Origin of the sequence: Salinimonas sediminis, assembly GCF_003429285.1 — a bacterium.
Lineage (GTDB): Bacteria > Pseudomonadota > Gammaproteobacteria > Enterobacterales > Alteromonadaceae > Alteromonas > Alteromonas indica.
Genome location: NZ_CP031769.1, coordinates 4,023,428 through 4,138,770 on the forward strand (window position 1 = coordinate 4,023,428; position 115,343 = coordinate 4,138,770).

A 115,343-nucleotide genomic window follows, 5' to 3' on the forward strand; every position below is an offset into this window, starting at 1 on the left:
TTATGAGTTGCTGGTAAGCGACGATGATGAAGGGCTTGGGTTAAAGCAACGGGTTTATCCTTTGTTATCTGCTACCACTGATAGCGCACTAAAATTTAACGATGACTTTGCGACAGAGCTAAGTGCGGTGAACAGCCGACGTTTTGATCGTGAACTAGCTGCCCTGGGCGAGGTGCTTGAAGACCGCTTTACCCTTGAAGATAAGCTTATCCAGCATATGTTCGAAGCACATGGGCCTAAGCATATTCAACGGGCTCAACAGGCAAAATCAGACTAATCTGGCCGTGCCGTCGTAGCAATACTATAAGACAGCGATTAAGACATGATGAATAACGCAACATTGATAAATAAGGCACGGGCGTTCTGCGAACAGCGCGGTGCGCGCTTTACGCCACTTCGGGAAAAAGTATACGACATACTGTTGGGCAAGCATGGTCCAATGGGTGCCTACGAATTGTTAGATGCGTTGAAAGAAACCGAAACCAGCGCTAAACCAGCTACCGTGTATCGCGCACTGGATTTTTTACTGGAATTTGGTTTTATTCATCGGCTGGAGTCAACCAACGCATTTGTCGCCTGTTACCATTTTGGTTGCAATCACCCTGTGCAGTTCCTAATTTGCGACAGTTGTGGTGATGTAGCTGAAATACAGTCACAGGGGCTTAAAGCAACTTTAGATAAACAAGCACAGGAGCATGGATTTTCAGTGTCAACACAAACAATTGAAGCACACGGCCTTTGCGCCGATTGCCAACAGGCGGAAAAGGATGAGGTAAAGGGGCAGACACAACATGAATGCTGAGTTTGTAAATCCGTTCATTAGTGGCCTGCTTAACGTGCTGGAAACCATGGCACAAACCACGCTAAAGCCAGGCAAACCGAAGAAAAAACAAACAGATATAGCTAAAGGCGACGTGTCTGGATTGATTGGTATGGTTGGCCCGCAAGTAAAAGGATCCTTGTCTATCACCTTCGATGAAAACCTGGCCCTCACATTGATGGAGCGCATGGTAGGAGAGCGGCCGGAATCAGTCGATGCCGAAGTAGGCGATATGGTAGGTGAGATTACCAATATGATTTGCGGTAACGCCAAACGTGAATTATCGGAAAAAGGCTTTGATTTTGGCATGGCCACGCCGATGGTCGTGTCCGGAAAGCAACATACTATTAGCCATCAGGTTGATGGCCCTAAACTCATTATGCCGTTTCATAGTGATGAAGGCATGGCGCATTTGGAAATCTGTTTTGACAAATAGTTACTGGCACAGCGAAACCATTACAATAGCTGAGAAGCCCCGCGGGTTTCACCTAATTACCGATACTGTTCGCGACGCCCTGCCCCAAATAGCCGATCTGGAGGTTGGCTTGTTGCATTTGTGGCTACAACATACCAGTGCAGGACTAACAATAAACGAAAATGCGGATCCTTCGGTCCGAAGTGATCTGGAAGCCTGGTTTAACCATACTGTGAAAGAAGATACGGCATATTTTACTCACACTTTTGAAGGTAGTGACGATATGCCTGCCCATATTAAGTCCAGCTTATTGGGATGTGAAGTCACCATTCCGGTAGCCAATGGCACGTTACAATTAGGCACCTGGCAAGGCATAGTATTGGCTGAACACCGCAACCATGGTGGTAATCGGCGTATTATTGCCACATTACAGGGACGCCTGGGGTAAGGTGCAGTTATACAGAAATACTCAAACATAGAACAGTTTGGTATAGTATCTGCATATTTCCCGGAATAAGTTTAACACTCAACTTTATACATAGGATGTGACTATGAAAAAAACATTTAATATTGCAGCTGTAGCGCTGGCCGTAATGTCGGCTAACAGTTATGCCCAGGATAATACCGGTAAACCATACGAAAGCTGGATTGGGTTGCACGGTATGTATTACAACGCAGAAGAAACCAAGCCTGCTGATGACATTATGGAAGACGGCTTTGGGTTTGGCGGTGAATACGGCTGGCGTTTCGATGAAAACTGGGCGGTTCGTGCAGAACTGACAGCTTTGGACATCGATTATAAGCAAGTACTGGGCAGCGATGACAGTGTTTCTGGTGTTTCTTATGGTGTAGATGCAATGTACTTCATGCCTAACGACATGTGGTACCTGTTTGGTGGTTATAAGCGCCAAGACTTTGATGAACAACAAAACCTTGCTGACCTGGGTATTGGTAAGCACTGGGATATCTCTGACAAAGTGAAGCTGGTAACTGAAATTGCGGCTTACTATGACTTTGGTCAGGATTACACAGATTATAGCGCTAAATTGGGTGTAGTATTCCCAATGGGTGGTTCAACCTCTTCACAACCTACTGAAGCACCAGCAACGCCGGTGAACCAGGATAGCGATAACGATGGTGTGATGAACAACATGGACGATTGCCCTAACACCCCAGCCGGTGCAACGGTTAACGAACGTGGTTGTGAAATTGGTGACAGCGATAAAGACGGTGTAACTGATGATAAGGACATGTGTCCTGACACACCAATGAACGATAAAGTTGATGCAGACGGTTGTACTGTGTTTGAGGAAGAAGAAGTTACTCATACTGTCCGTGTATTATTCCCACACAACAGTGCAGAAGTTACTGATCCTCGTTCAGAAAACATCGAAGAGTTCGTATCATTCTTTAAACGTTATGGCAAAACTGATGCCCTGATTGAAGGTCATGCTTCTGCTCCTGGTGATGCAGATTACAACATGGATTTGTCTAAGAAGCGTGCTGAAGCATTTAAAAATGTTCTTGTAGAAGAATATGGTATTGATGCTTCACGTCTGACGACAGAAGGTTTCGGTGAAACTCAGCTACTGGATGAGTCAAACACACTGGAAGCTAACCGTATGAATCGTCGTATTCACATTCGTGTGACTGCAACGGTTGAAGTACCAGAAGAACGCAACTAAGCGTTAATCTTGTGCTATCGAAAAAGGCGCCTGAAGGCGCCTTTTTTTGTTGTTTAATAAACGAAGAAACGCACTCTTGCGCGCTATCTTATTGCTACAGCGGACCCGCTATAGCCGCATCGGTATGCTCTGTTTTCTACTCTATCCGGTTTACGCCCATCCTTCCCGGTTCACACCTAAACTTTTCAACCAAGACAGCAGATACTACGCCAAACTGGCTTTATTAATAGCCGCTCGGCCCAGGCATCTTTAGTAATCATCTGCCAGGGCAGGCCCGGCATAATTATCAAAACGGGAAAACTGCCCTTGGAAAGTTAATCGTGACGTTCCAATAGGACCATTACGCTGCTTACCAATAATGATCTCGGCAATACCTTTTTCTTCGCTATTTTCGTGATAAACCTCATCCCGATAAATAAACATAATTAAGTCAGCATCCTGCTCAATGGAGCCTGATTCACGCAAATCTGAGTTAACCGGCCGTTTGTCTGCTCGTTGCTCCAAGCTACGGTTGAGCTGCGACAACGCCACTACCGGCACTTCAAGCTCTTTTGCCAATGCTTTGAGCGAGCGGGAAATTTCAGCGATTTCCAAGGTCCGGTTGTCGCTTAATGACGGTACCCGCATAAGTTGCAGGTAATCGATCATAATCATTGAGATACCGCCGCGCTCCCGGGCCAATTTACGCGCTCTGCTGCGTACATCCATCGGGGTCAGCCCAGAAGAATCATCTATAAACAGGTTATCGCGATCCTTAAGCATTGCCATTGTATTTGAAATACGCGCCCAGTCCTCGTCATCAAGCTGAGCAGTACGAATTTTGGTTTGATCCACCCGACTAAGAGAAGCCAGCATCCGCATCATAATCTGTTCAGAGGGCATCTCTAAACTGAATACCAATACCGGTTTTTCCTCTGCCATCATGGCGTTTTCGCACAGGTTCATTGCGAAGGTGGTTTTACCCATAGAGGGACGCGCGGCAACAATGACTAAATCAGAAGGCTGCAAACCGCTGGTTTTTTTATCCAGATCGCTAAAGCCCGTGGTTACCCCTGTTACCTCTTTATTGGTTTTGATCAAGGCTTCAAGGCGGTCAATAGTTTTGCCCAACACACTGTCTACGCCCACCGGCCCTTCCGAATCGCCGGTACGCTTCTCGGCAATTTCAAAAACTTTGCTTTCAGCGTAATCCAGAATATCGGCACTCACCCGGCCTTCCGGATTGTAGCCAATTTCAGCAATTTCATGGGCTACGCCAATCAACTCACGCGTAATCGCACGCTCGGCAATTATCTTCGAATAAGACACCACGTTGGCCGAGCTCGGCGTATTTTTGGCTAGCTCACCCAGATAGGCAAACCCACCGGCATCTTCTAACTGGTCGTGTTGCTCAAGCTCTTCGGAGACGGTGATAAGGTCTACTGGTTCATTACGGTTCAGTAGCCGCACAATAGCGCGGTAAATGATTTGATGAGAGCGATTGTAAAAATCATTGTCAGTGACGAGTTCGGCAACTTTGTCCCAACTGTCCCGGTCAATAAGCATACTGCCTAAAACTGACTGCTCTGCCTCGATACTGTGAGGGGGGATTTTGAGCTTTTCCACACTTTGATCTTTACCCGAGGACACTACTTTCACAGACACCGACCGCTTGTTTCTTCAAAGACGCTTATTATGCGTTATTTCTGCGTTAAGTTAAATTCGAAAACAAATATACAAGATAACGCAAATTTTCAGCTAACGAAATCTGTCCCAATTTGGACATAATAAGTCCTGTTAAAGCGCATTAGCAGTCATTATTATACCTATCGGTATGTTTACGTGCATTGCGCCACCCCCCTGCCCTGACCCTCGGCTTTTATGTATAAATTTATTTGTTTTTTGTGTTTATTTTTAAGTGCCTGGTGCACCCATGCAAGTGTACTAGAAGCGTACCAGCTTGAGCGACAACGCTTGTTGCAGGTGCCTTACGAACAGCGGTTGGCAGCTCTGCACAAGCACAGCTTTGATTTAACTACCCCGTTGGGCAGGTATTTCTATAATACGGTTCACACCAATACCATCAAAGACATCCCCTATTTTAAGCTTTCTCAAGCTGATATCGCCAGCCTGCGTGAGGATTACCCGCAGGTATACTACGAGCGAGAAGTGTTTGAAACCTGGTTTTCGACCCTAGATTCAGAACAAAAAATTCAGCAATTACGCCAGATAAAAATTATGGCACGAGACAAATCCTGGCCCCGCATTGAACGCTGGGCAACCTCTATTCTTATCGAAGTATTGCAAAGTAATGGCTTTTATCTAAGCGCCATTTTAGAAATGCAGGATGTTATACCCCACGCGCCCCACATAGAAAAAATGGAAACCATGTACGACTATCCGTTAATTGCGGCCTATATGGATATGTCCCGTTCGCTGTATTGGTTAGGAGATTATGCAGGGGCGCTGGAATATTGCCGTAAATATACTCAATACCTGCAAAATGACCCCCAGGTAGCGGAGGAAGGCCTGATTTGCCAGATTGCAGCGTCACTAAAACTGGCAGACTTCGATACCGTGTTTGGGTTAATCCGCCAACTGAGTTTATTGGCCGATACGAGTGGTCTAAAGCAAACCCGTGTAGCCGCATTGCTATACACCGCATTGGCATACCGCGAGCAGGAGTTTTATTCACTGACTTTAAATTATGCCAACGATGCCCTGAGCCTGTTACAAAATAGCGCTGCCAATACACCGGGGAGCTTGTATACCGTATATTTATTGCTCACGTCTGCCCATATCGGCTTGGGCAATACAGATTTGGCACTGCATAATTACGCGCTCATGCAAAAATCCCGCACGCCCGTTCAGCAAGGGATTCGTTATGATATTGATGCCACCCTGGCGCAAGCCCGCATAGCAAGCTTACAACAAAACTTCTCCACGGCCCAGGAACACTATGAACGTGTTATCAGCCTTTACAAGCAGCAACACGGCCAGGGATTTAGTGCCTCTCACTTAAATGATATTACCCGACGGCTTGATTCCCAGCAGCTTTCCTACTTACAGGTTGAGGCGCGCCTGCACCAAGCTCAATCAGAAAAAATGACCTTGCTGGCTATTTTCAGTAGTTTCTTTGCGCTGGTCGCTGGTATTTTGCTGTGGCGATTGTTCCGCCATAAAAAACAAATAGAGAGCTTTTCTCGCATTGATAGCCTTACCGGTATCAGCAATCGATGGTATGCACTGGACTCAATCAAGACCCGGCTAACCACCATGAATCGGGTGGAAGATGTGGTATGCGTAGCTATTTTAGATATTGACCACTTCAAATCGATTAATGACCAGTTCGGCCATCAGGCGGGGGATGCTGTACTGACGCTGTTCGCCAAAATTTGCAAATACCAGTTTCGTCAGGATGATGTTTTCGGGCGCTATGGTGGCGAAGAATTTGTGTTATTGCTTAACCAGTCGAAACTGGAACAAGGGGTGGCAAAAATTGCCGAGTTACGCAATATGATTGCAGCGCAGGACCTTACAGAGTCGGGCGCTCAGGGCAGCCTGCGTTTTTCTTGCGGCCTGGTGGAGGTGTCTGGCAAAGCGGATATATCCACCGTACTTGCGCATTGCGATAGTCTGCTTTATACCGCAAAACGAAACGGCCGTAACCAGACCTCAGCCAGTATTTACGGGCAAACCTATACCCGGCCGGAAGTCTAGTGTATTAACTGTGGCTAAGCTGAACGGTTTTTTCCATTTTGAAAAACACCCCGTCCCACAACATAAATGCTTCTTGATGACCGGTTAAAAATACGGTCTGGCCGGGCATCGACTCACCACTATCACACGCTACGGTGAATGCCTGTACTTTGGTTAGCCCGGCACCCAACATAGAAAGGGGCACATGGTAGGTTTGGGTAAACTGGCTATCATTTAACTTTTGCTCTTGATAAACCGGCCCTTCGCACTGTATTTGTCCCAACAACAGCTGGTCGGCACCGTAATGGTAGGATTGCCCCAACCATTGTTTAGCCTGTTCTTTGCTCATGGCGCTAATTCCGGGCGCCACTGCATCGGTAATTACCCAAGTACCTTCTACCTGTTTGGGTTCCCTGACTGCACAACTGCTTGCTAATATCAGGGTGGCGATAACCGCACCAATCAATCTTAGCTGCACTCTGGATAACAGGCAACTGGCGCGCTGCCATTTCATGATTAACTCCTCTACGACTTCTTATTTCCAGCATCCATTAATAATGGCTGGTCATTACCTATGGGGCATTCGCTTATGCCCGCTCGTTTGTCTTTGGCACCCATAAATACGATAAAGTTCAATAAAAGTGCTGTATAAAAACACATTACCTTCATCTTATATCCACAGTATGTAAAGCAAGAGTTACACTGGCCCTGATATCAAGGCTACTGGCATAGAGGCTGCTGCCTCTGCCATGTTATAACTTTTAATTATACGACGAAGATTTTAAAGAAGTTCAAGTTGTAAAAACAGCCGGAAATGTCCACTCCTCACGGTTTAGCCAGATAATGGCTACGTTCTTCTTTGTGCAGTAAACAAAATCTAGTGTATGCAGGGCGTTTGTGTCACCGGACAGCCGGAAACTATACTTCGCCCCGTCTGTCCACTTCCGTAGTGCCGCCTTTATCCATTGGCTAACGCTTGTTTAAACCTATCGTGCCGTGAACGGTAGATATCTCTACCCGCGCAGTTCCTTGGGCTGTAGTGAATTCAAGCCATTTTGAGGGTCCGTATTTGGCCGATGAAGCCTGCTTAGCGGTAATATTATTGGTGATGTTACCGCCAGCATGTCCTTGAATATCGAAAATTGCAGCAATGTCCGGTTGCATGGTGAGCTCAATATCACCGCCTACCGATGATGCAGAAACATCGCCCGTAGCGGCGACGGTCGTCTCACCGGTTACCCTACCGTTTACGGTTACAATGGCTAATTCTTGCACCTCAGCGGTGGTAAAATTTATTGTCCCGTTCACAGAGTCAAAGCGTGGATGGCGACTGGTGGTGGATACATCAATGGCCCCGTTCACGGTGGCAAAATGTGCATTTTGCTGGCCCGTATGGGTGCCTTTTATATCGCCATTAACTGTTTCAATAGAAAGTTCTCCGGCGACATTATCTAAGCGTATATCTCCATTAACTGTTTCCAGTTTCACCCGACCGGATAAACCACTGACCAGAATATCGCCGTTAATTAACTCTACTTCGCTGCTATTGGTTATAGCAGTAAGTGAAACATCGGCATTCACGGCGGTATACATTAATCTCGACGCTGCCGGAAGTGTGATGGTCAGGATATCTCCCTGGTCTACATCTGAGCTTTTCCAGTCACCTTTGTAACGCTGGGTATCCACTTCAAAACGCACCCCACTACCGCGCTGTTCAAAATCATATTGCTTAGAATTTTCGCCCAGCGTTCCGCTAATTTTGACTGCATCCTGGTCCCAGGTTGTTATGGTTACCCGGCCACTGACATGCTCAATTTCGACATTTGGCTTTGCCCCGACGGCTAATGTCTCATCTATCGTCTGACCGGCCGCTACGGCCCCACTTATGGCGCAACTTAGTATTAGTGAAGCGATACCTACGCCTCCACACATTTTAGCTACATAGTTCATAGTAAATCCTTTAACTTCAAATACGTTGCCATTGGGGCGCGTGCACTCGCTCCACCAGCGTCAGTTGTTGTTGATACACATTTTGCAGCATGCGCAATAATGTGCGGTTGTCTGGATCTTTGGCTAATGCGGCTTTTATCGCTTGAGCCGCATCGTGTAACTCATCAAGTTGCTGCGTCCAGTCGCTGGTTACTGCCGGGGTATCGTGTACCGCCGCCAGCAAAGAGGTTAATTGCGCCTGATGTTGCTGACTTAACACTGTTACCAGGGCGTCGCCGTTAAGCGTTTGGCTGGCCCCGGGGCCCGGGTTATCGATGTAATGGGTTAACCCATAAAGGAAAGCGGTCATCATCAGAGCAGCCATTACCAAATGTCTGGGACCACGGCGGGCCCGGTTATTAACACGTTGGCCCTTGGCTGCAATGGCATGTTCAATGCCCGGCCATAAGTCCCGCGCTGGTGTAGCGTGTCGGGGAAGTCGCTTTAATAGCCTGTCCAAAGGCTGTTCAGTGTTCATGTTCAGCGCCTCCTATCCATTGCGTAAGTAGTTGCCGGGCCCGGTGAAACTGAGCCTTACTGGTACCGCTCGCAATGCCTAACATACGCGCGATATCCTGATGGCGGTAGCCTTCGATGGCATGCAGTACAAACACCACACGGGCGCGTTCGGGTAACTGCACAATTAAGGCTTCTAAATCTATTTCACTGCTACAGTGAGTGGCATTAAGCTGCTGAGCTTCACCACTACTGTCAATATTTAGCATGCGTTGCCACCAGCCCTTTTGTTTACGCATATAGCTAATGGTAATGTTTGCCGTTACGCTGTGTAACCATGTGCTGAAGCGGCTGTGATGTGAATAATTAGCCAGCTTTTGCCACACCTGTATGAAAACTTCCTGGGTCGCATCTTCGGCCAGAGCCCGGTCAGCGGTTAAGCGATAACACAAAGCAAATACCCGCCCGCTGTATTGTTCATAAAGCGTCCGGTACGCCTGTACATCCCCTTGCTGGGCAGCACAAATCAGCGGATCTTTTTCCTGCACTGACTCGGGTAAAGCAGACAGCTTAGTAACTGCCGTGGTAGATTCCATGCGTATGCTCTGCCTGTAACGTAATTTAGGTTCCTGCTAACTTAGTCGTTAACATTATCGTAAAGGTTTGCAGGGAGGCAGATTTTATTTACTCTTATCGTTTCGACTGTACGTTCACCCGGAAGCATTCTTACCTATGAATATCTTTGCATTATACGCGGGTCAGCCCGCGCCTTTAGGTCCTCGCGGGGCGCCCAGCGCCATCGTAAAGTCTGCTGTAGCGCAGTTAACCGTTAGCCTGGATGGCACCGTAGAAGATCAACAAGTCAATAAAAAACTCCATGGCGGTCCTGAAAAAGTGCTGCATCAGTATAGTTTCGAAGGCTATAAGCAACTTAGTGAAGCATTTGAGGGCATCGCATTTACCCCTGGCAGCATCGGTGAAAACCTACTGGTAGAAGGTATGCATGACCAAAACGTTTATATTGGTGATACCTATCAGATGGGCGAAGTAGTGGTTCAGGTCAGTGCGCCGCGCGCCCCGTGCGTTAAAATATCCCAGCGCTACGAGCATAAAAATCTTGATCGCTTCGTGGGGCAGCAAGGCATTACCGGTTGGTATTATCGGGTAGTACGAGGTGGTGTAATAAACGCAGGCGATACGGTTAGCCGGTTAGCGCGCGTAGAGCATACCGTGAGCGTGGCAGAGCTTATGCAGAGCGTTTACAATAAGGCCCAGGCGGCCAGTGCAGCGGACTTTAGCACATTGGCAATACTGGATGATGAATGGCGGGAGAAATGCCGACGGGCGGCCCACAAAGCTGGGCAAGATTAATCCAAATAGCTGACTCGTCCCAATAAAAAAGCCGCTGCGGTTACCCGAGCGGCTTCTTAAACAAGCTACATTAACGCTTATGCTTCAGCAATAACCACAACCTTAACAGTTGTTGCTACATCAGAATGCAATTGTACGTCGATGTCGTATTCGCCAGTTTCACGAAGTGTACCGGTAGGTAAACGTACTTCAGATTTAGTTACTTCAACACCCGCTGCGGTGATTGCATCAGCAATATCACGAGTACCGATAGATCCGAATAGTTTACCTTCGTCACCCGCAGGTGCCGCAACGGTTACTTCTTCCAGCGCGTCCAGCTTCTCGGCGCGAGCCTGAGCTGCGCTAAGCTGATCAGCAATTTTTGCTTCCAGCTCGGCACGACGTGCTTCAAATTTTTCTACGTTATCTTTGGTTGCTGGAACTGCTTTACCCTGAGGGAAAAGGAAGTTACGTGCATAACCAGATTTAACATTTACTTGATCGCCCAGACCACCAAGGTTGGCGACTTTGTCCAGTAGGATGACATCCATCTTAACTACCCCTTATTACGCCAAAATTACTTGTGTGAATCAGTGTACGGAAGCAATGCAAGAAAACGTGCACGCTTAATCGCAGAAGACAGCTGACGCTGATACTTCGCGCTAGTACCGGTAATCCGGCTAGGGACGATTTTACCGCTTTCAGTGATATAGTTCTTCAAAGTAGCGATATCTTTATAATCGATTTCAGTCACACCTTCTGCAGAAAAACGGCAGAACTTACGACGTCTGAAAAAACGAGCCATGATGGTTCTCCTTACGCGTTATCTTCAGTGGTTTCAGGTTTTCTATCTGAACGCTCAGTACGCTCGGTACGAGGTGCAGAATCGTCACGACGCTCACGACGCTCTTCTTTCATCATAGGAGAAGGCTCGGTAACAGCGTTTTTAGTGCGCATAACCAGATTACGCAGGATAACATCGTTGAAGCGGAACGCATTTTCCAGCTCATCAACGGCTTCAGCAGTCGCTTCAGCATTGATCAGCACGTAGTGTGCTTTGTGCAGCTTCTCGATTGGGTAAGCCAGTTGACGGCGGCCCCAGTCTTCCAGACGATGAATTTGACCTTCGTCTTGCTTAAGGATAGTGGTATAACGCTCGATCATACCAGGTACTTGTTCACTCTGATCAGGGTGAACCATAAAAACGATTTCGTAATGACGCATTAGTGCTCCTTACGGTTGTAGCCTCGTCAGTACAGCCAGCTGCTTGAGGCAAGGAACTAGATTAGTGGGGCTGTAAGGGCGCGCATTATACAGAGCACCCCATACTTGCACAAGCATTAATCAGCTGGTTACCGGTTTTACTGCTTCGGCTAATGACCGATACTGCTCCATTGACCGGCTGCCACTAGCACGGCCACCCCGACAAGCGCCATTAGCGACCAGCCCAGCGTTGCCCGATTCGTTTTTTCACCCACGGCCCAGGCTACCGCCAGCGACATTACCGCACTGGTCGCAATCAATGTCTGCACCACCCCCGCTTTGGCGTGGGTAAAGGCGACCATCTGCAAATATAACGCCGCCGCTGTACCCAATACCGTCGCCAACGCGAACATACGCCACATTTGTTTAGGCTGTGTACTGACTGGCAGCCAACGCTTTTTCAACAGCAGCATGAGTAACACAATAATCGCCAGCCCTCCGGTCAGCCGTACCAGGCTGGCATTAAACGCATCCAGTGCCGGATAGGTGGTTAAGATATCCCGGCTAATAACTGCACCTACTGCCTGACATACGGCGGCTACAGCTGCAAATACATAGCCTGAAGGGGCAAATAAATGCAAGTCGGTACGGCGGCGTACCTTAACTACCAAATCAACGCTCACCAGCACAATGGCGATACCTATCCATTGCTGCCAGGTTAGCCATTCTGCAATCCAAACCATCGCCAACAGGGCGGTAAAAATAGGTGCCAACGTTTCGGTAATCAACACTGACTGCGTATCACCAATACGGTTGAGCGCCTGAAAAAAACAGGTATCACCAATACCAATGCCAATAACGCCGCTTAATAACAACCACAGATAGGCTTCACCGGGAAGCTGGACTGCGGGCAGTAAAAGCTGGGTAACCAGCAACAACAAGATAATGGCCACCAGGCCTTTCCAGAAGTTCAGCGATAAGGGCGAAAACGATGCGCCCAATACCCGAAACATTCTGGCGGCAATGGCCCAGCACAAAGCGACAGTCAACGCCGCAAGTTCACCTATCATAAAAAGGATACTACCTGTGAAAAAGCCGCCAGCCTAGCAGAATGCCGTGGGCTGGCAAGGAGCTTGGGTTAGTCCTGAGCAATAAAAAACCCGGTGAATGCAAGTGCACTCACCGGGCTATCTATGAATAAGCTTGAGCTTATTTCAAAGGTTTAATTTCACGCAGCCAAATGTTGCGGAAACTTACCTTATTGCTATGGTCCTGCAACTGAATAGGTGCGCAGCCATGTGCTTCATAGGACGGTGCGCCAATCCATTCTGTTTTGCCCTGAATTTCATAATGGTTTTGTACTAACACACCATTGTGTAATACCGTGACATAACCGGGGGTAGCCAGGGTATCGCCATCAAAGCGCGGCGCTTTGAAAATGATGTCATACTCTTGCCACTGCTCAGGCGCGCGGGTCGCATTGGCCAGCGGGATACTCTGCTTATATACGCTACCTGCCTGACCGTTTGCGTAGGTTTTACTCTCGTAGGAGTCTAAAACCTGAATTTCATAACGCTGCTGCAAAAAGATACCGCTATTATTGCGCTGCTGGCCTTCCATATCTTTTTCCGGGGCCGGGGCACGCCATTCCACATGTAACTGTACATCGCAAAATGACTGTTTGGTTTTGATATCACCTTGGCCCGGCTTAACGGTTAAGACGCCGTCTTCTACCGTCCACTGGGCATCGCCACCCTTCACCGACTCCCATGCCGACAGGTCAGAGCCATCAAACAGAACTACCGCATCTGAAGGCGGCTGGCCTGGTTCAGCCGTAACTTTGGGGGGAACTGGCTCCCACACTTCGGTTTTTTCGGCTTTTTGCCAATCTTCCAGTTCGTCATCTGCGGCCATAACATTACCTGCTACCGATAGTGAACCCAATGCCACCGCGACGGTAGCACTAATTACTTTATAGAGTGTTTTCACTTATTTTCTCCTGCTAATAGAGGCTTAGGTAGCCCAGGCTTTCTGGCCTTTTTTATATTCAATATTGCCATCGTATTTGCCTGGTACCGGTACATATCTTAATACCTTAGTTCCGCCCTCTTTCGAGGTAAAAAAGCCAAACAGAGTAAGCTGTTTAAACAACGAGAAATAATGGGGGATCGGTTCTTTTGAGCCTTCTCTGCGGCCGTTCGGCGAAGACATGGCAACGCCCCACATTTTTTGCTTTTCGTTATACGCCTTCGCTTCTTTGTCTAGCCGGGTAAGCAGGGTTGTACGCTGGCTGTTATCTAATAACAGATAGTCTTTGCCAAATTCACTTTTCGCTTCGTTATTAAGCGATGTAATGCCCTCGCGAAAAGCTTTTTGTAAATCTTTGGTATAACAGTCTGCCACCAGAACCGCCATAATTTGGCCTACGTTGGCATCTTTGGCGCCAGGCGTATCAGTACGTGGGATAATGACTTCCCCCACTTCATTTAAAAAGGCCACGTCGTCTTTGGTAAAGCCGGTTTGTTGCAGGCTAATATCAGGACGAATATCATAAGCCATTGCACTACCTACAAAGGCAACGCCGGTGGCGGTGGTAATCAGTTTTAGCAGGTCACGGCGATTCATAGCTACAGGTTTCCTTTTTTCAGTTCTTCTACAGCAAACTCAGCCGCGCGGGCGGTCAATGCCATATAAGTCAGTGAAGGGTTAACGCAAGAAGCAGACGTCATGCAGGCACCATCGGTAACAAATACGTTTTTCGCATCCCATACCTGGTTGTGCTTATTCAGCACTGACGTTTTTGGATCCCGGCCCATTCGAGCGGTACCCATTTCGTGAATACCCATGCCCGGCTCATAGCCTGCATCCCAGCCGTTAACATTTTTCAGGCCTGAGGCTTCCAGCATATCAATGGCGTCTTGCTGCATGTCTTTACGCATACGCTGTTCGTTTTCACGAATTTTCACGTCCATTTCCAGTACCGGCAAGCCCCATTTATCTTTTACCTCTTTATTCAGATAAATACGGTTTCTGTGGTCTGGCAACATTTCGCCGAACGCGTTCATGCCGATAGTCCAGGTACCAGGTTCACTGATCGCATCTTTTAGGTCGCCACCAATGCCCATCTCGGCAATATCTTTACGCCAGCCCGAACGGCTTGCGCTGCCCTGATAACCAAACCCACGGGTATAATCACGCTTATCGCCCCCCCAGTTCCGGAAGCGCGGTATGTAGAAGCCTGAAGGTCGGCGCCCGTAATAATATTTATCATCATAGCCTTCAACCACTGCAGAAGCACCAGTACGGAAGTGATGATCCATCACATTATGGCCTAACTGACCGCTGCTGCTACCCAGGCCGCCTTCCCATACATCGGTTGCTGAGTTCATCAACAACCAGCTTGAATTGAACGACGAGGCATTCACAAACACAATTTTGGCCGTGAATTCATAGGTTTGGTTAGTTTCAGCATCGATTACCTCAACCCCACGCGCCCGCTTTTTATCTTTGTCATACAAGATTTGGCTAACAATAGAATAAGGCCGCAGCGTAAGATTGCCGGTTTTCATGGCTGCCGGTAAGGTTGAAGACTGGGTAGAGAAATACCCGCCAAATGGACAGCCTAACCAACACTTATTGCGCGCCTGACACCCGGCCCGACCTTGCTGCGGCTGGGCTTGGGTCGCATTTGCTGCGCGTCCGATAATCAGGTGACGATTACCTTTAAAGGCTTTTTTAATTCGCGCGGCGACATCTTTTTCCACCACGTTCAGGTCAAACCCTGGCATGTATTGACCATCTGGCAATACATCCAGACCATCACGATTGCCGCTGATGCCAGCAAACTTTTCTACATAGTCGTACCAGGATTCGAGATCCTCATAGCGAATTGGCCAATCTACTGCGATACCTTCTTTAGCATTAGCCTGAAAGTCTTCGTGATTTAAGCGGTAGCTTTGCCGGCCCCATAACAATGAACGGCCACCCACGTGATAACCACGAAACCATGAGAATGGTTTTTTTTCTACATAAGGTGCATCTTTCTCATTCGCCCACATCCCAAATGTCGATTCATTTAGCGGATAGTCACGAGACAATACCGGATAATCATCTTTCATTGCCTGCGTGGCCAGGTCGCGATGGGGATAATCCCACGCTTCCTTGTGCGCATTTTTATAATCTTCGATGTGTTTGATGTTCTGACCACGGTCCAGCATGAGTACCTTCAAGCCTTTTTCGGTCAATTCCTTTGCCGCCCAGCCACCGCTGATACCTGAGCCGACGACTATTGCATCATAATGATTGTTAGCCATGTTTTACCCTCTTAAACGCATAGCGTAGTTAATGCTTAATTCAGACATCACAGATTTGAACCGCCGCACGTAACGACGCTATTTTGCCTGCTTCAGTATCAGGGGTAGGAATAAATTCCTGTGCCAGATAGCCGGTGAAACCAGACTCCTTGATTGCTTTTGCAATAGCAGGGTAGTACAGCTCCTGATTGTCACCAATTTCATGACGTCCAGGTACACCGGCGGTATGGAAATGCCCAAAATAAGGCAGGTTTTCCCTGATGGTATGGATGATGTCGCCTTCATTTACCTGCATGTGGTAAATGTCGTACAACAGTTTGAAGTTTTCTGTGTTCAGTGCCTTGCACAGCGCAATACCCCACGCTGAATTGTCGGCCATGTAATCCGGATGATCGATTTTGCTGTTAAACAGCTCCATCTGTAATACCACCCCTCTTTTTTCTGCATGAGGCACAATCGCACGCAACCCTTTGGTGGCATTTTCCAGCCCGGCCTGCGGCGACATACCCCGCTTGTTACCACTAAAGCAAATCAGGTTGGTGTAGCCGGCATCGGCGACCAAATCTATATGCTTTAAATAGCGTTCGGTTAGCTCGTCATGAAATTTTGGTTCACACCAGCCGTCCTCTAAATTCAGTTCAGCGCCATTGCACATTGAACTGTCGATACCATGTTTTTTCAGTACCGGCCAATCATCCGGACCAACCAGGTCAATGGCGCTAAAGCCAATGTCTTTAACCACCCGGCACAATGTTTCAATATCCATCTCGCCGTAAGTCCAGCGGGCGACAGAATGGCGAATATTGCCTTTGAGTTTATTGCGCATACCACTGGCTCCGGCAGCATGAGCGGCAAAACCACCCAGGGTTAGCCCCACGCCGGTAACTGCCATCGCTTTTAACAAATTGCGTCGGTCAGTCATCGGTCGATACCTTTTCAGATTTAAAGAAGACTAAGAACAGCACCAGTACTACCGCAGCAAAACCGGCCGGGAACATCCAGACATTTTCCCAGTTGTGACCATCCGCTACGATATACGCATCGGTTATCTGTCCGGCTACCCAAAAACCTACCAGCATTCCCACACCATAGGTGGCCAGGGTAATCAGGCCCTGCGCAGCACTTTTGATGTTAGGGCCCGCTTTAGAGTCGGTGTAAATCTGCCCTGAGACAAAGAAAAAGTCGTAACACAAACCATGCAAAGCGATACCCATCAGCAATAGCACTACGCCTTCATCAGCATTACCGTAAGCAAACAGCACATAACGAATTACCCACGCCAGCATACCTAGTACTAATGTTTTCTTAATGCCAAACTTGTTCAGAAATATCGGTAAGGCCAGCATAAACAGCACCTCGGAAACCTGTCCCAGGGTCATTTTGCCAGTAGCGTTCTCTACCCCTATCTCGGTCAAAAACGGGTTAGCGTTCTGGTAATAAAATGCCAGAGGAATACAGATCAGTACCGAAGAGGCGAAAAACACCAGAAAGTTTCGGTTTTTCAACAGAGATAACGCATCGGTGCCTAAAGCTTCACCCAAACTTGCCGCTTGCCCCTTCCCTTTTGGCGGCGTGGCTGGCAGCGTGAAGCTGAACAAACCTAACAGCAACGATGCAATAGCACACAACATAAAGGTATTTCGTAATGCACCCTGCGCTATCGCATCCCGGGCATCCCAGGAAAAGACATAACTAATGACCAAGCCGGCCACAATCCAGCCCACAGTGCCCCACACCCGAATCTTGCCAAATTCTTTGGAAGGGTCCTGCATTTGTCCGAACGAGACTGAGTTCACCAAGGCCAGTGTAGGCATATACGCAATCATGTAGCCCAATACATACGGATAAAACGTTGTAAAGTCTGCCGCCTGATACATCATGTACAACAACACCGCGCCCACCAGATGCAGCACACCCAGAATGCGCTCGGCATTAAAGAAACGGTCGGCAATCATGCCGATAATAAATGGCGCAATAATCGCACCCCAGGATTGGGTCGAAAACGCCATCGCAATTTGCCCGCCATTGGCTGATAACGTACCGGCCAAGTACGTTCCCAGTGTGACAAACCAACCACCCCAGATGAAAAACTGTAGAAACATCATCACGCTAAGGCGCGCAGTTATATTATTCATTATTATCCTCGCTGCGTATGTCCTGGCAGGCCTGCCACGGCGTTAGTTACTTGTTGTCTAAACCCAGAATTTGTCGATTACGTGATTCGCTGGCATTACCGCCGGCAAAATCATCAAACGTTCGGGTGGCCGGTTCAATAATATGACTAGCAATAAAGGGCGCTCCTTCAGCCGCCCCTTGCGCTGAATCTTTTAAACAGCACTCCCACTCCAGTACTGCCCAGCCTTCAAAGCCGTATTGGGTAAGTTTGCTGAAAATACTTTTAAAATCGACCTGCCCATCACCTAATGAACGGAACCGGCCGGGGCGATCAACCCAGTCCTGATAGCCGCCATAGACACCGCTGCGGCCATTTGGCAGAAACTCAGCATCTTTAACATGGAACATTTTTATGCGGTCGTGATAACGGTCGATAAAGTCCAGGTAATCGAGCTGCTGCAAAACAAAATGACTCGGATCAAACAGGATGTTCGCCCGGGGATGGTCATCTACTGCGGCTAAAAAGCGCTCAAAGGTGGCGCCATCGTGCAGGTCTTCGCCCGGATGAATTTCGTAACATACATCCACACCAGCTTCTTCAAACACATCCAGAATGGGTTTCCAGCGCTTTGCCAATTCGGCAAAGCCCTGTTCAACCAACCCTGCCGGGCGCTGGGGCCATGGATAAACCAGATGCCACATAAGTGCACCTGAGAATGTCGCGTGTGCCGATAAGCCTAATCGCTGACTGGCTTTAGCGGCCAATTTCAGTTGCTGGATAGCCCATTCGGTACGTGCTTTAGGGTTGCCGTGCAAGTGCGCTGGGGCAAAGTTATCGAATAGTTCGTCATAGGCGGGGTGAACCGCCACCAGTTGACCTTGCAAATGGGTGGATAACTCAGTGATTTCGACACCGTATTTGGCGCAGGTGGCTTTCGCGTCATCACAATACTGCTGTGAGTCGGCAGCTTGCTCTAAATCAAAAATACTTGGGTCCGTCGGCACCTGAATGCCTTTATAGCCCAGTGAACCTGCCCATTCGGCCATGCCTTCGAGCGTATCAAACGGGGCGGTATCACCGGCGAACTGGGCCAGAAAAATCGCCGGGCCTTTAATTGCAGCCATTATCTTGTCTCCTTAAATATCGGGCGTTATTGCGCAATGTCGGGCACCGCGTGCCACTTCGTATCGCTACTACTGCTATCTAGCATAGCCTGGATAAAGGCCATACCACGCACCCCAGAGCTCAGCCCGGGTACGCCTTCTGCACTGCCGGTTTGGCCGGCATAAATAGCTTTGGCAAAAGAGGTATACAAATTGGCCATTGCTTCGAGGTATCCTTCTGGGTGCCCACCTGGCGTCCGGCAGCGCGATAACGCGGCGTCGCACAACCCAGGCTGACCGCCCCCGGCCCGTAACACCTGATACGGCTCGCCAGCCGGCCGATAGACCACAGAATTAGGCTCCATTTGTTGCCATTCCAGGCCACCTTTTTCTCCATACACTCTTATTTTCAAAGGGTTTTCTTCCCCGGCACAAACCTGGCTTGCCACCAGCACCCCGGTGGCTCCGCTTTGGGTTTTCAGCAGCGCTGCACCGTCATCGTCTAGACGGCGGCCCTCAACATGGGTGTGGAGTACGCCACATAACTCAGTGACCTTTTCACCCAACACAAATTCCACCAGGCCAAAAGCGTGAGTGCCAATATCACCCATACAACCGCTGCCCCCAGCCAATGCTGGATCGGTACGCCATGAAGCTTGTTTGTTATGGCTTTCTTCTTCACCCGACAACCAACCTTGCGGATACTCCACATAGACTTTACGTATTTTGCCCAACTGGCCAGAAGCGACCATTTCTTTGGCCTGCCACACCATGGGATAGCCCAGGTAGGTATGCGCCAGCCCGTACAATACAGAGCTGGAGGCCAGCTCATCGGCCAGTTGTTTGACCTCGTCAAAACTGACCGCGGCTGGTTTTTCGCAAAATACATGAAAGCCCGCTTTAGCCGCGGCTAGCGAAACCGGTACGTGTAGATGGTTGGGCGTTACAATGCTGACTGCCTGCATACGCTGGTCTTCGGGCAGCGCGGCTTCGCTTTCAAGCATTTCCTGCCACGAGCCATAAACGCGAGCCGGGTCGAGGTCCAGGCTCTCGCCTGTACGGGTATTGTTATCGTTGTCGCGGGAAAAGGCGCCGCAGACCAATTTATAGTGGCCATCCAGCCCGGCTGCGTGGCGATGTACAGCACCAATAAATGCCCCTTCGCCACCGCCTATCATTCCGAGTCGGATTTTCTGTGTTCGTGCCATGCCCATCTCCGAAAAGTCGTTAATGATGTTAGAAACTTGTTATTTGCGTAAAAATGTAACGGATTACATTAAATTATGTCAAACTATTTTATACAAAAGGCGTATTGATGCGACCAAATTGTCAAAATAAGCCCGTTTTATTGTTGCGCAAATGTTTATAAATGCAATTTAGTGCTGGATTTTAGTAGAATTTTACGTCATCTTCGTTAACTAACATGTTAACGGTTACATTTTATTAAATAAAAATTAAGGGTAAATCAGTAAGCAATGGCGACCATTCGAGATGTAGCAGAGCTGGCGCACGTATCTGTGGCTACCGTTTCACGGACACTACAGCAGCCAGACAGGGTTTCACCTAAAACCCGGGTGCGGGTGCTTGAAGCTATAGACCATACCGGCTACAAACCCAATCTAATGGCAGTGAAGTTTCGCTCGGGCAAAACCCATAGCCTGGTCGTGCTGGTACCCACCGTGGCCAACTTATTTTTTGCGCGCGTAATTAGCGGAATGCAGGTGGCCGCAGCGCAACGCGGCTATACCTTGTTACTAGGCAATACCCTCGGTAACCCGGATATTGAAGCAGAATATGCCAAGATGGTGCAGACTTCCCAAGCCGACGGCGTGATTCAGTTACGGGCCCATAACCCGTTTCCGGCAGACATGCGCACTACCGATGGCCTGTTGCCTATGGTCAACGCTTGTGAGGTTCGCGCAACGACCGACTGCCCTACCGTTACTTTGGATAATCGTGCAGCAGCGGCCACCATGACCCGCCATCTTATTGCGTTGGGGCATCGGTCAATTGCCTTGATTAAGGGCCCGCATGCCAGTCCGTTAACCCAGGACCGCTTAGCTGGCTACCAGGATGCATTGCGCGAAGCGAATATCCCGTTTGATGAAAACCTGCTGTTTAATGGCGATTTTACATTACAGGCCGGTTATGAAGCTGCTCAGCGTATTTTGACTATTGGCCAACGCCCTACCGCACTATTTTGCGAAAACGACGAGACTGCGATTGGGGCCGTGCAGGCCTTAAAAGAAGCCGGGTTACGCATACCCGAAGATATTTCGGTTGCCGGATTTGATGATATTGCCTTTGCCGGGTTTTGCGATCCACCGCTCACCACGATTGCCCAGCCAGCAGAAGAGTTTGGCCAAACGGCGGTAAACCTACTGGTTGATGTGCTAACCGGGAATATCAAAAAAGCCCCCAAGGTCATTATGCCGTTTGAATTAATTGTACGAAAAAGCACCGGCCCTGCGCCGACTTATTAATAATCAGGGCCTGTGCCAGGCTACCTAATGAGGAGATGACTATGACTGCCTATCATACCCACCGGCAAGCCGGTAAAGTTGCAGCAGACACACTGAACCGACGCCATTTTTTAAAACTCAGTGCCGGGGCAGCAGGCGTTGCCGCGTTGCCCTTGTCGTTTGGCGTCAGCGCCCATAATCATAAAAGTGCTGGAGCGGTGGGTTTGCAGTTATATACCCTGCGCGACTGGATGGCGGTTAGCGTACCGGCAACACTTAAAATGGTCGCCGCTGTGGGTTATCAAGAGCTTGAATTTGCAGGCTACTATAACCACAAGCCAAGCGAAATTAAGAAAATTATTGATGGTGAAGGACTATCAGCGCCTTCTGCACATACCCCTCTGACCGACTTTGAAGGTGGTGTGAATAAGGTTATCGATAGTGCGCTGGAAGTTGGCCATAAGTATGTGGTGCTGCCTTATTTAACAGAAGAACAGCGCGGTTCTACTATCGATGTGTATAAGAACCTCGCAGAGAACATGAATCAGTGGGGCGAAGCCTGTAATAAAGCCGGCTTGACCCTGGCTTACCACAATCATGATTTTGAATTTATCCAAACCGACGGTGAAATTCCTTATCATGTTTTGTTGGAAGAGACCCAGAAAGATTTAGTGGCAATGGAAATGGATTTATATTGGATGGTGAAAGCCAATAAAGATCCATTGGCTTATTTCAAGAAGTATCCAGGCCGGTTCAAGCTATGGCATGTCAAAGATATGGACAGTGCGGGTGAGTTTGCTGATGTTGGCACCGGCACTATCGATTTTGCGCCGTTGTTCGCCCGTGCTTCTCAAGCCGGTGTAGAACATTATTTTGTGGAGCGGGATAAAACGCAGGACAAAATGGCCACCTTGATTCAGGGTCAGAAAGCCGTAGCGGCATTGCTGTAACTTACTTACTCATCGAATTAAGCATTAAAAGGGCCCAGTGAGGCCCTTTTTTGCTGATTTATGAGACGGATTTGCCTACACTGCCCTTATAATTTAACTGACTATCGCAGTGTGTCCGGGAGGATAAAGATGGTCGAGATTCTGGCTCAGTTAACGCGCTGGCTAGCCCCTTATTTCAGTCAAATGAGCTTAATGCTGATTGCCACATTATTGGTCGTATTTGGCGATTTGATTAATAACTATGTTAAACAGGTGCTTCGGCCCTGCCATTTTATTATCCGGGTGTCGCTGTTTGTTTTATTGTGTGCATTTGGCTATGGTGCGTTGACGCTTTACGGCGCTCCACTGGTATTGCATCTGGTAAGATTTTTCCCCGGTTATTTGCAGGGCGCAGTATTTGTCAGTGCTTTTATTGCCATTGGGGTATTTGCCGAACGGCGACGCTACATATAAAAAAGGCTCCTTCCGGAGCCTTTTTTTACCTAATAAAAGTGTGGTTTTTAACCGGCTTACTTACCGTTTTGAAGGTATTGGCGAATAACATAATGCAAAATACCGCCATGTTCAAAGTACGTAAATTCATTTGCCGTATCAATCCGCACGTCTGCCATAAACTCGGTCACTTCGCCCGAGTCACGCATCATGGTGACCTGAACTTCTTTCGTATCGCGCGATACCTGTGATACTGAGAATGTCTCATCGCCACGAATGCCGACAGAGTCAGCGCTTTCACCGTCTTTAAACTGCAGTGGTAAAATACCCATACCAATCAGATTAGAACGATGTATACGCTCATAGCTTTGGGCAATCACCGTTTTGATACCTAATAACGAAGGCCCTTTAGCCGCCCAATCACGGCTGGAGCCGGTACCATACTCTTTACCGCCCACTACCACTGCGCCGACACCTTCGTCGCGATATTTCATCGCGGCGTCAAATATCGACATTTCTTCGCCACTAGGATAATGCGTGGTCACACTGCCGGTGGTGCCTGGCGCCAATTGGTTTTTTAACCGAACATTGGCAAAGGTACCGCGCATCATCACCTCGTGGTTACCGCGGCGCGAACCATAGGAGTTGAAGTTGGCCGGTTCAATACCTTTTTCCTGTAGATATTTGCCGGCAGGACTATCGGGGGCAATCGCGCCCGCCGGAGAAATATGGTCAGTTGTGATAGAGTCACCCACTTTCACCAGACAGCGGGCATCACGAATGGCCGTGAGCGCATCCGGCTGCTCGCCCATATCGGCGAAAAACGGCGGATGTTTGATATAAGTTGATTCAGGCCAGTCGTAAACGGAAGAAGAAGAAACTTCCAGGTCATTCCATACCCGTTTACCTTTAAACACATCAGCATATTTTTGCTTGAACAACTCACCGGAAACATGTTCTTGAATCAGTGATTGAATTTCTTCTTCCGTCGGCCAGATATCTTTCAAATAGACGGGCTTGCCGTCTTTGCTTTTACCCAGCGGCTCGGTAGTAATATCAATGTTCATATTACCAGCCAAGGCATAGGCTACTACAAGCGGCGGTGAAGCCAGGTAATTCGCTGCAACATCAGGGTGAATCCGACCTTCGAAGTTGCGGTTGCCCGACAGCACGGACGTTACGGTCAATTTGGCTTCCTGCACCGCTTTACTGATTTCTTCTGGTAATGGCCCAGAGTTACCAATACAGGTGGTACAGCCGTATCCCACAAGATTGAAGCCAAGTTTACGCAGCGGGTCCATCAGCCCGGCATTTTCCAGATATTGTGTAACTACCTGCGAGCCCGGCGCTAAAGAGGTTTTAACCCAGGGCTTACGCACCAGGCCAAGTTCTACGGCTTTTTTCGCTACCAGACCAGCACCCATCAGCACGGAGGCGTTCGACGTATTTGTACAACTGGTGATAGCGGCAATAACAATTGCCCCGTCTTCCAAGTTAAATTGATGGCCCTGAAAATCGACATAGGAGTCATGTTCTTTATCAACTTCGGACATATCGCCACCTTCAGACACAAACTTGGCGTCTTCGGTTTCGACTTCTTTGATATCGATTTGCGAATTGAACCAGTCATTGAAGGCGCTGGCAGCTTTGTCGAGAGCGATACGGTCCTGGGGACGCTTAGGTCCGGCCAATGAAGGAACGACATCTTCCAGATTCAGCTCAAGTGTTTCATGGTACACAGCATCTTTTGTATGATCGTCATGCCATAATGACGCCGCTTTGGCGTACTCCTCTACCAGCTTAATCTGGCTATCGTCGCGACCGGTTAACTTCAGGTAATCCAACGCCACCTGATCAATTGGGAAAATACCACAGGTGGCTCCATATTCGGGTGACATGTTGGCGATAGTAGCGCGGTCTGCGGTAGTCAGATGTTTGATACCCGGGCCATAGAATTCTACGAACTTACCTACTACACCGTGGTTACGCAGTTGTTCGGTAATCACCAGCACCATATCAGTAGCCGTAACCCCGGGGTTCAATTTGCCGGTCAAGCGAAAGCCTACCACCTTGGGTGCCAGCATTGTTACGGGCTGTCCCAGCATAGCAGCTTCAGCTTCAATACCTCCGACACCCCAGCCTAAAATACCCAGGCCGTTAATCATAGTGGTATGCGAGTCGGTCCCTACCAGGGTATCAGGATAAATCCAGGTTTCCCCATCAATTTCTTTCGTAAAAGCACAGCGCGCCAGATATTCAAGATTTACCTGATGCACAATACCGCGGCCCGGCGGCACTACTTTAAAGTTGTCAAAGGAGGCCTGCCCCCATTTTAAAAACTGGTAGCGCTCTTTGTTACGCTGAATTTCAATGTCGGTGTTTTTCTCAAAAGAATCCTCGTCACCGAAGTGATCAACCATTACCGAGTGGTCGATAACCAGTTCTACCGGGTTAAGAGGATTAATCATTTGCGCATCACCGCCCAAGGTGTTTACCGCATCACGCATGGCGGCTAAATCGACGATGGCTGGCACCCCGGTAAAATCTTGTAAAATCACGCGGGCTGGGGCAAAGGAAATTTCATGCAGGCTATCGTCGCTGGTATCCCATTTTGCTATTTTTTCAATGTCTTCGCTGGTGACGAATTCTTCCTGTTCATGCCGAATCAGGTTTTCCAATAAAATTTTGATACAAAATGGCAGTCGCGACAAATCGTGCTGCTCGCTAATCTTGTCAAAGCTTACCAGCTTGTATTGCTGATCATTGACCTTGAGCTCTGAAAATGTCTGATATTTCACCTGTTCACCATCCTTTTGATTTACTTGGCCCGGCGAATTTGTGGCGCATGCGTTCACACCGGGTGGGTAAGTGTGTGGTTTCATACGGTATTCAGGCGAAAAAAAGTTCAATCTAACCGTGCTGGTTGTAAGGTTAATTTTTAACAAAATAGCGCCAGCCTGCTATCGAGGTAGGTTTTATTTCAATAAAACAAGTAGGTGGGAGTTTGCAGGCATAGCTACACTCCCCCGTAGCGGTAGGTATCTGACGCCGGGGGAGTGGTCTGTAAAGAAGCAACGATCAGGCAAGCGCGAAGGGTTAGTACCCCGCGCGACGGTCTTGTCCAAGTAAGTTCTTAAAGCGTTTGTAAACGCCGTTGGTCCAGCCGAAGCCAAGTTGAACCGCATATTCGCCGCCGCTGGCAGTAAGCTCAGGTTCACAAACATTGTATTTTTCCATCATTACCCCACTTTCGGCAAACTGCCGTTCCACCGTGGTTACAAAGCGTTGCATTATATCTGCAGCCAGGCTGTCATAGCCGTATCGAATCAAGCCGTGGGTGGTAAAAAACTGTAACGGTGCCCAGCCGTTTGGGGTGTCCCATTGTTGGCTGGTAGCCAGGGCGGTGGTCACTACCCCGCCGGGTTTTAGCAATTGCGCTACTAAGGTATTTTTTACGGCTTTGGCCTGAGCGGTGGTGGCTAAACCGGTAAACAGAGGCACCATGGCTGCGGCACTTATTACGTTGGTGGTCCGCTGGCTGGGATAATGATAGTCATAAAAGTACTCTTGCTGCCATAAATAAGCCTGGATAGCCTGTTGCCGGGCCGTCGCGCGCTCCTGATAGTGCTGCTTATCAGCGGGCGTCTGGCTTAGCTCACTGAGGGTCTGCTCCAGGGTATACAGCAAGGCGTTCAGGTCGACCGGCACTATCTCGGTAGTCCGAATACTGGCCAGTGAAGTTGGCTCGGCCAGCCAGCGCGAACTAAAGTCCCAGCCCGATTCACACGCTGCGCGAATATGCCGATAAAATTCATTGGAACTGGCCCCCAGCGCTTTAGCGGTATGTATATCTTCGCGCCACGACTCTGGCCGCGGTGTAGCGCTATTGTCGTAATAACGATTCAGTACCTTACCGTCGGGCATTCTTACTACACGCTTATGCGCCACATGTGTATCGCTAAGGCTGGCTTCGCCCTCCATCCAAAACGCGTATTCCTGATGTAGAGCGGCATTGACTTTCGCGCTCTGCGCCGGACTTAGCCGAGCGGCAACTAAATGATACATCAGCGCCAATACGGGCGGTTGGCTGCGGGTATGGTAATAGGCCCGATTACCGTTTGGGATACACCCTACCTCCGCAATAAGGTCGACAAAATTATCCAGCATATTGATAACCATATCTTCGCGCCCGGCATCCATCAGGCCCAGGGCCGTAAAATAACTATCCCAATAGTAAATTTCACGAAACCGGCCGCCAGGTACAATATACGGTTTAGCCAATGCTATCAGGCTGTTCTTCGGACTGTGGCCCGCCGGGCTGGCATCGGGCTGGCGGGTAAGCGCATTCCACATGCTTTCAACATAAGCCAGAGGCGTCGTACGCTGCACATTTTCCAGCGGCGCTACCGGTTCAGGCAACACAAAGTGTTTGTTTACAAAAGCCTTGAGCGTAAACCCAGGTATATGTTGCTCGTGCGCAAAGGCGGCGATTACCTCTTGCCAGCTACTTTTGACGGTAACATCGGCAAAGGTTTTACTGTCTTCAAATAAGCCCGCCTGCTGGACCTGAGCGAATAATTCACTGGCAAAAAATGGCAGCACAGTGTGCCAGTCTGTTATGTTTTGTTGCATGCTTAACTCACCTTATGTGCTGAGGTTGCTGATAACGCGCCGCAGGCCCGGCGAAAGAAAAATAGCGACACTAATATGGCCGCAATAGGAATAAGCGATAAGTAAAAGGCTTGCTGGCCGCCCATTGCATCAAATACATAGCCTGTAATGATAGAACCGGTGGTCCCCCCCAAAGCAGAAAATACGACAATAAGTCCGGTCATTGGGGCATGTTGCCCCTTCGGTAGGGCACTTAACATGACAGAATTGATCACCGGATATATCGGCGCCATCATCAACCCAATTAAAGGAACTAAGAAGGCTGCCAGCGGGGCGTCGGTCCAGTTGATAATCTGTGTTTCATCCACTTTTTCAGCCAACGGCAGGCTTAGCAGCATAATGACGGCCATTCCCAGTAAACATACATTTAGAAACGGATACCAATTAACCCTGGCCAATATAACCCCTGCCAGTAACCGGCCTACCGCTAGTGCTACCGCAAAAATACTGGTAATTTGAATGCTCACACTGACCGGTAATCCAAGCACTTCCCGGTTAAAGGTGGGTAACCATGAACCAATCCCCTGCTCTATCAGAACGTATAAAAATATCGATACTACAAAAATGAGAACCAGCGGTTGATAAGCCAGTTTAAGCATGTCGAGAAATGCTCTGCTGGCCGGTAATTCGGTGTCCCCGGGGCTGGGTTTATCGATGGGTGCGAACAATACCAGCACTAATGTAACCAGCACCATCGCGCCCAGTAAATAATATACATTCAGCCAACTCAGTGAGGATGCATCATTGGGGTCAATGAAGGCCGAGAAAATCCAGTAGCCTGACAGCACTCCCAGCATAAAGATACCTTCGATGGTATTCATCAATGAAGAATGAGCCTTAGTAGTAGACGATAGCTGCCCGATAATGGCGTAAACCGATACCTTCACCAGCGCAAACGCGGTGCCTATGCTGGCAAACAGTAATTTGATTATCCAAAAACTGCCGACGGTAGGAGTAACGGCACAAAGTAGCGCCACCAGAGCAAGCCCGCAAAGCATGGCAATTTTATAACCGACGCGGGGAATATACGAAGCCACCGCAAACGATACGATAGCAATAGAGAGATCTTTAAACCCTTCCAGCGTACTGGCCTGGGGCTTGGATACATCAAAACTGGTAATCGACTGCAGAATAACGGTGCCCACACTATTGAGCAGTATGGCAAAGACATAGTAACTTACGGCAATCGCCGCAATAATGGTTAATCTCGACATGTGTAAACACCCTGTTAACTGATTTATGCTGAAGTCTAGCTGTAGCTTGGCCCAAATGCAATCGTTTGCATTTACGCGTTAACTTCGTCTGCTAAAACGATGAGAGCACCCTATGACGCTTGGTAGTTACCCGCATTAAGGTGCCATACTGCCGTTAGTTTGTTGCCATCTTGCGGGGCAGATAGCGTTACAGAACGCTTACCACGTTATCTTAGTGTTACTATCTACTTGAGCTATTTCACCGTGCTAACCCAATGGACTAGCGCATTGGCTAGGCACGGGCGCGGCTGGACGAACGACGAATTATCAGCCGGGTGTCTACCACCTCACTGTGCCATGGCTGGCCGTCAAACTGGCGTAGTAGTTGTTCCACCATAAAGTTAGCCGCTTGTTGTGTATCCTGGCGTACCGTACTAAGGGCCGGATGCATCAGCTCGGCTAATGGAATATCATCGTATCCTACAATAGCCACATCTCCGGGTATGCTTACATAACGTTCTTTCAGGGCTTTCAATGCGCCTAATGCCACCATATCCGATACGCCCGCGATACCATCGAAATCCAAACCGTTTTGTTTAATACGCTGGTTAATATAGTCATAGGCGGCGCGTGAGGTAATGTCTATTGAACCGGTGAGGTCGCTCGCTGGCTCAATTGCGGCTTGGGCATGGGCCGCCAAATAGCCACGATGGCGTTCCTGCATTTCTGCGTGACCGGGATCGCCTAAAAACAGTACTCGCTCGCACCCCCCGGCCAGCAGATGTGCGGTGGCCTGGCGGCAGCCTTCAAAATTATCCCCACCAACTATCGGATAAGCCGCCTGAGTTTTGGCATCGCCCCACACCACAACCGGCACACCGGACGCCGCCGCCTGATCTATTTTGCTGGTAGATTTGCCTTGCCCTACCACTATCATCCCATCCGCGCGCTGACTATGGATAAAATAATTCGCCCAATCATCCGAGGCCATAAATGAATTGGATAGGAGTAGCTCATAGCCCCGGGCATTAAGTGCCTGGTTAAGATCGCCCACAATTTTAAGTAAAAAGGGGTCGGTGGTGCTTTGTTCAGTGTTATCAATCAAATTTAAAATGACCGCGACCACATGCGTTTTGCGGGTTCGTAGGCGGCTGGCGGCCGTATTAACACTGTAATTGTGCGCTTGAGCTAGCTGTTGCACCCGCAAACGGGTTTCAAGTTTTATCAACGGGCTGTCTTTGAGCGCTCTGGAAGCGGTAGAGGCAGAAACACCAGCCAGTTTGGCTAGCCCCGCAAGGGTGAGCTTAGTATCCAAATTACAAGGTCTTGTTGGCAATATTGGCCTAACTATAACGCTTCTACAGTCTATTTCCTATGGCAGGCTGAAGATCTGTCAGCCCCCCTGAAGCCGCCCTACCGTAGTGTTAATAAAATAATACAAAAACTTTGCAATCGTTTGCATTTTTGCTTGCAATCGATTGCACTTGGATCTATTTTGTTGCCAATCATCAAGCCGAATGACACTTTTTTAACCCATTAAACGCATTCGGTTAACAACACACGTTAACAACTTTGTAGGAGCACACCATGAATACGTTGTTCTCAAAAGGAATGCTAGCTGGCGCGGTTACTTTAGCGCTATCCCACTCTACCGTGGCGCAAACCACCGATCCGTCACCGCAAAAGCCCACTGCCAATGCGGCTAACACCGAAGTTATCGTCGTTAGTGGTACACCAGGAGGCGCAGGAATCCGTAAAATTGATGCCAGTTTTGCGGTAACGAATATCGATGCCAGCGATATCGAAAAGCTGGCTCCCAAATCCACGGCTGATCTATTTAAAGCCATACCGGGTGTATGGGTGGAAAGCTCTGGCGGTGAGTCTGGTGCCAACGTATTCGTACGCGGTTTTCCAGGGGGCGGTGATGCACCATTTCTGACTATTTCACTGGAAGGCTCGCCCATCTATCCAGCGTCGACTCTGTCATTTCTGGAGAATTCGCAACTTTTTAGAATTGATGAAACCATAGAAACCGTTGAAGGTCTGCGCGGTGGTCCTAACCCGGTGGTCAGTAACGGTCAGCCGGGTTTGACTACCAACTTTCGCTTGAAACGTGGCGGCGAGACCACTGAAGCATTGGCTAAATATACGGTTTCAGATTACGGCTTAAACCGGGTAGATGTGGTAGCCAGCGGCGCGCTTGATGATGGTTTGTATTATATGGTGGGCGGCTATATCAAAAGCTCTCAGGGTATTCGCGACGCCGGGTTTAATTCTGAAGAAGGTAACCAGTTCACCATTAATATTACCAAGGAATTTAACAATGGTGAGCTTAACCTGTATACACGCCAAACCGATGATCACGGCACATGGTATCTACCTACACCGCTTAATGTAGAGGGTATAGATGCCAACTACACCCAAATTGGACCATTAAGCCGGCAGGCGACCATTTACTATGGTCCTGACAATACCGCCAGAGATGTTGATTTTGGTGAAGGCAGAGGTTGGGATGGGTCTGTTAGCGGCGGGAGCCTTAAACTCGATTTAGGGGCTGGCTGGCAGTTGGTCGACCGCTTTAATTTGACCAAAGGCGAGGCCAATACTTATGGGCTGGTACCTGATGGCAGCGCTGTAACACTGGCAGAGGTGGCCGATAATGGAACCAGCGCCACGGGTGCGGTCACCGGCCAGCAGTATGCAGGCGACACTCCGGTGCAACAGATAGGCGGTTGGGTGGTCTTAAAAGATATTGAGGCCTTTACCAATGATTTAGCGGTATCAAAGTCATGGGATAATTTCGATACCTCAGTGGGCTATTATACGGCTACCACCAAAGCTAACGATTGGTGGAGTCTGGGTAATCAGGCTTATCATGTGCTTACCCCAGGCGGAGAGAGGCTTGACGGTATTGCATGCAATAATCGTCCTGAAGGATGCGGCTGGGGTTATGATATTAGCTCTGTTGGCGATGCCAGCACCCGCGCTGTGTATGCCACCAGCACCTGGCTCGCTAATACTGACTTAAGTATCGATGCCGGGGTTCGCCATGAAAATCATGAAGTCAGTTATTCGGTTGATGAAGGCCTGGATGGTCAGATCACCAAAGCATTGCAATACGATGAGAGCAAAACTTCCTGGACGGTAGGCGCCAATTACGCACTAAACGATAACAGCGGTGTGTTTGTGCGAATGAATCGAGGCTACAAAATGCCTTATTTCGATGATTTTCGCGATAACTGGGACGCCTATACCGGAGGTAATGAGTTAATAAAAGAAGTTACCCAAGGCGAACTGGGTTATAAATACATGAATGACAGCATTCAGTTTTTTGCCACCGCTTTTGCCAATGAAACAAAAGGCGATACCTTTGTACGTCGCCCCGGCGATCCTGCCGAGTTACTGACTAACGAAGCCTATGGTGTTGAGCTGGACGGTAAATATTCGCACGATTCAGGCTTCTCTATTAGCCTTAATGGCACACTGCAAGAAACCGAAATAACGGCCAGTGCCACTAATGAAGGCAACGAGGCGCAGCGTCAGCCAGGCTGGCAAGTGCGTATGACTCCCAGCTATGCATTCGAGCTGCAAGGTATGTATGCCACTCTCTATGGCACCTTATCTGCGGTAGATGACCGCTTTGGTAACAATGAAAACACCGTGGTGTTGGAAGGTTATGAGAAGCTGGATATTGGCTTTACCTTAGAGCCGGTGGAAGCTTTAAAATTGCAGTTATCAGTGGATAACCTGACTGATGAGCTGGGGATTACCGAAGGCGACCCGCGCAATCCGGATGCGCCGAATGGCCGGTATATTATGCCTCGTAGTATGAAATTAAGTGTGGCGTATATGTTTTACTGATAGCGCGACATACAATCAAAAAAGGAGAGCCTTGGCTCTCCTTTTTTATCAGCAAATTGCGATAGCAACCTGGCTGTTAGTATAGGTCAAATGACTTTTTAAAGCGTAGGCCAAATTCACTGCGGTCATTGCTTCGAACCACCCCAACATAACCATTTTGCGCTAAACGTCCCTGATCGTAGACTTCATCAAATACGTTTTTGCCATACAGGCTTACACTCCAGTCTCCGGCTGCCGGCTCATAGCTCACATTGAAACCGACTAGCTCGCGGGCATCAATAGTTTCATAGGGGTTGTACACCGACTGCCCTTGCATCTCATCGCGGAAGCTATAATCCACGCTAACAGTTACCAGCGCGCCGTTGTCCAGCTCGCTATACCAGGTAGGTGCAATCATTACTGTCCAGCGCGGGGATAGCGCTGGCGCATCGCCTTCACCGACCCCCTGAACCCCTTCATCAAGCTCAGTAATCTCGGCATCCAGATAACCAAATGTAGAGCGCACCACAAAATCATCGGTTACATCTACGGTTAATTCCAGCTCAACCCCTTGCGAACGAGACTCACCGGCGTTTTCGACAATGGTTACAAAGCCCCCACCTGCCTGCGGATCAGAAAACGGTAGCGCTAAATCAGTATAGTCGGTCAGGAAAAAGGCGGTCATGAAACTCACATGCTCGCCTACTTCGCCCTTAAAGCCAAACTCATAGTTGATTGCTGTTGTTTCATCGAAAGATACAAATTGGTCGGCTCCGCCAAATGGCCGCGGCGGGAAACCACCTGTTTGATAGCCCTTTTGCACAGCCAGGTACATATTAAGCTGATCGGTCAGCGTATAACCTGCGTTCACATCCCAGGTAACTTCGGAAAAATCAGCACTGCGTACTGCACGCTCGGCAAAAGACGGAAATAAAGCATCGGCGTCTTTCTCGTCCCGGCTGTAACGTAAACCACCACCAATATCCAGCTTTTCAGTCAGGCTATACGATACGTTGACATAGGCAGCATAGGCCTTGGTTTCCTGATTAATATCAAAGAAGCCATAGTCACCACAAAAATCACATACCTCGGTTACCGGTGTTACGCCATCATTTAACAATCCGTCCGGTACATTAAACGGGCTAAAGGTCCAGGGACCGGAAGCGGTGGTACCCTCTTCGGTAAAGTAATACAAACCGGAAACAAAGTCGTAGTCATCGAAGGTGCCGTTTAACTGCAACTCAAAAGAGGTTTGATCGGCACTGCCGGTTTCCGGAAATTCAGATAAGTTAAGCGGCGATCCATCATCATCCAAACCACCTTCGTATTCCGATGAGCGCTTACTGGCAATAAATTTCAGATCCAGATTGTTAGTGGCAGCCCACTGTGCTGTTAGCGCCGTGCCCCAGCCAGAATAAGAGGTAGACTCTATGCCCGGAACAGTAGTACCCAGGTCGTCCGGGTTATCAGGAATAAGGGATGGATTCAGTAAGTAAAACTCACCGTCATCAATACTAAATTCGGTAGGGCCGCCCGGAATAAACTCAACATTGTAAGGTGACTGGCCTGCTTCGTTTTCGACAAAATCCGCCGCCACCGTCACCGAAAAATCAGAAGTAAAATCATACTTAGCTGCTATACGGCCACTGTATTCTTCTTCTTCGCCGATTTCACGCTCAGGGTTTTCCAGGTTTACCGCTGTACCCACCCCGTTTCGTTGTTTAAACGAACCAGTAGCCGATACGCTAAATTCATCCGTGATATCGCTGTTAATATACAGGTCAGTCGCCAACCGTCCACGGCTACCCACTTTAGCTGCTACTGAAGCAATATCCTGCGAACCCGGTGCCTTGGTAATGATATTGACCGCGCCACCTAGGGTGTTTCGACCATACAAGGTTCCTTGAGGGCCACGCAGCACTTCAACCCGCTCAATATTGGGCAGCGACATATTAGCGCCCATTTGACGGCCAAGATAAACACCATCCAAATATACACCCACACCAGGATCTGTGGTGATAACGTGATCCTGTAAGCCTATACCACGAATAAATACAGCAGCATGACCACTGTTACCACCACCGTAGCGACTGATATTTAAATTAGGTACGTATTTACCAATGTCATCAAGGTTGGTCACATTGGTATCTTCAATCAGTCCTTCACCAATAGACGAAACCGCCGTCGGTGTTTCAAAAATACTTTCGGTCCGCTTACGGGCGGTGACCATGATTTTTTCAACCGCCTCATCCTGGGCAGACGTTGTTTCACCGGCCTGGGCAAAAACCTGAGCAGGGAACAAGGATGACGCAACGGCAAGAGTAATAGCAGAAAGACGCGCAGGACTAAAGGTTCGCAAGGTAAGCGAATGAATTGACATGGTTTTCTCCGTCTGGTGAGTGCTTTTTAATTGGTATAGTACAGCTAATGCACGGATTTGCGCTCGTTACGCAGATCGGGCGGCGAGTATACAACAGTACGCCGATTTATGAAGTTAAATCTTCATTTTTTTGAAGTTTTGCTTAATTTTCAACACTGATAAACTTAACAGGATAATCCATGACTTCACACCCTACCCCGAAGGTTCTGTTCTTCGACGTAAATGAAACGATGTTGGACATGAATGCGGTAAAACAGGCCATTGCTGATGTACTCGATGGGGATGAAAGTTTAGTCCCGGTGTGGTTTGCCCAACTGTTGCATCATTCTTTGGTAGACAGTGCGACTAACCAATACCACGACTTTGCGGATATTGGGGCAGCTGCATTAGTTATGGTGGCTCATAGTCATAACAAAACCCTCACGCTGGAAGATGCAAAGGCTGCAATCAGCAAACCTATGACGCAACTTCCTGCCCATGCCGATGTGGAAGAGGGGCTGGCTAAACTGAAAGCAGCAGGCTTTACGCTGGTCGCGTTTTCCAATTCAGCGGAGACTGGCCTGAACAAGCAGTTGCTCAACGCCGGAATCCGGCAATGCTTTGATGCGGTGCTGAGCGTGTCTTCGGTGAAACGTTTTAAGCCGCATGCCGAGGCCTATCAATGGGCAGTGCATACCATGGGCGTCGATACCCATGAGGCAATGATGGTAGCCGCGCATGGCTGGGACGTTAGCGGCGCCAAGGCGGCAGGTATGCAAACGGCATTTATCGAACGGCCGGGGAAAATGATGTATCCGCTGGGGTTAGCCCCGGATTACAGCCTGGCGGACTTCCACGCCCTGGCCAATACGCTCACTGCCTTGTAAATAACGCCTTGCCACATGCGTGGCGTGGGTAACGCCAAGAGCGAGAGTGAGGCAAACGTAAAGCCCTACTTCGTCACCCTCGCCTTGACGCTTAGCGTTGCTTAACCTGGCCTGGCTTAGCCAGGTCCCAGAAAATATTCGGCGGCTCTGTCGATCAACCAATTATGGCCGTCCAGCGGTTTTCCAGTCAGCCGCCGCGCCTTGCCCGCCGCGCCTTGCCCCCTGCGCCGCAGGGTGTTATTTAGCCAGACGGCCCGCTACCGGTACCAAGCCACCAGCGCTTTACTATAGCTGCACCTGCTGGCCAGTCTGTGCGGCTTTATTAATAGCATTAACGATCCGAATATCAGCTAAGCCCTCGGAACCAGGGACCAAGGCAGGGCCTGTGCCTAAAATAGCCTTAGCGTCGTTATCCATTTGCAGAGTTTGCTGCATACCATCAATAGGTGCCAGATGTTTACCATCGCTGGTTGTGCCGGTTACGCCGGAATAAGACTGCATCGGTTTAAGCTGATACCAGCCGTTTTCGCACTCGGCTTTCAAATGATTAAAACTCTTCACCATACTGGTGCCGCAGTCAGCTGTTAACCCATTACCAAAATCCATGGTAAACAGGGTCGTTTCGTCGACTTCTTTGAAAATATCCGGATGCGTCTTCGGTTGTTTACCCGTAACTGCCAGGGGCTCTTTACCGGTAATGAAGCGCGCGCCATTAATAGCATAGACACCCATATCATAGAGCGCCCCACCCCCCATTTCTTTTTGCATGCGCCAGTTATCGGCAGGCCGGCCATTGCCCGCATACCCGGCGAAACTGCTTAAGCCGGTAATTGCACCATAGGGTTGGGTTTGATGATATTGGGCAAAGGTGCGGGTATTGGGTTCATGCTGCATACGATAGCCTATCGCTAATTTGACCCCATTTTTATTACACGCATCAATAATGGCCTGACACTCTTGCTCATCCATGGCCATCGGCTTTTCGCACCATACATGTTTTCCGGTATTGGCCGCCTGTACTGAAAAATCTTTATGGGTACCGGTAGGCGTAACAATATAAATAATATCAATGTCATCGTTGTTAGCTATCTGATCCATATTGGCATACGAATAGACATTGGCATCTTTAATATTATATTTACGTTGCCAGGCAGGGACCTTGTCCGGGCTACCGGTAATAATGCCGCGTAGTTCGCAAAACTGCGTATGCTGCAGCGCCGGAGCTAATAAATTCTCGCTGTAGTTACCTAACCCTAACAGGGCGACACCCAGTTTGCGTTTCGGTGGGGCCATAGCAAAGGCCGGAGACATTGCTGCGACCAACAATCCGGAACCAGCGAGTTTGACAAAATGACGGCGGGAAAAAGCATCCATGGTTTGCTCCATTTAAACGATAACCGGGTTGATTTTTGTACGTAAGTGATGGTTATCTGATCAAGTAACAATGTATTGAGAAAGAATTATTTTCATCGACGCCAATAATTTAACCTAAAGTTAAATACCGATCCGCGCGATAAACTCGTTAATATACGGATCAAAGTTGTTGTCTGCTTTGCAAAACGCTGAACACGCTACTATTTTCAATAGTGGCTATGAGCTGCGAAGAAGTCAGTCACCTGTTGCAAAGGACCTTTAAATGAATTTTCTCCTCCACCTTTCTGTTGCCAAGAAGATTTTTGTTATCCCGATTATTGGGGCCGCCAGTTTCGTTTTATTTGTCTGTATCAACAGCTATATATCTATGCAGAACGCAGATCAGCTGGAAAAAGCCAAAAACGTGGACTTTCCCGCCTTACAATTAAGCTCTACCGCGTTGGTTAGCATGGAAAAAGTACGTGATATATTGGCCGGAGCAGTGACCACCGGTGACGCTGAAGCGCTAACTATTGCCAAAGCGTCTGCCGCTACCACAAAAGAAAGCTTACAGAAAATTGAACAGATAGATCCTGCGTTGGCAGGTGAAGTCTCAGCTATGCTCAACGAGTTCGACACCTATTTTTCATTGGCCTATGGCATCACTGACTCTATGCTTAACGGCACCGCGGACTTTTCCCAGCTAAACGATAAGCTGGAACAAATGAATGCTGCCTATGACAACATCACCTCTCACCTGAACAGCTTCAAGCAACAGCGTGCCGATACATTTGACACCGCGTTTACCGATTACAATGAAGCGCAGCGCTTCTTAATGACGCTGGGCATTATTATGGGGCTGGTAACCACGGTTATTTTGTTTGCCACCGCCTGGCCTATTGTGTCGGAAATCCGCGGCTCGCTAAATCAGGTGGTTCAGTCGTTACGTAATATTGCCGAAGAGAACGGCGATTTAACGGTACGTATTAACTCGCGTTCGCAGGATGAAGTGGGTGAACTGGTTAATTACTTCAACCGCTTCATGGAACGTTTACAAAACCTGGTAAAAGACATTGTCGATACCACCCTGCCCTTATCGGCATTAGCACAAAATCTTAATACCCTGACTACCGATACCAACCAAACGATTGCTAACCAGCAGGACTCTGCCACCAAAGCCAAGTCAGCAGTAGAAGAGATGAATCAATCAGTGTACCTGGTGGCTACCAACGCCGCCGAAGCGTCTACCTCGGCTAACGATGCCGCCAGCGCTGCCAATGAAGGCAAACGTGTGGTAGGTAATACGGTGAGCAGTATCGAAAGCCTGGCCCAAAACGTGGCAGAAACCGCCGACGTGATCAAGAAGCTGGAAAGCGATTCTAATCAGGTTGGGGTGGTGCTGGATGTGATTAAAGGGATCGCCGAACAAACCAATCTGCTGGCCCTAAATGCTGCGATTGAAGCGGCCCGCGCGGGTGAGCAGGGTCGTGGTTTCGCCGTAGTCGCCGATGAAGTGCGTACGTTGGCCTCACGTACCCAACAATCTACTGAAGAAATTCAAAGTACAATCGAACGTTTACAGAGCGCGGCGCAGTCTGCGGTTAAGGTTATGCATAGCGGTAACGAGCGCGCCCGGGAAAGTGTAGAGGCAGCCAACGCAGCAGGCCAAAGCCTGGATACGATTACCCAAACTATTGATATGATCAGTAAAATGAACGCTCAAATAGCGCAGTCTACCGACTCGCAGCAAGAAACCTCACGCAATATCGTTGGCAGCGTTGATGCTATCTTCCAGCGCACTGAACAAACCAGCCAGAACTCGCATAAGCTGGCTTCTGCCAGCACCGAATTGGCGTCTTTGGCCACCAAGCTAGAATCGATCGCGCGTCAGTTTAAGGTATAAATTTTACGCGGGACACGGTTGTGTGCCCGCGTGCTTCCCTGCCCCTTTTCCCCGCTCACCTTACTCTGGTACTTTTTTTGTAGCCTTTGATCTATATGTGCTGTAATCGGTTAAGCGGCTAGTCCTTTTCTGCGCCTGCGCAACTAATAATCAGTCACTTAGGGTATTGCTATAGATACCTTCATATCACCAGTGCTATGCAATCTCTACTTTCGTTATATGGTTTTTAAGCTGTAATTAACTAACATACATATCGCTTTTGTTACTTCATGGAATTGTGATGAAATTTAAAAATCTTTCGTGCCTGTCAATGGGCCTTGCGCTTTCTTTTAATGCGGTCGCCGATGTTCAGCTGAGCGGCTTTGGCACGTTGGCAGCTGGGCTGCCCACGGATAGTGATAAGGAAATACGTAATTATTCGGATGGTGAAGTCGATTTTAAAAACGGCTCTTTCTTCGCCCTGCAAGCCTATGCCGATCTTAATGATGGCTTAAGTGCGACCGCGCAAATTCGCGCCCGCGGTATCGAAGACTGGGACCCTGAATTTACCTGGGCATACCTGTCGTATGAAATGCAGGATAACTGGCGGGTGCAGGTAGGTCGTCAGCGTATACCTATTTATTTGTACTCTGATTATCTTGATGTGTCGTACGCCTACCACTGGATTGCGCCGCCTATGGAGGTTTACCAATCATTTTTTGATAGCATCGACGGTATCTCTTCTATCCATGATTTCACCTTCGGTGATGCCATGCTGAACCTGCGCTTTTATTACGGTCAGGAAAATACCACTCGGGCCGATGGCATTGAGTTTGATGTAGATAAAGTGTTTAGCGCGGTAGCCAGCGTAAACTACGGATGGTGGACCTTCCGCAGTACTTATGTCTCATTTGAACTGACCTCGGATATTGGATTAAATCCATTGTCCAGTGCCTGGGGGCAAACCCCATTTGCCTATGTGGGCGATGATCTAGAAATTAACCAAGACACCCTGACGGGCATGGAATTTGGTGTTATTTTTGATAATCAGGATTGGCTGTTTGTAGCAGAGTACATTCCTGCATCACTTGACCATACTTTAATTGGTGATTTTGAACCTTGGATGGTATCGCTGGGTAAGCGTTTTGGGCCGGTATTGGTACATGGTACTTACGGCCATGATAAAGCTGAAACCGGGGTGGATTTATCAGCTGTGCCGGTAGGCGTGGATGCTAATATTGATGCGCTTTATACGGTTACTGAACAGGTTATTGCCGAACGTACTCGCAATGCCCCATTCTATACGCTTGGTGCGCGCTGGGATTTTCATGAATCCGCTGCCTTTAAAGCGGAATACACCAATACCGAGCAAGCAGATGGTAGCAATGCTGGCTTATTCCAAGTTGCGCTTGTCACAGTGTTTTAAGGGGTTAAATAATGACAACAATAAATCAACTATTAACACGTAGCCTGCTAATGGCTTCTTGTTTGCTGGCATTACCTGCGCAGGCTGAGATTGCGGTAGTGGTAAACAATGCAAACGGGGCGAGCTTATCCCAGGAGCAGGTTTCCAAAGTATTTTTGGGCAAAGACAAGTCACTTACGCCAGTAATGGTGGAAGGCGCAGCCGCCGATGAGTTTGTTGAGAAAGTGCTAGCCCGTTCCCCCAGCCAATATAAAGCCTACTGGGCAAAACTGGCCTTTACTGGGGGTGGTCGCCCACCGAAAACTGTTGGTGATGCTGGCAGTGTACTGGGTGAAGTTGCCGGCGATCCTAAAGCTATTGGTGTGGTCGATGCCAGTGCTGTCAACGGCGACGTTAAAGTGCTGTTTACGCTGTAATCACCCGAGTATAAAATGTCATTGAGCAGGGGCGGCTGCCGCTCCTGCTTTAATTAACTAATGTTTGCTCTGGCAAGTGCGCCGTAGTAGATAAATACCCCAACTGTCCGGCTGCGCGTAACACCTCTTTAGCAATAACTTGCTGGGTAAGGGCGGTATCCTCGGTGTTGGCCAAAGCCTTGGCTAACAACAAGTTATCATCCACTGTAACGACTAATGCTTCAGCAAACGGTTTAAAGCCGTCAATTGAGGCGATAGTACTAAACTCATTATTATTCAGCATTCCCTGCATTTGCAGCGCCATCAGATAGTCGGCACATGCTGCCCGCTTTTCCCGGTAAGATGCCTTGCGCCATTGATACATTGAGCCGTGGTGCAATTCACTACGGGTATACCAGGGTGTCTGGCTAAAGGTATTCGCATGCTCGACTGATATATTATCGGCCACCTCATCAAGCGGCATTGTTGCCGGCCCGCAGCTTATTTGTAACACGACCGCGCTAGCGATAATTGTTTTTGCCACATGCTTCATCCTGTGCCTCTATGTATTAATCCATTACATACAAACTACCCTTAGTCTTAGCCTAGCTTACTGGCGTGAAGGTGCAATATTTTTGTGCCGCCGCAAGCCTCACTGCATTTTAGTGTATCCCGGTCAAAAATACCTGCTGTGGGGGCAGTTCCTTAACCGTTACCCCTACCGTGGTGCGCCCGGGTTTGGCGTGTTTAGCACGCACCACGGTCAGGGCTTTCCCACTGAAAAAATGACGGCTGGCTGAATGAAAGGGAATGAAATCGATAGCAGCTGCTGTGTCGGTTGCCACCCGCTCACCGGTTCTTTCCAACCTAATGGCGATTTTATCGGTCACCGGTAAAGAATAAATACCTCGGCTACTAAAGGCCGAAGGGTCTTGCTCAACAATATCAGCTTGTCGGGAAGTACTTCGTGAAAAGTACTTCGTGAAAAGCCGGATTCGACGGCGGTGGACAAATCGGCTCAGTAACGTCAAACATAGGTAGTTTCTGTCGTAGGCCTGGCAGGGTGAATCAGGCTATCGGCTTGAGTGGCATCTGAATATTCAAAGCATCGCCAGCCCAGGTTAAACAAATTACGCTCAGGTGGCTCCTGTGACTGGACGCTTGCCAGCAAGGGTATAAACGACCGCTTTCAGCCGGCATTCTCATCAGGTATATCCCAGGCGGGATAATTAAGTCTTAGCGTCCCATCCCAACCTGACCATTTTATAAACAGAAGCGTAAAGAATAAGTTAGTCAGAAAGCCAACAAACGCTATGAATTCGTTTTCCTTATAGCCACAAAAAAAGGGGCCGAAGGCCCCCTAATAAACACACTTTAATTTTCTTATTATCCTTCCATGTCTTCCAGTTCGCGCCCCTTGGTTTCTTTTACCAAACGCGATACAAACACTACCGAAAATAATGCGCAGATAGCGTAGAACCCATAAGCTCCGGCTAGTCCAATTCCGGCTAACATCATGGGGAAAGACCAGGTAATTGCAAAATTCGTGCTCCACTGTATCAGGCCAGAAACCGCCAGACCTGAGCCGCGAATTTGGTTGGGGAACATTTCACCCAACATTACCCACATCACCGGCCCCCAAGACATATTGAAGAAAAACACGTAGGCATTAGCAGCAATCAGGGCAACCGGGCCCCAAGAGTCCATGATCAATCGACCGCTAGGATCCTGGCCGGCATTTGAAAATGCCAGTACCACCACAGCCAGTGATACCGTCATACCTACAGAGCCCCATTTGAGTAAGGGCTTGCGACCGACTTTATCGATAATCAAGAGTGCCAGCACACAACCGCCAATACTGATAGCGCCGCTAATAACATTAATCAGTAACGCATCCGATTCGGAAAAACCGACCGCCTGCCATAATACTGCGCCGTAGTAGAACACCACGTTGATACCTACCAGTTGCTGAAAGGTAGCTAAGCCGATGCCGACCCATACAATAGGGCGTACTTTACGGCTGGATTTATCCAGCAAATCAGAAAAACGTGGGCGATGATCATGCTCCAGAGACTGCTGAATCTCGGCAATTTTCTGGCTGGCAATGGTATTCCCATATAGCCGTTTTAGGACGCCTTCGGCTTTGCTAATACGCCCTTTTACAATCAAAAAGCGGGGGCTTTCCGGAATAAAAAATAGCATCACCAAAAATGCCACAGCCGGCAGTAGTTCCACCCAGAACATCCAGCGCCAGGCGGCAAAGTTAAGCCATAGCTCGTTAGTCGAACCTTCTGCTGCGCCGGCCAGTAAATAGTTGCTTAAGAAGGCCACAAACAGGCCGCTGATAATCGCCACTTGCTGTATCGAGGTAAGCATACCGCGAAACCGCGCGGGGGAAACTTCGGCAATATAGGCAGGGGCCATGACCGAAGCTGCGCCCACGGCTAACCCGCCCAAAATACGGTAAATGACAAACTCGCCGGAGCTATCTGCTATACCAGAGCCCCACGCACTGATGATGAACAAAAACGCCGACACCATAAGTAAAGCCCGGCGCCCGTAAAGGTCGGCCATACGGCCGGCAAAAAACGCTCCCACCGCACACCCCAGCAGCATGCTCGACACATTAAATCCTGTGCCCACACTTTGTGAGTTAAAGGCCTTTTGCAGGCCATCAACAGTGCCATTAATTACCCCGCTATCAAAGCCAAACAGGAAGCCCCCGATAGTGGCAACAATACTGATGAAGATAATAAATCCGGTGTTATACGTGTCAGCGTGGGCTGAGGTTGCTGCGTCAGTTGATTCGACCTGAGCTACTGATTCCATGATTTACTCCTCCTTCAGATAGGGGTCGATAGTAATAATGCTACCGTCCGGGTTATACGTCAGCTCGGTGGCTTTCACACTGCGCAGGTGTGTTTGGCCGCCAGACAACGAGCTATCATGATAAAAAAGATACGTTTTGTTTTTGTATTCAACAATGGAGTGGTGATTGGTCCAGCCTTCAACGGGCTTTAATATCACTCCTTGATAGGTGAACGGACCATAGGGGTTGTCGCCAGTGGCATAAACAATTTTGTGGGTATCCCCGGTGGAGTAAGAAAAATAATACTTACCCTGATGCTTATGTACCCAGGCGGCTTCAAAGAAACGGCGGTCAGTATCACCGGTAGTCAGCGGATTGCCGTCTTTATCATTAACTATAATTTCTTTTGGCGCTTCGGCGAAAGACAACATATCGTCAGACAGCTTGGCGATACGCGGCGCAACCTGCGGTTCATTGTCTGCCGGGTAGGTATCCTGCGTTTGGTACTCGCCGGTTTGATAACGCTGAAGCTGACCGCCCCAGATACCGCCGAAATACATATAGTAGCTGCCATCGTCATCTTCAAACACCGCCGGATCGATACTGAAACTATTTTCCATCGGCGTGGGCTGAGGCTCAAACGGCCCGGCCGGGCTCTCGCTGGTAGCCACCCCTATACGAAAAATATCATCCTGATCTTTTAGCGGGAAATAGAGATAGTACGTACCGTCTTTATGCGCTGCATCGGGTGCCCACAATTGTCGACCAGCCCACTGCACATCATCTACCGACATCCCTACGCCGTGGTCAGTAACCTTGCCACCAACCTCGTCCATCGACAAAATATGATAGTCACGCATGGCGAAATGATCGCCGTTGTCGTTCTGCGCTATGCCAGATTCAATATCATGAGAGGGGTAAACATAAATTTTATCCTCAAATACATGGGCAGAAGGGTCAGCAGTAAAAATGTGTGTAACCAGAGGCTCCGCATACCCCGAACGTACCTCAGGGGCTGTCTGCTCGCGCTGAGCAGTGTCTTTTGCTACCTGAGATGAAGCATTTTCCTGTTGTTCCGGCTGTGGTGAACAGCCGGTAAATAATGCTACCGCTAAGGGGATACAAACCAACGTTGTGCCTATTTTTAAACGCGCCACGTTATGCTCCTTATTGTTGTTATACCTGTCATTGGCCTGATAATGCAGCTTACTTACCTCACTGACAATGTAAATCAGGTGAAAAATAAAATTACACCAGCGCAGTATTTAATAACATAACAATTACATGTGTAAGCAGGTCGAGCTGGGTTAATGGGTGGATTGATTGTCGGCCTGTAGCGCCATCATTCCTACCGTTGCTCCCACAAACCCACCGGCACTTGCCGTACTTAAATGGCGAGCATCCTGAGCCTCTCCAAGGGGCGTATTTTGACCGTCTTGCTGATAACTAAAGTAGGCCTTCGACCCATCCACATCCACCTGCAAGACTACCGCGCTGGCCGGCTTATCAATGGTTTTCTGCGCCACCAATGCTTTACCGGTGGGGCTGACTTTGTAAAGACTCACCTGATAGGCTTTCGCATCGTTGGTAATATTTTCGCTTAGCAGTAACTGGTAGTGGTGAGTTTCATTTTGATAAACCGCCAGCCCAGCCGCGGTATCGGACGCCGGCATTGCAAGTTGGGTACGGGCGGTAAAGCGTTGATGCTGCTGGCGTCTGCCCAGGTATGAGACGCCTCCTAAATCGCGCAGGCTGGCTGTTTGCGGATGTAGTTGCAGTACCCCATTCGATAACGAAACCCAGTCTCTGGCAAAGTCCTTAACACTTATCCACAATGGATTAAGGCGACGGCCTGAAAATTCATCGCGCCAACTAAAATTGCGCGCTAACGGTTGTTTCGTGTTGATGTCTGGGGCGATAGCCGGACGCCGGGGGGTTAACGGGACTGTTTCTCCTGGCGGCAAGATATGCGGCCACTCGTCTTCCCAATGAACGGGCAATAAAAACGTTTCACGGCCGGTATTGTAGTGATCATCCTGATACGGCCGAGTAGCTAAAAATACAGACCACCAGTCACCTTCTGCTGTTTGAATAAAATCTGCATGGCCAGTAGCTGAAACAACCTGTTTCTCCCGCGGTAAATCTTTTTGCGTTAATATCGGGTTATGCTGATAAGGAACAAATTCCTCGGTCAGCGAACGCGTCCTGAATACCACTTGAGAATGGTTGACGCTTGTCCCGCCCTGTGCGCAGGTCAGATAATACCAGCCGTTAATATGATAGATATGCGGCCCTTCTATCCAAACCGGTTGCTCTGCAATATCGGTCCCCCCATTGATAAGCAAGCGACGGGAACCCGCTTTAACCTTTTGTTGTTTAACGTCGTACTCCCAAAGCCAGATAGCTCGATGGCCGTCATACAGTGGCGCTTCTGGTGGGGCGTCGTTGTGCGCAATATACGCTTTACCGTTATCATCAAAAAACAAGTCTGGATCAATACCGCCTACCTCTGGCAACCAGATGGGCGAAGACCAGGGTCCAGCAGGATCTTTGGCAGTAATAATGAAATTACCGCCGGCATCCACCGCGGTAGTAATAATATAAAACAGGCCATCATGATAACGTATAGTCGGTGCGAATATGCCTCTGGAGAGCTCCAGCCCGGTAAAATCTATGGCATTTTCGCTGGTCAGCGCATGTCCCACGAGCTGCCAGTCCACCAAATTCTTACTGTGCAGGACAGGTAAGCCCGGCGTATAAGCGAAAGAAGAATTTACCAGATAATAATCTTCACCTTTACGGGTAATACTGGGGTCGGGGTAAAAACCAGGCAAGATAGGGTTTTGATAGGTTCGGTCGGGTAACTCGGAAGCAAATTGCCGATCTTTACCGATATATTCAAACCAATTAAATTCAGCTACCGCTTCTTGCTGGGTAGCGGAGGAAGCACTATCCGTGGCCTGGGCATGCGAGATCGCGCCCAGCAATAGGCCGCAGAGTAAAACAGTAGTTTTCTTTATCATGGTAAAGTGCGTCCGTTTAAACCTTAAATTAATTAACAATAAGCTAACACTATATTAAGGTTTCACTTTACCTAGCCTGTCGGTTCTCTATCAAGCCGGCGACATTACGAATTTGACTATTCATATTGCGAATTACGACTGCCTTCGTTAAATAATGAAGGCAGTGCTATGAGATGATTGTAAGCCGTACAGGTATGCGTAACCGCTATCGTTACTTACACACAATGTTGCCACTGCCGGCGAAATCCAGCTCGGTATGCGACGGTTTTGCACTCTCGCGATACTCAATCGGGGTTTTGTCGTAGTGCTTTTTAAACACGGCATACATATATTGCAGCGAAGGATAGCCGCAAATTTTGGCAATTTGTGCTGTGGTTTCATCTGTGTCTGACAGCATCTTGCAGGCTTTTTGCAATTTTTCATTATGAATTTCAGTATGAATGCTATGCCCTCGTTCTTCCTTAAAGCGGTTCTCCAGGTTCGAGCGCGATATTCCTACATAATCAAGCACCTGATCTACCTTAATCCCGCGGCAAGCGCTTTGCCGGATAAAATGCATGGCTTGCATTACATGAGGGTCGGTAATTGCTTTAAAATCAGTAGACTGCCGTTCAGCTACCCGTTGGGGTGGCACCAATATCGGCCGCTTGGGCCCTTTGTGCCCCTGTAAAATTTTATGCAGCGAGCGCGCCGCCTGGTAGCCCATATCAAAGCATCCCTGTTTAACAGAGCTCAGGCTTACCCGGCTTAGAAAACGGGCAATCTCGTCATCATCAATACCAATAACCGCTAAACGGTCAGGAATCAGCATACCGATATGATCGCAAACCTGCAGCAAGTGGCGGGCCCGGGCATCCGTCACTGCCACAATGCCACACGGGGTGGGTAAGCTCTTTAACCAGTCAGCTAATCGTTTTGTTGAATATTGCCAGGTTTCCGGCCGCACGGAATGTCCGCGATATACATAACATTCGTAGCCCTCTTTACCGGCAATATCAAGCATGGCTTGCTCGCGTTCCTGCGCCCACCGTTGGTGGGGGTCAACCGGAGCCCCGTAAAACGCGAAGCGTTGCAGGCCTTTTTGGCGCAAATGATTAAACGCTGCGCGCACTAATTCGGTGTTATCTGTGGCTACGTAGGGCACCTCGGGATAGTCTGCTGGGTCTCGATAGGAGCCGCCAATCCCTACAATAGGGACTTTGGCTTTACGTAACGCCGCCTGAATTTCAGGATTATCGTAATCGGCAATAATGCCGTCACCACTCCATTCATCTAAATGTTCCAACCGGGCCATAAAGTCTTCTTCCAAATACAGGTCCCAGTCGGCTTTCGACGTCTGTAAATAGCTGCCAATACCTTCAATAATCTGCCGGTCGTAAACTTTACTAGCGTTAAATAACATGGTGATGCTGTGTTTGTTATCAAACATAGTCCGTGTCCCCCTCGTCGCCATAAAAAAACAAATACAATAATTATTGTTATGTTATTTGTTTGCTCAGGCCATACTCGCACAACAACTTCAAATTAACAAAATAATTACAAGATTTCATAATTGTGCTTTTGCTATTTGATAATCAGCATACCGCTATACCCTCACCTACAAAGTAATATTGCATGTATATAGGCATAGATTTAGGGACTTCTGGAGTGAAGGCCATTCTTACGGATGACAATGGTGCGCTTATCGCAAGTGCAAGTGCTACCTTGCAGGTTGCGTATCCACAGCCATTATGGTCGGAACAGGATCCGGCACATTGGTGGCAGGCAACCCAGGAAGCATTAGATAACCTGGCCAGTCAGCACAGCTTAGCAGCGGTTAAAGCGATTGGGCTAGCCGGCCAAATGCATGGCGCCACCCTTTTGGATCAACAGAACCAGGTATTGCGCCCGGCGATTTTATGGAATGACGGGCGCAGTGAAGCCCAGTGCCGGGCCTTAACCCAAAAAGTAAAAAACGTTCACAGTACCACCGGCAATTTGGTTATGCCGGGCTTCACCGCACCCAAGCTGCTTTGGGTCAAAGAACACGAACCCGCGATTTTTTCTAACATTGCGAAGGTGCTGTTACCTAAAGATTATCTTCGCTTTTTGCTGTCTGGCGATTTTGCCAGCGATATGTCCGATGCCGCTGGTACATGCTGGCTGGATACTGAAAAACGGGATTGGGATGATGCGTTACTGCTAGCGTGTGGGCTTACCCGCAGGCAAATGCCGGCATTGTATGAAGGCAATCAAATTACCGGTTATCTGCATTCACAGCTCGCTGAACGCTGGGGAATGGATAAAGTAGCCTTGGTAGCGGGCGCCGGCGATAACGCTGCAGGCGCGATTGGTTGCGGTATTGTGGAGCCGGGCCAGGCTATGCTGTCATTAGGGACATCTGGTGTGTACTTTGCCGTCACCCGCGATTTTCGGGCGAACCCGCAGTCGGCGGTGCATAGCTTTTGTCATGCCCTACCCGACCGATGGCATTTAATGTCGGTAATGTTGAGTGCCGCCAGTTGCTTGCAGTGGTATGCCGATAACGCCGGTTACCCCGATGTAGCCGCAATGTTCGACGACATTCAACAAAATACTCAGCCGGACGATCCTGCTATTCCGCTATTTTTACCCTATTTGACCGGTGAGCGTACCCCGCACAACAACCCGAATGCCCAAGCTACTTTTTTTGGTATTACTGCTGCGACCACCCGTGCGCATATGGCGTTAGGCGTGGTGCAGGGTGTCTCTATGGCGTTAGCTGATGGTATTGATGCGGTCCATAGCAGTGGTATCCAGGTAGATGGCATCAGCCTGATTGGCGGGGGGGCAAAAAGCCCTTACTGGCGACAACTGCTGGCGGATGTCACCGGTATTGCTATGAATTATCGACAAGGCGGTGATGTAGGCCCCGCACTGGGAGCTGCTCGTCTGGCGCAGCTTGGCGTAACCGACGATACCACGTCGTTGGCTAAAATATGCCCGGTTCCGCCTTTAGAGCATCGTTATACACCGGATAAACAAATGACCGATCATTATATGAAAAAACGTCAGAAATTCCGTGAGTTGTATTTCGCTGTGGAACCGCTTTTTACATCATAGCCAAAAAACACAAGAGTTTATCCAATTAACATAATTGTTACCTACCGGCGCTTTTTACGACTATTAGGGCAGGTTTTTTATCCGGGCCACATGGCCCACACCGGAGTTTCTTATGTCTGATTATTTTTCTGATATCGCGCCCATTCAATATGAGGGCGCCCAATCTACCAACCCATTGGCCTTTAAACACTACAATCCGGATGAAGTGATTCTGGGTAAGACAATGCGTGAACATTTGCGTTTTGGCGCGTGTTACTGGCATAACTTTTGTTGGGATGGCGCGGATGTCTTTGGCGGTGCGACATTTAACCGCCCGTGGCTTAAAGCGGGTGACCCGATGGAACGCGCTAAGCAAAAAGCCGATGTTGCTTTTGATTTCTTCAGCAAGCTGAACATCCCTTTTTACTGTTTCCACGATATTGACGTAGCCCCTGAAGGCGACACCGTCAGCGACTACATTGATAACCTGTCGCGTATGACTGACGTACTGGCGCAAAAACAGGAAGACACCGGGTTGCAATTATTGTGGGGCACTGCAAATGTGTTTAGCAACCCACGCTACATGTCGGGCGCGGCGACCAATCCTGATCCAGCGCTGTTCGCCCGGGCTGCGACCCAGGTGTATCACGCCATGAATGCAACCAAAACATTGGGCGGCGCTAACTACGTACTATGGGGTGGACGCGAAGGCTATGAAACCTTACTTAATACCGATTTGAAACGCGAGCGTGAACAGCTTGGTCGCTTTATGAATATGGTCGTAGAGCATAAGCATAAAATTGGGTTTGACGGACTGTTGTTGATTGAACCTAAACCACAGGAACCTACCAAGCATCAGTACGACTATGACACCGCTACGGTATATGGTTTCCTCAAAGAATACGGTTTGGAAAAAGAGTTTGCAGTGAACATTGAAGCTAACCATGCGACCTTATCAGGCCATTCTTTCCATCATGAAATTGCCACGGCTTTCGCGCTGGGTATTTTTGGCTCTATCGATGCCAACCGTGGTGATGCGCAGCTGGGGTGGGATACCGACCAGTTCCCCAATAGCGTGGAAGAAATGACCTTAATTTGCTACGAAATACTGAAAAATGGTGGCTATACTTCTGGTGGGTTTAACTTTGACACCAAATTACGTCGTCAAAGTATGGATCCGGCTGACTTATTCCACGGTCACATTGGTGGCATGGACACCTGTGCCCTGGGCCTGAAGAAAGCAGCGCAGATGCTGGAAAATGACTTTATTGCACAGACCCGTGAACAACGCTACGCCGGGTGGAACCAGGACTTAGGCAAGCAAATTCTGGAAGGCAAATTTGATCTGGCCTCGCTGGCCAAATACACCGCCGACAAACAGCTTGATCCTAAACCTGTCTCTGGACAGCAGGAATTACTGGAGAATCAGGTAAACCAGGCTATTTTCCGCTAATCACTTAAACCCTAAGAGGCAGACCATTCTCAGTCGGTGGTCTGCCCATCACATTGCTCAGCACGGCTGATTAAAAGGATGTTATCCATGCGTGTTAGCGTGCTTATATTGTTACTTTTCTGCCCTCCCCTATTTGCTCAAACCCAATTTCACCGTTTATTTACCGATAATGCCATTCTCCAACGAGACACAGTTATTCCAGTAACCGGCACCGCTCCGGCGAATACGCCCATTGTGGTGTATTTAGATAACCGCGAAGTAGGTTCAACCACTGCCAATGCCGCCGGCCGATGGCAATTAAATTTGCCCGCCCAACAGGCTGGCGGTCCTCACCAACTTAGAGCCTCAGGCGAAACCACGGCTACGGCCGACAACATTCTGTTTGGTGACGTGTGGCTGGTATCGGGCCAGTCGAATATGGAACTGACCATGGCACGGGTAGCAGAAGCATTTCCCGAGGATTTGGCGACTGCCCATTACCAGCAAATACGTGAGTTTACGGTTACCGACCGTTATGATTTTTCAGGCCCTCAACAAGACTATACTGATGGCCAATGGCGCGCGGCCACGCAAACGCATATTGCAAACTTGTCGGCTGTGGCCTTTTATTTTGCTCGCGAACTGTATTTAGAAAACGGCATTCCCATTGGAATTGTGAATGCTTCACTAGGCGGCTCGCCCATTGAAGCCTGGATGGGCAGCCATCTGGTGCAACAGTACCCGGCTATAATGCAAGCCCTGGCCCCCTTCAAGCAAGCCGGCCACATTGCCAGCATAACCGCTGAAGATACTACCCGCGCAGCCCAGTGGCAAAAGCAGCTTGATAGCAGTGATACAGGCTTGGCCGAACAGTGGTACCGCCCCTCTTATAACGATACCCAGTGGCAGCAACTGACGTTGCCAGGCCAACTTCCCGAAGCGCAAAATACGTTCTCTGGAGTCTGGTGGGCCCGCAAAACCTTCGACTTGCCAACCCCACCACAACAGGACTTGCTAGTGCGCTTAGGGCGGATTGTCGATGCGGATGAGGTTTATATTAATGGCGAAAAAGTTGCTAACACTACCTATCAATATCCTCCTCGGCGTTATCTGATAGATAAAAAGCACTTTAAAAAAGGTACTAATTTGATCGCTGTGCGGGTTACCTCGCAAGGGGGAAATAGCGAATTTGTTACCAACAAGCCGTATTTTGTAGGCACAGACGACTGGCGGATTTCGCTGGCGGGCCCGTGGCGATACAAGGTAGCCAGCCGCATTGCGCCGTTAGCCCCACCGACCTTTGTGCGGTGGCAGCCCACCGGGCTATACAATGCGATGATTGCGCCGGCTATCGGTTTTCCGCTGTCGGGCGCGGTTTGGTATCAGGGCGAGTCTAATGCTGGCGCCCCTGAAGGGTATGCCGACAAACTGGTCGCAATGGCCGAGGACTGGCGAGCGAGCTGGCAACAGGACTGGCCTTTTCTTACTGTCCAGCTAACCAATTTCATGGCGCGCAAGCCACAACCGGAAGATACTACCTGGGCGCAACTTCGCCACCAACAAATGCAGGCTTCACAGCGCCTGGATAATGCAGCTACGATAGTAACGCTGGATATAGGTGAAGGAAACGACATCCACCCGGTCAATAAGGCTGAAGTAGGTCGGCGTCTTGCTTTAGCGGCGCAACATTTGGCCTATGCTGATGACGTTGATTACCAGGGGCCGGTATTAAGCGACATAATGGCCAAACAGGACCAGCTTATTGTTATCTTTGAGGAAGCCTCACTGCCAATGCAGTTGGCTAACCCAGAGCAAAACGGTTTTGCCATAGCCGGTGCTGATGGGATTTTTCATTGGGCCAAAGCTCAGGTTTCCGATCAGCGGGTAATATTAACCAGCCCGGATGTCAGTGCGCCTAGGCAGGTACGTTATGGCTGGGGTGATAACCCCGCAGCAGGGCTGTTTGATTCAGTGGGGCTACCTGCCGCGCCGTTTTCTGCCACCCTGGAGTCATCAGGTAAACAGGTTCAAGATTAACCGAAAGAAGGATATTTCTATGCTGCATCAGCGCCGCATCAACATTACATTGTTTAGCTTGTTTCTGGCCCACGCTAGCGCGGTGACACTTACCGGATGTGTAAGCCGGCATGGCGAGGAGCACCTGGTGGCGCCAACCGCGCCTATTAAAGCAGCTTACCAAGAAATAAAAATTAATCAGGCGGGTTATTACCCAGAGCGTAGCAAAGTGGCAATTATTCCTGCCTCCGGCACTACTCCCTTCAGTATTAAAAACTTACATACTCAGCAAGTTGTATTTGAAGGGGTCTCCAGCGCTGCGCTAGCCTGGGACCTGGCCGATGAAACAGCCTCTACGGCTGACTTTAGTGCGCTAAAGACCCCGGGCCTATACCAAATAACCACTGCCGATGGCTTACAGTCGCCCCGGTTTCGTATTTTCGCACAGGCCTTACAGCAGCCTCATGATATGGCCATCAAAGCGTATTATTTTAATCGCGCCAGTAGCGCCCTGGATATGGCTTTTGCAGGGCAATGGCAGCGTGCTGCGGGTCATCCGGATGACCATATCGTGCCGCTGTCTCAGCCAGCGGCAAAGCCCTTTGCCAGCAGTAAGGGCTGGTATGATGCAGGGGACTACAATAAGTATATTGTAAATAGCGGTATTTCGACTTACACCTTGATTCGGGCTCTTAAGGATTTCCCGGCGTTTTACGCCAACCGGCAATGGAACATTCCCGAATCTATTAATCAACTCCCCGATATGCAGGATGAAATCAGCTGGAACCTGGACTGGATGCTATCAATGCAGGCAAGTGATGGTGGCGTTTATCATAAGCTTACCACCAAAAACTTTGCCGGGCCGGTAATGCCCCATGAGGCAACAGCTCAGCGTTTTGTAACTGCCAAAAGTACCGCGGCGACACTTAACTTTGCGGCGGTGATGGCGGCAGCCAGCACCCTGGATACCTTGCCTGACCCTGCATTAAAGCAACGCTATTTACGGTCAGCAAAAATGGCCTGGCAGTGGGCCCAGGATAATCCAAAGGTGTATTATACCAACGAAAAATCAGTACATACCGGTGAATATGGTGACGATGAGGTAAGTGACGAGTTTGCCTGGGCCGGCGCACAATTATATGTGGCCACCGGCAATAAAGGCTATTTACAGGCGTTTTTAACCCACGAACGCAAACTGTCGGCGCCGTCGTGGTCGCAGGTTTATCCTCATGCCTATCTTACCCTGCTTAATGAAGGCCGGGCCATGTTGACCCCTGATGAAGCACAGGCCATCGAAAATACGCTGATAAACTACGCCCGGGAGCTGGTAGAACAAAGCCACGACTCAGCCTACCAGATTCCTGCCAGGGCCGAGGATTTTGTATGGGGCAGTAATGCTGTATTGCTCAATAAGGCCGTTTTATTGTGGACTGCCTGGAAGCTAACCCACGAGAATGATTTTAACGTGCTGGCGCAACGTATTAATGATTATATATTTGGCCAAAACCCAACCGGTTATAGTTATGTTACCGGCGTGGGAACACGCCCCCCACAGCATATTCATCACCGTCCATCTTACGCCGATGAGGTGGTGCCACCCGTACCGGGGTTTGTGGCAGGAGGCCCGCAAAACGGCCATCAGGATGGGTGCAACTATTATAGTAAAGCGCCTGCGCGAAGCTATATCGATGACTGGTGCAGTTACTCTACCAATGAAGTCACCATAAACTGGAATGCGCCATTGGTCTATTCGCTGGCAGCGGAACTGGATAGTCGTACCCGGTAGGAATACCCAATAAGATTAATGTTAATAAATTGTTTAGAAAGTTAATAACGTTATTGCGATATTTCTTAAGCACATTGTCAGGCGGTGGAAATTTGGACAATATCATTGCACAACAAAACGGGGACAACGGTTCCCGAATAACAATGATACTGCCAAGCCACCGCCACGGAGAATATGCATGGAGCGTAACAAGAACATCGCTACACGACCCACGTTTTATCCCAAACCTTCCCTTTTAGCCCTAGCCCTGATCACCGTTTTGCACTCTGCCCACGCGCAGCAAAACGACTCAGCAGATGAGACGCTTGATGAAGAAGATGTTGAACTGATTGAAGTGAAAGGCACCCGGGCAAACCTCATCAACGCCCAAAACCTCAAACGCCACTCAGATACTGTGTTAGATGCGATTACTGCCGAGGATATCGGTAGTTTGCCTGACCGTTCGGTGCTTGAAGCTATTCAGCGTTTGCCCGGCGTATCTATTGAACGCTTTGCCGGGCCGGATGACCCGGACCATTTTAGTGTGGAAGGCAGCGGTGCGATTATCCGCGGCATGACTCAAACCCGCAGTGAATTTAACGGTCGTGACTCGTTTACGGCAAACAGCGGGCGAGGTTTGTCTTTTCAGGATGTCTCTCCTGAGCTGATGGGCGGAGTGGATGTATACAAAAACCAAACCGCGGACATGATTGAAGGTGGTATCGGCGGCACCGTGAGTTTGCGAACCCGTAAGCCTTTCGATTCCCAGGAACGGGTGTTTGCCTTTAGTGGTGACTATTCTTATGGCGATATCGCAGAAAAAGGTAGCCCCACATTTTCAGCGCTTTACAGCGACCGTTGGGAGGTAGACAACATTGGCGAAATTGGCTTTTTAGTTAACTATGCCAACTCACAGCTGTATGGCGAGTCCCACGGTATACAATCAGATGCTTATGTTCAGCTATACGCGCGCGACTTGGCCGGGGCAGAAGCATTCGTCGGCGATGATGGCAATGGTACGGTATGGATGCCAAACGGCTCTAACCTGTTAAAGAAATTCGATGATAGAAAGCGGGAAGGTTTTGCCAGTTCGCTGCAGTGGCGCAGCGAAGATGAAACACTGCTGGGTACGCTGACCTATATTCGCTCTGACTCGCGCCTGTCCTGGCACGAGCAGGCCATTAAATATCAAGGTAGTTACTACAATATTGAAAACCGCCGTACCCGGCCGCTGGAAGGGACCGAATTTAATTTCGATGACCAGGGCTTATTTGAAAGTGGCACTATTACCCAGGGCGTGGATGGCTGGCGCGCTGCCGATGGTAACAACGATCGGATTATCCGCTCCTGGGAGTCCGGTGGCCGGCCCCAGTTTGGTTACCCGTTCCAGTTTGATTCACGGGTCAAAGATACCGAATCTCTGGTCCAGGATTTCTCGTTAAATCTGCAATGGAATGCCACCGATAATCTAGAGCTGTCGGCGGATGTACAGTATATCGATGCCGAAACCGCTGATGATGATCTTGTCATTCATACCGCCGCCTTTGCCGGCCAGGCTTATGATGTAACGGGTTCCACCCCCTCAGTGACCCTGATAGAACCGTACTTTGGTTATCGGGATGCTAACCCAGACCTGTATGCGCAGGGGAATTATCCTGGTTTTACCGGCGATCCGGCGGGCGACAGCAATTACTTTGAAGATCCTACCTCTTACTTTATGCGCAGCGCCATGGACCACTGGGAACGCTCACAAGGTGACTCAAAAGCATTACGCCTGGATGGTAAGTACTTCCTCGACAATGCGGGTATTGTGACGTCTTTACAGGCTGGGGTACGCTACGCGAAACGGGAGCAAACGGTACGGGCTACCAGCTGGAACTGGGGTTCTTTAGGCCCAGAATTCTCCAGTGCTGCGCCGGCGGCGTGGCTGGATACCATCGACAATGCCAATGCGTTGTTCGAGCAGGTCGATTGGTCAGATTTTCATGGCGGCGGCGACCTGAACATTCCGGGTAATACCACCTGGCATGCAACCGAAGACTTTGTTCGTTCCGTTATTGACGGTGATCGCCCTTATATGACCGCTGGCGGCAGCTGGGTGCCCTACCCTGACCGCGAAGGGGTGGACGATGAATACGGTATCTTCACCCCTGGTGAGGTCAACATCACCACAGAAACCAACAAAGCGGTTTATCTGCGACTGAATTTTGAAGGGGAAAGCTCACTGCCCTATAGCGGTAATATTGGGCTGCGTTACGTTAAGCTAAACCGCGAGGCCAGTGGCGCTGTTACCTTCCCGGATCTGGTGCCCGACTTTGCGCCCCCTGAAGCATTGGCCAATACGCAACTAAACAGTGAAATTGTGCTGGCCTACTTAACTGACCAGGTAACCAGTGGTCAGTACGCAACCTATGCGCAGGCTATCGAAGCCGAAGAAAACCAATGGATGGGCGACCCGCTAAATTACCTTAGCCCCGAAGACCGAGCCTACGGTAATGACACCGAAGAACGCCTACAAGCTGAAACTGACTTCGATATGTGGCTCCCCAGCTTTAATATTAAAGTCGAGCTATCGGATGAACTCATTGGCCGCTTTGCGTTTTCCAAAGCCGTCGCCCTGCCCGACATGAGTGATATTCGCAACCAGTCGTCGCTGGGCAACGAATCGGTGCAAGTGGTGCGGCCTATCCAAGAGCCGGATCCGGATAATCCACCACCGGCGGAAGACAACCTGGTTCAGGGTGCATTTGTCCCTGCCTGGACCGGTTCCGGTGGCAACCCTTATCTGCAACCGATGGAGTCGGTACAGTATGACTTTGCGCTGGAATGGTATTTTGCGGATGTCGGACAGCTAAGCGCAACCCTGTTTCACAAAGACCTGAAAAACTATTTTGTACAAGGTGCGTTTAGCCGTCCTTACACCAACCCGGTGACCGGTGAAACACGCAGCCATCTGGTAAGTACCACCACCAATGGTGGCGACGGTAAAATGGATGGTATTGAGCTAGCCTACCAGCAGTTCTTCGACAAACTGCCTGAGCCTTGGAATGGGTTTGGAATGCAGGCCACCTTTACCTATATTGATGCCGGCGGCGTACCCAATAATCAGACTGACGTAGATGACGAAAGCTGGCTGGGCGATGATGCCACTGATACCGGGATCCGCGTAAATCTGGAGGATGTTCCCCTACAAGGGCAATCAAAACGCACTGCCAATCTGGTACTCATGTACGAAAAGTACGACTGGAATGCGCGACTTGCCTATAACTGGCGTTCTCGCTATTTGCTGACTACCCGGGATGTCATATCGAAAGCACCGCTGTTTTATGATGACCATGGGCAGTTAGACGGTTCAGTATTTTATAACCTCAATGAACATGTGACGGTGGGTTTACAAGGCACCAACCTGACCAACGCACAGTCTGAAACCATTATGAAGCTTAACAACGAAGGGTTAGAAGCAGGCCGTTCCTGGTTTGTGTCTGACCGCCGTCTGGCATTGGTAGTGAGAGCGAATTTCTAACCCGGCAAACGCCGGGTGGTAACCACAAGGAAGTACAGATGAATAAGCCGCTTAGCAAAATTGTTATTGTCGGTGGCGGTACCGCAGGTTGGATGTGCGCCGCCGCGCTGGCAAAAGTTCTTAAGCATCCTTGCCAGGTGCAGCTTATTGAGTCTGATGAAATTGGCACCGTGGGGGTGGGCGAAGCGACCATCCCCCAACTACAGATTTTTAATGACTTGCTGGGTATCGATGAAAATGAATTTATGCGCGCGACGGGCGCTACATTTAAACTCGGTATTCAGTTTGTCGACTGGTATAAACAGGGGCAAGATTACTTTCATGCCTTTGGCGAGGTCGGCAAAAATTTCGAAGGTATTCAGTTTTATCACTATTGGCTACGCCTTCAGCAAGCTGGCCTGGCCAGCTCTATTGAAGATTACACATTAGCTAGCAAAGCATGCCGGCTGAATAAATTTTCGCGGCCCAGCAAAGCCGGTAATTCGCCGTTATCCTCTATTGCCTATGCCTTTCATTTAGATGCTGGGTTGTATGCGAAGTTTTTACAAAATTTGGCAAAAACCAATGGGGTTACCCGTACCGAAGGAAAAATTGAGCAGGTATTGCAACACCCCAATGGCAATATAAAAGCTGTGCAGTTAACCAATGGAGATTGTCACGAAGGTGACTTCTTTATTGACTGTTCAGGTTTTAGCGCCTTACTAATCGGTAAAACCCTGGGCAGTCCCTATGAAAACTGGCAGCACTGGCTACCGTGTGACAGCGCGGTTACCGTGCCGTCCACAGCATTATCTAAGCTTCCCCCGTATACCCGCGCTACCGCCCATCACGCCGGCTGGCAGTGGCGCATCCCATTGCAGCACCGGACCGGTAATGGCCATGTATATAGCAGCCAGTTTATCAGCGACGAGCAAGCTCAAAATACGTTGCTGCAACATATTGATACCCCCGCTACCGATAGCCCCCGAACGCTACGTTTTACTACCGGCTACCGGCCCCAGCCATGGCGTAAAAACTGTTTGGCCATTGGGTTATCTGGCGGCTTTCTGGAGCCTTTGGAATCGACCGGGTTGTACCTGATACAAACGGCCATAGCAAAATTCTTTACTTTTTTTCCGCACACCGGCGAAAACCCCTACGATCAGCAAGCTTTTAACCGCCAGATGCAGGATGAGTATGTCAGTATCCGCGACTTTTTAGTGTGCCATTATGTGTTAAATACACGCAACGACTCCCCTTTTTGGCAGCATTGCCGTCATTTACCCCAACCCGATTCACTGAAAGAGAAATTAGGCCTGTTTCAGGAAAACGGCCGGATTTTTCGGGACAACAATGCCTTATTCAGTGACATCAGCTGGTTTGAAGTGATGCTGGGGCAAGGCCTGGTTCCACGCGGCTATCATGCTTTTACCGAGACCTTTAGCACCCCCGCATTGTTAGAGCGTATGGCATCTGTACGCAGCGTTATCCAGCGTTGCAGCGAAGTGCTGCCTGACCATGCTGAATATATCCGCCAGCACTGTGCTATGAAAAACCGTTGATTGCGACCTATATTACCTGTCTCAAATAATCATAAAAACTTATATGTTTACTTTTCATGCTACAAATAATACGGCTAAAACAAAAAAAAGTAATGGTGTCATTTTAAAGACTATTTAACATTTAGTAACCGCCGTTATAACAATTCGTACCATCGCATGCGGCGATAGCAGATTGATAAGTAGAACAGGTCTGGCAACGTGCCGCGCCGAAAATGGGGACACAACACATGAAACTGCAACAGCATTTTAATCGCTCACTGCTGGCTAAAAGCCTGTCAGTATTGCTGGGAACCAGCGTACTGCCTGCCTTAGCTCAGGAGACTACCGACACTGAGGACTCAGTCGAGGTCATCGAAGTTCGCGGGCTCAAATCAAGTCTTGCGGAATCCGCCTTTATTAAACGTTCCTCGGTGGGAGTGGTTGACGCCATATCAGCTGAAGACATTGGTAAATTCCCAGATACTAACCTGGCTGAATCGCTGCAACGGATTACCGGTGTATCAATAAACCGAACCAATGGTGAGGGTAACGAAATCACCGTGCGCGGGTTTGGTGGTAATAATAATATGATCACCTTGAACGGGCGCATGATGCCTGCCGCGCAAACCTACGGTGGTGGCAGTGGTGGAACGAACACGCGGGGCGGCAGCACCCGGGCGTTTGACTTTGCTAACCTGGCATCAGAAGGGGTTAGAGCGGTAGAAGTCTATAAAACCAGTAAAGCCGATATTGCCACCGGTGGTATTGGTGCCACAGTTAATATTAAAACCGCACGGCCTTTAGACAACCCGGGACTACGGGCCACTATTGGTGCAAAAGCTGTTCACGATACTACCAACCGGGTGGGGGATGATGTTACCCCTGAAGTGTCGGGCCTGATTAACTGGAGCAATGACGACAGTAATTTTGGTGTCTCCGCTGCAATGACTATCCAAAAACGTGACTCCGGCTACATCGGCGCCACGGTTAATGACTGGAATATCGGTACGTGGGGCGATCCTAACGATGCTGATACTATTTATAACAATCCGGATATGAGCGTATATGAAAATGCCCCTGAAGACGGCCAACTGTACGCCCGCCCTAATGACTTACGCTATGAATTTTCAGATACCTCCCGTACCCGAACTAATGGCCAGATAAGCCTGCAATACGCACCTTCGGATACGATGATGGCGTCGTTGGATTATTTCTACGCGGAAAATCACGTGGAAGAGCGTCTGGGCCAGATAGGTAACTGGATGCAAAATGGCTCTAACATTACCAAAGTTATTTTTGATGACTCACCGGTGGCGACACCCATCTATGCCGCAGAGACCTACAACGGCACCGTAGATGAAGGCTATGAGCAAGCCTACCGTGAGCAGGAAAATACCCTGAACTCAGTAGGGTTTAACTTTAACTGGTTAGCCACCGATAACCTGGTGCTGAACTTTGATGCACACAGCTCTAAAATGGAAAGTTTACCAGCAGGACCCAGTGACAACCTGGCCAGCGGCGAGTTGGCAGTGGGCATTGGTTCACCAACAGTAGCGTCTAGAGAATGGTGGTTTGATCCAGAACTTCCGACTTATCGAAATGTGTATGACGACACCACCCGAGGCAACAATAACGGGGTACTGGATGCCGGCGATGTTGGTTCATCGATTATGCGCTTCCGCCATGCTTCGCAATCCACTGAAATCCAGCAGTTTAAGCTTGATGGTAAGTATATGTTTGATGAAGGCGAAGTGGACTTTGGGATAGAGTCTCGTGCCATGGAAATGACTGCTCGTCAAACGGCAGGCGACAACATGACATTAGGCAACTGGGGTATTGCTAACCCAGGTGAATATTCTGAAGGCTTGCTGCAGTTTATTGACTATGCGAATGAATTTGAAGATTACGACATTGGCCCTAGCAATGGCGTAGGCTTTGAAGCAGACGCTATAGCAATGGCGCGTGAGTCGTTGGCTCTGTATCCCAGCGATGCAAATTTCTTTGGGGTGAGCCCGGTTTTCAGTAACAATGATATTGTTGAAGAAGACAGCCTGGCGGCGTATTTCCAGGTCAAGCTTAGCGGCGAGCTTGGTGGTATGCCGGTAAACTTTTTAGCCGGCGTGCGCTATGAAACTACGGATGTTACCTCTACTTCACTGGTAACCCCGCCAAGCTACCTGATCTGGGAAAACAATAACGACTTCGCTTCGTATACCGACCCCAATACAGTACCCACCCCGTTGTCAGAAGAAGCTGACTACGACAATCTGTTACCGAGCCTGGACTTTGATATCATGCTGACAGACGATATTAAAGGCCGTTTCTCGTATAGCAAAACGATTGCCCGGGCGCCCTATGGTTCACTGCGGGTATCACCCAGCGGATTTGGCACACGCGGTTCCACCCTGAACGGCGCACAACCTACCGCTAGCGCCTCAAACCCGTCACTGCTGCCTCTTGAATCGGATAACTTCGATTTATCGATAGAATACTATTACGCAGAATCAAGCTATGCATCAGCCGGATTCTTTGAAAAACGAGTCGCTAATTTTATCGGTAGCGGGAATGAAGACCGTACTTTCTTTGGTATTCAGGACCAAACTATCGGCCCACGTGCTCTGGCCGCGGCAGATGCACTGCGCGAGCAGGGTTTTGCGGTAGACGATACCTCACTGTTTGCCATGATGGTGCTGCTTGAACACCCTGAAGCGTTCCCGAATGGGGCATCTGATTACACCGGTTCGGCCGACCAGATTCTACGTCTGGGTGAAACCGAAGGGTGGGATCTGATTCCCGAAGAAGGCGACCCGGAAATGGTATTCAGAACCAGCTTGCCGCAGAACAACAGAGAAGCAAAACTGTATGGCTGGGAATTTGCTGTACAACACTTCTTTGGTGACACAGGTTTCGGCGTACAGGCTAACTATACTCTGGTACGCGGGGATGTTGGCTTTGATAATGAAAGCGATCCTAATACATCTCAGTTTGCTTTGGTTGGCTTGAGCGATACCGCTAACCTGGTACTGGTTTACGAAAAAGACGACCTGACCGCGCGGGTAGCTTACAACTGGCGTGATGAGTTCTTGAACCGCGTCAATGTCGGCGGTTCGAATAACCCAGGTTATATTGAAGCCTATAGCCAGATTGATATGAACATCAGTTACAACCTGACCGAGAATCTGAATGTATTCTTTGAAGGGATTAACATTACTGATGAGGACCCCCGTGAACATGCCCGTAACGAAAATCAGTTGTGGTACATGCTCGACATTGGCGCACGCTACAATTTAGGTGCCCGTTACACGTTCTAATTAGTCGTCCTTTACTAACCCACTATAGCCCGGCCATGCAGACTTCTACGATGCGCCGGGCTATCATGTTTTTACCTCATTGGTAGCAGTAAACACAGGATGTAACTATGACAAATTACGTATTGCTGGATAACAACACCCACGCCAGTATTAAGGTAGACACCCATTATCGGGTTGCTTACGGAGATAACATCACCAGCACCCTGACCTTTCCCACCGAATTTTCCAATATTCAGCGCGAATACCCTATTTTGTTTCATAAAAATGCTGATACCCAACGCTATCAAGCGATAGCCTTGCTGGGTTTATGTTCCCATGAAAATTTATTTTTAACAGAAACCGCCCCCCATATCCCGTATCCGGGTAGCTGGATGGCGAGTTATGTGCCAGCCACGATGGCGCGCGGGCCCTTTGTTATTGGCATGCACGGGGACGAAGATAATCCACAACCCATGGTACACATTGATACCGATAGCCCCCGACTTAGCGAAACCAATGGTCAGGCGCTATTTCTACCGCAAGGCGGTAACAGCGATTACCTGAACCGTATCAGCCAGGTACTGGCCACTATTATGGATGGTATGGAGCTAAGTAACAGTATGTTTGAGGCTTTTGAACATTTTGGGCTTATTGCCCCTCTTACTGTAGATATCACATTGAACAACGGCGATAAGTTACAAATTGGCGGCCATTACACCATCTGCGAAGAAACCCTTAATGGATTGAGCGACAGCCAGTTGGGTGAGCTTCACCGCCAAGGCTTTTTGCAAGCCGCCTTTTTGGTAGTAGCCTCTATGGGTAATCTGGGTAAACTGATAGAAATGAAAAACGCGCGCTTACAGGATTAAGAATGTTCGGTATTACCCAAACCTGCACCGAAGTGTCAGGCATTCGCGCTGACGATATCCCAGACTGGATTACACGAGGCAACGAACCCGTGATATTGCGGGGTTTAGTAAAGCACTGGCCGCTGGTTGCGCATGGGCATTCTGGACCGGTAGCTGCAATGGACTATTTGCGCAGCTTTTATAACGGTCGTCCCACCATGATTTACCAGGGCGCGAGTGATATTAACGGCCGCTATTTTTACAATGATAACGCCACTGCCCTAAATTACACCAGTACCCGTGGCTCGGTCACCGATATGCTTGAACAGGTCGCGCGCACCTTAGGGAAAACATCCTGCCCTAGTCTTTATATCGCCTCTAATCAAATTGACACTCATTTTCCCGGCCTGCGCGACTACAACGATATCACCCTCACGCCGGCCACCACCACAAAACCGTTGGCCCCGCCGTTAGCCAGTATCTGGATTGGCAACCGCTCGCTAGCCTCATGCCACTTCGATACGCTGTACAATATTGCCTGTTGTGCGGTAGGTCACCGGCGGCTGGCTTTGTTTCCCCCTGACCAGATAGCCAACCTTTACCCTGGGCCGTTAGAAACCACTCCTGGCGGTCAAGTCATCAGTATGGTTGATTTCCACCAGCCGGACTATACCCGATACCCCCGGTTTCGACAGGCTCAGGCTGCAGGTAAGTTGGCCGAACTGGCCCCGGGCGATGCGATATTTATCCCCACAATGTGGTGGCATCAGGTGGAAGGGCTGGCGCCGTTTAATGTGCTTATTAATTACTGGTGGAACCCCAGCGCACGCTATTTAGATAACGGGATGAGCGCGCTGATGCATGCCATGCTCGCTATCCGGGATAAAACCGGCCCAGAGAAAGCGGCGTTCAAAGCCTTGTTTGACTATTATATTTTTAATGACGAGCCCGCTGGGAGCCATTTACCTGAAGAAGCCAGAGGCATGTTAAGTGAGCTTGATGAAGCCACCGCCAGACAGTTACGCGCGATGCTGGTGAATCAGTTAAACCGCTAAAGACCGCTGTTTTACCCGCCCGCCGCGTCACAAACGCGCCGGGGAGCAGGGTAATAAGCGCGCATCGGATTAGAATGGCGGGTTAGTCCAACACGCCATTCATTCCGCGGGGTAATGGGTTATACCGGGCAACGAATAGCTGGAGCAATGTCCTGCTGATAAAACGTATAGAGTTTTTTATGCAACGCCTCATCAAGTGGGGCGATAGCCGATACCGCGGCATTTTGCGTAACCTGTGAAGGTGAGCTGGCGCCGGGGATAATAGTAGAAACAGCGTTATGGTCTAAAATCCAGCGCATTGCAAACTGTGCCATTTTCAGACTATTGGGTTTAAATTCCCGATCCAGTTTGTTTACCAGCTCCAGGCCTTTTTCAAATTCAATGCCGGAAAATGTTTCGCCTACACTAAAAGCGTCGCCATTGCGATTAAAGTTACGGTGGTCAGACTCATCAAACGTAGTGTTCTTATCGAACTTCCCGGTAAGCATACCACTGGCCAGGGGCAGTCTGACAATAATACCCACGTCTTTTGCTGCCGCTTCATCGAACAAATCGGTAGTGGCCTGTTGGCGCATCAAATTAAAAATAATTTGTAGCGAGGTTAATCCAGGCGCATGCTCCAGGCAGGTTTTTGCTTCTTCCAGGGTTTCCACACTGGCACCATAATGCGCAATCTGGCCTTCCAGCTTCATCTCTTCCAACCAATCGAAAATATGCCTTTTTTGCAGTTCTTCGTGGGGCACACAGTGAAGTTGCAATAAGTCTATCTGATCGCGCTGTAACCGGTCTTGCGAGCGCAGGACCGAGTCTCGCAGGCTGTTGAAACTGTAGTTATTAGGAAAGACCCCCTGGGCGCGACCATACTTGGTGGCAATAACCGTATCGTGGGGCTGATTAGATAGAACCTGGCCCAAATACCTTTCACTTTGACCTGCACCGTATACATCGGCCGTATCGAAAAAACGGATCCCTTGCTCAAGTGCGGTATCCACAATATCGGTGGCTTTAGACTCGTCGATAGGACCAAAATCGCCCCCCAGTTGCCAACAACCCAGGCCGACCTCTGTGACCTGCAACTTGGATTTTCCGAGCGTGCGCATTGTTACTTTTGTAGAAGACATTCATCGCCTCTGATTGGGTTGATTAATTCGTTTTACACATCAAATTTTTATTACGTGGCGCGGCCAGGATAAGACCACGCAATATCGCCCTACGACTTGGCGGCGCAAAACCTGGGTAAGCCCACTCAGCCTACGGCGAAGGCAGGTCAACAGGTATAGGCTATACCTGATTGCCTGGCGTCGTTAGAATACCGCTTTATAAACCACTTAACGACTGAAGGAGGCGCGCTGTGAGCTGGATATACCTGATTATTGCTGGTTGTCTTGAGATTGGCTGGCCGGTAGGGCTAAAAATGGCCCAGGCGCCTGAAACGCGTTGGTCCGGTATTATTATTGCGGTAGTGTTTATGGTCGCCAGTGGCTTCCTGTTGTGGCTGGCACAAAAGCAAATTCCTATCGGCACCGCCTACGCGGTATGGACGGGGATAGGTGCGGCTGGTACGTTTTTAGTGGGCGTAATTTTTTATCAGGACCCTACCTCGTTTTTGCGTTACATGGGCGTGATGTTAATAATCGGTGGCGTTATTTTACTTAAAGTGGCCTGAGTTCAGGCTACACCACTATCAAATTGCTGGGATAACTCATATTGATGGTCGCTTTCACGCTGTAAAATAGTGTCATTGTTAAGATCGCGTATACGTTTCATAAATACATCGCCGGTGGCGGGGAAAAAATAAACTTTACGAGCATAAGTGTCCATTAAATCACGGCTTTGTATAGGGATCCCGGCGTTTGCTAAATACGCTTCGACAAAGCTCGCGTTCATAGCACCCACGTCATTTTTGGTAAATCCCTGTAACACCTGCCCTCCTCCGAATACCTTGGCCACCAGTAAGTGCCGCTGGGCGCCATGTTTGACCAGGGTTTCGATTAGCTGATACATCGCTTCTTCACCATATTTGGCAATAGCCGGATCTTCGCTTTTCACATATACGTTAGAGGGGAGTAGAAAATGATTCATGCCGCCGATATTGGCGTAAGGATCATAAATACAGGCTGCTACACAAGAACCCAGTACGGTTACAATAAGCTTGTCTTCACCGGTTACGTAATATTGGCCGGGCAGAATTTTAACGGTTTGACGGGCAAACCGGGTATCAAAATAGGTACTAAAATTCGCGTCGGTGGTGTTATGCACTAGGCTGCCTGCATGACGTGGAGCGGTGAGATAAAAAACAACTATGCCAGCAACCTGGGCAACTGGCTACTGGCATAGCGGGCGGGCTAGCTTAAAATGCTTCCCAATCAGACTCTTCCGGCACACTGGGTTTAAGTGCCTGGCTGGATGATTGAGGCATAACCGGGGTTACCCTTGCTCTGGCCTTCGGTTTGGCAACCGGAGCGAACTTTTCCGTCACCGGCTGTCCCTGGGTAAATTTGAAGGTGGCTACGCGGTTAGCTAATTGCACCGACTGTTGCTGCATACTGTCTGCAGCGGCAGCGGCTTCTTCCACCAGTGCAGCATTTTGCTGGGTCATTTCGTCCATGTTGTTGACCGCTTTACCCACTTCTTCAATACTGGTGGCCTGTTCAGACGATGCAGCTGAAATTTCCGACATAATATCGTTCACTCGCTTAATCGCCGTAACCACCTCGCTCATAGTTTCACCGGACTGATTCACCAGCTGGTTGCCACCATCAATTTTGTTTACCGAGTCAGATATCAACTCTTTAATTTCTTTAGCCGCTTCTGCCGAGCGTTGAGCCAGGGTGCGTACTTCAGATGCTACCACGGCAAAACCACGCCCTTGTTCCCCTGCCCGGGCCGCTTCTACCGCTGCGTTAAGGGCCAGAATATTGGTTTGGAAGGCGATGCCGTCAATCACCCCGATAATATCGGAAATTTCCTGGGCCGAGGCGTTAATCGCGCCCATGGTTACCACCACCTTATTGATTAGCTCACCACCTTCGTTAGCCACTTCACTGGCGCGTGATGCCAGTGAGTTCGCTTGCTCAGCGTTCTCGGCATTTAGCCTTACCGTACCGGTAAGCTCTTCCATACTCGAAGCGGTTTCTTCCAAACTGGAGGCCTGCTGCTCAGTACGACTGGACAGATCGGCATTACCCGAGGCAATTTCACTGGAGGCCGTATTAATGGTTTCCACAGCATCATTAATGCTGCTGATAGTGGCCGCCATTTCTTCTACAAACTGATTGATTGCATCACCTAGTAGCTGGAACTCGCCTTCGAAACGATCCTCAATACGCACGGTTAAGTCGCCGCCCGACATGGCAGTCATGACTTCTTTAATAGTGCCGATAATAGAGCGTATATCGACTACAAACTTGCCGATAGCATCGCCCAACTCTTTAAAGTCACCTTCAAATTCGCGCTCAAGTTCGCAATTCAAATCGCCTTTTACCAAACTGGCCATGACCCGTTTTATATCATTTACCGCCTGGGTACGCGGCGTAATATCACTGGCGTATTTCACCACTCTGAACGGGTTACCATTCTGGTCAAGAATAGGGTTATAGGAAGCCTGAATGAAAACTTTTTTGCCGCCTTTTGCAAACCGAGTGAATTCACCAGAGAAATACTGGCCTTGCTTCAGTTGGCTCCAGAAATTGGCATATTCTGCGCTGGCTTTGTAGGTGCTATCGACAAACATACTGTGATGTTTGCCCTGAATTTCGTCCAGGCTATAACCCACTGTGCTCAAAAAGTTGTCGTTGGCACTTAAAATATTACCGTCAACATCAAACTCGATTACCGCCTGCGACTTGTGTATGGCCTCAATCTGACCTTCAAAATACGCATTCTTCAGCTTAGCTTCAGTAATATCAGTAGCAAATTTAACGACCTGTACAACCCTGCCATTTTCATCGTATACCGGGTTATAAGATGCCTGAATCCAGATAGCTTTGCCGTCTTTACAATACCGGCAAAATTCACCGCTGTTGATATTACCGCTGCGCAGGTCTTGCCAAAACGCTTTGTACTGCGCAGACGAAGCGTACTCACGGTCTACAAACATTTGATGATGCTGGCCGGCGACTTCCTCTAAGCGGTAGCCCAGCGCATTTAAAAAATTGTCGTTGGCGTGTTGAATAATGCCATCAGGCGTGAACCGAATGACCGCCTGGGAACGGTCCAGGGCATCTAACATCCCTTGATCAAGCATCGCTTTTTCTTTCTCAATAAGATGAGAAACATAGCCCCATACTTTATCGGCGCTATCGCGCAGCGGTTTGATATCTGCCTCCAGCATCAGGCCATCTATCTGGACAGTAGCAGTACCCCCTGTTCCCTGGCTTAATGACTGCAAATTCATTCCCAGTTGCGCCAGGTTATTACCTACTAATTTCGAAGCCTGCCCTGCCTGTAATAACTTTATGGCGGCCTGATTTACATAGGTAATATCAAACTGCGTGTCTGTGATAATAAAACCAGCCGGGCTGCTGTCCATTATTTGTTCACAATTTTGATTGAGCGCTGGTTCGGCTTTCAACCAGTTAAATACACCCATAACTTCTCTCCTGATATATTTCTTGCTTAACTGTGTAGTTACAATTTATTTGTTGAAATGCCGGTATACCCGGCGCGGCTTCATTTAATGTCAGGGTGCCTTCGGAAAAAATATATGCATTGCTGCCGAACACCTACCCGCCATGGCCCGACATGTACACCAGGTACAGGTTGAGCGCTCACCCTTTCCTTGTAGGGAATTGGCGAAATTATATTCAGTATAGATGGCTTTTAATAAAGTAAATAAAAAACTCCAAAAAAGGCCGAATTGATTCCCCGTGACCGCTGTTTGGCGCATCCCCCATAGAAGCTTACGCACACAATTGCTCCACCACCGTCACCAGTAATGCTGGTTCAGCCGGTTTGCTCACCCAACCAGTGACACCAGCGGCGCGCCCTGCTTGTTTTTGCTGCTCGTCAGTATCCGTAGTGACCACGATAATAGGTACGCTACGATATGTAGCTGTCTGCCGTAACTGCTTTGTTAGCTGGATACCGCTTATGTATGGCATTGTCAGGTCGGTAAAAATAAGGTCGTATTGCGTGTGCCGGCATAGGGCAAGCGCGTCTTCGCCATTCTCAGCTACGCTTACACAATGCCCTGCCTGAGTAAGAAAAAGTGCAAACATTTGCTGTATCGAAACAGAATCATCTACGATAAGAATATGCTTACTCGTCATCAGGGCGGCCTCATGCGCTTATGCGTTCAGGTGTGTTGATGTTAAGTATGTGCAGGGATGGCATTTTCCCCATTAAACTTTAGGTTGATTTTTACCATAGCGCTGGCCCCGCCAGGGCTAGGCCAGGCTGAACGAAAGGCTGGCTTTCAAGCCGGTTTTCCGGCCGTCAACTATGCTGGGTAGCCAGCGAAAGAACAGCCGGAGCAGTGCCAGCTGGACAGGGTCAGCACTGGCACAATTGGCGGGTATCAGAATTGATATTTTGCAGAAACCGATAGTTTTTGTGGCTCGCCGGGCACTGTCCACAAGGCGGAATAGCTGGAGGTATAATAGGTTTCGTTCAGGGCGTTATCGATATTCACCCTCAGCAATCAGGCTGGCGTCAACGCTACCTGGGCATACAGGTTCACTAACGTATAAGAAGGTAATCGGTAAGAAGGTGTAACCGTGTCGCCCAGCCGATCATCCACATAATGGATTCCCGTCCCAAATTGCCAGTCTTGGTCAGCCATACGGGCAAACTGGGTGAGTTGCAGCGCCGCGTTGTGACGCGGTACGTTTACCAGATCGGCGCCACTGCTTACCAGCACGCCCCAATCAGGATTTACTGCCTCATTGGCTGTTTTAGTATCCATAAATGCATAGGAAAAGCGCAGCTGGGTGTTTTCTGCAATAGCCACATCGCCATCAATTTCGATGCCACGGCTTACCGCTTCACCCAAAGGGGCAGAAAAGCCTACATTGATGGGATCAGAGGTTAAGATATTCGATTTTGTCGCATCAAATACAGCCACATTCATACTGCCTTTATCCCAGCTATAACGTGCGCCAACCTCAGCAGAATGACTTTCTTCTGGGTCAAATGACTGGCCCTGGGCATCGGTCCCGCTGAGCGGTAAAAAACCTTCGGAATAGCTGGCATACAACGTCAGGTCGCGGGTAAATGAATAGGTAAGTCCAAGCCGTGGGCTTAGTCTGGCGTCATCAGCCGTGTTGGTTTGTGCACTCAAGGCTTCAGCAATATTTTGCTCATAGCGATCAAAACGCACGCCGGCTAATATTTTTAGTTTAGGGGTGACAACCAGCTGGTCCTGGATATACACCCCCCAGGCCTGCTGCGCTTCCGTATTGGCGTATAGCAAGCTAACCGGCGGGCCGCTTTGATTGTATTGAGGGTCATAAATATCTAGTGCATAACTGCCTGCTTCCCCTCGAAAACGATACAGGTCAGTGGATATCTGATAATCATAGGCATCAGCCCCTACCATCAAACGATGGGTAATGCCCGCCAGTTGGATGTCACCACTTAATTCAATGCGTACAGAATGGTCATCGGTAGCATAATCGCGTTGTCGATGTTGCCGGGTGAGCGTTTGGCCATCGTCATATAAACTTTGGCGTGAAGTCGCCAGTTCTGCATCTGAGGAAAAACCATTTAGTGTGGAACGACGATAGTTGTAGCCTGCTAATAACGACCACTGATGGTCGAGCTGTTGCTGATAAGCAAGATAATGACCGGTACTTTGAATACGGGTAGGCGCATCGTCGGGGTTACCTAAGTAACGGCTTACCGGCAGCGTGGCAAAATTGTTATCCAATACCACTACACCACGGTCAAATAATTGTTCCTGTTGCAGATATTCAAATTCATATAAAACACTCGATACATCGTTGATTTGCCAGCTTACGGAGGGAGTAATGACCTTTTTGTCGCTGGTGACATAATCGCGAAAACTACCGTGATCCTGCCAGGCGCCATTTACCCTGAACGCGATATTGTCGGTGATCCCATTAGTATAATCCCCTTCTAGCCGGTACTGCTGGTATTCTGCGGCACTGCCTTTTATATAACCTTGCTCTTCAAAAGCCGGTTTTTTCGTAGTGATATTAATGGTGCCGCCCGGTTCAGAACGGCCATAAAGGGCCGAACCGGGTCCTTTGAGTATGTCGATTGACTGAATATTAGAGACATCTCGGTGGCCACTGAACCCCCGCCCACCATTAAAGCCGTTTATCAGGTAACCTGATGGCATGTTCTCGTTACCGGGAAAACCCCTTATTGAAAAGCTATCCCATAAACCGCCCCCATTATTTTGCCGGGCGATAGTACCCGACATGTCTAATACTTCCTGAAAGCGAGTAATGCCCAGCACATCAAGCTGGTCCATATCAAACGATTCTACCGACTGGGGTAAGTCGGTGGCAGGTATACTACCTCGATACGCTTGTTGATGAACTATTGAAATAGTTTCGATAGCCGTTTCCTGGGCCCGACCGGGTGAGCTAACAGCCAATAAAACCAGTAGCGGAGCAGCGCATTTATATAGTGTACGGGTATAGTTAGTCATTACTTTATCGAACTTCACTAGAATGCGTGAAATGTTATATTATAACAACGAACTGAACAACCTTATTTCGCGTTGTAGGAATACAAGGCACTGGCTTAACGGCTAGCCGAATATCCATAATTCAGGGTTTACATTTAACCGGCAATGTCTGAGTATAGGTTGAACGTTTGTTCAAGTGGCCACTTCGAGCTTGCTTTGAACCGTTTTTATTTGCAGGCAGGAACAGCACCCTGCTTATTATTGGCCGCATCAACTGGGATATATCATGAAAAAACTCGTTATTTTACTGTTTACGGTGGGCCTGTTTACCAGCTCCGTGTTTGCTGCAAAGCCGCCGAAAGTCATTTTCTTTGATGTGAATGAAACGCTACTGGATCTTAATGCGATGCGCAGCTCTGTAACGGACGCCTTAGGCGGCCGTGATGACCTGATGGCATTGTGGTTTTCAACCATGTTGCACCACTCGCTGGTCGATAATACAACCGACCGTTTTCATACCTTTGGCGAGATTGGCGTGGCTTCTTTAATGATGGTAGCCCGCGCAAATGATGTGGCTCTCACCCAGGACCAGGCCAAAAAGGCCATTGTGACTCCCTTGCGTAGCCTGCCTGCGCACCCGGATGTTAAAGCTGGCTTAACCGCTCTGAAAAAAGCCGGTTACCGCTTAATCAGCCTGACCAACTCTTCTAATCAGGGCGTGCAGACTCAGTTTGAAAATGCCGGCTTGATTGAATTTTTTGATGATCGCTATAGTGTTGAAGATATTAAGCGCTATAAGCCCGATTTAAGAACGTACGAATGGGCGTTGAAAAAAGCGGGTGTTGCACCACATGAAGCTATGCTGGTGGCTGCTCATGGTTGGGATATTGCTGGTGCCAAAGCGGCCGGCTTACAAGCTACCTTTATAAAACGCCAGGGCAAAGTGCTTTACCCCCTTGCGCTGGAACCGGATTACCAGATTGACACCCTTCCCGAGCTGGTTGAGTTACTTGATTAAAACGGTAATTCCACCCTTTCACTGTCGCTTACCTTAAAGCGGTTAAACGTTGCGCGCCTAAAATTTAATCTGCTAAAAGGCGCGCGGCTGCGCTGCCGGTTGACCTAGCAATATCAGAGGTATTGATTAGCGCAGCCGGGTCTCCCCGCGTGCAGGTAAAGTAGGTAAGTAGATAAGCCAGGTAACATTACCTGGCGGCGTGAAACCGGTGCTCTGCGACTATTTCCCAAGCGTGCTGGCAAAACTACCGGGAGCCCGGATAGCCAATCAGACCCGGTCCCAGAACCGCTGAACCGCTGCTACACAACCCGGCTCAGCCAGCAGCTATTGAATGCTCCCAAAGTATTATCAGCCGCATTAAGGATAATACCGCAGCCCGGCCACCACCCGCAGGGCTGGCAGTTCACAGCTCAATAGGTAGGTGCAGGTTTAGCGACAAGTGAAAATTGCGCTGCCATACCATTGATTATTCTGCTTAATCCATAAATATGCCCCGCCTGTTCGGGCTGCCAAATGCACGTAAGCACACTGGTGCCTTTCCTCAGCTTACCTTGCCAACGCTGCGCTTCGTCAAACGGGCGGTAAGCGTCGGTAAGTTCCCAGCCTTGAGCACAGTACTGTTGCAGAATCTGGCTAAAAGTAGCTGCTGGTATGTGTTCGATTATTCGTAGGTCGTTACGCTTAAATTTGAGCTTAACCCACGTGTGTTTCACCTTTGCAAGAGGGTTCATATAGCACCTGAATAATGCGCATTATGTGCTGCTTAACGTGTGCGGTAAACATCACCTTCACATGGCAGCATCGTATATATTACTTTTTAGTATAAAGTTTTCCGGCCGCCGGGCAAGCAGTTAACCACAGGCTTTAGATACCGCCGTGGGAGGTATCAGGCGGTACCCTGGTCAGGGCTACGCGCCCGGCCGGGCCTGTTATTTGTTGCAGGTAGATAAGTAGCCTTGTCACTGTCACCAATTCCACAAGGTGCCGTCTTCCAGCCGGTTAACCGGCAAGGCGGCACGTTTATAAGGATAGTTGGCGGCTTTGCTTTCATCTATATCCACACCGTGGCCAGGGGCTTCCCCTGGGGTGAAAAAGCCTTTGTCGAAGCGGTAATCAAATGTAAATACTGACTCCATCAGTTCGCTGTGGGGCATGTGTTCCTGAATGCCGAAATTAGGTACCCAATAGTCAAAATGTAGCGCCGCCCCCATACATACCGGCGATAGATCGGTGGCCCCGTGAAAGCCGGTACGCACATTAAACAGGCTAGCAAAATCAGCTATCCGCCGCATTTGAGTAATGCCCCCAGCATGCACAATGGTTGAGCGGATATAATCTATGTACTGGTTCTGAATTAGCTCACGGCAATCGTGGATAGAATTAAATACCTCACCTACGGCAAGCGGCGTGGTGGTATGCTGCCGTATCAGCCTGAAGCTTTCCTGATTTTCCGCTGGTACACAGTCTTCCAGCCAGAACAATTTGTAAGGTTCTAACTCTTTGCCTAAACGCGCCGCTTCAATAGGCGTAAGCCGATGGTGTACGTCATGCAATAAATGCACATCAAACCCATACTGGCTGCGCACGGCATCAAATAGCTGCGGTAAGAAATTAAGGTATTTTTCGGTGGACCACACATTCTGGGTAGGTAAATCAGCATCTGCAGGCTCATATTTGTGACCATCTTTGGCCACCCCATAGGTACTTGCCATGCCCGGTACACCTGACTGAATACGCACAGCTTGATAACCGTCATCAATAGCCTTGCCTACGGCGTCCAGGGTTGATGCTGTACAGGCACCATTGGCGTGCGTGTAGGTCATAATACGATCCCGGCTGCGCCCGCCCAGTAACTGATACAAAGGCAAGCCAGCAACTTTGCCTTTAATATCCCATAAAGCCACATCGACGGCGGCAATGGCTGTCATTCCTACTGGCCCACGACGCCAGTACGCCCCTCGGTAAAGGTATTGCCAGATATCTTCAATTCGTTGGGGGTCCCGGCCAATCAGCGCAGGGATAACATAATCTTCCAGGTAACTGACTACCGTTTTTTCACGTCCGTTTAACGTGGCATCTCCAATCCCGTATACCCCCTCATCGGTGATGATTTTCAGCGTAACGAAGTTGCGCCCCGCAGAGCATACAATGACTCTCGCCTCAGTAATTTTCATCGGTTTTCTCCCTGTTGAGCGTTAGTAAACTAACTGCGGTAAAAACAATACCAGCGATGGGCATACAGCCAGCAGAGCAACCAGCCCTAATATCGCCAGATAAAAAGGCCAGGCCGCTTTGATATAAGCATCGGTCGGACAGCGCATAATATTACACACGGTGTACATGGCCACCCCCACAGGCGGCGTGGTTCCGCCAAAGGTCACCATAATCATCATCAACACCCCGAAATGCACGGGATCTATCCCTACCGCTTGCACCACCGGTACTAAAATGGGGGTAAGTAATAAAACCGTTACGGTGCCTTCCATCAGCATGCCCACGCATAACAGCAGCGTCAGGCAAATCAACATAACCAGCAGCGGCTGTTGGGTGGCTTGGGTGACCGTCTGAGCTAAGCTAACTGGTAACTGTTCATATGCCACGACATATCCTATGACCCCGGCACTTAGGATGATCAGCATGATCATGCCAATGTCATCTACGCTTTGTTGTAAAGAAACCATTACCTGCTTGAGGGTAAGTTCCCGGTAACCCCAAAATCCGACGAGCACGGCATACACCACCGCAAATGCCCCGGCTTCTGAAGGGGTGAAAATTCCAAAACGTATCGTGACGATAAGTATGACCGGGAACAGCAGCGCCCACTTACATTCATTCAGAGCCCTGACAATTTCGCGGATATTGGGCCGCACCTGCCCGGCCGTTTGCTCGGGATAGTGTTTTTTAACCTGCCAGACCACCGTTAACATCAGCACAAAGGTCAGCAACATGCCCGGTACAATGCCTGCGATAAACAATTTACCAATCGACACATTCCCGACAAAACCATATAAAATCAGTCCGATACTAGGAGGGATACAGGCGGTAATCAGCGCACTAATCGTAATAATTGATGCGCTAAAGCCTTTCCCCAGCCCGGAATCCTGCATGGGGTCACCTAAAATTCTGGCTTGCATCGCGGCATCGGCAATGGCTGATCCTGATACGCCGCCCATCAATGCACTTAGTACAATAGTAACGTGCGCCAGCCCGCCGGTTATCCAGGCTACCAGTAAATTAGAAAAGCTAATCAAACGCTGGGTAATACCGGAGTGGTTCATAATATGACCGGCCAGAATAAAGAAGGGTACGGCCAGCAAAGGAAAACTCTGGCTGCTGGCCACTAACCGCTGCACCGCCACGGTCATCGGCAAACTCTCGGCGCCGGCAAAATAACTAAGCCCGGCAATAAGCAGACAAAATGCCAGCGGTAAACCTAGAATGAGGAGCCCTAAAAACAGTAATAGCAGTATCATAAACCGGCCTGCCCCTGGCTAATGCGATGCCGGCTTAACAAGCGCTGCAATAGCGTTATGATCATCAATGCCGCGCCTACCGGTACCGCCAGTGTTACCCACTGATAACTGATGCTAGTGCTGCCTAGCGTGCGATCAGGGTTTGCACCAAACAAGACAATGCCAAACCAGAGTAATAGGCCCAGGACGCTAATCATCAGAATATCGAACAGATTACTGAAAGCTTGCTGCGCCCTTGGTTGCAGGCGGCGGGTAATGATATCTACAGCGGCGTGCTCGCTATGCTTGAAGGTTTGGTCAGCGGCCAGCATCGCCAGCCAGGCGAACAGCATTTGCGCAACATCGACCGACCAGATAACCGGCACACCAAAAGTACGCATGATGGCGGCCATAAAAACCAGTCCTACGATGGCCGCCAGTAGTATTACGCAGAGCAGGCGCTCAATCTGGTTCAACAGCTTCATTGGTCAGAACCTGTCAGGTAAGTACGCACCTCGTCATATAGCGCCGCATAATCCAGACGCTGGTATACGGGCTTGGTGACTTGTTCAAAGCGACTGATATCGGGCGTGCTCACCATGATACCTTGCGCAGTGAGTTGTTGCTCTATAGCGGCTTCAGCCTGGCGCACCTGTTGCGATGCATACTCACCGGCTGTGACGGCTGCCTGGCTAATCACCTGCTGTTGTGCCGGGCTAAGGGACTGAAACCAGCTTTCGCTGCCTACCAGCCCGGAAATAAGCTGAATATGCCCGGTTTTAGTAACATGCGAGACCACCTCATATAAGCGGGCCCCCCACATACCGGTAAACTGGGCTTCGGCAGCATCTATTACCTGCTGTTGCAGGCCACTGTATACCTCTGCCCAGGCCAAAGGCGTGGGGGTGGCCCCCATGGCTGCGATGGTTTCAATCCAGACCGGCGCCCCGATAGTGCGCATGCGGATACCAGCAAGGTCAGCTGGTTCCACTACGGCATGCTGGGTTAGCAAATGACGGGCGCCCTGCCACCAGTTGAACGAAAAAATATGTAGCCCCGCCCGCGCAGCCAATTTATCGGCCCAGCTTTGAAATAATGCGGAGCGGGTCAGCTGTTTAAGCTGGGCTTGATTCTGTACCAGATAAGGCGCACCTAAAATACCTAGCTCGTGTTGATAAACTGCCAGCCGGCCGCCATCAGCCAACACCGCAACATTTGCGCCTAAAATAGCCTGCTCAAGCATGTCGCTGTCGTTACCTAACTGTGAACCGATGAATATACGGATGGCCAGCGAACCTTGTGACTGTGTTTCCACTTCCTGCTTGAAACGCACCAGGCCAGCATACATAGGGTCACTGCTGGATAACGACGTAATCACATTCAGCGTTTTGGCAGCAATAGCTGGTGGAGCCGCCAATAGCTGAACGACGATGACCAGACCATAAATATACCTCAACCTTGGCATCATAAATTTTGCGCTTCTTATTATTGTCGCTATGGCGAATTCCATGAGCATGGCCGCACTAGGCTATCCTTGGCCCGGCGCATGAGGAAATGACATTTTTTGGTATTCAGCCAATGTTTTTTGCGGTTTAGGTAATTCCGCTGGAATGGGTTTACCAGAAAACTGCTGAAAATAAAGTACACACGCATTGCGCCACCATATCGCCTCTTTTACCTGGATATCCATGGCCATTTGGACCTGACGAAACTGCAGCGGATCTAATACCGACTCCAGGCTATCCCATTGTTTAGCTATATCCTGGATAGTCTGAGCACCGGCGTAATAACGATGGACCAATTCATTCCACAGTGTTCGGTTGGTTGATTCAATAGTGTAGTCCCACGGTAAATGATGAAACCAAAGCAGATATTTCTCCGGGGTCGTTGACGGGTCCGACAATAATTTGGTGAGCGGCGGATAGTATTGCTCTACCGCATTTACCCCTGAAGGTGAACGGTCGAACCCGATGCCGTTTTCATCGGCACGGTGGTAATACACTGAATTCCAGTCATCCCGCCCTAAAAAGTCAACCCACGGCGCGGGGCCATAGTGGTGGCCAGCGCCCATAATATGATGTAGCCCCAGCGGCGTCATGGTATTCACGGTGGCTTCGTGACTTTGCATCATCATGGTAGTAATGGCAGCCACTGCGCTGTCATCATGGCTTAAGGTCATACGCGCCCAATCGCGGGCTACCTCTTTGGCCGACACTTCCGGGTTCCACGCCATTCGGCCAAACACATACCAGTTGGACTGCAAAAGTATATGGCCGGTCCAGTTTCGATCAGTACCAATATTAGCCACCCCGGCCATGCCAGTAATGGGGCTATCAAACAGCTCTCCATTGATCACCTTGGCCACTGTTGAGCCGGTTCCCCGGGCATAGGTTTCTGCTTGCAAGACTTCTTCGTACATCGGGCCTAAGTAAACAAAATGCGTACTAAACCCCAGATACTCCATGGTAATCTGAAATTCCATCATCAGCGGGGTATCTGGCATCGCCCCAAATAACGGGCTGAACGGTTCGCGGGGCTGAAAATCAATAGGCCCGTTTTTAACCTGCACCAGTACGTTATCGGCAAACTTGCCATCCAGCGGTTTAAATTCCGAATAAGCCTGTTTTGAGCGTTCTTCGTTTTTCTCGTTAGCGTAAACAAACGCGCGCCACATTACCGTGCCGCCATGAGGTTCGAGCGCACTGGCCAGCATGTTGGCGCCCTGCGCGTGGGTACGGCCAAAATCGCCCGGGCCAGGCTGGCCCTCAGAATTAGCTTTCACCAAAAATCCGCCAAAATCCGGGATATCGCGATAAATTTGCGCCGCTTTGTCTTTCCACCATTGCTGTACTTCCGTGTTTAATGGGTCGGACGTGTCTAAGCCGCCAATAAGCTGGGGCGAGCTAAATTTAACTGAAAGGTAAACTTTTATGCCGTAGGGGCGAAACAGATCTGCCAGGGCTGTTACTTTGCTCAGGTAGTGAGGCGTTAAAATTAACGGGTCAGCATTAACATTGTTCAATACCGTGCCGTTAATCCCTACCGAAGCATTCGCCCGTGCGTAATCTGTGTATCGCTGGTACTGGTAGTCAGGTAATTTATGCCAATCCCAAATAGACTGACCGGCATAACCACGTTCTACATGGCGGTCTAAATTATCCCAGTGGTTAAGCACCCGCAAATCGATGGCCGGCGCCGACACCACAGCCATATCGGCTAGTGGCTGGCGTATCTGTAACTGGCGCAACAACCGGTAAGTACCATATAGCGCGCCGATGTCAGAGTTCGCCAGAACCAGCATTGTGGTTGTGCCAGCGGGGCGCTTTGGGTTGGCTACCTGCTGAATCAGGTAGCCCTGATCGCCCGCCGCCAAAAGATCAAGCTGATACTGTTTGGCCAGCCGTAACGCCTTGTCGCCCGCAGCCACTACCAGCGCAGCCTGGGTTTGCTCAACCTCTTGCGGAGCGTTTAGCATGTGGCCCAATGCATAATTAAGCTCATCGCGAATAACTTGCATGGTGGGCGATGCCCCTGCCACATGAAATTGACCCACCTGTTGTTGATATGTTGTTTTAAGATCAGCGTTGGTGACAGGGTCATATTTCAGCCACAACCGATAGCCATCTTCACCTTCTATAATAGAAGATGCCCAGCCACTGAAGCTGCTAAGCAGTAAGCAAATCAGAGCGATATATTTCATCGTTATCCTCACAGTTAGGCCCGCATCAATGCCGGCCGGTCATAGCGTAGTGGTTAAAATGAACCACGTAAGCCCAGGGTATAGGTCGCGCCCGGATAGAATGCATTAAATGCAATACCTTCATATTCATGCCAATTACCTACTGGCTCATTGGTCAGGTTATAGGCATCCAGGGTCAGGGTCATATCCATGGCTAGTGGCAAGTTATAGCTGGCAGACAGATCGACTTGGGTTCGGTCAAACGAAAACACTTCCTTGCCCTGGCTGTAATAGCTTGCCGCGCCATCTTGGTGATATACCGTTACCCGCGTCTGAAACACGTCGTTTTCGTAAAATAGCGTACCGTTGTAACTAAGATCTGAAATACCTGTAATGATGGCGTCGTCATCACTGGCATCCTGCCGGATAGATGTGGCGCTGATATTAAAGCCCATTCCTTCAATAACCACATCAAGTGGTTGTACCCAGACCGCTTCAAAACCGCTTAAGGTGGTAGCTCCATCAATATTATTGCGCGTATTAACGGTGGTGGTGCATTGTGAAGGGCCCCCGCATTCCAGCAAAGCTTGCTGGCGATCATCGCCGATATCATTGATATCAATACCGTACTCCACCAGGTCACTAAAGGTTACTGTGAGGCTGTCAGAGCGGGTGAAGCCGGTAACTTCTTTTTCAAAATACGTTAAACCAACATAACCTAATTCAGAGAAATACCACTCTCCGCCGAGATCAAAATTGGTGGCCTCAAAAGGTGACAGGTATGGATTGCCCGCGTTAACCGACTCAATACCAGAGCCGCCCCACGACGCATTAGGGAACATGTCTGAAGGATTTGCCCGGGTCAAACTGCGCGAGGCACTGGCGCGTAGCTTGACGTCTTCCAAGACATCGTAAACCAGACTCATAGAAGGGAGTAATTTGTTATAGCTGGCTGTGGTCTGGCTTTGCGAAGTGGCGACGCTTTGCTCTGTAGATACCCAGCGTACGCCTGTGTTTACCCTTAGTAGGCGGCCGCCTATTTCAGTTTCAGCGTTAGCTTCCAGGTACAATGCTAAAACGTCTTCGTTAATATCCCCCACGGTGGCACCGAATTGGTCCCCCTGCGACGGTATCGCTGAAAAATTAGCATAATCGGTGGCGTCTTTAATCCGCGCCCAATCTACCTGCGCAATACCTGTATAACCATTGTAGCCGCTAATGCCGGTGCCTAAATCATTCACTAAAGACGGGCCCAGATAGTCTGAGAAGTTATTATAGGCAGCCGAGTTCACCACATTATTTTGGGTAAATTCGGCGGTTCCGCCAAAGGCGTCCATATTTGAAGAGCTTTCATCCCACGCCAAGCCGAATTTAAAGCCGCTATACTCAGGCGACTCACCGTAGGCAAAGTCCAGGTGCACACCTTTGGTTTCAGTTTCCCGGTGGTTACGCTGGATACGAAATGTATCGCCAAATTTTTCGTCTTCGCTGATGACACCATCCTGGTTCTGATCATATTCCTGCTGCCAGGTCCAACCGATAGCAGGGTCGGCGGGGTTTTCGCTAAAATTAAAGCTTGGCACATCGCCGTTACTGAATTCCAGCGTGCCGCCTGGCGACATGTACAATACATAGGGTTCATCGCGGTCAAATTCAGATTTGGTCAGGCTGGCAGACACGTCGACTTTAAACACGTCATTCACAATCCAGGAAACACTAGGCATCACGCTGTAAAAATCTACATCTTCTTGATAATCATGAGAGCCAACCCAGATATGCGAATTGTAAAAAGTGCCTTCAGTAACATAACCGTTGTCATTTACGGTGACATTTTCAGGAATAATGGCGCCGCCCTGATGCAGGTAATTACGCCGCCCCCACCACATGGCTTCAGTGCGTACAAAATCTTTAGAGGCTTTGGCGTACATCATATCCAGGGCGGCATCAATACCATCCGTTGGCCGGTATTGTAATGAAACAATACCAGATACACGATCACGCGTACCGTAGGTAAACATGGGGCGTCCAAGATAAGGAAGTAAGGCAGTATCGAGAGTCTCTGCGGCTACGCCGGAGGTCGCTACAGGATCTATCGGATCGCCTACACTCACCCCGTCATGGGACCCAGCATAATCAGCCGTGGCTTCCGGATTCCAAAAAAAGTGATTAAGACCTTCACTACCCTCTATACACCCTGAAGAGGTATGTTGTGGGTTATCCCATTGGGCTACGCAGCCATCTGTAAACAATGCGACCGCTTCATAACCATCTACGCGGGATTTTGTATTTGCTCCGGCTACTCCTACCAACACACCAAACTTATCATCAAAAGTTTTACTGTAGACAGCTGAATAACGCGGACTGATCTCGCCTCGCAAGTCGCCATAGGCTCCTTCTAAGGAATATTTGAATGTTTGGTTAGTGCTATCAAATGGCCGTGCGGTACGCATATTCACATAACCTGACACTCCACCTTCCAGCTGGTGGGCAGTAGCCGTTTTGGACACTGCCAAGCTACTAAACAATTCAGTAGGAAAGATATCAAGATCTACTTCTCGATTGCGGTTCCCCGACCCCAAACTACCGTCTGATGCAATAGCGATAGCATTGCCATTTAACGCTATTTTAGTGAAGCTTGGACCTAACCCGCGCACAGATATTTGCTGTCCTTCCCCGGTCACTTCGCGGTTAATTTTTACCCCAGGAATACGGCTAAGCGATTCAGCTAAATTCTGGCTGGGCATTTTACCAATATCATCTGCAAATACTTCATCGACAAAGCCTTGCGATTCGCGCTTAGCGGCTGCTGAGTTAAATAAACTCCCTCGATAGCCACGTACTTCAATAATTTCCGTTTCTGCTTCGCTTGGTTGTACCTGTTGTACATTTTCTGGTGGCTGCTCTTGAGCATGCACTGCACTATTGGCGGCTGCCACGGCCAACATTAATAGCCCGCGGGGGCTTAATTTAAATGGATTATGCTTGTTCGTGTTCATCGTTAACCTCTGATCGTTAGCATCGAACAGCAAATGGCATCGCCGATGCATTATATTATTTTTGCAGACTGCAACCGAAAACATAAATACTTGTATACAACCTCAAGCGGTGCCACTATAACGAGAGGTTTGCTCTGCCACCAGCGCAAAAGATCATAAATTTAACAATTAATAAAAATCGTAATTCGGGAATGTGTTTTGACTACTAATTCGGCAGGTAAATAATGCTTTGCCGATGCATGCTGGTAGCCCTAAGTGGGGAGATAGCCCGTATAACCGAGCTTCGCGTAGTAGCTCAATACAATATCAGGCAGGGATAGCCAGTCATTTGTTACCGTAATCTTTTTAGCCTAATGGCGGGGTTAATCAATGCTGTATAAACAATGCTATAGTAGGGGCAGAACTAATCAGGACGCCAGTAACGGATATGGCCATACAACTTAGCTACCACCATTCAACTTCCGAACAACTCTTTGCTCATTTACGCGAGGAGATTGTCAGTATGGCAATTGCGCCCGGCACCACGATGTCGGAAAACCGGTTAGCCGTTAAATTTGGTGTTAGCCGTACACCGGTGCGCGAAGCTATAGCTAAATTGGTTGCCTTGGGCTTTGTCGAAGTACGGCCCCAGCGTGGTACGTTTGTTACAAAACTAAGCGTCACCAAAATTATCGAGGCCCGGTTTATTCGCGAAGCTCTGGAAGTGGCGATAGTCACGCATTGTGCTGAACATGCGACCGATACACTCATTCGCCACTGTTATACGATAATCGATAAACAGCAGCAGGCCGCCAACCAACTTGATGCGATGCTTTTTCAGCAATTAGATGACGAGTTTCATCAGTCGTTGGCTGACTTCGCGGGCTACCAGCGCGCCGCAAACCTTATTCAATACGAAAAAGCCCATATGGATCGGGTGCGTAACCTGGGCCTGAAAGAATCGGGCGGCCAGTATCAAAGTGTGTTAGCACAACATACCGCTATAGTGGCGGCGCTCGAAGCAGGTAACCCGGCGCAAGCCCGACTTGCCATGAGCAGCCATTTGCACCTGATTTTACAGGTGATAGACGATATTAAAGACCGTCATCCTGAATTTTTCGACGATGCAAGCTAACGTAGGGTTACATGCTCAATCCATTAATTGTATAACGGAAATTTCCGCGCCTTGCTATAAAAAGGACTATCGCTTAAAGGCAATCCAACGCCCTGACGATATGGCGACCGTCGGTGATCTCCTCTCCTCAATATCGGCATCCACACGAAATAAACAGGTTTAAAGAATGCATAAACGGCCCACCATCAATGACATAGCAAAACAAGCGGGCGTCTCAAAGCGGACGGTTTCCCGGGTAATCAATGGCGCGGTAAACGTCAACCCAGCCACCCGCGAAAAAATTGCTGCCATTATCCAGCAAGCCGGCTTTTCGCCGGATAAAAAGGCCCGGGGGCTGGCGGCTAATCGTTCTTATCTGTTAGGCATTATTTATGATAATTCCGGCACCTATTATATCGATCAGGTGCAGCGTGGTGTATTGGATATCAGTATCGACAAAGGCTATGAGTTAATTGTGCATCCTTGCGCCAAACAATCGGATAACTATGTGGCTAACTGCGTGCAGTTTGTACAGCGTTCCCATGTAGATGGGGTGATTGTGTTGCCCCCGGTATCAGAATGCCAGGCGCTATTTGATGCTTTTACCGCCCATGGCTACCATTATGTGCGGATGGCCTCGATTGCGCTGGACACGCCGGCTAATATGGTAGTGTCGGATGATCGCGGCGCGTTACAAGCCCTCGCCCGCTATCTGGTGTCGGTGCAGCTTACACAAATAGCCATCATTACCGGCCCGGCCAATTATTCCTCCACCACTGAGCGCTTGGAGGGCTTTGTTCAGACCTTACATTCACTGGGTATAGATATCGCGCCACAATGGATTATTGAAGGCGACAATACCTATGAAAGTGGCTTGGAGTGCGGCCATGCACTGTTAACACAAAACCCGCTTCCCCAGGTAATTTTTGCCAACAATGACGACATGGCTGTGGGCGTAATTAACGCCGCTTATGCTTTGAATATTGCCGTACCTGATAGGGTCTCGGTAGTGGGTTTTGACGATAACCAGCTGGCCGCGCGAATAGTGCCTTCGCTCACCACGGTCCGCCGGCCGGTAGCAGCAATGGCATCGCTGGCGGCGCGCAAGCTTATCGCCCAAATTGAACCGGCGCCAGATAGTGAAATGCCCGATAGCGCGCTATCAGAAACTCCCTATACCCCGCAACTTATTGTGCGTAATTCCACTCCCCGGTAAGCCAGATTGCACTTGATTGAAAAATAGTCTCACCCTATCATGCCCTCATGCCACCGGTGGCATAACTAATTTTCAGTGCACTTTGCACCGTATTCAACGCTTACCAAATTGGCCAAAGGGGCAGGTATGACACCCATTTTACTGCACGAAGACAGGTTATTTCCTACGGATAAAACGACCCGAAATATCGCCAGGCAGCTGTATGAGTCAGTGCGCAATATGCCTATTATCAGCCCTCACGGGCATACCGATCCACGCTGGTTTGCCCAAAATAATGCTTTTACGAATGCGACTGAGCTACTCATTACGCCAGACCACTACGTGTTTAGAATGTTGTATAGCCAAGGAGTGTCGCTGGAAGCGTTGGGTATTGCCCGCATTGACGGCGGCCCGACCGAGCAGGATCCTAAAAAAGCCTGGCAGGTTTTTGCAGACCACTACTATTTGTTTGCCGCTACCCCTTCCAGGTTATGGCTAGATACTGTATTTCATGATGTCTTCGGTTTAACCGACATGTTGTGTAGTGGCAATGCGCTAGACTATTACGAGCATATTACTGCCCAGTTGGCGACACCGGCATTTAAACCCCGCGCGCTAATGGACCGGTTTAACATAGAACTTATTGCCACCACCGAAGGTGCCCTTGATCCCCTCTCCCAACACGCCGCATTAAAAGAATCGGGGTGGGATAAACGGGTCATTACCACCTTCAGACCAGACGATGTGATTGATGCGTCACGCACAGACTTTGCCACCAATATTATTCGGCTAGGTGAATTGACCGGCGAAGATACAACTTGCTGGAAAGGCTACCTGAATGCATTGCGGCAACGCCGTAGCGTGTTTCGCGCACACGGTGCGACCGCCACTGATCATGGTCACCCTACCGCTGCCACGGCAAACTTATCGGTACGTGAATGTGAGGTATTATTTGCCAAAGTCATTGGTCCCGATGCTCAGCCATCAGACCACGCCCTGTTTCGGGCCCAGATGCTTACCGAGATGGCCGGTATGAGTGTGGAAGATGGCATGGTAATGCAGCTTCATCCTGGCTGTTATCGCAGCCACAATACCCAATTGTTCAGCCAGTTTGGGAGTGACAAAGGGCATGATATTCCTGTCGCCACTAATTATGTTGATGCATTACATCCGCTCCTAAGCAGATACGGCAACGAGCCCAACCTGCAGATTATATTATTTACCCTGGATGAAACCACTTACGCCAGAGAGCTGGCACCTTTGGCAGGCCATTATCCCTGCCTGAAATTAGGCCCCGCCTGGTGGTTTCATGATAGTCCTGAAGGCATGTTGCGCTTTCGCCAGCAGGTAACCGAAACGGCTGGGTTTTACAATACAGTAGGCTTTAATGACGACACCCGCGCGTTCCTGTCTATCCCGGCGCGCCACGATGTAGCCCGACGTATGGATTGCCGGTTTCTCGCTCAACTGGTGGCCGAACACCGGCTCAGTCAGTCAGAAGCCACCACGATCGCCGAGCAGCTTACCTATCACCTGGCGAAAAAAGCCTACAAGTTGGATTAAATATGGCCACTTTACATCCGAGCACGCTGAGTCACCTGCCCACCGCTATAGAACAGCCCGGGTACAACCGGGACACCACCGAAATTGGCATAGTTCACCTGGGGCCGGGCGCGTTCCACCGGGCCCACCAAGCTGTGTATACCGAACAGGCGCTGGCCGAGGGCGGCAATTGGCAAATATGCGGGGTATCATTGCGCAGCGATACTCTGAAACAAGCACTCGCCCCCCAAGACAACCTTTACACCCTGATGATTGTAGACCGGGAGCCCGCAGTAAGTATTATCGGCAGCCTCAAAGAAGTGCTGGTGTTAAAGGACGATCGGCAAACCGTTATGGCTAGGATGTGTGCGGCCCAGACCTGTATTATCAGCCTAACTATCACGGAAAAGGGCTATTGCCTGGATAGCCAGGATTGCCTTGATTTATCCCACAGCGATATTCAGTATGATCTTAGCCATCCTCAGACGCCCCGCTCCGCCATTGGGTTACTTACCGCAGCATTAGCCCAGCGAATGGAAGAGAAGCGCAGTGAACTTACCATTATCAGCTGTGACAACTTGCCGCATAATGGTGAAAAACTTAAAGCTGCGGTGCTGGCTTTCGCACAACAGCAGAACCCCGCCCTGGCAACATGGATAGATACCCAAATATGCTTTCCCGATACTATGGTGGACAGTATTACCCCGGCCTCCCATAGCGGCCTTGAAGCCACCGCCCAACAGGCTACCGGCTTACATGATAGCTGGCCGGTGCAACGTGAAGCGTTCACCCAATGGGTTATTGAGGACAATTTCAGCGGGCCGCGCCCCGCATGGGAAAAATACGGCGTGGTGTTTACCCATGACGTCCAGGTTTTTGAAAAAGCCAAACTGCGGATACTTAACGCCAGCCATTCTGCGCTGGCGTATATCGGCAGCCTGGCTGGGTTTGAAACGGTATTCGACGCTATCAGCAATACGACGATAAAAGCCTATATTGAACAGTTATTGCAGCAGGAAATTTTACCCACCATTGCCGAGAACGCAGACTTAACGCCACAGCACTATGCGCAAGCCATACTTAAACGTTTTGAAAACCCGCACATACGGCATTTGTTAGCGCAAATAGCGTGGGATGGCAGCAAAAAACTGTCTCCGCGCATTTTAGATACGGTGCGCGATAACCTGGCTGCATCACGACCGATAGATATGTTATGTACAGTAGTAGCCGCCTGGATAGTCTTTGTGGCGAGCCAAGCCAAGGCAAAACACCCGCTTACCGACCCGCTAGCTGAAGCGCTGTACAGCATGGCCGCGCGCCACGCCAACGCTATCACCGCATTCGCCACCGAGCTTTTAGCCGATAAGCGAATTTTTGCTGAATTGGTGGACCACCAGATATTTCGTAATACTACGCTGAACAAAGTAACGCTATTGGCTGAATGCGACGCACAGACGGTGCTGGCTAAAATTGATACGCTATTGCGCTAATACAGTGTTTCTTTGCCAGGGTGAAGGCTAAACCCCAGCGGCTTCTGCCGGGGTCACAGTGCACGACGCCAGCACAGGGGGGAGGTCAGGAGCACGGCAGCGCATTGTGCGAATGCAATACCAACACGCCAGATCAAAAAAGCCCCGAACATTTCTGTTCAGGGCTCTTCGAATAATGGTGCCTCGACCCGGGATGGTAACGCGTGGTGCAACCGCAGGGACACGCGGATTTTCAATCCAAAATTGAAGATCAAAGCAAAACATTGATTTATATATACTTTAAATCATAGGCCTTCCAAATAAATCCCCATTTAAATGCTCTGAAGACCGCATAACTCCATCAGCCTGTTATGCGTTTTTGGAAAAAATTTTAAGGGGAATTAATCGCATGAATTTTCACTGGGGCTAAAAAGCAAAAACCCGAGCTGCAACTCGGGTTTTAGATATCAGTCGATTTTCGCAAGACGACCAATCAAATTTCAGCTTCATACTAGCTGAGGGGTATCCCTTTGTCTAGTGAAAAGGCCCGCCGAAGTCGACCCGTTTTTGCCCCAGCAAAAACGCACCAGGCATTGCGTATTTTACGTATCACTTCATGTTGGAAAGTTGTTGTTGGTGAAGTGTTCCCGGTGTTGAGTCGAACGGGGAATCCTTACATAGGACTCAGCGTGCGACGCGCACCGCGACACTCTGAATTCGCAATTCAGAGGCACTTACACTTGTGGGCAACGGGGAACCAACCACGGCCACCACATAAAAAACGGCGAGGCAATCTAGTCAACAGATGGGGATTAAAGTAAGCGCAGTTCGTCATAGGTGTGTCTCTCCAACGCGTAAGGGGGGCAAGAACCTAGCCGGTTCTACCAATAGTGGAGAGCAAGGCGGACTATCCAGAAACCTTTTGGTAGCAGGAGGTCGAGCCTATCTTGGAGCGCAGCGAAAAGATAGGCTCGACTAATGATCGGATTTAAGGAAAATTGCTTCAAGAATAAAACATGAAATTCTGTACGTCATCTTGCTAAGCTACATGTATCATAACCTAAAATTGACTCAAATTAGGGAATAGCATGGCTAAGGAAAGTATAGTCACTAACACTCATTCAACATTCTTTAAGACAGCTGGTTCGGGTACAGTTTTAATATTACTTTTAGGTGGTTTTTTTTGTCTAATAATTGGAGTGTTGATTACACAACTAGAATATGAATCAGCTGACATTATCGGCGACATACTCGTTAAAGCTTCAAGTGCAGTGTTAGGTGCTGGTGTATTCGCAGCACTAATGAAATCAGCTCAGTTTACTCAAATTTTTCAGAAGCAAATTTTTGAAGTTTTTCATGATCCTAAAAAGCTAGGTGAGATAGTTGATGTAGCAACTCGATGGAATGTTTTAACACATTCACGCCTTAGAGATGTATTACCTGACATATATGAAATTGCAACATCTAAAATAAACGAGGCTTTTTTTGATGACGAGTTGGAATATCATTTTGAAGATTATGAGCACACTTACGACATTCGAATCTCTGATGAAAAAATGGTTATCAGGAATACATTCGATGCACAGGTGACAATAAATCCAACTTGTGAATCACCAGAGTTCATCCAAAAGTTCACTTCAGATTTCGATGATATTGAAGTTGAATTAAAGGATCTAGAAATTGGCAATACGCCAATAAATAATGCACAAAGTTTCATGAATAAGGATACAAGTAACCCAAATCTCTATCAGCTTTCCTATAAATTGAACTTTAAGAATAAGATCAGAGTAAGAAGAACTATAGAGTACACGCAGTGTCTAAAAAAAGAACCCTACATTAATGTTGTAATCGGCCGATATATAAAAGGAGCTGTAGTTTCAGCAAAGATTAGCGATGGGTACAAAATAAATTTTGTAAACAGTGGGTTAGGAACTTTTGGTAGAAGCATAGTTGGAGGGGAGCGAGCTGATGGCTTCAAAACCTGGACACTGGCACAACAAGATAGCTTGTTACTTCCTGGAACGGGGTATATACTCGTTATCACTGAAGTTTAGCGACTTCAGTTTTTAGAGCTGTAAACAGCGGGAGAGATTAATATGAGAAATTCTACAGAATTAGTATAACTATTATAGACTTAAAAGATTCTTGGGCGCTGTTAAAAGTAGTTAAAACAGCGTTTTTTGTTGCCTGAAACATAGAAGAAGCGGTTAACTTCGATTTTATCATCTCAACTTTTTGGCGTGTTCAAAGAACATCCACCAAAACGCTACAACCAATAAAATCAATAAGTTACTAACAATTATTGGCCACATAATATTCCACCTTTTCGCGCTTCAATTTGGCATGCCAAATTGGATAATATATCAGTTTAGCGTAAATATACTTCTGTAATCGACTCTCTCAAATGCCCGAGCTCATGAGATACCGTTTTATACGCCAAACTCCGTGATAACCCAGCTCTTTGAAGCTCCTTCATTCTTTCTTGTGCGTAACTGTGCCTTACACCATGCGCTCCACTGGAACGGAACAATGTTCTTTTAGATGCAGCAGAGAAGCTACTGGACCAATTATTACCCCCGCCAATATTGTAATGGGAATGATAAAATACTCCCCTATCTTTTACTTGTTGTGGTTCAGCCAATCGGCGGGATTCGAGTTTTTCAACCAGATGAACGGGTATCAATACTTCTCGTTCCAATCCACCTTTTCCTACTACTGTGTAGCGCATACCGTTGCGAGCATTAAATAAAGTGTTTTTTGTTTCTTCTCTTTCCTGCCGATATTCAACCTTTCTGCGTTCAAGGGGCCTGAGCGTGTAAAGCTCATGAGCTCGCAATCCTGCTGCGTAAGCTATTTGGGTCGCTATAGCGTGTTTTGCAGATTGTGCTGAAACGATCATCGATACTTGTTGGCTGGTATATGCTCTGCCTTTTTCGATCTCACCTTTAGTCGATTTGACGAAAGATAGACGAGCATTCTTATCGGTAATATCTAGCGCTCTGGTTACGTTAAGCATCATTGCCTGAATAGCTTGACGCTCCTGATCCAGTGTTTTTTGCCCCACTTCTTCAGAACGAACATCAAGGTATTGTTTAGCCTGCTCGGGAGTAAGCTCTCTTAGGCTGATGTTAAATTATTGATTAACGTAACGGGCAACTTTCTTAAGGCAGTTGGTGTAACCTCGGGCTGTGCCTACAGATTTAATCGGCTTATTTCGACCTTGCATACTAGCCATAACTCTTACAGCTTGTTTCTGTGCAACACTTTCCGATTTTTGAGGGCTGAGGGGGCTTTTCCTGAATCTAGCCATTCTTTTTCACCCAGCGATACACCGTAGACCATGCAACGTTCACTTTCATTTGTTTGACTAGAAAGCGATGAATTTGGGCTGTTGTATTCCCCGCTCGATGAAGTGCAATGAGGGTATCTGAATAGTCGTCTAAGCGCGAACGATAAAATCTCGGTTTTCTAATTGCTTTGGTAAACTGCTTTGCCTTCACTGTCTCATTTTGAACATCAAATTTTTCAATCATATTTTACCTATAATGAGTTGTTAGAAAATCATCCACTCATTGAGTGGACGCGGTCCCAGATGATAAATATCACCTAGGCCGTTTCGCCCCAGTTCGACGCATAGCGTCAGGCTCGGACTGATCTCGCCAAAATCCTCATTACGTGCAAACGGCAGCTTGAAAGCGCCGATTTTTTAAGATCGCAAAAAATGCAGCGCGGCATGATTTATAGAATATTAAATCTTTAGTGTGGGTCTTCGTGACGTGTTGAAGGCAGCTCAAAAAGCGCCTGTTTTTTTTGAATCCGGAACAGAAAGCTCTCGGTTATATCATGATTAATAATAGGGCAACCCCCACCCTTTGGCAAGGCTCGATTCTGTGCGTGTAAAAATATGCGCGATAACGCTACAATCCGCTACGGACGCTGTGTACAGACGAGTTTACGAGTCTTACACAGCGTCCGCGAGTGGACGGCCTTTAGCGCCTAGCCGCAAAGCGGTGAAGGCGCTATGAAAAGGGCAATTGCTCCTGATGCCCTTTTCCTAAAGGGGGGGTTGCCCGATGGCAAGGTGTTAAATTTATACTGGGGGAAGCGAAAAGAGGGGGAGATGTGACATAGTCACACCTAGCATTTTTTACGTTGCTTTGCTCGATTTGCAACGGGAGGTTTTACCTCGTGGTAGCGGTCCTGTATGAGCATTGCCAGGTAATCTTTTAAGGTCATATCTTCAGCTACTGCAAGATCTTTAAGGTCACTATAGACGTCCCCATCAAGTTCGATGGAAAGAACATCTTTATTACGTCTTGATCTCTTTTTTCGTAGGGCAGCTCTTAGTGAGTTGAGTTGTCTGTCTTGAAGGTAATTTTTGCACCAGGTATCCAGTTCTTTGGCTGCTGATTCATCGTTAAAGTTTATAGATCGGAACAAGGCCTTTGCTTCATCTTCTTTTTTTAAATCATCAAAGAAGAGGTAGTGTGAGTCGTTCTGAAGCTTATTGAATATATAAGTCCAGACGTCTTTATTGTTTTCGGTCGTTATAGAAAAGCGCATGTGCATCCTAGTTTGTGACAGTGTCACAGAGCATAGCACCTCCTGTGACACTGTCACATTAAAATTAGGCATGCCTAATTTTGAAAGCATAGACAACTTTGCCATTTGAAGGCTTTGCGCGATGAAGCGTAAAAAAAACGAACGTTTTATTTTTAAATGGACACAATCGCATAATGTCGTATTTATTTTACTTTTAGCGTAAACTTATGCGTAAATAAAACAAAGCAAATAAAAAGCTCCTTTCTTTTACATTAAATATGAAATTAGGCTATGCGAGAGTCAGTACGGATGACCAGTCAAAAGCGTCACAAGTCGATGCTTTGATTGCTGCCGGTTGTGAACGTATTTTCCAAGAGTGTTGCAGTGGTCAATCTAAGGACCGACCGCAACTTAGCCTCCTTCTAAATGCAGCCAGGGCTGGTGATGTTGTAATAGTTCAAAGGCTAGATAGATTGGGACGTAGTTTGAAAGACTTGATGTCATTGTTGGATAGTTTTAAATCTGCTGAGATACAATTTATTAGCCTTACCGAAAATATTGATACAACAACTGCAATCGGTGAGTTAGCGTTCCACATGATTGGCTCAATAGCTCAGTTTGAACGAAAGTTGATATCAGAGCGAACTAAAATAGGCCTCGAAGCTGCTCGTGCTAGAGGCAGAAAAGGTGGACGGAAAAACAAGTTGTCAAAACAAGATGTAAAGAAAGCTCGTGCAATGCTACTAGACGCCAGAATAACGAAGACAGAAGTTGCTAAACATTTTAAGGTGAGTAGACCTACATTAAACAAAGCTTTGGCGAGATCTAGTTAACATACACATTTCGCGAGCTATGTTGCTCTTAGTAAACTTTTAAAGTGATTATGGAATACAACACATTTAAATGGAAAATTTATGGAACGAAAAGTAGACAAGTGGTGGGATAATCGTGTAATTCGCTCTGTTGATAACTTAAAACTTTGGAGCGAAAATCCAAGACTAGACGCCTCAAGTAAACTTGTTACCTTAAAAGATTATGTTGAAGAGCTTATAAGTGATGCAAATGATGAGCAGAATTTTCTCAGTTTACTTAGATCAATTGCAAGCCGGGGCTTTTTATCGTTTGACCCAATTGTAGTTTGGCAAGATCAGGAAACTAAGAATTTTATAGTAGCAGAAGGCAACAGAAGAGTAATGGCTCTCAAACTTCTTCGTTCTCCTGAAAAAGCACCGATGTCAATACGAAAAACTGTTGTAAATCTATCAAGAACAATTAATCGCGAAAGTATAGAAAAAATTAAGGTATGTCTTGCTCCTTCATACGAGGACGCGAGGTGGTATATTCTCCAGCGTCATTCAGCTGCAAGTACGCAAGTTCGGTGGCAACGATTACAGCAGCAACGGTTCATTATCAATGCTTATGATTCAGTGGGACAAGATATAGACGAAACTGCAAGTATTACAGGCTTCAAACGAGCTACTATCGTCGAAGCCTTGAGATATGTTAAGTTACGAGATATTGCCGCTCGAAATGAAGTTACAACCTTTCTTACTACTGAAGAAAAAGAACAGGTTTATAGTCACAGAATTAGTATGACGGTTTTGGAGCGTTGGTTTGGCAATAGTCAAGTAAGAGAAGCTTGGTTTATAGAATTTAAAGAAGACGGTGTATTTATAAATGCAGATGCGGATAGCTTTTATAAAGCTTACGCGAAGCTTCTGAAATTGATGTTAAACAAAGAGAATGAATTAGGGTATCTCGTAAATACACGAACTATCGATGCTAAATTTCAAGAAATATTTGATTGCCTACCTGTGGTTCATAAGGTTAAAGAGCAAGGAAAGACCCCAAGCCAACCATCTGAAGACTACAAACCACCTGTCAGAATCAAAGACAATGAAACCACATCTCGAGATGAGAAAGTATTAAACCGCAATTTGAAAGGTAACCCGAAACGACGTCAGTTCACTGATAGATATCATGAAATATCAACTCGAAGCTACAAGCTTAAGGCTCTTTTTAAGGAACTTCAAAAATTACCAATTTATAATTACCCAAATGTAGCCGCGGCATCTATAAGAGTATTTTTGGAGCTTGCTGTAGACGAATTTGTTTTTGTTAGTGACTTAAAAGAAAGTATATCTAAGGATCTAAAAAAGGGTTATCACGAGGTAACGCTGAGTCAGAAACTTATTACTTTAAAGGGACAATATATTGATGACCGAGAATCAAACAAAATAATTGAACAGCTGCTACAAACTAGTAACGATTTTAGTTTAAATACGCTTAACGAATATATTCATGGTACTAAAATTCACAAAATAGAACCGCAGTTCCTAAACCGCTTTTGGGATATGCTTAGCCCGTTATTTTTGGTCCTGATAAACTTGAAGGAAATTTGATGTCGTTTTCACCGTTGAGATACCCAGGCGGAAAATCAAAATTAACCGCGTATATACTAGAAACAATCAAACTCAACGGAATGGAGGGTGCAGCCTATGTCGAGCCATTTGCAGGCGGATGTGCCATAGCGTGGTACCTCCTGTTAAATAATCACGTCCGTAAAGTTTACATTAACGACATCGATCCTGCTATCCACGCATTTTGGTATTCTGTCCTATACAAAACAAACGAGCTTTGCGAGTTAATAGAAGACACCCCCGTAACAATTGAAGAATGGTTGAAACAGCGTGATGTATACAGAAGAAAAACTGACGAATATTTAAAGCTCGGTTTTGCTACCTTCTTTCTAAATAGAACTAACCGTTCTGGAATAATTAAAGCAGGAGTTATTGGTGGCTTGGGTCAAGATGGAAACTACAAGCTTGACTGTCGTTTCAACAAAGAGGCACTAATTTCGCAAATTAAAGCAATAGCTGACCGTAGAAATGATGTTCGTCTTTCTAATTTAGATGCCACACAGTTCATAGACGAGCATATTCCAGATATTGAAGGCCAAGCTTTTATAAATATCGACCCTCCATACTATGTTAAGGGAAAAGGGCTATATCAGAATTTTTTTGAACATGACGACCATTACAGGTTGTACGAAAGCATAAAAAGAATTACTCATCCTTGGATCGTCACTTATGACGAAACACCTGAAATTTATGGCATTTATTCTGAATACCAACCCGAATCATTTGGTCTAACATATACGGCGCAGACTAAACGAAAGGGTTCTGAACTAATAATACACTCACCTTTATTGAGTAGGACGGAATTCAAGCCTGACATAACATTCAGGGAAGTAGAGAGAATAAATCGCCAAAAGGCCAAAATGTCACGTAAGAACAATTAAAGCCAGCCATAGAGCTTACATTGGAAGTAGAAATAAATGATTATAAATCGTGTAAAAATAAGTAAATTTCGAGGTTTTAGGGACGTTGAATTTTCGATTGGAGGCTACATTACTCTTATTGCAGGGCAAAATGGTACTCAGAAAACTACCCTTCTAGGTATACTTACTCAAACATTTACGATACCACAAAACGGACATCCTTTCTCTCAGGAGCACCCCCTTACCGGTGGCTCATTCCGTTCAGCTTTTCAAGATAAATTCAGATTATCACCAAACCTTGACTTGGCTGGTGAGCATAACTGGACACTTTACTTGAATAATAAAGATATACATCCGGATGTTGATGAAGACGGGGGATTTGCAATTGAAAGTATTCCTCGGAAATCTAAAGAAAAAGAATCGATTAGGTTTTGGCAGAAAGGAAAACGTGATGCTGGAAGTGGGTACATTCAATTACCTGTGATATTTCTAAGTTTAAAGCGTCTTATTCCAATAGCTGAAGCGGGTAACGTTCAGCTAAGAGATATTCAGTTATCAAATGAAGAAATAGATTGGTTTTCAAAAACCTACAACAAGATTTTGCTCACTCGAGACACTCTAGAGTCTATCAGTTATCTTGAAAGTAATAATAAAAATACACTGGGTGTAACTACTAATTATTATGATTGGAACTCAAATTCAGCAGGCCAAGATAACTTAGGTAGAATTCTTCTTGCTATAATTTCATTTCAGAGGTTGAAAGCCAAATATCCTGACAAATTTAAAGGAGGAATTCTTGCTATAGATGAAATTGACGCAACACTCTATCCAGCATCCCAGATAATGTTGCTTGAGATACTAAGTTCCCTATGTAAAAAGAACAATATACAGCTCATCGCCACTACACACTCACTACATCTCCTCGAAAAAATTTCAGAACTGAAAAGTGTTAAAGGAAGGAGCTCACAGTTCAATACCGTTTACTTAAAAAAAGTTGATGGCCAAGTAGTCGCGGAAGAAAGCCCTACATTTGATCGAATTACCCATAACTTAAATGTTGCTAGTGGTAAAAAGTCGAATATCCCTAAAACGACTATATATACTGAGGATAAAGAGTGTGTTCATTTTATAAAGGCGATATTAAAACAAAAATTTAAGAACCTATTTTTCCCAGATATTAACCTTGGTTGTGCAAACCTAATTCAGCTCGGAATAAAAAAAGTCCCAAGCTTTTCACTACCAAACTCAATAGTTGTTTTGGATGGAGATGCTTCCAACGATGTTGCTAAAGCTAAGTTAAAAAATTATATCTGTCTGCCAGGTAATGTAAGACCAGAAGCGCTTTTAGCAAACTTTTTGGATGGATTGTCCGATACAAGCCCATTCTGGGAAGAAAAGGTTCCGCATTACTCAAAACAAGTTTGTTTTAGAAATTTTTCATTAGCTGAGATTAATAATTGTAGAAATAAAGCAAAGGAATGGTATAACCAACAGTTAGATACTGGTGCTTGGGGTCAAAACGCTCGTAATGCACTAAATTATTATCTCGCTTCTATACCTGAAGACAAACTACGCTTTGAGAAAGACTTTCAGCGAATATATGAAATGATAGCAATTAAAAGATAGCTAAACAGCCTATTCTTCAATTACGCCCGATAAGAGCAATTGACTCAGCTTCGCCAAAAAATTAACTCAAAGTCTCCAAAAAAACGAAAAAAGAACCTGAAATAAAGAAAACAAAAACCTCATATATTCAGTTATTTAACTAAAATAAAAAACCCCCTTGAATTAGGGGGTGCTTTTTCAAGAAATTAATTTTTTTCTCCTTCACAATCTCTCCATTAACAATAGATGGAGAGTCCAATGAGCCTTTTTGTATCTCGCGATGAGCTTCAGGAACTCACAGGTTTCAAGAAAAAATCACTACAAATAAAGCAACTATCAAACTTCGGAATACCCTTTGAGGTAAACAGGCTTGGTTCGCCTGTCGTCTTGCGCTCTGCTATCGAAGACACTCTATCAGGAGCTAAATTGCCAAGGAAAAGAAGTAAATCTATAAACTTAGAATCACTTCGAAAAGCAAAAGGAGGCAATTAATGGGTAGAAAAAGAAAAAGTAGTACTCATCTACCAGAACGAATGTATCTTCATAAAGGAACCTATTACCTTGTTAATAAAGACAGTAAGTGGCTAAACCTTGGCAAATCCCTGACATCGGCCATAGCTGAGTATCATAGGTTAGTACCTTCGCAGACCTCAATAAAAACAATGGGAGAGCTTATTGACCGCTATATGATTGAAATCTCGCCGACCAAGGCAGAATCAACATATAAAGGCGAAATACAAGAAGCTAGATTGCTTCGAGCAGCATTTGGGGAAATGTATCCTAAAGATGTTACACCTGTAGTGATATACGAATATATGGATTTTCGCAGCCAGACAGCGCCTGTACGCGTAAATAGAGAGGTAGCACTACTATCTCATATGTTTAAGAAAGCGATGCGCTGGGGGCTCGTAGAGAGCAATCCTTGCAGAGACGTAGAAAGAAACCCAGAACGCCCTAGACATAGATATGTCACTGACGATGAACTACTGGCCTTTAAAAGCATTGTACCTGAGTGGCTGTCACTCTATATCGACCTGAAAAGCCTAACAGGGTTGAGACAAACAGATATGTTGTCGCTTCGGTTCGACTCATTTATTGAAGATGGATTACTTACCGGTATGAGTAAAACTGAAAAGCGTACTGGTAAAAAATACTTGTTCGAGTGGTCTGATCAACTTAGAGCAACGCTTGATAAAATTCAGCAACTACCTGGAAAGGTAAAAAGTCTCTACTTGTTCAGTAACAGAAAAGGGCAACCATACACTGGCGATGGATTTCGCAGCATTTGGCATAACTTGATGGTTAAAGCGCTAGATAGAGAACTTTTATCAGAAAGGTTTCAAGAACGTGATATTCGTAAGAAAACGGCGAGTGACGTAGAGCTTGAGCATGCACAATTGCTCTTAGGCCATGAAAGTGTTAAAACAACTATCCGAAACTATAGATTGTTACCAATTAAGGTAAAGTGAATTAGTCTCGACTTAATCTGACACTTCTTCTTGAAAAGATGAGAGTTACCCGTTTTGATAAAGGTGTCGAATCTTTAATCAAAACAAAATAGGTAACTCTCATGTTGCATACTAGCAATCCAATCATCAAACACAAAGCAGGACTGTTAAATCTGGCTGAAGAGCTGGGCAATGTATCGAAGGCCTGCAAAGTGATGGGCGTGTCTCGTGACACGTTTTATCGGTATCAGGAGTTGGTTGAAGAAGGCGGTGTTGATTCGCTGATTAACCGTTCAAGACGCACACCTAATCTCAAGAACAGGGTCGATGAGCAGACCGAACAAGCTGTCATAGCTCACGCCATTGAGTTTCCCGCTCACGGTCAAGCCAGAACAAGTAATGAGCTGCGTAAAGCAGGCGTGTTCGTTTCAGGCAGCGGTGTTCGCTCGATATGGCTCAGACATAATCTGGAAAACTTCAAAAAGCGACTTGCCGCACTGGAAGCCAAAGTTGAAAGCGAAGGCATCATTTTGACCGATGAGCAGGTTGCCGCGCTTGAGAAGAAAAAGCAGGATGATGAGGCCTGCGGTGAGATTGAAACACACCATCCCGGCTATCTAGGCTCGCAAGATACCTTCTACGTCGGCAACCTCAAAGGTGTCGGCCGCATTTACCAGCAAACCTTCGTTGATACCTACAGTAAAATTGCGTTCGCCAAGCTCTACACGACCAAAACGCCAATCACCTCGGCCGACATCCTCAACGACAGAGTGTTGCCGTTCTTTGAGGCTCAGGAGCTGCCCATGCTGCGGATTCTGACAGACAGGGGCACAGAATATTGTGGCAAAGTGGAACAGCATGATTATCAGCTCTACTTAGCCATCAACGATATCGACCACACAAAAACCAAGGCGCGACATCCGCAAACCAATGGGATCTGTGAGCGATTCCACAAAACCATCCTGAATGAATTCTATCAGGTCACCTTCCGCAAAAAGCTCTATGACTCGCTGGAAGCATTACAGAAAGATCTGGACGAGTGGCTGGAATACTACAACAATGGAAGGACTCATCAGGGCAAAATGTGCTGCGGCAGAACGCCAATGGAAACATTAACCGATGGGAAGCAGATTTGGGCTGAGAAGAACTTAGCTCAAAGCTAATCTGACACTGGCACCGTGAAACGGGTAACTGTCAGATCAGGTCTGAGCTAGTACAGGTAAAGCCTTCTAAATAGTTTTTGGAAACCGGATTTATTTGGAAACTCGGGACTGGCTGGCAGATACAAAAAGCCCCGCAATTGCTTGCAGGGCCTGTTGAATAATGGTGCCTCGACCCGGGATCGAACCAGGGACACGCGGATTTTCAATCCGCTGCTCTACCAACTGAGCTATCGAGGCAAAATCTTTTAGCGTTTGGGCGTTTACTGCCTGTCTCGCTGTGGGTGTGCATTAAACGGATTTCCGGGCTTCAAGTCAACCGTTTTTTTAAAAGTTTTTTCTGTTTGCACAGATTCTGTTCAAATAACGCTAAGTTGCTTATTTTTCAGGCGGAACATAACCTTCGATCGACGGTTCCTGGCCTTCAAATAAATACGCTGTCATTTTTTCTTCTAAAAACTTACGCGCATTAGGCTCCATCATATTAAGCTTATTTTCGTTAATCAACATTGTTTGCTTTTTTTGCCAGTCGGCCCACGCTTCTTTAGAAATATTGTCATAAATTCGTTTGCCCAGCTCTCCAGGGTATAACTGAAAATCGAGGCCTTCGGCTTCTTTATCTAAACGCTGGCAATGTACAGTTCTGCTCATGGCGCATTCCTTCTTAATTTTTTCGGTTAGCAAATCACAGCATACGCTGAATTTGATCAATTATCTTAGTGGTGGGTGCGGCCAGTCCAACTTCAATAGGTTCATACAAATGAAACCACTTCGCAGTACGACTTTCTTCTACCTGACTGGCCGGTATTCTATCGGTTATTATCACCTGAGGCGAAATATCCAGATGAAAATGGCTAAAGGTATGCCGGAACGCTTCCAACGTTTGCACGGTATACCCTGTCAACTGCCATTGCTGAGCAATAGCCGTGGCGTTGTTCTCGGTTTCGATGAAGCCATATAAGCCGCCCCATAACCCGGTGGGCGGGCGCTGAATCAGATATAACTGGCCCGCAGCCAGAATCACTATCATATTGACCTGTTTAACCGGCAGTATCTTTTTCGGCTTTTTCCCGGGAAACTCACTTTGCCGGCCCTGGGCGTAAGCCAGGCAGCCCTCTTGCAGCGGGCACGCGTCGCAATCAGGTTTGCTACGGGTGCAGACCATTGCGCCTAAGTCCATCATAGCCTGGGTATAGTGATGGCAACGTTGGTCGGGCGTATTGGCGGCGGCATAGTCCCATAAGGTGCTTTCAACGGCTTTTTGGCCTGGCCAGCCGCTGATGGCGTAGTAGCGGGCTAGTACCCGTTTAACATTGCCATCTAAAATGGCATGACGTTGACCACAGGCGAGCGACAATATGGCCCCCGCCGTTGAACGCCCGATCCCCGGTAGGCTGGTGACCTCATCTAAGCTTTGTGGAAACTCTCCATTGTACTGGGTCATAATCTGCTTAGCCGCTTTGTGTAGATTACGCGCCCGGGCATAGTAGCCAAGCCCTGTCCAATGGTGCAATACATCATCTACCGGCGCGGCAGCGAGGGTTTGAATGTCAGCAAAACGCTGCATAAAGCGCTCGTAGTAAGGAATGACGGTAGTCACCTGAGTTTGCTGGAGCATAATTTCTGAAATCCACACCCGGTAGGGTGTTGTATTTTGCTGCCATGGCAAATGTTTACGGCCGTGCCTGTCATACCAGGCCAGCACTTTGTTAGCGAATGTCACTGTCATTAAAGCGTATCTGTAAAGTCTTAAAAGCAGGCGGCTATGATATCATGCCTGCCAAATGTGTCAGGAATAACGGAGGGCGCGTGACTCACGCACCAGTTTTATTTTTACCAGGTACTTTATGTGATGAACGGATATGGCTGCCGGTATGGCGTTTATTGCCGCTAACCGACCGGCGTTATGTTCCGCTGCAATGGGCCACTAGCCTTGACGATATGCTGGCACTTACCGGCGACCGGGCAGATAACCAACAAAAAGTACACCTGGTAGGGTATTCCATGGGCGGCTATATTGCGGCACTGTGGGCCCTCAGGTATCCTGAAAAAGTAGCCTCGCTGACACTGATTGGATACAACCCTGAAGGCTTGGGTAGTCAGGAGATAAAACAGCGAAGTCAGCTGGTAACTATGCTCAACAAGGGCCAGTTTACTCCCCAGAACCCGGCCTATATTAACCGTTTTGTTCACCCTGATTTTATTGAGGCCCCCCAGGTTGCCGGTGTTATGACCCAAATGGCTGACGACTTAGGCGCAAGTACCTTGCTGGCGCACACCCAAAGCACTACGCCTCGTCCTGATATGGTGCCTGAGCTCAGACAAGCCAGTTTTGCGGTAAACCTCATCGCCGCACGCCAGGACGCTATCGCCCGTTATGACTTACTAAGTGCGATTGCACCTAACTTGCATAACTGCACATTGTATAGCGTGGAAGATGCCGCTCATATGATGCTGTTGGAACGCCCGGAAGATATGGCCGGTTACCTTAAGCAAATTCTGACTGCCTGAGAAAACGTTACGTACAGCCGTTTACACGGATTCCATGTCGGGTTGTCTATGCTAAGTCTTGCATTGTTTGTGTCAGGTTTGGATAATGCGGCCAATTATTTATATTAGCCAAGTTGCGTTCATTATGGGTCAATACAAAAACGAACAGGAAGCTGCTGCCGCGGGTGTGTACATCAGCAAGGTAAAAAGCTTTGTTAAGCGTGAAGGTCGCCTGACCAAAGGCCAGGCTAAAGCGCTAGAAGACTTCTGGCCCACAATGGGTATCGAGTACAGCGGCGAATTGCTGGACCTGGAACAGGTATTTGGACGCCGCGCGCCAGTAGTCCTGGAAATCGGATTTGGTATGGGTAAGTCATTGGTTGAAATGGCAGCGAATGCCCCGGACCAGGATTTTATTGGTATTGAGGTTCACCGCCCTGGGGTGGGTGCAGCGTTATCTGAAGCCGGTGAACGTGGCCTGACTAACTTGCGGGTGATGGAACATGATGCGGTTGAAGTGCTTAATAATATGCTGGCTCCGGAAAGCCTCAGCCGCTTACAATTGTACTTCCCTGATCCCTGGCATAAAAAGCGTCACCATAAACGTCGCATAGTGCAGGCTGACTTTGCCCAAACCGTACGCAGCAAGCTGGCCATAGGTGGCCATTTTCATATGGCGACAGACTGGGAAAATTACGCTCAGTATATGGCTGAAGTGATGAATGCCGCCGCAGGTTACCAGAACACCGCCCAGGATGGCGACTATGTTCCCCGACCTGATTATCGCCCTATCACTAAATTTGAAGTGCGCGGCCAGAAGCTGGGCCATGGTGTATGGGATCTTATTTACCAACGGACTGAATAATGCTAAGTGCTCAAAGCCAGTTACTGGAACGCAATCTCGACCTGTTTGAACAGGGCGATTGGTTAATCGTTAATCCGGCAGATGCCTATTTTACTGACCAGCTGGCCCATCGCCCGCTCACGGTATTGCATCAGTATTTCGATATTTTCTGTGAAAGTGCCAAAATAACCACCTCGCATACCTTTGATAGCCGGGATATTGTTCAGCACGCCACAGGGTTTGAACTTACCCAAACGGTTAGCCAGCATACGCATGTGTTTTCGCCGTTCGTTACTGGCGCGCCGCGGTTTACCGACATTTTGATATACATGCCTAAAGCCAAGGCCCATTTGTCCCTGCTATTACAAATGGCAGGTAGTGTACTGCTACCTGAAGGACGTATCCACTTGGTTGGCGAGAACAAAGGCGGTATAAAAAGCGCGGCTAAACTAACCGATAAGTACGGCTCAACTGAAAAGGTTGACTCGGCACGTCACTGTAGCCTGCTTACGACACACGTTAACCACAATGTCGGGTTTAATCCAGTTGATTGGCTTGAGCAGCACACTTATACCGTGGACGGGTGCGAGTGGAATGTGGTTTCCATGCCTGGCGTATTCAGCCACGCCGAGTTAGATAAAGGCACCCACTTACTGTTAGCAAAGCTGCCTTCCTCGTTACGCAATAATGTGCTGGATTTTGCCTGTGGCGCAGGCGTAATTGGTACATTTTTAACCAAACAATACCCACACCTGAATGTCACCATGCTTGATGTGAGCGCGCTGGCCCTTTATTGCGCCGCTCGCACCATGGCGGCTAATGACCAAACCGGTCAGCTGATTGCGGCTAATGGATTGCACGGTGTAAATACCCGGTTTAATCATATTGTGACCAATCCACCATTTCATACCGGCGTAAAAACAGACTATAGTGTGACTAAACGATTTATCAGCGACAGCAGACGTGTATTGGAAAAGTCCGGCACTTTGTATATGGTAGCTAATCGCTTTCTCCCCTACCCAGGTCTGTTAGCTGAACAATTTACTCAGGTACGGCCGCTGGCGCAGACCACGCAATTTTCGGTGTATTTGGCGCTACCCTGACGGCTTACGTTAGGATGCAAAGAGCATAAGCGGGCGGCAGGTACATACTCACCGTAGGGCAACCGGCGGTTCAAACATGCAGAACAACACAATTCGTTGGCATGAAAATGATTTATTGTAGAGGTTTCTCGTTGTGAAGATTATCTTTGCTATATCAGAAGTTGAAGAGCTGGTGAAAACGGGTGGCCTGGCAGATGTGGGTAAAGCCCTGCCGCTGGCGCTTAAAGAAGCGGGTCACGACGTGGGCATTATCATGCCTTATTACCGCAGTATTGCTCAGCAGTTTAAGCTTGCTTCGGCCTGCACTCAACAAACTTTGTTTGCCGAAAGTAATGTCTATCATTTCGATATTCGCCAGCTAAGCTGGAACGATATTGACATCTACTTTGTGGATTATCCGGCTTATTTCGACCGTGATGGCTTATACAGCAGCACGTACGAGGCGTTCCCCGATAATGGCGAACGTTTCAGCTTTTTCTGTGGCGCCAGTATTATGGTAATGCAGGCGCTGGCGTTACAGCCAGATATTCTCCATTGCCACGACTGGCACACAGCAATGCTACCGTTTTTACTTAAAACGGACCGCAGCGGTGATTTTACTGATGTAAAGTCGGTGTTCACTATACATAATGCCGCTTTTCAGGGCGTGAATAAGCTCGAAGATATTCCCTATTTACGACACCACCCCGCAATACTATCGCAAGTCCATGGTGGCTACATTAACATGCTGCAAACCGGTATTGAGTTTGCCGACAAAATCACCACCGTTAGCCCCAACTATGCCCAGGAACTGTTAACTGATTTGGGTAGCCATGGTTTACATGACCGACTGGTGACCCGCCAACATGATCTGGTAGGCATTTTAAATGGCTGTGACTATACCCAATGGAATCCGGCCACCGATGCGTTTTTACCCGAAAATTACGATGTTGAGAACTTGCATCCTAAGCGCCACTGTAAGCAAGCATTACAGCTGAAATCAGGATTACCCGATAAGCCAGCTACCCCCTTGTTGGGAATGGTATGCCGGTTGACGGAACAAAAAGGGTTTGGTTACTTGCTGCCTATTTTGGATGAGCTGATGGACCACAATGTACAGTTAGTCATTGTGGGCACCGGCGATCCTGAAGTCTGTATGGATTTGGGCGAATATGCGCAAAATCATCCAGACCAGTTTGCTTTTATCAATGGTTTCAGTAGCGAGCATGCTCACTTGGTGGAAGCGGGAGCCGACTTCTTTTTGATGCCGTCGCAATTTGAACCGTGCGGGCTGAATCAGATGTACAGTCTGGCTTATGGCACTATTCCGGTAGTGCGGGCTGTGGGCGGGCTTAAAGATACGGTTATCGATCCAAAAGACGCTCCGGCCCAGGCCAGCGGATTTGTGTTTACTCTACCTTCGCCGGAAGGGTTATTAGCCTGTATACGCCGTGCCCTGCTATTCTATTATGAGCATCCGGTGCGTTTTCGTGAAATGCAGCAGCGTGGAATGCGTACTCGTTTCACCTGGCAAAGCGCTGCTAAACATTATCTGGCCTTATACCAGCAAATGCTGGCTGAGCAATAGCATCAGCAGCGTGCGGCCTCACATAAGAGGCCCGTACGCTGAAGTACTACGCATGTAGCCCGTGCAGGGCATTCCACTATGGACACTGCTTACTATCAAATACGGTAACCCTATCGCATGACAGATTCAGCGGCCCGGCTATCTATACGCAGCCTGTTTCTTTGGGTCATTATGGCCATCGCTACCATCACGCTGGTACTTTCTTCCGGCTTATCTATGTACCTGCAAATTTCCTCTTACCGCACCGACTTGGAAGATACCGTGATAATGCTGGCCGAGGTAATAGCCGATAACGCCCGCCAGAACATTGCCCTAGGTGATGTAGAAGCTACGGCAGCCACGCTTGATAGCGCCCGCAAGGCGGCTATGGTTAAGCATGTACACGCCTACTGGTACAACCCCTATCAGGACAACGCGCTGAGCTTTCTTGCCAGTTACAATAAAAACGGTACCACCACCGCCACCTTTAGCCAGCCCGAGCTTAACCTGCTTGATAAACCAGTCATTAACGACAACACCGTCGAGGTATCTCGGCAGGTAGTGTATGACAGCCAATATGTAGGCTATATTTATGTTAGTGCATCAGCGGCTAAGTTTAATCAGCTGGTCGGTCAGTCTATATTGCTTAATTTAGGCGTTATGTTTGTCATGATGATACTGACCTTTGTGCTGGCATTGCGTTTACAACACATATTGGTGGGCCCGATTGAGTCATTGGCTGAATATTTGCGCCGTACGGCACGCCAAAAAGATTATTCGGCCCGCGTAAGTATTGGCAATGTAACCGAACTGAACATGTTAGGTGATGCGGTAAATATTTTACTGGAACGGATGCAGGATTATGTCCAAAAGCAACGGGTCACCGAACAGCAACACCGGGAGCTGAACAGCAGTCTGGAAGAAATGGTCAACCAGCGTACGCTGGCTCTAAAAGATGCCAACCATGAACTTATCAATACGCTGGAAAAACTACACCAATATCAGCGCCAGATTATTGAAAACGAAAAAATGGCCTCCCTGGGCGATATGGTGGCCGGGGTAGCGCACGAGGTAAATACCCCTATCGGCTTAGGGGTAACCGCATCCACTATGATCCTAGACCGGCTGGCCCAGGTGCAAAAAGATTTTGACGCCAAAACGCTTAAGGCCAGTTCGTTAGACCGTTTTTTAAGTGAGAGTCAGGAAAACCTGAACATTATTTACCGAAATTTAAACCGCGCTGCCGAGCTTATTTCCAGTTTTAAGCAAGTTGCGGTAGATCAGGGCAGTGAAAGCGTCCGAACCTTTTGCGTTTCACAGCTAATTAATGAGATACTATTGTCACTTAAGCCGCGATTAAAAAAACATCGGCATAATATCAACGTAAAATGCGACCCTACCTTAATCGTTGAAACAAAGGCTGGCCCGATCAATCAAGTTTTGATCAATCTGATCATCAACTCCGTAGTGCATGGCTTTGAAGACGTGGACAGCGGAACTATTGATATCGAGGCTGATTTGATTTCAGTCCAGACGCTTAAAATTGTATACCGGGACAACGGACAGGGAATCCCCGCGGAAATACGAAAACGTATTTTTGACCCCTTCGTAACAACAAAACGCGGACAAGGTGGCTCAGGTTTGGGCATGCATCTTGTATACAATTTAGTTACCCAGGCTTTAAACGGTTCTATCTCTGTTTCCAGTGAAGAAGGACACGGAGTTGAATTTATTATCGTTTTCCCTGTCGAAAGTGTTAAATCAGGAAATTCCTTAAATTAACCGGGGTCCAACCCTTGTAATTTAGTTACAAATCCTTATACCGTAGGTCAGTATTTATTCGTTATTGACTTGCAAACATTGTTACTAAGAATAAACTTTAACCAGAAGATTGCTTAAACCGATTGTAAGAAGAGTGTGAAACACCATGCAGACGCCAAATGTATTAATTGTAGAAGATGAAGTGGTAACTCGTACCACCTTGAAAAGCTTGTTCGAAGCTGAAGGCTATAACGTTTTTGAAGCCGAAAATGGCGATCAAATGCATGACTTTTTCGAGAACCACTCCATCAATCTGGTCATAATGGACATTAACCTTCCGGGGAAAAATGGCCTGATTCTGGCTCGAGAAGTTCGTGACCGCAAAAATGTAGGTCTGATATTCCTAACTGGCCGTGATAACGACGTTGACCGTATTTTAGGCCTTGAGATAGGCGCGGATGATTATCTGACTAAGCCGTTTAACCCTCGGGAATTGACAATTCGCGCGCGCAACCTGCTAACGCGAACCACCAATACTGCTGAAGACGATGATTTACCAAGCCGTGTTAGCTTCAATGGCTGGACGCTGGACGGTGATAGCCGCTCACTGATTTCACCCAGTGGCAAAGAGTTCCGCCTGCCGCGAAGTGAATTTAGAGCGCTGCACCTGTTCTTAAGCAACCCTGGCAAGATTTTAACGCGCGAACAGCTGATAATGGAAATGACCGGCCGTGAGTTACGCCCTAATGACCGTACAGTGGATGTTACCATCCGTCGTATTCGTAAGCATTTCGAGTCTGATCCCAGTGATGAAGAGTTGATTGTCACTATCCACGGCGAAGGCTACCGCTTCTGTGGTTCAGTAGACAGCTAAACGCTGTAGGACGAGTACGTCAGCGTACCTGGTTCTATTAAATACAAAAAACGCAGCTTATGGCTGCGTTTTTTTTTGCGTTGCGGTTTACTTTCATCGGCCCCGCTTGGCCCTGAAGGTTAGCCGTTAATTACCGGCTATTTTCATATTATCGATAAGTACGGAACCGGTTTGGACCCCGCCGCGGACATCGCGCTCGCGCCCGATAGCGCGGATATTGGCGTACATTTGCTTTAAATTACCCGCAATAGTAATCTCATGTACCGGGTATTGGATTATGCCATTTTCAACCCAGAAGCCCGCCGCGCCACGTGAATAATCGCCGGTGACGACACTTACACCCTGGCCCATTAATTCGGTAACCAATAGCCCTGTACCCATCTCCTGTAGCAAATCTGCATCTGAGTGGCCGGTATCCCCGATAATCCAGTTATGGATGCCACCAGCGTGTCCGGTGGAAGTGGTGCCCATTTTTCTGGAAGAGTAAGTGGTAAACAAATAATGCGCCAGCCGGCCATTCTCTACCACGTTCAGATCGCGGGTAACCACCCCTTCTGCATCAAAATTAGAGCTGGCCAGGCCGCCTTTTAAGCGAGGCTTTTCTTCAATATTCAGCCATTCAGGAAATATTTGTTCGCCCAGCTTATCCAGCAAAAAGCTAGAACGCCGATACAGGCTTCCGCCACTGATGGCACTAACGTAGTGGCCAAACAGCGAAGATGCCACATCTTTGTGTAGCAATACCGGTACATTTGCTGTATTTATTTTTTGTGCACCCAGCCGGGATACTGTGGCTTCTGAGGCTTCACGGCCAACTTCCGCGGCAGCTTTGAGCCCATCTGGCTTGCGGCTGACAGTATAGGCATAATCGCGCTGCATATCGTCGCCCTGCGCACCAATCATCATACAACTTAGGCTATAACGGCTGCTTGGATAGCCGGCATTGATACCATGCGTATTGCCGTATACCCGCATGCCCAGATTAGCGTTATAACTGGCACCGTCGGAATTTACGATACGGGGATCGTATTCGAGGGCGGCCGTTTCTGCATCTATAGCCACCCGCATCGCATGCTGGGGGTCAAGATCTTGCGGATGATAAAGCTCTAAATCAGGGAATTCGGTAGCCATCAGCTGTTCATCAGCCAGGCCGGTACAAGGATCTTCACTGGTGTACCGGGCGATATCAATGGCTTTTTCTACGGTTAGCGCAAGGGCTTGCGTACTCAGGTCAGCCGTCGAGGCGCTACCTTTGTGTTTACCCACATATACGCTGATACCTAAACCACCGTCGTTAGTAAACTCAACATTTTCTACTTCTTTCATTCGGGATGACACAGCAATGCCCTGCACTTTCGACATACTGGCTTCGGCCTGGGTAGCACCTTTGCCTACCGCCATTTTCAGTACATCGTCTACCACGTTTTGAATCTCTGCGATTTGCTGTTCAATTTGCATAGTCAGTTTCGCTATCCCAGTTATGTGTGTCACAATTAGAAGTATTAACAGTGTAACACTTATGAGACTCAAATGAGCGACCACAAGCATCATTCCCCGGAAGATTCTTACTTTGAAGATACCGACACTAATGACAGTGCAGAGCCGCTAAGCAAAACGGAACTCAAGCGTCAGTCTGCGCAAATGCAAAAGCTTGGCGAAGAGCTGGTTAAACTGACCCCGGCCCATCTTGCCACTATTCCGATGGATGAAGAGCTTGAGGAAGCGGTCATGCTGGGCCGGGCAATTAACCGGAAAAAAGATGGCTACCGCCGACAACTGCAATTTATCGGTAAACTGTTACGCCAGCGTGATGTCACTGCCATTAATCACGCCTTAGCTATTCTTACTCATCAACATCAAACGGGGAATGCCGCGTTTCATTTGTTGGAAAAAGCCCGGGAAGATATCATCGCCCAGGGCGATGAAGCGATTCAGGCTTTAATTGAACACTACCCCGATCTGGATCGGCAAAAGCTGCGCCAGTACGAACGCCAAATACGTAAAGAGCGGGAGAAAAACGGCCCACCTAAAGCGTACCGTGAGTTGTTTCAGTATTTAAAAGACGTTATTCAAACGCCCTGAACCAGCCCGCCGGTAATCCTATGGCAACGTGCTACACCAAGGATACCGAAAGAATACTGACTATTAAAAAACCCGCCTGCTGGCGGGTTTTTTTGTATCACAATGTGCACTTAAGGACGGTCGCGGCTATCAGGCCGTGCCGCCAACAGTCAACTCATCAATTTTAAGGGTAGGCTGGCCTACGCCTACTGGCACCGACTGGCCGTCTTTACCACACACCCCAACGCCTCGGTCTAACGCAACATCGTTACCAATCATTGAGATTTTCTGCATGACCTCAGGGCCATTACCAATCAGGGTAGCCCCTTTGACTGGCGCAGTAATTTTGCCGTTTTCTATTAAGTAGGCTTCAGCACTGGAAAAGACAAATTTACCAGACGTAATATCCACCTGGCCACCTGCAAAATTGGGGGCATAGATACCACGGTCAATGGTTTTAATAATTTCCTGGGGATCATACTGGCCGCCCAGCATATAGGTATTGGTCATTCGTGGCATGGGCAAATGTGCATACGATTCACGGCGGCCATTACCGGTCGGTTTAACCCCCATCAATCGCGCATTCATTTTATCCTGCATGTACCCGGTCAGCACACCATCTTCTATCAGTACATTGCGCTGGGTTGGCGTTCCTTCATCGTCTACTGACAACGAGCCTCGGCGGTCTTGCATGGTGCCATCATCTACCACTGTTACGCCTTTCGCGGCGACTTGCTGGCCCATTTTGCCACTAAACGTAGAGGCACCTTTACGGTTGAAGTCGCCTTCAAGACCATGGCCTACAGCTTCATGCAACAAGACGCCTGGCCAGCCGCTCCCCAATACCACCGGCATTGTGCCTGCCGGTGAAGCAATGGCTTGCATATTAACGCGCGCCATATGTAGAGCATCGTCAGCAAGTTGCTCATAGACAGGCCGGCCATTTTCGTCACTGCTAAAAAAGCTATAAGTGTGCCGTCCGCCGGCGCCGGCGCCACCGCGCTCACGGCGATCGCCACTTTCCAACAATACGGAACAATTTAAGCGCACCAATGGGCGTACATCGGTGGCCAGGGTGCCATCAGACGCCGCGACCAGCACTTCTTCATATACGCCGGTCAGGCTCACTACCACCTGGTTAATACCCGGTTCCTGCTTCCTGACATAAGCATCTACTGCTTTGAGTAAAGCTACTTTTTCTGCTTCAGCCATACCCAGGATAGGGTTATCCTGTTCATAACGCGTCGGATAGCTACCCTGGCTCAGGCCGCGAACCTGATGCGTTCCCCCTGCCGGCGCGATAGTCCGGGCCGCTTTACATGCTTTATCAAGGGCCGCCGGGCTGATTTCATCTGAGTAAGCAAAGCCGGTTTTTTCGCCACTAATGGCCCGCACACCTACACCACGTTCTATGTTGTAGCTGCCTTCTTTAATAATACCATCTTCCAACACCCAGCTTTCATGCTGACTGGACTGAAAATAAAGGTCTGCATAATCGGTGTCGTGACGGTGAATTTGTCCCAGCGCTTGTTCCAGCGAGGAGATTTCAAGCCCCGAGTCAGTCAGTAAGTGCCTTGCTACGTTATTTGACAAAATCGCTCCTGAATTGGTTATGTTGGGCAACAGGCATATTCTGCTTCAGCTCGTTGCGGGACGAAATATCTACACTGGCACTGACTGTACCGGTCGCTACCGGAAGTTCTGCCAGTGATTCGCCCCAGCCTGAATAGATAACACTGTGACCAAAGGTCTGCCGTTGATTGGCATGATCGCCGGTTTGATTGGCTGCCACCACAAAACATTGTTTTTCGATGGCTCTGGCCCGCACCAGCGTGTGCCAGTGGGCATCGCCGGTAAAACGGGTAAAGGCCGCTGGCAATACCAGAATATCGATATCGCCCATAGCATCAAACAAGCCGGTAAAACGCACATCATAACACACTGCAAGCCCAATGCGGCCCAATGGTGTGTCGCATACGACAACTCGATTGCCGGGCTGGGTATAGGTCGATTCTTTGTAGCTTCCCGTATTATCGTTCACCGCTACATCAAATAAATGAATTTTCTGATATTCATCAATGATGTTGCCATCGGGGCCTACCAGCAGGCAGGAGGCCGTAAACTTATCTTCGCTGTCGCCCTGTAAAGGAAATGTGCCACTGACCAGGTACACGCCGTATTGTTTTGCCATAGCCTGCATTGCCTGGCCAATTGTGCCGGAATAACGCGGTTCAGCGAGGTCTAGCAAGGCGCGGTCCCGGGTACCAAAACTGGCAAAACACTCGGGCAATACCACCAGGGTGGGTTCGCTGGTATCAAGTGCAGCGAGTTGCTCGTCTACAAAGCGTAAATTTGCCTCAACATCAGGCGCCGACGTCATTTGCACGGCTACCAGATTTACCATGTTGCACCTCCAGATTAAGTCTTTCCAAATCAGGCTGCGTTAGCCCTGGGTCGGGGTCCGGCGACGTTTGGCGCGCCGGTAACTGAATATCTTTGCTGTCTCTGCCCATCTCTTCAAACTTGGGTTCGCTTAAGGTGCCGGTCACTTTATAATTAACATTGGATATAACTTTGGCAGAGGTTAAAACCTGATCCAGCGCCAAAGCGGCCAAAGCCGTGGGCGGCGTAGCAAGAAAATATACCAAAATAGGTAAGTTGCCAGTAACATTAGGGGTGAACGCCACGTTGTAATTTAACTGCTGTGCAACCAAATCGGTATAGCCTTTAATCACAATTTCACCGGCCCCGCCATCGATAATAGTATCGTCCGTGGCAGCCTTACCATCATGTATGTTCAGGGTACCGCGCATATCGTCATAGAAAAACCCCTTCGCGAATACATCACGAAAATCCAGGCTCAATTTGCGTACCAGCGAGTTCAGGCTAAATAAGGTGAAAATCCGTGAGCCTTTGTCACTCAGCTCACTTAGGTAGCCATCGGTCAGGCGCCAGTCGACGTCGCCATTAACCCCGGCCAGCGCGAAATCCATGGGCGAGTTGGCCCAGTGTAAATTGAAGCTTACCGCCGCCGCGGAGTCTTTGATTCCTGAGTTTACGCCAAGATCTTTAAGCAGCGTCCCCACATCATTGCTATCAATGTTGCCTTCAATGTGCGTCCGGTTACTACTCATCAACCATTCGCCGGTAGCGTTGAGTTTACTGTGCGGGGTTACCGACTGAAACTGCTGAATGGACATACCTTCAGCGCTTTTGGCAACATCCAGCGTTACTTCACCGAGCTGTTTACCCATGAAAGTGCACTGGCG

At 48.4% G+C, this 115,343-nt stretch carries 94 protein-coding genes and 1 tRNA gene (2 of these 95 running past the window's edge); 45 read left to right on the plus strand and 50 right to left on the minus strand.

Features of this window, described 5'->3' with window-relative positions; all coding sequences use genetic code 11:
• From rsd to D0Y50_RS17715, 5 genes are all read left to right on the plus strand, one after another.
• Window positions 1–277, plus strand: partial view of a sigma D regulator gene (gene rsd / locus D0Y50_RS17695; RefSeq protein WP_117318250.1) — the 3' portion only. It extends 209 nt beyond the left edge of the window; only the last 277 of its 486 coding nucleotides appear in the window; the start codon falls outside the window, past its left edge; the stop codon is at window positions 275–277.
• A 48-nt stretch (window positions 278–325) separates the two neighbouring features.
• Window positions 326–802, plus strand: coding sequence for a transcriptional repressor (locus D0Y50_RS17700; protein ID WP_108566849.1), 477 nt, complete (start codon window positions 326–328; stop codon window positions 800–802).
• Window positions 792–1,256, plus strand: coding sequence for a chemotaxis protein CheX (locus tag D0Y50_RS17705; protein ID WP_108566783.1), 465 nt, complete (start codon window positions 792–794; stop codon window positions 1,254–1,256). Before D0Y50_RS17700 ends, D0Y50_RS17705 begins: the two co-directional genes overlap by 11 nt.
• Window positions 1,246–1,683 carry a secondary thiamine-phosphate synthase enzyme YjbQ gene (locus D0Y50_RS17710; RefSeq protein ID WP_218023547.1) on the plus strand — a complete coding sequence of 146 codons (438 nt, stop codon included), beginning with the start codon at window positions 1,246–1,248 and terminating at the stop codon, window positions 1,681–1,683. Before D0Y50_RS17705 ends, D0Y50_RS17710 begins: the two co-directional genes overlap by 11 nt.
• A gap of 103 nt (window positions 1,684–1,786) precedes the next feature.
• Entirely contained in the window at window positions 1,787–2,920 is a 1,134-nt protein-coding gene (locus tag D0Y50_RS17715; RefSeq protein WP_108566781.1) for an OmpA family protein, read from the plus strand.
• Between the two features lie 249 nt (window positions 2,921–3,169).
• Here D0Y50_RS17715 and dnaB read toward each other — a convergent pair whose 3' ends face one another.
• Complete coding sequence (gene dnaB / locus D0Y50_RS17720; RefSeq protein WP_108566780.1) at window positions 3,170–4,558, minus strand: replicative DNA helicase; 1,389 nt, start codon at window positions 4,556–4,558, stop codon at window positions 3,170–3,172.
• Window positions 4,559–4,780: 222 nt separating this feature from the next.
• On the opposite strand from dnaB, the gene D0Y50_RS17725 reads away from it, so the two are divergent.
• The gene (locus D0Y50_RS17725; RefSeq protein WP_117318252.1) at window positions 4,781–6,619 is read left to right on the plus strand and encodes a GGDEF domain-containing protein; all 1,839 of its coding nucleotides are present in this window, start codon (window positions 4,781–4,783) and stop codon (window positions 6,617–6,619) included.
• Between the two features lie 4 nt (window positions 6,620–6,623).
• On the opposite strand, the gene D0Y50_RS17730 is transcribed toward D0Y50_RS17725, so the two are convergent.
• The 4 genes from D0Y50_RS17730 to D0Y50_RS17745 all read right to left on the minus strand — a co-directional run bounded on the left by D0Y50_RS17730 (window position 6,624) and on the right by D0Y50_RS17745 (window position 9,639).
• A complete protein-coding gene (locus D0Y50_RS17730) occupies window positions 6,624–7,112 on the minus strand; it encodes a hypothetical protein (RefSeq protein WP_117318254.1) in 489 nt (162 codons plus the stop codon).
• A 455-nt stretch (window positions 7,113–7,567) separates the two neighbouring features.
• Window positions 7,568–8,548 carry a DUF4097 family beta strand repeat-containing protein gene (locus D0Y50_RS17735; RefSeq protein ID WP_117318256.1) on the minus strand — a complete coding sequence of 327 codons (981 nt, stop codon included), beginning with the start codon at window positions 8,546–8,548 and terminating at the stop codon, window positions 7,568–7,570.
• 16 nt (window positions 8,549–8,564) lie between these two features.
• Window positions 8,565–9,065: a hypothetical protein gene (locus D0Y50_RS17740; RefSeq protein ID WP_117318258.1), complete on the minus strand. Its 501-nt coding sequence runs from the start codon at window positions 9,063–9,065 to the stop codon at window positions 8,565–8,567.
• Window positions 9,055–9,639 (minus strand): RNA polymerase sigma factor, encoded by a 585-nt coding sequence (locus tag D0Y50_RS17745; protein ID WP_117318260.1) that lies wholly within the window; start codon window positions 9,637–9,639, stop codon window positions 9,055–9,057. Before D0Y50_RS17745 ends, D0Y50_RS17740 begins: the two co-directional genes overlap by 11 nt.
• A 136-nt stretch (window positions 9,640–9,775) precedes the next feature.
• Here D0Y50_RS17745 and D0Y50_RS17750 point away from each other — a divergent pair, with 136 nt between their 5' ends.
• Window positions 9,776–10,414: an MOSC domain-containing protein gene (locus D0Y50_RS17750; RefSeq protein WP_117318262.1), complete on the plus strand. Its 639-nt coding sequence runs from the start codon at window positions 9,776–9,778 to the stop codon at window positions 10,412–10,414.
• Between the two features lie 77 nt (window positions 10,415–10,491).
• On the opposite strand, the gene rplI is transcribed toward D0Y50_RS17750, so the two are convergent.
• From rplI to D0Y50_RS17805, 11 genes are all read right to left on the minus strand, one after another.
• Complete coding sequence (gene rplI / locus D0Y50_RS17755; RefSeq protein WP_108566773.1) at window positions 10,492–10,944, minus strand: 50S ribosomal protein L9; 453 nt, start codon at window positions 10,942–10,944, stop codon at window positions 10,492–10,494.
• Between the two features lie 26 nt (window positions 10,945–10,970).
• Complete coding sequence (rpsR, locus tag D0Y50_RS17760) at window positions 10,971–11,198, minus strand: 30S ribosomal protein S18 (protein WP_073316739.1); 228 nt, start codon at window positions 11,196–11,198, stop codon at window positions 10,971–10,973.
• Between the two features lie 11 nt (window positions 11,199–11,209).
• Window positions 11,210–11,617 carry a 30S ribosomal protein S6 gene (gene rpsF, locus D0Y50_RS17765; RefSeq protein WP_108566772.1) on the minus strand — a complete coding sequence of 136 codons (408 nt, stop codon included), beginning with the start codon at window positions 11,615–11,617 and terminating at the stop codon, window positions 11,210–11,212.
• Window positions 11,618–11,766: 149 nt separating this feature from the next.
• On the minus strand, window positions 11,767–12,663 hold the full coding sequence (locus tag D0Y50_RS17770; protein ID WP_108566848.1) for a solute carrier family 35 transporter: 897 nt from the start codon (window positions 12,661–12,663) through the stop codon (window positions 11,767–11,769).
• A gap of 142 nt (window positions 12,664–12,805) precedes the next feature.
• On the minus strand, window positions 12,806–13,510 hold the full coding sequence (locus D0Y50_RS17775; RefSeq protein ID WP_108566847.1) for a 3-keto-disaccharide hydrolase: 705 nt from the start codon (window positions 13,508–13,510) through the stop codon (window positions 12,806–12,808).
• A 99-nt stretch (window positions 13,511–13,609) separates the two neighbouring features.
• Window positions 13,610–14,221: a gluconate 2-dehydrogenase subunit 3 family protein gene (locus D0Y50_RS17780; protein ID WP_108566771.1), complete on the minus strand. Its 612-nt coding sequence runs from the start codon at window positions 14,219–14,221 to the stop codon at window positions 13,610–13,612.
• A gap of 2 nt (window positions 14,222–14,223) precedes the next feature.
• Window positions 14,224–15,909, minus strand: coding sequence for a GMC oxidoreductase (locus tag D0Y50_RS17785; RefSeq protein ID WP_117318264.1), 1,686 nt, complete (start codon window positions 15,907–15,909; stop codon window positions 14,224–14,226).
• 40 nt (window positions 15,910–15,949) lie between these two features.
• Window positions 15,950–16,831, minus strand: a complete 882-nt coding sequence (locus D0Y50_RS17790) for a hydroxypyruvate isomerase family protein (protein ID WP_108566769.1) — start codon at window positions 16,829–16,831, stop codon at window positions 15,950–15,952.
• Complete coding sequence (locus D0Y50_RS17795) at window positions 16,824–18,044, minus strand: nucleoside permease (protein WP_108566768.1); 1,221 nt, start codon at window positions 18,042–18,044, stop codon at window positions 16,824–16,826. Before D0Y50_RS17795 ends, D0Y50_RS17790 begins: the two co-directional genes overlap by 8 nt.
• 46 nt (window positions 18,045–18,090) lie before the next feature.
• Entirely contained in the window at window positions 18,091–19,149 is a 1,059-nt protein-coding gene (locus D0Y50_RS17800; RefSeq protein ID WP_117318266.1) for a sugar phosphate isomerase/epimerase family protein, read from the minus strand.
• A 26-nt stretch (window positions 19,150–19,175) separates the two neighbouring features.
• Window positions 19,176–20,336, minus strand: coding sequence for a Gfo/Idh/MocA family protein (locus D0Y50_RS17805; RefSeq protein WP_108566766.1), 1,161 nt, complete (start codon window positions 20,334–20,336; stop codon window positions 19,176–19,178).
• Between the two features lie 267 nt (window positions 20,337–20,603).
• Between D0Y50_RS17805 and D0Y50_RS17810 the strand changes: the two genes are divergently transcribed.
• The 3 genes from D0Y50_RS17810 (at window position 20,604) to D0Y50_RS17820 (ending at window position 22,993) form a co-directional block, all read left to right on the plus strand.
• On the plus strand, window positions 20,604–21,611 hold the full coding sequence (locus D0Y50_RS17810) for a LacI family DNA-binding transcriptional regulator (protein ID WP_108566765.1): 1,008 nt from the start codon (window positions 20,604–20,606) through the stop codon (window positions 21,609–21,611).
• Between the two features lie 41 nt (window positions 21,612–21,652).
• A complete protein-coding gene (locus D0Y50_RS17815; protein ID WP_232366299.1) occupies window positions 21,653–22,540 on the plus strand; it encodes a TIM barrel protein in 888 nt (295 codons plus the stop codon).
• 129 nt (window positions 22,541–22,669) lie between these two features.
• Window positions 22,670–22,993: a DUF3392 family protein gene (locus D0Y50_RS17820; RefSeq protein WP_108566763.1), complete on the plus strand. Its 324-nt coding sequence runs from the start codon at window positions 22,670–22,672 to the stop codon at window positions 22,991–22,993.
• Between the two features lie 56 nt (window positions 22,994–23,049).
• Here the strand turns inward: D0Y50_RS17820 and acnA are convergent, their stop codons facing one another.
• From acnA to D0Y50_RS17840, 4 genes are all read right to left on the minus strand, one after another.
• Window positions 23,050–25,770 (minus strand): aconitate hydratase AcnA, encoded by a 2,721-nt coding sequence (acnA, locus tag D0Y50_RS17825; protein ID WP_232366300.1) that lies wholly within the window; start codon window positions 25,768–25,770, stop codon window positions 23,050–23,052.
• A 298-nt stretch (window positions 25,771–26,068) separates the two neighbouring features.
• Window positions 26,069–27,604: an alpha,alpha-trehalase TreF gene (treF, locus tag D0Y50_RS17830; protein WP_117318270.1), complete on the minus strand. Its 1,536-nt coding sequence runs from the start codon at window positions 27,602–27,604 to the stop codon at window positions 26,069–26,071.
• Window positions 27,605–27,606: 2 nt separating this feature from the next.
• Window positions 27,607–28,857, minus strand: coding sequence for an MFS transporter (locus D0Y50_RS17835; RefSeq protein ID WP_108566761.1), 1,251 nt, complete (start codon window positions 28,855–28,857; stop codon window positions 27,607–27,609).
• A 271-nt stretch (window positions 28,858–29,128) separates the two neighbouring features.
• Window positions 29,129–30,151 carry a LacI family DNA-binding transcriptional regulator gene (locus tag D0Y50_RS17840; protein WP_108566760.1) on the minus strand — a complete coding sequence of 341 codons (1,023 nt, stop codon included), beginning with the start codon at window positions 30,149–30,151 and terminating at the stop codon, window positions 29,129–29,131.
• Between the two features lie 272 nt (window positions 30,152–30,423).
• Here D0Y50_RS17840 and D0Y50_RS17845 point away from each other — a divergent pair, with 272 nt between their 5' ends.
• Window positions 30,424–32,697, plus strand: coding sequence for a TonB-dependent receptor (locus D0Y50_RS17845; RefSeq protein WP_117318272.1), 2,274 nt, complete (start codon window positions 30,424–30,426; stop codon window positions 32,695–32,697).
• A gap of 76 nt (window positions 32,698–32,773) precedes the next feature.
• Here D0Y50_RS17845 and D0Y50_RS17850 read toward each other — a convergent pair whose 3' ends face one another.
• Window positions 32,774–35,056 carry a TonB-dependent receptor gene (locus D0Y50_RS17850; RefSeq protein WP_108566758.1) on the minus strand — a complete coding sequence of 761 codons (2,283 nt, stop codon included), beginning with the start codon at window positions 35,054–35,056 and terminating at the stop codon, window positions 32,774–32,776.
• 179 nt (window positions 35,057–35,235) lie between these two features.
• Here D0Y50_RS17850 and D0Y50_RS17855 point away from each other — a divergent pair, with 179 nt between their 5' ends.
• Window positions 35,236–35,922: a haloacid dehalogenase type II gene (locus D0Y50_RS17855; RefSeq protein WP_108566757.1), complete on the plus strand. Its 687-nt coding sequence runs from the start codon at window positions 35,236–35,238 to the stop codon at window positions 35,920–35,922.
• A 285-nt stretch (window positions 35,923–36,207) separates the two neighbouring features.
• Here the strand turns inward: D0Y50_RS17855 and D0Y50_RS17860 are convergent, their stop codons facing one another.
• Window positions 36,208–37,296: a Gfo/Idh/MocA family protein gene (locus D0Y50_RS17860; protein WP_108566756.1), complete on the minus strand. Its 1,089-nt coding sequence runs from the start codon at window positions 37,294–37,296 to the stop codon at window positions 36,208–36,210.
• A 367-nt stretch (window positions 37,297–37,663) separates the two neighbouring features.
• On the opposite strand from D0Y50_RS17860, the gene D0Y50_RS17865 reads away from it, so the two are divergent.
• The 3 genes from D0Y50_RS17865 to D0Y50_RS17875 all read left to right on the plus strand — a co-directional run bounded on the left by D0Y50_RS17865 (window position 37,664) and on the right by D0Y50_RS17875 (window position 40,999).
• Window positions 37,664–39,178 carry a methyl-accepting chemotaxis protein gene (locus tag D0Y50_RS17865; RefSeq protein WP_232366301.1) on the plus strand — a complete coding sequence of 505 codons (1,515 nt, stop codon included), beginning with the start codon at window positions 37,664–37,666 and terminating at the stop codon, window positions 39,176–39,178.
• A 280-nt stretch (window positions 39,179–39,458) separates the two neighbouring features.
• Window positions 39,459–40,583: a porin family protein gene (locus D0Y50_RS17870; RefSeq protein WP_117318277.1), complete on the plus strand. Its 1,125-nt coding sequence runs from the start codon at window positions 39,459–39,461 to the stop codon at window positions 40,581–40,583.
• An 11-nt stretch (window positions 40,584–40,594) separates the two neighbouring features.
• On the plus strand, window positions 40,595–40,999 hold the full coding sequence (locus tag D0Y50_RS17875) for a type 2 periplasmic-binding domain-containing protein (RefSeq protein ID WP_108566753.1): 405 nt from the start codon (window positions 40,595–40,597) through the stop codon (window positions 40,997–40,999).
• 49 nt (window positions 41,000–41,048) lie between these two features.
• Here the strand turns inward: D0Y50_RS17875 and D0Y50_RS17880 are convergent, their stop codons facing one another.
• The 6 genes from D0Y50_RS17880 to D0Y50_RS17905 form a co-directional block, all read right to left on the minus strand.
• The gene (locus tag D0Y50_RS17880; RefSeq protein WP_147318261.1) at window positions 41,049–41,522 is read right to left on the minus strand and encodes a hypothetical protein; all 474 of its coding nucleotides are present in this window, start codon (window positions 41,520–41,522) and stop codon (window positions 41,049–41,051) included.
• A gap of 118 nt (window positions 41,523–41,640) precedes the next feature.
• Window positions 41,641–41,868 carry a hypothetical protein gene (locus tag D0Y50_RS17885; RefSeq protein WP_117318281.1) on the minus strand — a complete coding sequence of 76 codons (228 nt, stop codon included), beginning with the start codon at window positions 41,866–41,868 and terminating at the stop codon, window positions 41,641–41,643.
• A 496-nt stretch (window positions 41,869–42,364) separates the two neighbouring features.
• Entirely contained in the window at window positions 42,365–43,807 is a 1,443-nt protein-coding gene (locus tag D0Y50_RS17890; RefSeq protein ID WP_108566750.1) for a sugar porter family MFS transporter, read from the minus strand.
• A 3-nt stretch (window positions 43,808–43,810) separates the two neighbouring features.
• Entirely contained in the window at window positions 43,811–44,944 is a 1,134-nt protein-coding gene (locus D0Y50_RS17895) for a glycoside hydrolase family 43 protein (RefSeq protein ID WP_232366302.1), read from the minus strand.
• Window positions 44,945–45,094: 150 nt separating this feature from the next.
• Window positions 45,095–46,810, minus strand: a complete 1,716-nt coding sequence (locus D0Y50_RS17900; RefSeq protein WP_117318283.1) for a glycoside hydrolase family 43 protein — start codon at window positions 46,808–46,810, stop codon at window positions 45,095–45,097.
• Between the two features lie 211 nt (window positions 46,811–47,021).
• A complete protein-coding gene (locus tag D0Y50_RS17905; RefSeq protein WP_108566748.1) occupies window positions 47,022–48,239 on the minus strand; it encodes a XylR family transcriptional regulator in 1,218 nt (405 codons plus the stop codon).
• Window positions 48,240–48,424: 185 nt separating this feature from the next.
• Between D0Y50_RS17905 and xylB the strand changes: the two genes are divergently transcribed.
• The 9 genes from xylB to D0Y50_RS17950 all read left to right on the plus strand — a co-directional run bounded on the left by xylB (window position 48,425) and on the right by D0Y50_RS17950 (window position 65,319).
• On the plus strand, window positions 48,425–49,891 hold the full coding sequence (xylB, locus tag D0Y50_RS17910; protein WP_108566747.1) for a xylulokinase: 1,467 nt from the start codon (window positions 48,425–48,427) through the stop codon (window positions 49,889–49,891).
• Window positions 49,892–50,003: 112 nt separating this feature from the next.
• Window positions 50,004–51,323 carry a xylose isomerase gene (xylA, locus tag D0Y50_RS17915; RefSeq protein ID WP_117318285.1) on the plus strand — a complete coding sequence of 440 codons (1,320 nt, stop codon included), beginning with the start codon at window positions 50,004–50,006 and terminating at the stop codon, window positions 51,321–51,323.
• 87 nt (window positions 51,324–51,410) lie between these two features.
• Entirely contained in the window at window positions 51,411–53,339 is a 1,929-nt protein-coding gene (locus D0Y50_RS17920; protein WP_170145547.1) for a sialate O-acetylesterase, read from the plus strand.
• A 19-nt stretch (window positions 53,340–53,358) separates the two neighbouring features.
• Window positions 53,359–55,104, plus strand: a complete 1,746-nt coding sequence (locus D0Y50_RS17925; RefSeq protein ID WP_170145548.1) for a glycoside hydrolase family 9 protein — start codon at window positions 53,359–53,361, stop codon at window positions 55,102–55,104.
• A gap of 178 nt (window positions 55,105–55,282) precedes the next feature.
• Entirely contained in the window at window positions 55,283–58,606 is a 3,324-nt protein-coding gene (locus tag D0Y50_RS17930; protein WP_117318291.1) for a TonB-dependent receptor, read from the plus strand.
• A 38-nt stretch (window positions 58,607–58,644) separates the two neighbouring features.
• Window positions 58,645–60,147: a tryptophan halogenase family protein gene (locus D0Y50_RS17935; RefSeq protein WP_117318293.1), complete on the plus strand. Its 1,503-nt coding sequence runs from the start codon at window positions 58,645–58,647 to the stop codon at window positions 60,145–60,147.
• A gap of 227 nt (window positions 60,148–60,374) precedes the next feature.
• A complete protein-coding gene (locus D0Y50_RS17940) occupies window positions 60,375–63,437 on the plus strand; it encodes a TonB-dependent receptor (RefSeq protein ID WP_117318295.1) in 3,063 nt (1,020 codons plus the stop codon).
• A gap of 107 nt (window positions 63,438–63,544) precedes the next feature.
• Window positions 63,545–64,285 carry a SapC family protein gene (locus tag D0Y50_RS17945; RefSeq protein WP_117318297.1) on the plus strand — a complete coding sequence of 247 codons (741 nt, stop codon included), beginning with the start codon at window positions 63,545–63,547 and terminating at the stop codon, window positions 64,283–64,285.
• Window positions 64,286–64,287: 2 nt separating this feature from the next.
• Window positions 64,288–65,319 carry a cupin-like domain-containing protein gene (locus D0Y50_RS17950; protein WP_117318299.1) on the plus strand — a complete coding sequence of 344 codons (1,032 nt, stop codon included), beginning with the start codon at window positions 64,288–64,290 and terminating at the stop codon, window positions 65,317–65,319.
• Between the two features lie 119 nt (window positions 65,320–65,438).
• Here D0Y50_RS17950 and D0Y50_RS17955 read toward each other — a convergent pair whose 3' ends face one another.
• A complete protein-coding gene (locus tag D0Y50_RS17955) occupies window positions 65,439–66,440 on the minus strand; it encodes an aldo/keto reductase (RefSeq protein WP_108566738.1) in 1,002 nt (333 codons plus the stop codon).
• 230 nt (window positions 66,441–66,670) lie between these two features.
• On the opposite strand from D0Y50_RS17955, the gene D0Y50_RS17960 reads away from it, so the two are divergent.
• Entirely contained in the window at window positions 66,671–66,985 is a 315-nt protein-coding gene (locus D0Y50_RS17960) for a DMT family transporter (RefSeq protein ID WP_108566737.1), read from the plus strand.
• A gap of 2 nt (window positions 66,986–66,987) precedes the next feature.
• Here the strand turns inward: D0Y50_RS17960 and cheD are convergent, their stop codons facing one another.
• From cheD to D0Y50_RS17980, 4 genes are all read right to left on the minus strand, one after another.
• Complete coding sequence (gene cheD, locus D0Y50_RS17965; RefSeq protein ID WP_108566736.1) at window positions 66,988–67,578, minus strand: chemoreceptor glutamine deamidase CheD; 591 nt, start codon at window positions 67,576–67,578, stop codon at window positions 66,988–66,990.
• Window positions 67,579–67,669: 91 nt separating this feature from the next.
• Window positions 67,670–69,910 (minus strand): methyl-accepting chemotaxis protein, encoded by a 2,241-nt coding sequence (locus D0Y50_RS19920; protein WP_108566735.1) that lies wholly within the window; start codon window positions 69,908–69,910, stop codon window positions 67,670–67,672.
• Between the two features lie 310 nt (window positions 69,911–70,220).
• Window positions 70,221–70,589, minus strand: a complete 369-nt coding sequence (locus tag D0Y50_RS17975) for a response regulator (protein WP_117318301.1) — start codon at window positions 70,587–70,589, stop codon at window positions 70,221–70,223.
• A 371-nt stretch (window positions 70,590–70,960) separates the two neighbouring features.
• Entirely contained in the window at window positions 70,961–72,937 is a 1,977-nt protein-coding gene (locus D0Y50_RS17980; RefSeq protein WP_232366303.1) for a TonB-dependent siderophore receptor, read from the minus strand.
• 265 nt (window positions 72,938–73,202) lie between these two features.
• On the opposite strand from D0Y50_RS17980, the gene D0Y50_RS17985 reads away from it, so the two are divergent.
• Window positions 73,203–73,934, plus strand: coding sequence for a haloacid dehalogenase type II (locus tag D0Y50_RS17985; RefSeq protein WP_108566733.1), 732 nt, complete (start codon window positions 73,203–73,205; stop codon window positions 73,932–73,934).
• A gap of 410 nt (window positions 73,935–74,344) precedes the next feature.
• Here D0Y50_RS17985 and D0Y50_RS17990 read toward each other — a convergent pair whose 3' ends face one another.
• From D0Y50_RS17990 to D0Y50_RS18020, 7 genes are all read right to left on the minus strand, one after another.
• Complete coding sequence (locus D0Y50_RS17990; RefSeq protein ID WP_108566732.1) at window positions 74,345–74,665, minus strand: hypothetical protein; 321 nt, start codon at window positions 74,663–74,665, stop codon at window positions 74,345–74,347.
• A 234-nt stretch (window positions 74,666–74,899) separates the two neighbouring features.
• Window positions 74,900–76,108: a D-mannonate dehydratase ManD gene (gene manD, locus D0Y50_RS17995; RefSeq protein ID WP_108566731.1), complete on the minus strand. Its 1,209-nt coding sequence runs from the start codon at window positions 76,106–76,108 to the stop codon at window positions 74,900–74,902.
• A gap of 21 nt (window positions 76,109–76,129) precedes the next feature.
• Complete coding sequence (locus D0Y50_RS18000; RefSeq protein ID WP_108566730.1) at window positions 76,130–77,407, minus strand: TRAP transporter large permease; 1,278 nt, start codon at window positions 77,405–77,407, stop codon at window positions 76,130–76,132.
• Window positions 77,404–77,871, minus strand: coding sequence for a TRAP transporter small permease (locus tag D0Y50_RS18005; protein WP_108566729.1), 468 nt, complete (start codon window positions 77,869–77,871; stop codon window positions 77,404–77,406). The genes D0Y50_RS18000 and D0Y50_RS18005 overlap by 4 nt, the downstream gene beginning before the upstream one ends.
• Complete coding sequence (locus D0Y50_RS18010; protein ID WP_232366304.1) at window positions 77,868–78,854, minus strand: C4-dicarboxylate TRAP transporter substrate-binding protein; 987 nt, start codon at window positions 78,852–78,854, stop codon at window positions 77,868–77,870. Before D0Y50_RS18010 ends, D0Y50_RS18005 begins: the two co-directional genes overlap by 4 nt.
• Window positions 78,855–78,914: 60 nt before the next feature.
• Window positions 78,915–81,086, minus strand: a complete 2,172-nt coding sequence (locus D0Y50_RS18015) for an alpha-glucuronidase family glycosyl hydrolase (protein WP_108566727.1) — start codon at window positions 81,084–81,086, stop codon at window positions 78,915–78,917.
• Window positions 81,087–81,139: 53 nt separating this feature from the next.
• Window positions 81,140–84,061 carry a TonB-dependent receptor gene (locus tag D0Y50_RS18020; RefSeq protein WP_232366305.1) on the minus strand — a complete coding sequence of 974 codons (2,922 nt, stop codon included), beginning with the start codon at window positions 84,059–84,061 and terminating at the stop codon, window positions 81,140–81,142.
• Window positions 84,062–84,488: 427 nt separating this feature from the next.
• Between D0Y50_RS18020 and D0Y50_RS18025 the strand changes: the two genes are divergently transcribed.
• The 5 genes from D0Y50_RS18025 to D0Y50_RS18045 all read left to right on the plus strand — a co-directional run bounded on the left by D0Y50_RS18025 (window position 84,489) and on the right by D0Y50_RS18045 (window position 91,414).
• A complete protein-coding gene (locus D0Y50_RS18025) occupies window positions 84,489–85,175 on the plus strand; it encodes a GntR family transcriptional regulator (protein ID WP_117318303.1) in 687 nt (228 codons plus the stop codon).
• A gap of 166 nt (window positions 85,176–85,341) precedes the next feature.
• Entirely contained in the window at window positions 85,342–86,370 is a 1,029-nt protein-coding gene (locus D0Y50_RS18030; protein ID WP_117318306.1) for a LacI family DNA-binding transcriptional regulator, read from the plus strand.
• Window positions 86,371–86,496: 126 nt separating this feature from the next.
• Window positions 86,497–87,912: a glucuronate isomerase gene (gene uxaC / locus D0Y50_RS18035; protein ID WP_117318308.1), complete on the plus strand. Its 1,416-nt coding sequence runs from the start codon at window positions 86,497–86,499 to the stop codon at window positions 87,910–87,912.
• Window positions 87,913–87,914: 2 nt separating this feature from the next.
• Window positions 87,915–89,381: a mannitol dehydrogenase family protein gene (locus D0Y50_RS18040; protein WP_117318310.1), complete on the plus strand. Its 1,467-nt coding sequence runs from the start codon at window positions 87,915–87,917 to the stop codon at window positions 89,379–89,381.
• A 1,067-nt stretch (window positions 89,382–90,448) separates the two neighbouring features.
• Window positions 90,449–91,414, plus strand: coding sequence for a hypothetical protein (locus tag D0Y50_RS18045; protein WP_117318312.1), 966 nt, complete (start codon window positions 90,449–90,451; stop codon window positions 91,412–91,414).
• Window positions 91,415–91,728: 314 nt separating this feature from the next.
• On the opposite strand, the gene D0Y50_RS18050 is transcribed toward D0Y50_RS18045, so the two are convergent.
• The 3 genes from D0Y50_RS18050 to D0Y50_RS18060 all read right to left on the minus strand — a co-directional run bounded on the left by D0Y50_RS18050 (window position 91,729) and on the right by D0Y50_RS18060 (window position 93,923).
• The gene (locus D0Y50_RS18050) at window positions 91,729–92,424 is read right to left on the minus strand and encodes a site-specific integrase (RefSeq protein ID WP_332308364.1); all 696 of its coding nucleotides are present in this window, start codon (window positions 92,422–92,424) and stop codon (window positions 91,729–91,731) included.
• 238 nt (window positions 92,425–92,662) lie between these two features.
• Window positions 92,663–92,893 carry a hypothetical protein gene (locus tag D0Y50_RS18055; RefSeq protein WP_117318314.1) on the minus strand — a complete coding sequence of 77 codons (231 nt, stop codon included), beginning with the start codon at window positions 92,891–92,893 and terminating at the stop codon, window positions 92,663–92,665.
• A 604-nt stretch (window positions 92,894–93,497) separates the two neighbouring features.
• On the minus strand, window positions 93,498–93,923 hold the full coding sequence (locus D0Y50_RS18060) for a hypothetical protein (protein ID WP_117318846.1): 426 nt from the start codon (window positions 93,921–93,923) through the stop codon (window positions 93,498–93,500).
• 257 nt (window positions 93,924–94,180) lie between these two features.
• Between D0Y50_RS18060 and D0Y50_RS18065 the strand changes: the two genes are divergently transcribed.
• The 7 genes from D0Y50_RS18065 (at window position 94,181) to D0Y50_RS18095 (ending at window position 101,398) form a co-directional block, all read left to right on the plus strand.
• A complete protein-coding gene (locus tag D0Y50_RS18065; RefSeq protein ID WP_117318316.1) occupies window positions 94,181–94,735 on the plus strand; it encodes a recombinase family protein in 555 nt (184 codons plus the stop codon).
• An 81-nt stretch (window positions 94,736–94,816) separates the two neighbouring features.
• Entirely contained in the window at window positions 94,817–96,304 is a 1,488-nt protein-coding gene (locus tag D0Y50_RS18070; RefSeq protein WP_117318318.1) for a ParB N-terminal domain-containing protein, read from the plus strand.
• Complete coding sequence (locus tag D0Y50_RS18075) at window positions 96,304–97,203, plus strand: DNA adenine methylase (protein ID WP_117318320.1); 900 nt, start codon at window positions 96,304–96,306, stop codon at window positions 97,201–97,203. Before D0Y50_RS18070 ends, D0Y50_RS18075 begins: the two co-directional genes overlap by 1 nt.
• A gap of 36 nt (window positions 97,204–97,239) precedes the next feature.
• Window positions 97,240–98,808, plus strand: a complete 1,569-nt coding sequence (locus D0Y50_RS18080; RefSeq protein WP_117318322.1) for an AAA family ATPase — start codon at window positions 97,240–97,242, stop codon at window positions 98,806–98,808.
• A gap of 237 nt (window positions 98,809–99,045) precedes the next feature.
• On the plus strand, window positions 99,046–99,279 hold the full coding sequence (locus D0Y50_RS18085) for a DUF4224 domain-containing protein (RefSeq protein ID WP_117318324.1): 234 nt from the start codon (window positions 99,046–99,048) through the stop codon (window positions 99,277–99,279).
• Entirely contained in the window at window positions 99,279–100,256 is a 978-nt protein-coding gene (locus tag D0Y50_RS18090; RefSeq protein ID WP_117318326.1) for a tyrosine-type recombinase/integrase, read from the plus strand. Before D0Y50_RS18085 ends, D0Y50_RS18090 begins: the two co-directional genes overlap by 1 nt.
• Window positions 100,257–100,357: 101 nt before the next feature.
• Entirely contained in the window at window positions 100,358–101,398 is a 1,041-nt protein-coding gene (locus D0Y50_RS18095; protein WP_117315792.1) for an IS481 family transposase, read from the plus strand.
• Window positions 101,399–101,559: 161 nt separating this feature from the next.
• Here D0Y50_RS18095 and D0Y50_RS18100 read toward each other — a convergent pair.
• From D0Y50_RS18100 to mutY, 3 genes are all read right to left on the minus strand, one after another.
• Window positions 101,560–101,635 (minus strand) — tRNA-Phe (locus D0Y50_RS18100).
• A gap of 138 nt (window positions 101,636–101,773) precedes the next feature.
• Window positions 101,774–102,046, minus strand: a complete 273-nt coding sequence (locus tag D0Y50_RS18105; RefSeq protein ID WP_108566722.1) for an oxidative damage protection protein — start codon at window positions 102,044–102,046, stop codon at window positions 101,774–101,776.
• A 34-nt stretch (window positions 102,047–102,080) separates the two neighbouring features.
• Window positions 102,081–103,124, minus strand: a complete 1,044-nt coding sequence (gene mutY / locus D0Y50_RS18110; protein ID WP_117318328.1) for an A/G-specific adenine glycosylase — start codon at window positions 103,122–103,124, stop codon at window positions 102,081–102,083.
• An 80-nt stretch (window positions 103,125–103,204) separates the two neighbouring features.
• On the opposite strand from mutY, the gene D0Y50_RS18115 reads away from it, so the two are divergent.
• The 6 genes from D0Y50_RS18115 to arcA all read left to right on the plus strand — a co-directional run bounded on the left by D0Y50_RS18115 (window position 103,205) and on the right by arcA (window position 110,013).
• Window positions 103,205–103,906, plus strand: coding sequence for an alpha/beta fold hydrolase (locus tag D0Y50_RS18115; RefSeq protein WP_232366306.1), 702 nt, complete (start codon window positions 103,205–103,207; stop codon window positions 103,904–103,906).
• Between the two features lie 124 nt (window positions 103,907–104,030).
• Entirely contained in the window at window positions 104,031–104,750 is a 720-nt protein-coding gene (trmB, locus tag D0Y50_RS18120; RefSeq protein ID WP_108566841.1) for a tRNA (guanosine(46)-N7)-methyltransferase TrmB, read from the plus strand.
• Window positions 104,750–105,832 (plus strand): methyltransferase, encoded by a 1,083-nt coding sequence (locus tag D0Y50_RS18125; RefSeq protein ID WP_232366307.1) that lies wholly within the window; start codon window positions 104,750–104,752, stop codon window positions 105,830–105,832. The genes trmB and D0Y50_RS18125 overlap by 1 nt, the downstream gene beginning before the upstream one ends.
• Window positions 105,833–105,965: 133 nt before the next feature.
• Complete coding sequence (gene glgA, locus D0Y50_RS18130) at window positions 105,966–107,399, plus strand: glycogen synthase GlgA (RefSeq protein ID WP_108566719.1); 1,434 nt, start codon at window positions 105,966–105,968, stop codon at window positions 107,397–107,399.
• A gap of 117 nt (window positions 107,400–107,516) precedes the next feature.
• Window positions 107,517–109,160: a sensor histidine kinase gene (locus D0Y50_RS18135; RefSeq protein ID WP_117318332.1), complete on the plus strand. Its 1,644-nt coding sequence runs from the start codon at window positions 107,517–107,519 to the stop codon at window positions 109,158–109,160.
• A gap of 145 nt (window positions 109,161–109,305) precedes the next feature.
• On the plus strand, window positions 109,306–110,013 hold the full coding sequence (arcA, locus tag D0Y50_RS18140; RefSeq protein WP_108566717.1) for a two-component system response regulator ArcA: 708 nt from the start codon (window positions 109,306–109,308) through the stop codon (window positions 110,011–110,013).
• 126 nt (window positions 110,014–110,139) lie between these two features.
• On the opposite strand, the gene pmbA is transcribed toward arcA, so the two are convergent.
• Window positions 110,140–111,471: a metalloprotease PmbA gene (gene pmbA, locus D0Y50_RS18145; RefSeq protein WP_117318334.1), complete on the minus strand. Its 1,332-nt coding sequence runs from the start codon at window positions 111,469–111,471 to the stop codon at window positions 110,140–110,142.
• A 72-nt stretch (window positions 111,472–111,543) separates the two neighbouring features.
• On the opposite strand from pmbA, the gene yjgA reads away from it, so the two are divergent.
• Window positions 111,544–112,095 (plus strand): ribosome biogenesis factor YjgA, encoded by a 552-nt coding sequence (gene yjgA, locus D0Y50_RS18150; protein WP_108566715.1) that lies wholly within the window; start codon window positions 111,544–111,546, stop codon window positions 112,093–112,095.
• Between the two features lie 129 nt (window positions 112,096–112,224).
• Here the strand turns inward: yjgA and tldD are convergent, their stop codons facing one another.
• The 3 genes in view from tldD to D0Y50_RS18165 are tightly spaced (each overlapping or abutting the next) and all read right to left on the minus strand, a layout consistent with a single transcriptional unit that may run on beyond the window.
• Window positions 112,225–113,667 carry a metalloprotease TldD gene (gene tldD / locus D0Y50_RS18155; RefSeq protein ID WP_108566714.1) on the minus strand — a complete coding sequence of 481 codons (1,443 nt, stop codon included), beginning with the start codon at window positions 113,665–113,667 and terminating at the stop codon, window positions 112,225–112,227.
• Window positions 113,657–114,478 carry a carbon-nitrogen hydrolase family protein gene (locus D0Y50_RS18160; protein ID WP_117318336.1) on the minus strand — a complete coding sequence of 274 codons (822 nt, stop codon included), beginning with the start codon at window positions 114,476–114,478 and terminating at the stop codon, window positions 113,657–113,659. Before D0Y50_RS18160 ends, tldD begins: the two co-directional genes overlap by 11 nt.
• Window positions 114,438–115,343, minus strand: partial view of a YhdP family protein gene (locus D0Y50_RS18165; protein ID WP_117318338.1) — the 3' end only. The gene runs 3,087 nt beyond the window's last position; 906 of the gene's 3,993 nt are visible here — the last part of the coding sequence; its start codon lies beyond the right edge, outside the window — the gene reads right to left on this strand; the stop codon is at window positions 114,438–114,440. Before D0Y50_RS18165 ends, D0Y50_RS18160 begins: the two co-directional genes overlap by 41 nt.

Bases quoted from the DNA above. Each gene is read 5' to 3' on its own strand.
- D0Y50_RS17700 (WP_108566849.1), top strand. From the start codon at position 326: ATGAATAACGCAACATTGATAAATAAGGCACGGGCGTTCTGCGAACAG.
- D0Y50_RS17705 (WP_108566783.1), top strand. From the start codon at position 792: ATGAATGCTGAGTTTGTAAATCCGTTCATTAGTGGCCTGCTTAACGTG.
- D0Y50_RS17715 (WP_108566781.1), top strand. From the start codon at position 1,787: ATGAAAAAAACATTTAATATTGCAGCTGTAGCGCTGGCCGTAATGTCG.
- D0Y50_RS17725 (WP_117318252.1), top strand. From the start codon at position 4,781: ATGTATAAATTTATTTGTTTTTTGTGTTTATTTTTAAGTGCCTGGTGC.
- D0Y50_RS17730 (WP_117318254.1), bottom strand. From the start codon at position 7,112: ATGAAATGGCAGCGCGCCAGTTGCCTGTTATCCAGAGTGCAGCTAAGA.
- D0Y50_RS17735 (WP_117318256.1), bottom strand. From the start codon at position 8,548: ATGAACTATGTAGCTAAAATGTGTGGAGGCGTAGGTATCGCTTCACTA.
- D0Y50_RS17740 (WP_117318258.1), bottom strand. From the start codon at position 9,065: ATGAACACTGAACAGCCTTTGGACAGGCTATTAAAGCGACTTCCCCGA.
- D0Y50_RS17745 (WP_117318260.1), bottom strand. From the start codon at position 9,639: ATGGAATCTACCACGGCAGTTACTAAGCTGTCTGCTTTACCCGAGTCA.
- D0Y50_RS17750 (WP_117318262.1), top strand. From the start codon at position 9,776: ATGAATATCTTTGCATTATACGCGGGTCAGCCCGCGCCTTTAGGTCCT.
- rplI (WP_108566773.1), bottom strand. From the start codon at position 10,944: ATGGATGTCATCCTACTGGACAAAGTCGCCAACCTTGGTGGTCTGGGC.
- rpsR (WP_073316739.1), bottom strand. From the start codon at position 11,198: ATGGCTCGTTTTTTCAGACGTCGTAAGTTCTGCCGTTTTTCTGCAGAA.
- rpsF (WP_108566772.1), bottom strand. From the start codon at position 11,617: ATGCGTCATTACGAAATCGTTTTTATGGTTCACCCTGATCAGAGTGAA.
- D0Y50_RS17775 (WP_108566847.1), bottom strand. From the start codon at position 13,510: ATGGCCGCAGATGACGAACTGGAAGATTGGCAAAAAGCCGAAAAAACC.
- D0Y50_RS17780 (WP_108566771.1), bottom strand. From the start codon at position 14,221: ATGAATCGCCGTGACCTGCTAAAACTGATTACCACCGCCACCGGCGTT.
- D0Y50_RS17785 (WP_117318264.1), bottom strand. From the start codon at position 15,909: ATGGCTAACAATCATTATGATGCAATAGTCGTCGGCTCAGGTATCAGC.
- D0Y50_RS17790 (WP_108566769.1), bottom strand. From the start codon at position 16,831: ATGACTGACCGACGCAATTTGTTAAAAGCGATGGCAGTTACCGGCGTG.
- D0Y50_RS17795 (WP_108566768.1), bottom strand. From the start codon at position 18,044: ATGAATAATATAACTGCGCGCCTTAGCGTGATGATGTTTCTACAGTTT.
- D0Y50_RS17800 (WP_117318266.1), bottom strand. From the start codon at position 19,149: ATGGCTGCAATTAAAGGCCCGGCGATTTTTCTGGCCCAGTTCGCCGGT.
- D0Y50_RS17805 (WP_108566766.1), bottom strand. From the start codon at position 20,336: ATGGCACGAACACAGAAAATCCGACTCGGAATGATAGGCGGTGGCGAA.
- D0Y50_RS17810 (WP_108566765.1), top strand. From the start codon at position 20,604: ATGGCGACCATTCGAGATGTAGCAGAGCTGGCGCACGTATCTGTGGCT.
- D0Y50_RS17815 (WP_232366299.1), top strand. From the start codon at position 21,653: ATGACTGCCTATCATACCCACCGGCAAGCCGGTAAAGTTGCAGCAGAC.
- D0Y50_RS17820 (WP_108566763.1), top strand. From the start codon at position 22,670: ATGGTCGAGATTCTGGCTCAGTTAACGCGCTGGCTAGCCCCTTATTTC.
- treF (WP_117318270.1), bottom strand. From the start codon at position 27,604: ATGCAACAAAACATAACAGACTGGCACACTGTGCTGCCATTTTTTGCC.
- D0Y50_RS17835 (WP_108566761.1), bottom strand. From the start codon at position 28,857: ATGTCGAGATTAACCATTATTGCGGCGATTGCCGTAAGTTACTATGTC.
- D0Y50_RS17845 (WP_117318272.1), top strand. From the start codon at position 30,424: ATGAATACGTTGTTCTCAAAAGGAATGCTAGCTGGCGCGGTTACTTTA.
- D0Y50_RS17850 (WP_108566758.1), bottom strand. From the start codon at position 35,056: ATGTCAATTCATTCGCTTACCTTGCGAACCTTTAGTCCTGCGCGTCTT.
- D0Y50_RS17855 (WP_108566757.1), top strand. From the start codon at position 35,236: ATGACTTCACACCCTACCCCGAAGGTTCTGTTCTTCGACGTAAATGAA.
- D0Y50_RS17860 (WP_108566756.1), bottom strand. From the start codon at position 37,296: ATGGATGCTTTTTCCCGCCGTCATTTTGTCAAACTCGCTGGTTCCGGA.
- D0Y50_RS17865 (WP_232366301.1), top strand. From the start codon at position 37,664: ATGCAGAACGCAGATCAGCTGGAAAAAGCCAAAAACGTGGACTTTCCC.
- D0Y50_RS17870 (WP_117318277.1), top strand. From the start codon at position 39,459: ATGAAATTTAAAAATCTTTCGTGCCTGTCAATGGGCCTTGCGCTTTCT.
- D0Y50_RS17875 (WP_108566753.1), top strand. From the start codon at position 40,595: ATGACAACAATAAATCAACTATTAACACGTAGCCTGCTAATGGCTTCT.
- D0Y50_RS17890 (WP_108566750.1), bottom strand. From the start codon at position 43,807: ATGGAATCAGTAGCTCAGGTCGAATCAACTGACGCAGCAACCTCAGCC.
- D0Y50_RS17900 (WP_117318283.1), bottom strand. From the start codon at position 46,810: ATGATAAAGAAAACTACTGTTTTACTCTGCGGCCTATTGCTGGGCGCG.
- D0Y50_RS17905 (WP_108566748.1), bottom strand. From the start codon at position 48,239: ATGTTTGATAACAAACACAGCATCACCATGTTATTTAACGCTAGTAAA.
- xylB (WP_108566747.1), top strand. From the start codon at position 48,425: ATGTATATAGGCATAGATTTAGGGACTTCTGGAGTGAAGGCCATTCTT.
- xylA (WP_117318285.1), top strand. From the start codon at position 50,004: ATGTCTGATTATTTTTCTGATATCGCGCCCATTCAATATGAGGGCGCC.
- D0Y50_RS17920 (WP_170145547.1), top strand. From the start codon at position 51,411: ATGCGTGTTAGCGTGCTTATATTGTTACTTTTCTGCCCTCCCCTATTT.
- D0Y50_RS17925 (WP_170145548.1), top strand. From the start codon at position 53,359: ATGCTGCATCAGCGCCGCATCAACATTACATTGTTTAGCTTGTTTCTG.
- D0Y50_RS17930 (WP_117318291.1), top strand. From the start codon at position 55,283: ATGGAGCGTAACAAGAACATCGCTACACGACCCACGTTTTATCCCAAA.
- D0Y50_RS17935 (WP_117318293.1), top strand. From the start codon at position 58,645: ATGAATAAGCCGCTTAGCAAAATTGTTATTGTCGGTGGCGGTACCGCA.
- D0Y50_RS17940 (WP_117318295.1), top strand. From the start codon at position 60,375: ATGAAACTGCAACAGCATTTTAATCGCTCACTGCTGGCTAAAAGCCTG.
- D0Y50_RS17945 (WP_117318297.1), top strand. From the start codon at position 63,545: ATGACAAATTACGTATTGCTGGATAACAACACCCACGCCAGTATTAAG.
- D0Y50_RS17950 (WP_117318299.1), top strand. From the start codon at position 64,288: ATGTTCGGTATTACCCAAACCTGCACCGAAGTGTCAGGCATTCGCGCT.
- D0Y50_RS17955 (WP_108566738.1), bottom strand. From the start codon at position 66,440: ATGTCTTCTACAAAAGTAACAATGCGCACGCTCGGAAAATCCAAGTTG.
- D0Y50_RS19920 (WP_108566735.1), bottom strand. From the start codon at position 69,910: ATGGGTGTATTTAACTGGTTGAAAGCCGAACCAGCGCTCAATCAAAAT.
- D0Y50_RS17975 (WP_117318301.1), bottom strand. From the start codon at position 70,589: ATGACGAGTAAGCATATTCTTATCGTAGATGATTCTGTTTCGATACAG.
- D0Y50_RS17980 (WP_232366303.1), bottom strand. From the start codon at position 72,937: ATGACTAACTATACCCGTACACTATATAAATGCGCTGCTCCGCTACTG.
- D0Y50_RS17985 (WP_108566733.1), top strand. From the start codon at position 73,203: ATGAAAAAACTCGTTATTTTACTGTTTACGGTGGGCCTGTTTACCAGC.
- D0Y50_RS17990 (WP_108566732.1), bottom strand. From the start codon at position 74,665: ATGAACCCTCTTGCAAAGGTGAAACACACGTGGGTTAAGCTCAAATTT.
- manD (WP_108566731.1), bottom strand. From the start codon at position 76,108: ATGAAAATTACTGAGGCGAGAGTCATTGTATGCTCTGCGGGGCGCAAC.
- D0Y50_RS18000 (WP_108566730.1), bottom strand. From the start codon at position 77,407: ATGATACTGCTATTACTGTTTTTAGGGCTCCTCATTCTAGGTTTACCG.
- D0Y50_RS18005 (WP_108566729.1), bottom strand. From the start codon at position 77,871: ATGAAGCTGTTGAACCAGATTGAGCGCCTGCTCTGCGTAATACTACTG.
- D0Y50_RS18010 (WP_232366304.1), bottom strand. From the start codon at position 78,854: ATGATGCCAAGGTTGAGGTATATTTATGGTCTGGTCATCGTCGTTCAG.
- D0Y50_RS18015 (WP_108566727.1), bottom strand. From the start codon at position 81,086: ATGAAATATATCGCTCTGATTTGCTTACTGCTTAGCAGCTTCAGTGGC.
- D0Y50_RS18020 (WP_232366305.1), bottom strand. From the start codon at position 84,061: ATGAACACGAACAAGCATAATCCATTTAAATTAAGCCCCCGCGGGCTA.
- D0Y50_RS18025 (WP_117318303.1), top strand. From the start codon at position 84,489: ATGGCCATACAACTTAGCTACCACCATTCAACTTCCGAACAACTCTTT.
- D0Y50_RS18030 (WP_117318306.1), top strand. From the start codon at position 85,342: ATGCATAAACGGCCCACCATCAATGACATAGCAAAACAAGCGGGCGTC.
- uxaC (WP_117318308.1), top strand. From the start codon at position 86,497: ATGACACCCATTTTACTGCACGAAGACAGGTTATTTCCTACGGATAAA.
- D0Y50_RS18040 (WP_117318310.1), top strand. From the start codon at position 87,915: ATGGCCACTTTACATCCGAGCACGCTGAGTCACCTGCCCACCGCTATA.
- D0Y50_RS18045 (WP_117318312.1), top strand. From the start codon at position 90,449: ATGGCTAAGGAAAGTATAGTCACTAACACTCATTCAACATTCTTTAAG.
- D0Y50_RS18055 (WP_117318314.1), bottom strand. From the start codon at position 92,893: ATGATTGAAAAATTTGATGTTCAAAATGAGACAGTGAAGGCAAAGCAG.
- D0Y50_RS18060 (WP_117318846.1), bottom strand. From the start codon at position 93,923: ATGCGCTTTTCTATAACGACCGAAAACAATAAAGACGTCTGGACTTAT.
- D0Y50_RS18065 (WP_117318316.1), top strand. From the start codon at position 94,181: ATGAAATTAGGCTATGCGAGAGTCAGTACGGATGACCAGTCAAAAGCG.
- D0Y50_RS18070 (WP_117318318.1), top strand. From the start codon at position 94,817: ATGGAACGAAAAGTAGACAAGTGGTGGGATAATCGTGTAATTCGCTCT.
- D0Y50_RS18075 (WP_117318320.1), top strand. From the start codon at position 96,304: ATGTCGTTTTCACCGTTGAGATACCCAGGCGGAAAATCAAAATTAACC.
- D0Y50_RS18080 (WP_117318322.1), top strand. From the start codon at position 97,240: ATGATTATAAATCGTGTAAAAATAAGTAAATTTCGAGGTTTTAGGGAC.
- D0Y50_RS18085 (WP_117318324.1), top strand. From the start codon at position 99,046: ATGAGCCTTTTTGTATCTCGCGATGAGCTTCAGGAACTCACAGGTTTC.
- D0Y50_RS18090 (WP_117318326.1), top strand. From the start codon at position 99,279: ATGGGTAGAAAAAGAAAAAGTAGTACTCATCTACCAGAACGAATGTAT.
- D0Y50_RS18095 (WP_117315792.1), top strand. From the start codon at position 100,358: ATGTTGCATACTAGCAATCCAATCATCAAACACAAAGCAGGACTGTTA.
- D0Y50_RS18105 (WP_108566722.1), bottom strand. From the start codon at position 102,046: ATGAGCAGAACTGTACATTGCCAGCGTTTAGATAAAGAAGCCGAAGGC.
- mutY (WP_117318328.1), bottom strand. From the start codon at position 103,124: ATGACAGTGACATTCGCTAACAAAGTGCTGGCCTGGTATGACAGGCAC.
- trmB (WP_108566841.1), top strand. From the start codon at position 104,031: ATGGGTCAATACAAAAACGAACAGGAAGCTGCTGCCGCGGGTGTGTAC.
- D0Y50_RS18125 (WP_232366307.1), top strand. From the start codon at position 104,750: ATGCTAAGTGCTCAAAGCCAGTTACTGGAACGCAATCTCGACCTGTTT.
- D0Y50_RS18135 (WP_117318332.1), top strand. From the start codon at position 107,517: ATGACAGATTCAGCGGCCCGGCTATCTATACGCAGCCTGTTTCTTTGG.
- arcA (WP_108566717.1), top strand. From the start codon at position 109,306: ATGCAGACGCCAAATGTATTAATTGTAGAAGATGAAGTGGTAACTCGT.
- pmbA (WP_117318334.1), bottom strand. From the start codon at position 111,471: ATGCAAATTGAACAGCAAATCGCAGAGATTCAAAACGTGGTAGACGAT.
- yjgA (WP_108566715.1), top strand. From the start codon at position 111,544: ATGAGCGACCACAAGCATCATTCCCCGGAAGATTCTTACTTTGAAGAT.
- D0Y50_RS18160 (WP_117318336.1), bottom strand. From the start codon at position 114,478: ATGGTAAATCTGGTAGCCGTGCAAATGACGTCGGCGCCTGATGTTGAG.